Here is a 113,131-nt window from a genome sequence, read left to right on the forward strand (position 1 = left end):
GGCGATCGCGGCGGCCTGCGCTCTCCGACGTTCGCTCGATCGAGGCCGATCCCGCATGAACCTCTTGTTCGACGCCATCGCGTGGATCCTCGATCCCGCCAACTGGAGCGGGGCGGGCAGCATTCCGCAGCGACTGTGGGAGCACGTGTCGATCACCGCCGTGGTGCTGGTGATCGCGTCGGCGATCGCGCTCCCCACCGGGGCGCTCATCGGCCACACCGGTCGGGGCCGCGAGCCTGCAGTCCGCGTCTCGGGCGGGCTTCGCGCGCTGCCGACGCTCGGCGTGCTCACGCTCTTCGGCATCTGGCTCGGCATCGGCCTCACCGCGCCGGTCATCGCGCTCGTCATCCTGGCCGTTCCGCCGTTGCTCGCGGGTGCCTACGCGGGCTTCGAGTCGGTCGATCGGCGCACGATCGATGCCGCCCGGGCCGTGGGCATGCGCGAGTCGCAGATCGTGGGCAAGGTCGAACTGCCGCTCGGTTTGCCGATCGTCGTGGGCGGCATCAGGTCGGCCACGCTGCAGATCATTGCCACGGCGACGCTCGCCGCCTACATCGCCGACGAAGGCTTCGGCCGATTCATCTTCCAGGGCCTGAGGACCCGCGATTACGCCGAGATGCTCGGCGGCTCGATCCTCGTCATCATCCTCGCCCTCGTCATCGACGGCCTGTTCGCGATCATGCAGCGCCTCGTCGTGCCCGCCGGAGTGCGGGCATCCCGTACCAGAGAGCTCCGCTCACGCCCGACCCGGTCGCGAGCGGTCGTGGGGCAACCCATCACCGAAGGGAATCAGGAATGATCACAGCAGGAAGAGGCCGGCTCGTTGCGCTCGCAGCGGTCGCGGTCGGGGCGACAGTGGCCCTGGCAGGGTGTGCGTCGGGCGATCCGCTCGACGGCGGATCCACGGGCGATGCCTCGGGCGAGACGCTCGTCGTCGGCTCGCAGGACTACTACTCCAACGAGATCATCGCCGAGATCTACGCCCAGGCGCTCGAGGCGAACGGCTTCACGGTCGAACTCCAGCCCAGGATCGGTCAGCGCGAGGTGTACATGCCCGAGATCGAGAGCGGTGCGATCGACGTGTTCCCCGAGTACACGGGCAACCTGTTGCAGTACTACGTGCCCGACACGACGGCCACGACGAGCGACGATGTCTACGCCGAGCTCGAGACGTCGCTGCCCGAGGGCCTGCGCGTGCTCGACCAGGCGCCCGCGACCGACCAGGACTCGTACAACGTGACCAAGGAGTTCTCCGACGCGAACCGCGTCACGAGTCTCGCGGACCTCGCGAGCGTCACAACGCCGCTCACGCTCGGCGGGAACTCCGAGCTTGCAACACGGCCGTACGGTCCTGATGGGCTGAAGGAGGTCTACGGCGTCGATGTCGAGTTCACGCCGATCGAAGACAGCGGTGGCCCCCTCACCCTCAAGGCGCTGCAGGACGACCAGGTGCAGATCGTGAACATCTTCAGCGCGAACCCGGCGATCGCGTCGAGCGACCTCGTGACGCTCGAAGACCCCGAGGGGCTGTTCCTCGCCTCGAACGTCGTGCCGGTCGTCAGTGACAAGGTGACCGACGAGGCCGCAGAGATCATCAACACGGTGAGCGCCGCGCTCACCGCCGAAGACCTCGTCGCGCTCAACGCGCTCAGCGTCGACGAGCAGCAGTCGTCCGAGCAGATCGCGACCGACTGGCTCGCCGAGAAGTCGCTCTTCTAGCGGTCCGCGTCGAGGTTCGAGGGGTCGGGTGCTGCGGCATCCGACCCTTCCTCGTCGAAGCCGACGTCGAGGTCGTCGATGTCGTCGAGGTCGTCGCTCGAGTCGTCGTCGAGCCGGCCGATGTCATCGATCGCCGCCATGTGCTTGGCCTCGGAGCGGACGATCAGCTTCTTGAGGCCCCACACGAGGAGGATGAAGGCGGCGATGATGCCGACGAAGAGGTATCCGGCCCAGTGCAGGCTGTCGCTGAGCTCGCGGTAGCTGCCGGCGGCGAGCGATCCGACCGTGACATAGGCGAACGCCCAGATGACGCAGGCCGGTACGGTCCAGGCGATGAAGCGCCGGTATCGCATGGTGCTCATGCCGACGGTGAGCGGAATGAGCGAGTGCAGCACCGGCAGGAACCGCGAGATGAAGATCGCCGGCCCGCCGCGACGGTCGAGGTAGCGCTGGGCACGGTGCCAGTGATCTTCGCCGATCTTGCGGCCGAGCCGCGAATGCAGGATGTGCGGGCCGAACCATCGCCCGAGGGCGAAGCCGATGCTCTCGCCGATGAGTGCGCCCGCGATGACGGCGAACGCGAGCGCGAAGTACTCGCCGATGCCGTCGACGGCGGTCGAGGCGACGAGCACGATCGTGTCGCCCGGCACGATGAGGCCGATGAGCACCGAGGTCTCGAGCATGATGCCGATGCCGGCGAGCAGGGTGCGCATCACCGGGTCGACGCTCTCGACCGTGTCGAGGATCCAGGTGAGGATCTCGTTCATCCTTCGAGCGTATCGACGCCGCGGGTGCACCGCGTCACACTGTGGGGGGATTCCGAGGGTTACGAGACCGACGGCGCGAGTCGAGCGAGTCGTGCCTCGAGCATCGCGAGGTCGGGGCTCACTCCGCCCGCGTCGGCGTAGGCACCCGGCTCGCCGCCCGAGCCGACCTGGATGATGGCGCGACGGACCGAGTCGTCGCCCGTCGCATGTCGCGCGCCGTCGTCGGCCAGCATCTCGGTCAGCTGGGCGACGGCGCGCTCGGCCCGATTCGCGATCGGGAACCAGGGGAGCGCGCTGTGCCAGGCACGGAAGGCGAGGAGTACGAGATGATGCAGCTGGTCGAGGTGCGTGCGCTCGTGCGCGATCACCGCGGCGAGCTCGTCGGCGCGCAGCGTCTCGACCAGACCGTCGGTGAGCACGGTCGCCGTGCGGATGCCCGGCACGCAGTAGGCGAGCGGCACCGGGTGTGCGAGTACCCGGGTGCGGGGTTGCCCGGGGATCGGGTCGCCGAGCAATGCGATGAGGTGGTGCTGGCGACGCCGCTCGCGCTCGGCACGCACTGCGGTGACAGCGAGGTTGAGTGCGAGGTGCACGGCGAGCCCGGCGGCGAGCGTCAGGGCCGCAAGCTGCACGACGCCGAACCCTGCAGGAATCGGACCTGCGAAGATCGCGGGAACGAGTGCCGTCCATGCGCCGAACAGTGATCCGGCGGGCGCGGCGCCGAACAGCAGCAGGCTGCCGATCATCGAGACCCCGCCCGCGACGGCGATCGCCTGCCAGAGCGCGAGGGCGAGGGCGGGGGAGCGAGAAGGCCACGCGGCGCGTGCGAGGGCCACTGGCACCGGCCACGCCAGCGCGAAGGCGAGGATTCCGAGCAGGACCGCAGCGACGAGCACGGTCAGCCGCGTGCGAGTTCGTCGAGCAGTCGGCGCAGCGTGGCGGCCTCGCCGTCGCTGACGGTGCCGACGAAGCGGGCGAGGGCGGCGTCGCGGTCGCTCGAGCGGTCGAGGACCTCGTGCATGAGCTCTGCCGTGTGCTCTTCACGTGAGAGCAGCGCGTGGTACCGATGCGGTCGGGTCTCGCGCGCGCGGCTGACGAATCCCTTGCGCTCGAGCCGTGACAGCACCGTCAGCACTGTGGTCGTGGCCACGGCCTTGCCCGGCTCGCGGCCGCGCACGGCGAGCGCGTCCCGCAACTCGTTGGCGGTGAGTGCGGCGTCGCTCGACCACAGCACGTCCATCACGGATCGCTCCAGTTCGCCGAGGTTCGCCATACAGCAAGAATATCGCCATCGAGAGAAGTGTTCTACGCGCGGTAGAGAAGTGCTCTACGCTCTGTAGAAGAACGATTCTCGACGACCGCGGTCGTGAAAGGGGCATCCGTGAACGAGCTGCTCGACCCGCTGCTCCTCGCCCGCTGGCAATTCGGGCTCACCACCATCTACCACTTCCTGTTCGTTCCCCTCACGATCGGTCTCGCGTCGACCGCCGCGGTATTCCAGACCGCCTGGTACCGCACCGGCAAGGCCGAGTACCTGCGGATCACGCGGTTCTTCGGCGGGATCTTCCTCATCAACTTCGCGATGGGCGTCGTGACCGGCATCGTTCAGGAGTTCCAGTTCGGCATGAACTGGTCGGAGTACTCGCGGTACGTCGGCGACGTGTTCGGCGCGCCGCTCGCCCTCGAGGGCCTGCTCGCGTTCTTCTTCGAGGCCACGTTCATCGGGCTCTGGATCTTCGGCTGGGACAAGCTGCCCCGCGGCCTGCACCTCGCGACGATCTGGTGTACGGCGATCGGGTCGATCGTCTCGGCCTACTTCATCATCGCGGCGAACGCGTTCATGCAGAATCCGGTCGGGTTCCAGATCAACGAGGAGAAGGGCCGTGCCGAACTCGTCGATATCGGCGCCCTGCTCACGAACCCCGTTGCCGTCGCCGCGTTCCCGCACACGATCGCGGCGAGCTTCATGGTCGCCGCCGGCCTCGTCATCAGCGCGGCGGCGTGGCACCTGGCGCGCAACCAGCACCTCGACACGATGCGGCCCGCCCTGAAGTTCGGCCTCTGGGTGATGGTCGGTTCGGGCCTGCTCACCACACTCTTCGGCGACCAGCTGAGTCTTGCAATGGTCGCGACGCAGCCGATGAAGATGGCCGCAGCCGAGGCGACGTACGACACCGTCTGCGGTGCGGATGCCTCGTTCTCGATCTTCACGCTCGGAACCCCCGACGGCTCGACCGAGCTGTTCTCGATCCGCGTGCCGTACCTGCTGTCATTCCTCTCGACGCACACCTTCGATGGTTGCGTCGAGGGCATCAACGACCTGCAGGCGCAGTACCAGGAGCTCTTCGGGCCGGGCGACTACACCCCGATCATCTGGGTAACCTACTGGTCGTTCCGCTGGATGATCGGCCTCGGCCTGGCGCACGTGCTCGTCGCCGTCGTCGGCCTGTGGCTCACCCGCAGGGGACGTCTGCCGAAGCAGCGCTGGGTGTGGAAGATCGCGATCTGGAGCTTCCCCCTCTCGCTCGCCGCCATGATCGTGGGCTGGGTCTTCACCGAGATGGGGCGGCAGCCGTGGATCGTGTTCAGCCAGATGTTCACCGAGTCCGCCGTCTCGCCGAACGTGACCGGCCTCGAGGTGCTCATCTCGCTCATCGCATTCACGCTCATCTACGGCGCGCTCGCGGTCGTCGAGGTGCGTCTCGTGATCCGCGCCATCAAGAAGGGACCACCCGAGGTCGGCGAGCCAGACCCCGAGACCGGTCGTCACGAACCCGCAGCAACGGTGTACTAGGAGGCAATGGACATGGATCTCACGGTGCTCTGGTTCTGGATCGTCGCGTTCCTCTTCGTCGGCTACTTCGTGCTCGACGGCTTCGACTTCGGCGTCGGAATGTCGCTGCCCTTCCTCGGCAGGGACGACGTCGATCGCCGCGTGCTCATCAACACGATCGGGCCGATCTGGGACCTCAACGAGACCTGGGTCATCGTCGCGGGCGCCGCGCTGTTCGCCGCGTTCCCCGAGTGGTACGCCACGCTCTTCTCGGGGTTCTATCTCGCGCTCCTGCTCATCCTGCTCGCGCTCATCGCGCGCGGCGTCTCGTTCGAGTACCGGCACCAGCGGCCCGAGTCGCAGTGGAAGCAGTGGTTCGACCGCATGATCATCGTGGGCTCGGCCGTGCCGGCCTTGCTGTGGGGCGTCGCGTTCGCGAACATCGTGCAGGGCGTGCCGCTCGACGCCGACCACAACTTCACGGGGTCGCTCATCGACCTGCTGAACCCCTACGCGTTGCTCGGCGGTCTCACGACCCTGCTGCTGTTCTTCACGCACGGCGTCGTGTTCGTCTCGCTGAAGACCGAGGGCGACCTGCGCGAGCGTGCCCGGCGCCTCGCCGCCCGGGCGGGCGTCATCACGATCGTCGTCGCCGCCGCGTTCCTCGTGTGGACCGGGCTCGCGTACGGCAGCCTCTGGTTCTGGATCCTCGCCGCCGTCGCCGCCGTCGCCCTGATCGCAGGCTGGCTCGCGAATGCACGCGGTGCCGAGGGCGTGGCATTCACGCTCCTCGCGGTCACGGTCGCCGCCGCCGTGTTCGCGCTGTTCGCGTCGCTCTTCCCCGACGTCATGCCGGCGTCGAACGACCCCGCGAACAGCCTGACGATCGCCAACGCGTCGAGCTCGACGTACACGCTGACGGTCATGAGCTGGGTGGCGCTCGTGTTCCTCCCGCTCGTGCTCGCCTATCAGGGCTGGACGTACTGGGTGTTCCGCAAGCGGGTCACGCGGGCATCGATCGAGGCGGCAGTGCACTGACGTGAAACCGCTCGATCCGAGGCTCATCCGCCGCTCACGGTCCGCCCGCGCGTTCCTCGTCGCGGGCGGTGCGCTCGCCTTCGTCCAGGCCGGCGCGATCATCGCGTTCGCCTGGACGCTCGCGACGCTCGTCACGGGACTCATCGACGGCATGCGGATGCCCCATGCCTGGCCGCTGCTCGGAATGCTCGTGGCCGCGGCATCCGTTCGCGCACTTGCGGCATGGGCATGGGACCTCGTGGGTTCGTCGGGCGCCATGCGGGTCAAGGCGGAACTGCGCACCGAGTTGCTCACCGCCCTCGAATCGAGGCCGACCGGAGTTCCCGGCTTTCCGACCGCGCGCGTCGCCACGTTGCTCGGGGCCGGGCTCGACGCGCTCGACGACTACTTCGGCACCTACCTGCCGCAGCTCGTGCTCACCGTCATCGCGACGCCCGTGCTCATCGTCACGGTCTGGATCGCCGATCCGCTCTCGGGCCTCGTGCTCGTGATCGTGCTGCCGCTCATCCCGATCTTCATGGCGCTGATCGGAATGGCGACCGAGGCCGTGCAACGGCGACAGTGGCAGAGCCTCGCCTCGCTCTCGAGAGGGTTCCTCGAAGTCGTCGGCGGAATCTCGACGCTCGTCGCGTTCGGCCGTGCCGATCGGCAGGCCGCTCGCATCCGCACGGTCACCGACGACTATCGCGCCCGCACCATGAAGGTGCTGCGCATCACCTTCCTCTCGGGCTTCACGCTCGAGTTCGCCGCCAGCCTCTCGGTCGCGCTCGTCGCCGTGTCGATCGGGCTGCGGCTCGTCGGGGGTGACATGGCCCTCGTGGCGGGGCTGCTCGTGCTCGTGCTCGCGCCCGAGGTGTTCCTGCCGTTGCGCAACGTCGGCGCCGCCTTCCACGCATCGGCGGCGGGCGTCACGGCGTCGAGCGATGCGTTCGACCTGCTGGCGGCGACACGCGAGCCCCGTGACTCCGGTGCCTTCGGGGCGGAGCGCATCGCTTCGACCACCGCGGGGCCGCCCGCCGACGGGCTCGTGATCGTGGGGCTCACCCTGCGGCGCGGCGAGCGGGTCGTGCTCGACGGATTCGGACTGGAGGCGCGTCCGGGCGAGGTCGTCGCCATCACGGGCGAGAGCGGCTCGGGCAAGTCGAGCCTGTTCGCCGCGCTGCTCGGCTTCGCCGATGCCGCGGGCGACATCACGCTCGACGGTCGCCGGTTCGAGCCCTTCGACCGGTCGGCGATCGCGTGGGCGGGTCAGACGCCGGCACTGCTGGCCGGCACGATCGCGACGAATGTGCGGCTGGGCGACGAAGGCGCCGATCTCGCACTGCTCGCCCGTGCCCTCGACCTCGCCGACGTCGAGCTCGACCCCGAACGCGCGCTCGGACCAGGGGGTGCCGGACTCTCCGGCGGCCAGGCGCAGCGAGTCGCGACCGCGCGGGCGATCCATCGCCTGCTCGCCCGTGACGGGCGGCTGCTGCTGCTCGACGAACCGGCGTCGGCGCAGGACGAGGATCGTGAGCTGCGCCTCGGGCGACGGCTGCGTGAGCTCGCCGCCGATGGGCGCATCGTGCTCGTGACCACCCACCGCACCGCGATCGTCGAGTCCGCCGACCGGTGCATCGACCTGGCGGTGACGCATGTCTGATCGAACGACCGAGATGCTGCGCCGCGCGGTTCCGCGCTTCTCGCGCCTGCTGCCGTCGGTGCTGTTCGGCATCGGCTCGGCGGGGTCGAGCATCGCGCTGCTCGCCTGCTCCGCCTGGCTCATCGCGCGCGCCGCGGAACAGCCGCCGGTGCTCTACCTCTCACTCGGCATCGTGGGCGTGCGGGCGTTCGCGCTCGGGCGCGCGGCGTTCCGTTACCTCGAACGCCTGACCGGGCATGACGCATCCTTCCGACAACTCGCGACGATCCGGGCCGGGGTCTTCGAGCGCCTCGTGCCGATCGCACCCGATGGCCTCGCGGCAAGTCGGCGCGGCGACCTGCTCGCACGTTTCGTCGACGACGTCGACGAGCTGCAGAACGTGCCCCTTCGTGTCGTGCAACCGGTCGTGAGCGCGGCGATCATCCTCGTGCTCGCCGTCGTGGGCGTCGCGTTCATCGCCCCGGAATCGGGGTGGGCGGTGCTCACCTGCCTCGTCGTCGGCATCGGTGCGACACTGCTCGTGCAGCGCCGCTCGGCGATCCACGCCGAGCGGACTCTCGCTCCGCTTCGCGGCGAACTGCAGGGCGCGATCGTCGAACACGCCCAATCGCTCGACGTGCTCGTCGCGTTCGACGCGGCCGAGGCCGGCCGCCGGCGCATCGACGCCATCGGGGCCAAGCTCGCGAAGGCGACGCGGGCGCGGGCGGTGGCGAGTGGCGCCGCCTCTGCCGCGATGGTCGCCGTCGGCGGAATCGCCGTGGCAGCGAGCCTCAGCGCCTCGGCGCCCCTGCTCGCAGCGGGTCGCATCGACGGGCCGACATTCGCGGTGCTGTGCCTCGTGCCGCTCGCGATCGCAGAGGTGGCCGGGGCGATTCCCCTGGCCGCCGGCGCGCTGCGACTCGCGCGAGCGAGCGCCGCTCGCGTCGCCGGCGCCGTGCCCGACGACGTGCCGGCGGGCGTCCCGGTGCCTCCCGCCGCTCCAGGGACGCCTCCGACGGGACATCCGACGCCGGCGATCGAACTGCGCGACGTCCGCGCGCACTGGCCGGCGGTCGCCGGTGACGACGACCAGGTCGTCGACGTGCGACCGGCGGCACTCGAGGGCGTCGACCTCTCGATCGCCCCGGGCGAGCGAGTGCTCGTGCGCGGCGCGTCGGGCGCAGGCAAGACCACGCTCGCGCACGTGCTCGTGCGGTTCCTCGACTACGAGGGGTCATACCGCATCGGCGGCGTCGAAGCGTCGAGCCTCGACCCCGGCGCCGTGCGGCGCATCATCGGGCTGGTCGAGCAGCGTCCGTGGCTGTTCGACGAGGACGTGCGCCAGAACCTCCTGTTCGCGAGGGACACTGCGAGCGACACCGAACTGCGCGAGGTGCTCGACCGGGTCGGGCTCGGCGAGTGGCTCGAGGAGCGTGGCGGGCTCGACGCTCAGGTGGGGGAGCGCGGCAACCTCGTGTCGGGTGGGCAGGCGCAGCGCATCGCCCTCGCCCGCGCCCTGCTCGCCGACTTCCCGGTCCTCGTGCTCGATGAGCCGACGGCGAGCGTCGATCCCGCACGCGCCGACGCGCTCATCCGCGACATCACGGGTGCGGCGAGCCGATCGGGCCGCTCGGTGGTGCTCATCGCCCACGCGGGCGTCGATGAACGGCTCGTCGACCGGGTCGTCTCGCTCGACGCCGGTCGTGTCGTCGACGCAGCACCCCTACCCATCGTCGAATCTCTCAGGTAACCTCACCGCAACGGCACTCATCGGGCGCGATCCGAGGCGGTGCCGCTGCGGTGTCCGATCACGGACGCCGAGAGCACAGAACCTCCGACGAAGGAGCAATTGTGAACCATCGAACCCGAACGACGATGAGGGCCGGTGCCCTGCTCGTCGCCGCCGCCGTGTGCGGAGCAGTCGCCATCGCCGTGCCCGCACAGGCCGCTGTGGCAACCGACACCTCGGCGCTTCGCGCCGCCGTCACCGTCGAGGGCGTCACGCAGCACCTCGCCGAGTTCCAGGCCATCGCCGATGCGAACAACGACAACCGCGCCGCAGGCACGTCGGGACACGACGCCTCCGTCGACTACGTCGAGGGCCTGCTCGACGCAGCCGGGTACATCACGACGCGACAGGAGTTCTCGTACGAGCGCACCGACTTCGGCGACTCGACACTCGAGCAGATCGGCCCGAACCCCGCGGTCTACGTGCTGGGCGTCGACTACTTCCCGATGGACTTCTCGGGCGAGGGTGACACCACCGCGTCCGTCACCGCCGTCGACGTGAACCTCGTCGGGGACCGAGCCTCCACGAGCGGCTGCGAGGCGGCCGACTTCGCCGGCTTCCCGGCGGGTGACATCGCGCTCATCCAGCGAGGCTCGTGCGACTTCTCCGTGAAGGCCGACAACGCGGCCGCGGTCGGCGCAACCGGCGTCATCGTGTTCAACCAGGGCAACGACGTGCCCGGTGACGACCGCTTCGGGCTGTTCGGGGGCACGCTGGGAGAGCCGGTGCGCGACATTCCGGTGGTGAGCGCGCCGTTCGCTTTGGGCGAGGAATGGGCGACCACGCCCGGCCTGCAGATGCGTCTCAACCTCGAGGCCGAGGTCGTGCAGGTCACGACTGAGAACCTGCTCGCCGACACCCCGACCGGTCGCACCGACCGCACGGTCGTCGTCGGCGGACACCTCGACGGCGTCGCAGAGGGCCCCGGCATCAACGACAACGGGTCGGGCACCGCCGCGATCCTCGAGACGGCGCTGGCGATGGCCGATCTCGAGATCGATCCCGAGAACCGGGTGCGTTTCGCGTTCTGGAGCGGCGAGGAGGACGGCCTCATCGGGTCGAGCTTCTACGTCTCGCAGCTCACGCCCGCCGAGATCAAGGGCACCGCGCTGAACCTCAACTTCGACATGGTCGGATCGCTCAACTCGGTGAACTTCGTCTACGACGGTGACGGCGACGCGCTCGGCACTGCCGGACCGAACGGCTCCGCGGTCATCGAGGACGTCTTCGTCGACTTCTTCGACAGCCAGGACGAGCCGTCGGCGCCCACCGACTTCGACGGCCGCAGCGACTACTTCGGCTTCATCGAGGCGGGCATCCCGGCGGGCGGGCTGTTCACCGGTGCCGAGGGCATCAAGACCGAGGAGCAGGCCGAGATCTTCGGGGGGACGGCCGGCGAACCGTACGACCCGTGCTACCACGCGGCGTGCGACACGTTCGACAACATCAACGACGAGACGCTGGACCTGATGGCCGACGCGATCGCGCACTCCACCCTGACCTTCGCCGAGACGACCTCCGCGGTCAACGGCACGGCGAAGGGCAACGGCAAGGGCGTGCAGTTCGACCCGGCGTTCAAGGGTCACCAGGCACTGCGCTGATCCGCGCACGGTGAGCGAGGGGTGGCGCGGGAGACCGTGCCACCCCTTCGCGTCCTAGGCTGAGGGGATGCCCCGTCGTCGCGTGCGATCCCGCCTGTTGCCGGTGTGGTGCGACCCCGAACTCGTCTTCCGCGCGGCATACGTCGACGCCACGCACGTCGTCTGGCTCGACGGCGGTGCGGATGCCTCGGCGGGGGTCAGCATCATGGCTGCCGGTCACGGCGGCAGCGAACTCGTGACGGCCGACGCGATCGCCGGCACCGTGACGCGCCGATGCCCACCCGACGGTGCCGGCCGGACGTCGAGCCGATCCGTGTTCGAGGTGCTCGACGACGGATTGCGCGATGTTCGGCTCACGTCGGAGCCTCGCGCCGATCCCGGAGCGGGCGACGACCGCGGCGTCGTCGGCTGGTACGGCTGGTTCGGGTACGAGCTCGGCGCACACCTCGACGGCGTCGCGACGTCGCCGGCGGAGACGCCCGACGCGGCGCTGATGTTCGTCGACCGTGCGATCGTGTTCGACCATGCGGCGCGATCGGTGCGGCTCGTCTGGATCGAGGACGAGGACGAGGACAGGCGAGCGGAGACCGACGCGTGGGCGGTGGAGCTCGCGACGACGATCGAGCGGGCGCACGGGACATCCGTGTCGCCGTTCGGCGTGCCGGCGCGCCCGGCGGCCGATCCGCCGCTGGTTCGCTGGCGGCATGAGCCTGAGCAATATGCCGAACTCATCGCCGAGTGCCAGGCCGCGATCGTGCGCGGAGACGCCTACCAGCTCTGCCTCACCAACCGCATCGATGTCGACGTCCACCCCGATCCGGCGTCGACCTATCTCGCGATGCGCGCCTCGAGCCCGAGCCATCATGGCGGATTCATCCGATTCGGCGACGTCGCACTGCTGAGCGCATCGCCCGAGCAGTTCCTGCTCGTCGAGCCCGACGGCGTCGTCTCGACCAAGCCGATGAAGGGCACCCGGCCGCGCAGCCCCGACCCGGCGACCGATCGCGCGCTGCGCTCCGAACTGCTCGCGAGCGAGAAGGAGCGCGCCGAGAACCTCATGATCGTCGACCTCATGCGCAACGACCTCGGCCGGATCGCCGAGTTGGGCAGCGTCAGCGTGCCGAGCTTGCTCGAGGTCGAGGAGTACGCGCACGTGCACCAACTCGTCTCGACGGTGCGCGCCCGCATCGCGCCGCCCACGACCGCGCTCGACGTCGTGCGGGCGGCGTTCCCCGCCGGTTCGATGACGGGCGCGCCCAAGCACAGCGCGATGTCGATCCTGCACGACCTCGAGCGGGGCCCGCGAGGCGTGTACTCGGGCGCGTTCGGACGCGTGGGCCTCGACGGCAGCGCCGACCTGGCCATGGTCATCCGTTCGATCGTGCTGACGCCCGCGGGTGCGAGCATCGGCACCGGCGGGGGCATCACCGCGCTTTCCGATGCCGACGAGGAGATCGAGGAGACGCGGGTGAAGGCACGGGCACTGCTCGCCGTGCTCGGGGCGGCATCGTCCGGCGATGAGTGACTAGGCTTGATGTTCGAGCGCGCCGCGATGCGGCGTGCCCTGAACTTCGGGCGACGCTCCCGCCGACACACGATTGAGAGTCACGTGGCACACGATCACGACCCTGCACCCGCCGAGAACGGCGCGTACGACTTCGCCGAGCTCCAGGCGAAGTGGCTTCCCGTGTGGGACGAGCTCGCGCCGTTCCGCGCCGGGTTGTCGGGCGACACGCGGCCGCGCAAGTACATCCTCGACATGTTCCCCTACCCCTCGGGTGACCTGCACATGGGACACGCCGAGGCGTTCGGCTACGGCGACACAGTCGCGCGGTACTGGCGCCACCAGGGCTTCGACGTGCTGCACCCCGTCGGCTGGGACTCATTCGGCCTTCCGGCCGAGAACGCCGCGATCAAGCGGGGGATCGATCCGCGCGGATGGACCTACGAGAACATCGAGCAGCAGAAGCGGTCGTTCCGCCAGTACGCGCCGTCGTTCGACTGGAGCCGCGAGCTGCACACGAGCGACCCCGAGTACTACAAGTGGAACCAGTGGCTGTTCCTGAAGCTCTACGAGAAGGGCATCGCCTATCGCAAGGCGGGTCAGGTCAACTGGTGCCCGAACGACCAGACGGTGCTCGCGAACGAGCAGGTCATCGACGGTCACTGCGAACGATGCGGCTTCGTCGTCACGAAGAAGGCCCTTACGCAGTGGTACTTCCGCGTCACCGACTACGCCGACCGCCTGCTCGACGACCTCAACCAGCTCGAAGGCGCCTGGCCCGGCAAGGTGCTGTCGATGCAGCGCAACTGGATCGGGCGGTCGGCCGGCGCCGACGTCGATTTCGAGATCGAAGGGCGTGACGAGCGGGTCAGCGTCTTCACGACGCGCCCCGACACCCTCTACGGTGCGACGTTCATGGTCGTCGCGCCCGACTCCGAGCTCGCGGCAGAGCTCGCAGGCGGAGCACCCGCCGAGGTGCAGCAGCGCTTCGGCGATTACCTCGACTCGGTGCGCGCCGAGAGCGACATCGAGCGCCTCGCGACAGACCGTCCGAAGACCGGCGTGTTCCTCGAACGCTACGCGGTCAACCCCGTGAACGGCGAGCGCCTGCCGATCTGGGCTTCTGACTACGTGCTGGCCGAGTACGGGCACGGCGCCATCATGGCGGTCCCCGCTCACGACCAGCGCGACCTCGACTTCGCCCGGGCGTTCAATCTCCCGGTTCGCGTCGTGGTCGACACGAACGCACCGGTCACCGGTGTGATCCCCGTGATCCAGCTCGACGAGCAGGGCGACGCGATCATGCCCGACGACCTGCCGCCGCTCGACCCGGCCTCCACGGGCATCGCGCTCGGCGGCGAGGGGCGCCTCATCAACTCGGGCCCACTCGACGGGCTCTCGAAGTCCAATGCCATCCGCCGCGTCATCGAGGTGCTCGAGCAGCGCGGGCTCGGGCGTGCGGCGAAGAACTTCCGCCTTCGCGACTGGCTGATCTCGCGCCAGCGCTACTGGGGCACGCCGATCCCGATCATCCACTGCGCCGAGTGCGGTGAGGTGCCCGTACCCGAGAGCGACCTGCCCGTGCGGCTGCCCGAGGCCGCAGGACTCGACCTGAAGCCCAAGGGGTCGAGCCCGCTCGGCGCGGCCGAAGACTGGGTGAATGTCGCATGCCCCAACTGCGGCGGCGCGGCACAGCGTGACTCCGACACGATGGACACGTTCGTCGACAGCTCGTGGTACTACTTGCGGTACCTGAACCCGAACGACGACACCATGGCGTTCGACGTCGCCGAGGCCGAGAAGTGGGCCCCCGTCGACCAGTACGTCGGCGGTGTCGAGCACGCAATCCTGCACCTGCTCTACTCGCGCTTCGTCACGAAGGTGCTGTTCGACCTCGGCTACCTGAGCTTCACCGAGCCGTTCACGTCGCTGCTCAACCAGGGCATGGTGATCATGGACGGCGCGAAGATGTCGAAGTCGAAGGGCAACCTCGTCGAGTTCGCGAGCGAGTTGTCGGCCCACGGTGCCGATGCGCTGCGAGTGACGCTCGCGTTCGCCGGTCCGCCCGAAGACGACATCGACTGGGCGGATGTCTCGCCGGTGGGCGCCGCGAAATTCCTCGCCCGCGCGTGGCGCATCTCGGGTGAGGTGAGCTCGTCACCCGATGTCGAGTGGAAGTCCGGCGACGCAGCACTGCGCCGCGTCACGCATCGCCTGCTCGCCGACGCGCCAGGTCTCGTCGAGGCGTTCAAGTTCAACGTCGTCGTCGCACGACTCATGGAACTCGTCAACGCGACGCGCAAGACGATCGACTCCGGAGCCGGCGCGGGCGACGCCGCCGTGCGCGAGGCAGCCGAGGTGACGGCGATGATCCTCGACCTGTTCGCGCCCTACACGGCCGAAGACATGTGGCAGCGACTCGGCTACGAGCCGACGGTCGCGCTCGTGCCGTGGCGCAAGGCCGATCCCGCGCTCCTCGTCGAGGACTCGGTCACGGCCATCGTGCAGGTCGACGGCAAGGTGCGCGACCGTCTCGAGGTCTCGCCGAAGATCTCGACCGACGAGCTCGAATCTCTTGCCCGGGCATCCGACGCGGTCGCACGGTCGGTCGGCGAGCGTGAGATCGTGAACGTCATCGTTCGCGCGCCTCGTCTCGTGAACATCGCCACCCGGGGCTGAGCCGGCCGTCGGCGCCACTCGTCGCTGAGCCGGTGGCACTCGACCTCGTCGCGGCGCCACTCGTCCTCGACAGTGGATGTGCCGACGGATCGATCAACCGGATCGGTGACCGACGCCCGCGGTGATCGGTGCTGCACATAGCGTGCCGGTATGCCCGCAGCCCCCGGCCCCGATCCGTTGGGTGCGCTCGATCCCGGTTCGCGGCGAGCGTCGCCACGACTCCGCGTGACGGTCGGCGCGGCGGTGGCACTCTTCATCGGCGCCGTGGCCATCGCCGCAATCCTGTCGTTCTCTGCGACGGGCGGTGGTGCACAGGGCGCGGTCGGCGGGGTCGTCGCGGGCGAGCCCGGCGATGCCGACGCTGAAGCCTCCTCGGATGACGGCGCCATCACCGGTGCGCCGGTGCTCGTCCATGTCCTCGGAGCGGTGTCTCGCCCGGGGCTCGTCGAACTCGAGGCGGGAGCCCGGGTCGTCGATGCCGTCGCCGCGGCCGGTGGACTCACGCCCGAGGCCGACCCCGCCGGGGTGAACCTCGCTCGACCCGTCGTCGACGGCGAGCAGCTGGTTGTGCCGGTCGTCGGCGCGGTCGCACCGCCCGGAGCCGTCGGTGGAGGTGCGAGCGCCGGTGCACCGGCTGGCGACGGGCTCGTGCACCTCAACACGGCCGACGTCGCCGAGCTCGACACGCTGCCGCGCATCGGGCCGGCACTCGCGCAGCGCATCATCGACTGGCGTGACGCCAACGGGCCGTTCACGAGCGTCGAACAGCTGCTCGATGTGGCGGGCATCGGCGACGCGGTGTTCGCGGGCCTCGCCGACAAGGTCGCTCCCTGATGCCCGACCTCAGGCTCGTCGCACCGGCGATCGCGGCATGGGCCGGCGCGTGGCTCACGGTCGCGGCGCCCGATGCGGGCATCCCGGCGTGGCCGGCGGTCACGACCGTCTGGGCTGCCGCGGTGGCGACCCTGGTGGTGCTCGTGGTGCTGCAGGTGCGGGGCGCGAGGCTCGCGGCGTCTGCGCGGCTCGGGCAGGCCGCCCCACCCGAGGGCAGGGGGAGCCGCGGGTTGCGCGCCGCGGTGCGGGCGTGCGCGGTCGGCCTGGTCGCACTCGCCGCGACCGGTGTCGTGACGACCGCCGCGGGAGTCGCGCTCGAGGCGCGTTCTCATTCGCCCCTTGCCGAGGCCGCATCGAGCGGCACCACGGTGGGCGTCGTCGTCGAGCTCACGGGCGCCCCGCGGGCGATGTCGGCGCCCTGGTTCGACGGTGGGGATTCCGGCGCGGCGGCCGGTCTGCCGCAGCGGGTGGAGGGCAGGGTGATCGCCGTCGATGGCGTCGGGGTCGCGTCGGTTCCCGTCACGGCGACGATCGACGTCGCTCCGTCGAAGCTGCAGCTCGGCACGACGCTGTCGTTCGACGCGAACGCCGCCACGATGCCCGCGGTCGAGGCCGCGGCGTTCCGCCTGCGCGTCGCAGGTGACGTGCATGTCTCCGCGCCGCCGTTCTGGCTTGCGTGGAGCGGTGCCCTGCGCACGGAGTTCGGCGAGGCGGCCGCGACGCTCGGCGGCGATGGGGGAGCGCTCGTGCCCGGGCTCGCGATCGGCGACACGAGCGCCGTCGGCGACGCCCTCGACGAGGCGATGAAGGCGAGCTCGCTGAGCCACCTGACCGCCGTTTCGGGAGCCAACTGCGCCATCGTCACCGCTGCCGCGTTCGCACTCGCGGCGGCCGCCGGGCTCGCGCGCGGCGCGCGCGTGCTGGTGGCGCTTGTCGCACTCGTCGGGTTCATCGTGCTCGTGACACCCGAGTCGAGTGTGGTGAGGGCGGGAGCGATGGCGGTCGTGGTGCTGATCGCACTCGCTCGGGGTCGGCCGGGCGGTGGGGTCGCCGCTCTCGCGGTCGCGGTCATCGTGCTGCTGTGTGTCGACCCGTGGTACTCGCGCGACTACGGATTCGCGCTCTCGGTGTGTGCGACCGCCGGATTGCTGCTGCTGGCCGGCCCGTTGGCGCGCGTCATGGCGCGGGTGATGCCGACGCCGCTCGCGATCGTGCTCGGGGTGCCCCTCGCGGCGCAGCTCGCCTGCCAGCCGGTGCTGATCCTGCTCGACCCTGCGCTCGCACTCTACGGCGTGCCTGCGAACCTGCTCGCCGCTCCCGCAGCGCCTGTCGGCACCATCGCCGGCCTGATCGGATGCCTGCTGTTGCCGCTGCTGCCCTCGGTGGGTTTCGCGTTCCTCCAGATCGCGTGGATGCCGGCGGCCTGGATCGCGCTCGTCGCCCACGCCGGCGCCGCACTCCCGTTCGGGCGCCTGCCCTGGATACCGGATGCCGCGGGCGCGGTGCTGCTCGTCGCGTGCACCGCGATCGCGCTCTGGCTCGTCTTCGATCGCTCACCGCGGCCGCGCCTGCGTGCCGGGGCGGTGGCGCTCCTGCTGGTTGCGGTCGCCGTACCCGTCGGGATCAGCGTCGGCGCGCCGACGCTCGGCAGGGCGTTGCGACCCGGGTCGTGGGATCTCGCGGCGTGCGACATCGGCCAAGGCGATGCGGTGCTGCTGCGCTCCGGTGAGGCGACGGCGCTCATCGATACGGGTCCCGATCCGTCGGCGCTTCGCCGGTGTCTCGACTTCCTGTCGATCGACCGCATCGACCTGCTCGTGCTGACGCACTGGGATGCCGATCATGCGGGCGGGACATCCGCCGTCGTCGGACGCGTCGACACGGTCATCCACGGTCCGCTCGACGCGGAGCGGTCGAGCCGGGCACGTGACCCCTTGATCGCGGGTGGAGCCGAACTCGTCGAGGTGACCGCCGGCGACCGAGGGGTCCTGGGCGAGGCACGCTGGCGGGTGCTCTGGCCCGAGCCGGGCGCCGCTCCCGGCAATGACGCGAGCGTCGTGCTCGACGTCGAGACGCCCCACTACCGCGGCGTCTTCCTGGGCGACCTCGGCGAGGGTGCGCAGCGTCGCCTGCTCGCGGCCGCTCCGATCGGCGCCGTCGATGTCGTGAAAGTGGCCCACCACGGCTCGGCCGACCAGAGCGAGGAGCTCTACTCGCAGCTGAGCGCTCCGGTCGGCATCATCGGCGTGGGCGCCGAGAACGGGTACGGGCATCCGACCGACCGGCTCCTCGAGCTCCTCGAGCGTGCAGGCACCGCGGCCGTGCGAACCGATCGCTCGGGCACCGCGCTGTTGACAGCGGGCGATGCCGGGTTCTCGCTCTGGACGGAGCGTGCCGTCGATCGCGTCGGTGCCCGACCGTAGACTTGACGCGGAACGGAGGCACGGTGGCAGCACGCGCAGGGGCGGCTTCGGCTCGGTCGAAGGCGGCGATCCCGCAATTGGCGTGGAATGCGGTGCGGCCGGCGCCGATCGTGCTCGTGACCGGTCCCGAAGACGTACTGGCCGAACGTGCCATCACCATGCTGCGAGACTTCCTCCGCACCGAAGACCCATCGCTCGAGGTGAGCGACCTCGAGGCCGACGGCTATCGGCGCGGCGAGCTCCTGACGCTCGCGAGCCCGTCGCTGTTCGGCGAGCCCAGGCTCATCCGGGTGAGTGGTGTCGAGAAGTCGAGCGACGACTTCCTGCTCGACGCGCTCGACTACCTCGACCAGACCGCCGAGGCCACGACGCTCGTACTGCGCCATCGCGGCGGGCAGCGTGGCAAGAAGCTCCTCGACGCAATCCGTGCCGGCACGGGCGCGGGCATCGAGATCGCCTGTGCCGAACTCAAGCGCGACGCCGACAAGCAGGACTTCGCGGTCGCCGAGTTCCGTGCGGCCGGGCGGAAGATCAGCCCGGGTGCGCTCCGGGCGCTCGTCGCGGCGTTCAGCGACGACCTGCGCGAGCTCTCGGCGGCGTGCCGGCAACTGATCGCCGACAGTCCGGGCGACATCTCCGAAGCGGTCGTGGCGAAGTACTACGGCGGGCAGGTCGAGACCAACGCGTTCGCCGTCGCCGATGCGGCGATCGCCGGCCGCTACGGCGAGGCGCTCATCGCGCTCCGGCACGCGCTCGACAGCGGCGCCGACCCCGTCCCCATGGTCGCGGCCTTCGCAATGAAGGTTCGCACGATGGCCAAGGTCTCGGGCGCACGCGGAGGCGGGGCGCAACTGGCGTCTTCGCTCGGCCTCGCCCCATGGCAGGTCGACCGTGCCCGGCGCGACCTCGCCGGCTGGACCGATGCCGGTCTCGGCGTCGCGATCGAAGCGCTCGCGGCGACCGACGCGGCGGTCAAGGGCGCCGAGCGCGATCCGGTGTTCGCGCTCGAGCGGCTCGTCGGCGTCATCGCGGCACGCGGGCGGCCGTAGCCGCACTTCCGGGATCCCTCGGTGCGCCGCCTCGGCTCGACTGCACTCAGCGCGGCCGATTCCTCGAGAGTGCAGTGCTCGCCGCGCGAAGGGCGTGGAGTGCACGTTCGGGGTCGCCGGAGGCAGATTCCGTCGGTTACCCATTCGTCGAGAGTGCACATTCCGCCCCAGGGAGGGCGCGAAGTGCACTCTCGGGGTCACCGGAGGCAGGTTCCGTCGGTTACCCATTCGTCGAGAGTGCACATTCCGCCCGAGGGCGGGCGTGGAGTGCACTCTCGGGGTCACCGGAGGCAGAGTCCGTCGGTTACCCATTCCTCGAGAGTGCACATTCCGCCCCGAGGGCGGGCGTGGAGTGCACTCTCGGGAGTCGAGGTCGAGGGCGGGTTACGGCGTGGGCGGCCTCCCTCTCACCCCGCAGACGACGAAGGCCCCGCCGAAGCGGGGCCCTCGTTCGATGCTGCGGAACTCAGAGTGCGGCAGCCTGCTTCGCGATCGCCGACTTGCGGTTCGCGGCCTGGTTCTGGTGGATGACACCCTTCGACACGGCCTTGTCGAGCTTGCGCGACGCGACGCGCACGGCGTCGGTGGCCTTCTGCTTGTCGCCGGCGGCGATGGCCTCGCGGGCTGCGCGGACGACGGTCTTGAGCTCGCTCTTCACGGCCTTGTTGCGCTCTTCGGCCTTGCGGTTGGTGCGGATGCGCTTGATCTGCGACTTGATGTTTGCCACGTGGTTCGTCTTTCGTTGTCGTGTGGGTAGCGGATGTGCCGGACGTAGGTAGAGGGGCCTCGCCGGCGAATCGTGCGGGGTGGGACCCACACGGAAGCCAACAGGCAACGATACCAGCTAGGCCGTGGCCGTGCCAAAGCGTCGGCGTCGGTGTGCCGCTCGGGCCTCGAGTTCGGCGACCGCGCCGAGCACGGCGGCAGTGAAGTCATCGGGGCGGGCGAGGCTGACCAGGTGGGTGGCCCCGGGAACGACGACCAGTCGGCCGTTCGGTGTGGCGCGAAGCATGCGACGCTCCTCGAAGCGGAAATGGTCGAACCGGCCGTTCACGAACCACACCGGTACGTCGATGCGGGCGAGCGCCGCCTCGGGATCGAGTTCCCCGACGGCGAGGAGCGCAGGTGCCATCACGTCGAGGGCCACGCCTCCCGCGAGGACGTCGTCGACCGCGTCGCCCCGAAGGAAGAGCCGCACCATCGCGTCGTTCATCGCCCTGCCGCGGTCGGGCAGCCGGCCGATGAGCGCGGCGAGGCGCCGATAGCCGGCGAGTCCGGCCCCTCTGGGGCGTGCGCCGCAGGAGGCGGCCACCAGTCCGTCGATTCGACCCGGATGGCTCGCCGCGAACTCGACGGCGAGGTAGCCGCCCAGGCTCAGGCCGACGAGCACTGTCGGTGTCGATGTCGGCGTGGGCGACCCAGGCGACTGCCCCGCGGCGTCGCGGGCTGGCAGCGCGTCGCCCAGGGCGCGCATCGCCGCGTCGAGCGTGAACGGCTCGCCGATGCGCGAGCCGTGGCCAGGCAGGTCGATCGCGACGGCGTCGATGTCGTGCTGGGCGAGCCCCGCGAGTTGTCGACGCCACATCGTCGCGGAGGTGCGCAGGCCGTGCACGAGGACGACGCGGGCGCGGGACATCCGTCAGCCCGCCCTGATCGCGCCCAGTTCGCGGGCCCTCGCGACCGCTGCGGTCCGCGAGCCGACGCCGAGCTTCGTGAAGATGTGCACGAGATGCGACTTCACCGTCGCCTCACTGAGGAAGAGCGCGCGCCCGATGTCGCGGTTCGTGCGACCCTCGGCCACGAGCGAGAGCACCTCGGCTTCGCGGGCCGTGAGGCGCTCGCTCGAGGCACGCGAGGCATCGAGCCGCGACGAGACGCCGGGCGCGAGGGCCGACTCGCCGACGGCCGAGGCGCGCACGGCCGCGATGAGGTCGGCCGGCGGGGCATCCTTGAGCAGATATCCGCTCGCGCCCGCTTCGATCGCGCCGAGGATGTCGGCATCGGTGTCGTAGTTGGTGAGCACGAGCACCCGCGGCGCGCCCGCCTGCGAGCGGATGCGCCGGGTCGCCTCGGCGCCCTGCAGCGCGCCGGGGAACTGCAGGTCCATGAGCACGAGATCGACGTCGGCGGTCAGCGCGAGGTGAACGGCGTCTTCGGCGGTGGCGGCCTCGGCGACGACCTCGAGGTCGGACTCGCTCTCGAGCAGGGCACGAATGCCGGCGCGCACGACCGGGTCGTCGTCGGTGAGGAGGAGTCGGATCACGGGGCCACCACCGGAATGCGCACCGACAACGCCGTGCCCTCGCCGGGCGCGGTCTCGAGCTCGAGGGTGCCGCCGAGTTGCTCGGCCCGCCGACGGATGGCCCGCAGCCCGAAGTCGCCGATCTCGGCGTCGAGTGCGGCACGCGTCGCGGTGACCGCGGGATCGAACCCGACCCCGTCGTCGACCACGTCGAGGGCGACCTCGTCGCCCAGGTAGGTGAGCGTCAGGGACGCAACGGTCGCGTCGGCGTGCTGCAACACGTTCGCGAGCGATCCCTGCGCGATGCGCAGCATCGCCGCGTCGGTCGCCATCGGCAGCACGACGGCGTCGCCGCTCACGGTGAAGTCGACCCGCACCGGCGACCCGGCCTGTTCGGCCTGCTCCGTCGTCGCGCGAGCGAGACGACTGAGGGCTGCGGGCAACGTCTGCGCGTCGAGCGCCGGGGGAGTGAGCTCGCGGATGAACCGCCGCGTCTCGCTCAGGTTCTCGGCGGCCGTCTCGCGCGCGAGGCGCAGTTTCTCGCGTACGTGATCGTCGACCACGTCGCGCTCGGCCGCGTGCAGCAACATCTGGATGCTCGAGAGCCCCTGGGCGACGGTGTCGTGGATCTCGCGGGCGAGTCGCTCGCGCTCGGCACGGGTTCCGGCTTCTCGGCTCGCCGTCGCGAGCTCTTCGCGCGTGGCGACGAGGTCGAGGATGAGCGCCTGCCGCTCGTGGGTCTCCTGCGACATGGCTCGGTAGCCCAGGCCGATGACGATCGCGACGCCCGCGCTGATGAGCGGCCCGAGGATGGATCCGACCTCGAGACCGAGGTGCGTGGCCGTGCCCCACACCGAGAGCCCGAACGTCACGACGACGAGCGGCACCGCGATGGGTGCGGCGAGCACATGCAGTTCGAGGAAGAACAGCGGGAACGCGAGGAAGGCGGCATCGGGGGTCAGCGCCGACAGCCCCACCCAGAGGGTGAGCAGTGCGACGAGCCACACCACGCGCGCCCAGGTGGGAAGGTGGCGGCGGGCGGCGGCGATGCCGGCCCCGTAGCAGGCGAGGAACGCGACCGCGAGCACGGTGATCGGCACCTCTGAAGGGTCGTCGGCGATCAGCGCACGAACGACCACGAAGAGGGTGAGCCCGACGACGAGCAGGTGCAGGCCGAGCCGCAGCGCCGTGAACACGGGACGCAGGGCCGAAGCGGCGATGCGCTCATCGGTGGGCTCGATGACGGTCATGATGCTTCCGAGCGTAGCCGGGGCGCCTCGCGCGAGGCATCCGTCGAAAGTCGGAACGCAACTCATGGGAGAATCGACAGGATGTCCCCTCGAGCTGTGAACCCGCCGGTGCCTGCCGCCACCGACCCTGCCTTGATCCGCAACTTCTGCATCATCGCGCACATCGACCACGGCAAGTCGACCCTCGCCGACCGCATGCTGCAGATCACCGGTATCGTGAGCGACCGCGACATGCGCGCGCAGTACCTCGATCGCATGGACATCGAGCGTGAGCGCGGCATCACCATCAAGAGCCAGGCGGTTCGCATGCCGTGGCAGCTGGGCGACACGTCCTATGCGCTCAACATGATCGACACCCCGGGGCACGTCGACTTCAGTTACGAGGTCTCCCGCTCGCTCGCGGCCTGCGAAGGCGCGATCCTGCTCGTCGACGCCGCGCAGGGCATCGAGGCGCAGACGCTCGCGAACCTCTACCTCGCGCTCGAGAACGACCTCGAGATCATCCCGGTGCTGAACAAGATCGACCTGCCCGCCGCCGATCCCGACAAGTACGCGAAGGAGCTCGCCGACCTCATCGGCGGCTCGCCCGACGACGTGCTGAAGGTCTCGGGCAAGACCGGCGTTGGCGTCGAAGAGTTGCTCGACCGGGTCGTCGAGCGCATCCCGGCTCCCACAGGCGTCGCGGATGCCCCGCCGCGGGCCATGATCTTCGACTCGGTGTACGACAGCTATCGCGGCGTCGTCACCTACGTGCGAATGATCGACGGAAAGCTGAACCCGCGCGAGCGCATCCAGATGATGTCGACTCGCGCGACGCACGAGATCCTCGAGATCGGCGTCAGCGCGCCCGAGCCGCTGCCCACGAAGGGGCTGGGAGTCGGCGAGGTCGGCTATCTCATCACGGGTGTGAAAGACGTACGGCAGTCGAAGGTCGGCGACACCGTCACGACGGCGGCGAAGTCGGCGACCGAGCCGCTCGCGGGCTACACTGAGCCGCTGCCGATGGTGTTCTCGGGCCTCTACCCGATCGACGGCAGCGACTACCCCGAACTTCGCGAGGCGCTCGACAAGCTCAAGCTCTCCGATGCCGCGCTCGTGTACGAGCCCGAGACCTCGGTCGCCCTCGGCTTCGGGTTCCGCGCCGGATTCCTCGGGCTGCTCCATCTCGAGATCGTCACCGAGCGCCTGCGACGTGAGTTCGGGCTCGACATCATCAACACCGCACCGTCGGTGGTCTACGAGGTCACGACCGAAGACAAGAAGACCGTCACCGTCACGAACCCGAGCGAGTTCCCGACGGGAGCCAAGATCGCGGAGGTGCGCGAACCCATGGTGCGCGCCGCGATCCTCGCGCCGAAGGACTACGTCGGCACGATCATGGAGCTCTGCCAGTCGCGTCGAGGCACGCTGCTCGGCATGGAGTACCTCGGCGAGGATCGCGTCGAGATCCGCTACAACATGCCCCTCGGCGAGATCGTCTTCGACTTCTTCGACCAGCTGAAGTCGAAGACGGCGGGCTACGCGAGCCTCGACTACGAGCCCACGGGCGATCAGGCCGCCGACCTCGTGAAGGTCGACATCCTGCTGCAGGGCGAGCAGGTCGACGCGTTCAGTGCGATCGTCCACCGCGAGAAGGCGTACGCCTACGGCGTGCTCATGACCGGGCGTCTGCGCGAACTCATTCCGCGGCAGCAGTTCGAGGTGCCCATCCAGGCTGCGATCGGTGCGCGCATCATCGCGCGCGAGTCCATCCGCGCCATGCGCAAGGACGTGCTCGCGAAGTGCTACGGCGGTGACATCAGCCGCAAGCGCAAGCTGCTCGAGAAGCAGAAGGAGGGCAAGAAGCGCATGAAGATGGTCGGCCGCGTCGAGGTCCCCCAAGAGGCGTTCATCGCCGCGCTCTCGGGCGACACCGAGGGCAAGGAAGCGAAGAAGAAGTAGATCCCGATGACCCGTCGAAGCACATTCACCGACCAGTCGGTCACCTACGGGGCGATCGGGGCGACCCTCGCTCCCGACCTGCTGCGATACCCGCCTGAGGGCTACCGGCCGGCCGAGGACTCGGTGCGCCTCGGGTCTGGCTCCGAGCGTTTCGAGCGCGCAGCCGAGTCGCTCATGACCTGGGGCGTCCAGCGGGGCGCCGGGTTCGAGGTCGTCGACGTGTCGGCGGGTACCGGCGCACAATACCCGGGCATCGTCTACGGTGGCGACGGAGCGCCGTTGGCCGAACAGCCGGCACCCCACGCGATTCAGCGTTTCGGTGGTGACGGCACGCCGTACATCACGGCCGGCGTCGCCGCCACGCTGCGCCGACGGGGGCGCTTCCGCAGCCATGACATCCCCGTCCTCGTCGTGTACGTGATCGACGAGCCCGGTCGCGTCGGGTTCGCCTACGGCACGACCGCAGAGGGACCCGAGAGCGGCGAGGAGTCGTTCATCCTCGAGCACCGCGACGACGACACGGTGTGGCTCACCATCCGGTCGCTCCTCCGGGCTCGCGGCGGCCTCCGCCGCCTGGCTGCTCCGCGTCAGCGGCGCAAGCGGCGCGAGCTCACCACGCGCGAGCTCCGCGCGCTGCATCCCGCGTTCCCGAGCTGAACATGGGCTCCGCACTGCCGCTCGGGGAGCCGGCGCCCGCCGACGGACTCCTGCCCGCATCGGCCGCCGACGGCGCGGCGCATCGTGCGTTCGGCGTGTACCTGCACGTGCCGTTCTGCCGCGTGCGATGCGGCTATTGCGACTTCAACACCTACACGTCGGCCGAACTGCGCGGTGCGCGGCAGACCGACTACGCGGGCCACGCGATCAGCGAGGTGCGGATGTCGCGCCGCGTGCTCGAGGCATCCGGCCTGCCGCCCCGGCCGGCGCAGACGGTGTTCTTCGGCGGCGGCACGCCCACGTTGCTGCCGGCATCCGATCTCGTCGCGATGCTCGGCGCCGTCCGCGACGAGTTCGGGCTCGCCGCCAGTGCCGAGGTGACCACTGAGGCCAATCCCGATTCGGTCGGTCCCGAAGATCTTGTGGAACTCGCCGAAGGCGGCCTCACCCGTGTCTCGTTCGGCATGCAGTCGGCGGTGCCGCACGTGCTCGCCGCGCTCGACCGCACGCACGACCCCGAGCGGATTCCGCTCGTCGTCGGCTGGGCGCGCGACGCCGGACTCGACGTGAGCCTCGACCTCATCTACGGCACGCCGGGGGAGTCGCTCGACGACTGGCGGCGGAGCCTCGAGCACGCCATCGCGCAGCAGCCCGACCACCTGAGCGCGTACGCGCTCATCGTCGAGGAGGGGACCAAGCTCGCGCGCCAGATTCGGCGCGGTGAGCTGGCGACTCCGTCGGATGACCTCGAGGCCGACATGTACGAACTGGCCGACGACCTGCTCGGTCGGGCGGGCTTCGAGTGGTACGAGGTCAGCAACTGGGCCACCGACGACTCGCATCGCTCGCGCCACAACCTCGGCTACTGGCGGGGCGACGACTGGTGGGGCGTCGGCCCCGGCGCGCACAGCCACGTCGGCGGGGTGCGCTGGTGGAACGCCAAGCACCCCTCTGCGTATGCCGACCGCGTGACCGCGGGAGTCTCGCCAGCGGTCGGTCGCGAGGTGCTCGATGCCCCGACCCGCGAGATCGAGCGGGTGCTGCTCGCCACCCGCATCCGCGAGGGCATCGACATCGAGTCGTTGCACACCGGCGGACGGCACGCCGTGGCGGGCCTGATCGCCGACGAGCTCGTGGACGCGAAAGCCGCCCTCTCGGGTGGGCTGGTGCTCACTCGAAGAGGGCGGCTGCTCGCCGACGCCGTGGTGCGGCGCCTGCTGGACGATTCGTCGGTCGAGTAGCGCCCGGCGGAGCCGGACGCGTATCGAGCCTCAGCTCACGAACTTGATCGCGAGCGGGTAGGTGTAGGGCTGGCCCTGGTTTGCCTTGACCGCGGCGATGATGCAGAACACGATCTTCACGACCTCGACCGCGAGCACGAGCAGGATGCCGATGAACACGGCGATCAGCGCGTAGCTCACGACCAGGGCGATCGCGATCGTGATCTGGAAGTTCAGCGCCGTGGCCGTGTGGGCGCGGACGAACGGCCCCTTGTCTTTCAGGAGCAGGTACGCGATCAGTGCGGGGACGAAGTAGAAGAAGATGCCGCCCACGTGGACGAGCGTCGACCAGAGCTTCTCATCGGCCGGGCTGAGCTGCTGCGGCTGCTGGTAGGGGTTCTGCGGCTGCTGGTACGGATCTTGCGGCGGCGGGGGAGGAGGAGGTACGTCGGACATGATGGCTCCTTGGTGACGTCGCCCGAAAGCGGGCTGTTGTCTTCATGCTGGCACAGACGACCGCGCCGGGTGAGGGAATCTCGCGGCGCGGCCGAACCCGCCTACTTGACGAGACGGATCGCGAACGGGTACCGGTAGTGGTTGCCGTCCTTCGCGCGAAGGAACGCGATGACCGAGAAGACGACGCTCAGGATCCAGAACGCCCACCAGAGCAGCGCGCCGATGAAGACGAAGAGGAGGATGAACGAGAGCACGTAGCCGAAGGCGATCGTGATCTGGAAGTTCAGCGCCTCTTTGGCCTCGGTGTCGGTGAACGAGCCGCGGTCCTTGAACACGAGCCAGATGATGAGCGACGGCAGGAAGCCGAGCACGCCGCCGAGGTGGGCGAACGAGCCCCACTGCACGTCCTGCTCGTGCGAGAGCGGGGTCGGCGGGACGTTCGCGTCGGGGGACTGGGCGTTCGGGTCGGTCATGTGCGTGCCTTTCGGGAAGGGTTCGGAGTGAACCGCGGCTGCCGGGGACAGGTGGTGCAGCCGAGGGGTGACGCGCGGAACATGCATACGCTAGCGAAGCCGACTCACGGCTGGCAACGGGCTGGACCGAGTGTTGTGACGATATGATTAGCAGTCAGACAAGACGAGTGCTAAGCGCGGTGAAGGAGGCGAGGGACATGGTATCGGAACGCAGTCTCGCAGTGCTCCGCGCGATCGTGCAGGACTACGTCGCCTCGCGTGAGCCCGTCGGCTCCAAGACGATCGTCGAGCGGCACTCATTCGGCGTCTCCGCCGCGACCATCCGCAACGACATGGCGCTCCTCGAAGAAGAGGAGCTGATCGCCGCGCCGCACACGTCGTCGGGCCGCATCCCCACCGACAAGGGCTATCGGGTCTTCGTCGACCAGCTCACCGACGTGCGGCCGCTCACCGCAGCGCAGCGCCACGCCATCGAGACCTTCCTCGGCGAGTCGAGCGACCTCGACGAACTGCTCGCGCGCACCGTGAGACTCATCGCCCAGCTCACCAAGCAGCTCGCCGTCGTGCAGTACCCGACCTTCTCGAGCGCCAGGGTGCGGCATGTCGAGCTCGTCTCGCTCGCCCCGACCCGCGTGCTGTGCATCCTGATCGCCGACTCCGGCCAGGTCGAGCAGCGGCTCGCCGAACTCGACCACGCGGTCGACGAAGAGACGCTCGGCGAGCTCCGCGCACGGCTGAACGACCTCGTCACCGGATCGACGATGATCGAGGCCGTGACGCTGCTCTCGGGTGAGGTCGAGGCGGCCGACCGCCGACACGCGGCGCTGCTGCACACGCTCGCGGCGACGCTCGCCGAGCAGGCGCGGGTGCAGCGCACCGACCGGCTCGTCGTGGCGGGGGCCGCGAACCTCGTGCGCACCGAGCAGGACTTCGCGGGGTCGATCCTCGGCGTCATCGAGGCGATCGAAGAGCAGGTCGTGCTGCTGAAGCTGTTCGGCGAGATGGCTGCCGACGAGCACGCGGTCGCGGTGCGCATCGGGCGCGAGAACGCCGCGTTCGGCCTCGGTGAGACCTCGATCGTGTCGAGCGCCTTCGAGATCCCGGGGCGCGACATCTCGCGTCTCGGCGTCGTCGGCCCCACCCGCATGGACTACTCGACCAGCATGGCCGCGGTTCGCGCCGTGGCCCGCTACCTCTCCCGCACCCTCGGCGAGAGCTGACTCAGCCGCCCGTCGCATCGCGACCGGCATCCGGCAACCGAAAGGACAAGCCCTCCGTGGCCGACCACTACGAGGTCCTCGGCGTCTCACGCGACGCCACCCCCGACGAGATCAAGAAGGCGTACCGTCGCCTCGCCCGCGAACTCCACCCCGACGTGAATCCGGGTGCCGAGGCATCCGAGCGCTTCAAAGAGGTGACCCACGCCTACGACGTGCTGTCCGACCCGAAGCAGCGCGAGCAGTACGACCTCGGCGGCCCGGGTGGGTTCGGCGGCCAGGGATTCGGCGGGTTCGGCGACATCTTCGAGACGTTCTTCGGCGCCGGACAACAGACGCGCGGCCCGCGGTCGCGCCGTGAGCGGGGCCAGGACGCGCTCATCCGCGTCGAGGTCGGCCTCGACGAGGTGATCTTCGGCACGCACCGTGACATCGAGGTCGACACCGCCGTGCGATGCGACACCTGCCAGGGGTCGTGCTGCCAGCCCGGCACCTCGCCGGTGACGTGCGACATCTGCCGCGGCACGGGCTCGATCCAGCGCTCGGTCCGGTCGCTGCTCGGCAACGTCATGACCTCGACCCCCTGCGGCACCTGCCGCGGGTACGGCACGATCATCGCCACTCCCTGCATCACGTGCCAGGGCCAGGGCCGCGTGCGCGCACGCCGCACCGTACCGGTCGACGTCCCGGCGGGCGTCGACACGGGCGTGCGGCTGCAGATGCCGGGTTCGGGCGAGGCGGGCCCGGCAGGCGGCCCGAACGGCGACCTCTACCTCGAAATCAAGGTCAAGAACCACGAGGTCTTCAGCCGCAACGGCGACGACCTGCTCGCCACCCTTGAGGTCGCAATGACCGACGCGGTGCTCGGCACCACCGCCACGATCCACGCCCTCGACGGCGATGTCCCGGTCGAGGTGCGCCCCGGGGTGCAGAGCGGCGAGATCCTCACGGTTCGCGACCGCGGGGTCACGAAGCTCCGTGGCACCGGACGCGGCGATCTGAAGATCGGCGTCCAGGTGATCACGCCCACCAAGCTCTCGTCGAAGGAGCGCGACCTCATCCAGCAGTTCGCCTCGTCGAAGAAGTCGCCGGCGCCAGAGCTCAGCCACTTCCAGCAGGGCATCTTCGCGCGCCTGCGCGATCGGTTCCTCGGGTAGCCCGGCGTCGCGATGAGCCACCTCTACCTCGACGAGTCGCTCGACCTGCTCGAACTCGCGCCCGGAGCGCTCGTCGAGCTCTCGGGCGACGAAGCACGGCACGCGGTGACCGTCTCGCGGGTGCGCCCGGGCGAACGCCTCTCGATCGGCGACGGCCGTGGGGTCCTCGTGCGCGGCACCGTCACCGAGACGGGCCCGAAGCATCTCGCGATCGAGGCCGACGAGGTGCTCGTCGAAGAACGTCCGTCGCCGCACATCACGCTCGTGCAGGCACTGGCGAAGGGCGACCGCGACGAACTCGCGGTGCAGGCGGCGACCGAGCTGGGCGTCGACGCGATCGTGCCCTGGGCCGCTGCCAGGTCGGTCTCGCGCTGGGAGGGGCCGAAGGCCGACAAGGGCCGGCTGCGCTGGGCTGCGATCGTGCGCGAGGCGGTCAAGCAGTCGATCCGGGCCTGGCTGCCGCCGGTCGAGCCGATCGCGACGACCGGCGAGTTGCCCGGCCGCCTTGCGGGCATGCGGATGCTCCTCCTCGAGCCCACCGCCACGACCCCGCTCACCGAGATCGAGCCCGATGGGCGCGACCTCGCGCTCGTCGTCGGTCCCGAGGGCGGGATCGCCCCGGCCGAGCTCGAGCGACTCACCGCGGCCGGTGCGGAATCGGTGAGGCTCGGGTCATCCGTGCTTCGCACTTCGACAGCCGGTCCGGCGGCGATCGCCGTGCTGAACGCGCGACTCGGGCGGTGGTGAGGCATCCGTCGCTACGATGGTGTGATGACCGACTCCCGCGCCGAGCCGACCCTCTTCGAACGCATCGCCGCTCGTGAGATCCCCGCGCGCATCGTCGCCGAGACCGACCGCGTGATCGCATTCCACGACATCGCGCCGAAGGCGCCGGTACACGTGGTCGTGACCCCGAAGTCGGGCGAGTATCGCGACGTCGTCGAGCTCGCCGCCGGCGACCCCGCACTGCTGGCCGAACTAGTCGAGGTGTCCCGCTCGATCGCGTCCGAGCTCGCCGACGGCCAGTTCCGACTCGTCTTCAACACGGGCGAAGGCGCCGGGCAGACGATCTTTCACGTGCACGCGCACCTGCTCGCCGGCGGTCTCGAGGAGGCCACGCTTGCCCGAGCCTGAACAGGTCGGTCAGCCTGCCGAGTCGCCGTCCCCCGACGAAGAGCGACTGCGCATCGACGGCATCGCCATGGTGCGCCTGCTCGGTCCGCAGGACAGGCTGCTCACGTCGATCCAACACGAGTACCCGGGCGTCGAGGTCCACGTGCGCAGCAACGAGATCGCCATCCGCGGCGATGCCGAATCGCGGCTGCGGGTTCGTCGCCTCATCGAAGAGCTCCTCGAGCTCGTGCGCTCCGGCCAAGACCCAACCCCTACCGAAGTGAGGAGCTCGGCACGCATGCTCGAAGCCGACCCCAATGCGAAGCCGTCGGAACTGCTCGGGCAGGTGATCGTCTCGAGCCGCGGCAAGTCCATCCGGCCGAAGACCGAGGGCCAGCGAGCATACGTCGACGCCATCGACGAGTTCACCATCGTGTTCGGCATCGGCCCGGCAGGCACCGGCAAGACGTACCTCGCCATGGCGAAGGCCGTGCAGGCCCTGCAGCGCAAAGAGGTGAGCCGCATCATCCTGACGCGTCCGGCGGTCGAGGCGGGCGAGCGACTCGGGTTCCTGCCGGGTACCCTCACCGACAAGATCGACCCGTACCTGCGGCCGCTGTACGACGCGCTCAACGAGATGATGGACCCCGAGCTCGTGCCGAAGCTGCTCGCCTCGGGCACCGTCGAGGTCGCCCCGCTGGCGTACATGCGGGGCCGGACGTTGAACGACTCGTTCGTCGTGCTCGACGAGGCGCAGAACACCACCCCCGAGCAGATGAAGATGTTCCTCACACGCCTCGGGTTCGGCTCGAAGATGGTGGTCACTGGCGACATCACGCAGATCGACCTGCCCGGCGGGGCGAGCGGCCTGCGGCTCGTCACCCGAATCCTCGACCACGTCGACGACATCAACTTCACGCGGCTCACGAGCGACGACGTCGTGCGGCACTCGCTCGTCGGCCGCATCGTCGACGCGTACACCGAGTACGACCAGCGCACCCAGGCGCAGCGGTTCGAGCGCGAGCAGGCTCGCGAGTTCGCCAATCGCGCCGAGCGCCGCGGCCACGCCGGACCCCGAGACCACCTGCCGAGGAAGGGCAAGTCGTGAGCATCGAGATCAACAACGAATCGGCCATCGAGGTCGACGAGGCGGCCATCCAGAGGCTCGCGGTCTACGCACTCGACGCGATGCACGTGCACCCCGACGCCGAGCTCGCGATCGTGCTCGTCGACGAGGGCGCCATGGAGCAGCTCCACGTGCAGTGGATGGACGAGCCGGGCCCGACCGACGTGCTGAGCTTCCCGATGGACGAGCTGCGCCCCGGCACCGAAGACCAGCCCACGCCGGCGGGGCTGCTCGGCGACGTCGTCCTGTGCCCGCAGGTCGCCGAGGCGCAGGCCCGCACCGCGGGACATCCGCTCATCGATGAACTGCTGCTGCTGACGACGCATGGAATCCTCCACCTGCTCGGATTCGACCACGCCGAGCCCGATGAGGAGAAAGAGATGTTCGGCATCCAGCGCGACATCCTCGTCGGATTCTCGATGCAGGAGCGCCGCCGCTGACCATGCTGCCCTGGCTCTTCCTCGCGGCGGCCTTCATGCTCGTCGCATTCGGCGGCCTCATGGCGGCCGTCGACGCCGCGATCGGCGTCAGCTCGCGCGCCGACGTGGCCCAGCTCGCACTCGAGTCGCGGGCGCGGCGCTCACTGCTCGCCATCGCCGAAGACACCGGCGCGCACGTGAACGCCGTGAACTTCGTTCGCATCATCGCCGAGACCACGGCGGCCGTGCTCGTGACACTCGCGTTCACGTTCTTCATCGACAACATCTGGCTCGTGCTGCTGTACGCCGCGCTCATCATGACCGCCGCGTCGTTCGTGCTCGTCGGCGCGAGCCCGCGCAGCGTCGGGCGCGCACACGCGTCGACCCTGCTCAGGCTCACGGCGCCGCTCGTGCACTTCCTCCGGGTGCTGCTCGGGCCGCTCGCGAACGCCCTCGTGTCGCTCGGCAACCGGGTGACGCCCGGCCGCATCCGCTTCGCGGGCGTCTCGAGCGAAGAGCAGCTGCTCAGCCTGGTCGACGAGGCGACAGAGCTCGACGTCCTCGAAGAGGGCGATCGCGAGCTCATCCACTCGATCTTCGAGTTCAACGACACGGTCGCACGCGAAGTCATGGTCGCGCGCACCGACATGGTCACGATCGATTCCACGGCACACCTGCCGCAGGCGATGGCGCTGTTCCTGAGGGCCGGCTTCTCGCGCATCCCGGTGATCGCCCACGATGCCGACGACGTGATCGGCATCCTCTACCTGCGCGACATCGCGCGGCTCAGCTTCGAGCGGCCGATCGACGCCGAGGCGCTCACGGTCGGCGAGCTCGTGAGACCCGCGGTCTTCGTTCCCGACTCGATGAAGGCCGACGCCCTGCTGCGCCAGATGCAGCTCGAGTCCAACCATCTCGCCATGGTCGTCGACGAGTACGGCGGCATCGCCGGTCTCGTCACCCTCGAAGACCTCATCGAGGAGCTCGTCGGCGACATCTCCGACGAGTACGACCGAGAGGCGGCGCAGGTCGAGGAACTCGGCGACGGGCGCTACCGCGTGAACGCGCGGCTTCCGATCGACGAGCTCGGCGAACTCTTCGGGCTCGACCTCGAAGACGAAGACGTCGACTCGGCGGGCGGACTGCTCGCCAAGGAGCTCGGGCGGTTGCCGCAGCCGGGCGAACAGGCGACCGTCTCGGGCCTCCACCTCTCGGCCGAACGCACCGAGGGTCGGCGCAAGCGCATCTCGACGATCCTCGTCGAGGCCGATCAGGCGCTCATCGACGCGCACGCCGCGTTCGACGTCGAGCCGCTGGAAAGGAACAGCCGTGGCTGAATACCGTGCCGGATTCGTCTCGATCGTGGGCCGGCCCAATGTGGGCAAGTCGACCCTGACCAACGCGCTCGTCGGTGAGAAGGTGGCGATCACGAGCTCCAAGCCGCAGACGACCCGACGGGCGATCCGGGGCATCGTGCACCGCGAGCACGGGCAACTGATCCTCGTCGACACCCCGGGGCTGCATCGGCCGCGCACCCTGCTCGGCGAGCGCCTGAACACGCTCGTGCAGTCGACCCTCGGCGACGTCGACGTGATAGCGTTCTGCGTCCCGGCGAACGAGCCGATCGGCCCGGGCGATCGCTTCATCAACGAGCAGCTCGATCAGTACCCGCGCGCGAAGAAGGTCGCGATCGTGACGAAGACCGACGCCACCTCGAAGGCCAAGGTCGCCGAGCAGCTGCTCGCGGTGTCGCAGTTGCGCGAGTGGGCTTCGATCGTGCCCGTATCGGCACCGCGCGGCGAGCAGCTCGAGGTGCTCGTCGACGAACTGCTGACGCTGATGCCCGAGGCCGACCAGCCGCTGTACCCGGCCGAGACGCTCACCGATGAAGACGTCACCGAGCGCATCGCAGAGTTCGTGCGCGAGGCGGCGCTCGAGGGCGTCTCCGACGAACTGCCGCACTCGATCGCGGTGACGGTCGACGATCTCATCGAGCGTGACGACAAGGACCTCGTCGAGGTCTACGCGAACCTCTTCGTCGAGCGCGACAGCCAGAAGGGCATCATCATCGGCAAGGGCGGCGCCCGCCTGCGCGAGGTCGGTGCGACCGCGCGGGCGCAGATCGAGCAGCTCCTCGGCCGCAAGGTCTACCTCGCGTTGCATGTCAAGGTCGCGAAGGACTGGCAGCGCGATCCGAAGCAGCTGGGTCGACTCGGGTTCTGACGCGGGCACGCCGCGCGCCCGGCACGCACGCGCCGCACGCGCCCGCCCGGGTGCGCGGCCGCTACTCGACGGGCTGCAGGCTCGAGATCACGACGACGGCGTCGTCGCCGTAGCGTTCGTCGAACGCCGCCTGCAGCGTGCCGTCGTCGAACATCACCTGCACGACGAGCCGCCCGTTCACGGGTGTCGTCGACAGCAGTCCGGGGACCGCGTCGGGCAGTTGCGCCTGCAGGGCGATCGCGTCGGCTTCGGGCAGCGGGCCGGCGGGAAGGCCCTCGTCCCAGGGGTTGGGATCGAGCGGCGTGGCCATGGGATCGTAGAGCGCGGCGAGCACCGGATCGCGCGTGACTGCGAACGTCTCGCCGTCCCACTCGCCCCAGACGGCGTATGCGCCCCAGGTGACCTCGTTCGCGGTCTCTTCGCCGTCGACGGCGTCCCAGTCCCACCCGATGATCGGCGGCCCGCCGCACTGGGGCGGGTACGATTCCGCGACTGCACCGAGGCACAGCTCGGGGCGCCCGCCCTGTTCGAGCACGGTGCCGACGCCCTGCACCTCGACCGGAGCAGCCGGGAACGGCGTCGGGAACGGCGGGGGCCTCCCGCCCGGATCGGGGCCGGCGATGCCGGCGCACGCGCTGAGCAGCACCGCGACGACTGCCGCGAGCGCGACCCGCGTGAACATGCGTCGATCCATGTCGGCCTCCGATCCCATTGTCCGCCCGCACCGGTTGTCGGCGCGACGCAACGTTCCGCCCCGCTCGATCGTCTGATTCCGCCGCACCGGCGGTGGGGTCGGCGCCGTACGACCATCGGATGATTCTCCCGTCCCCACACGGTCGGCATCAGCCTGAGCGCGTACGGTGGATCGGTGCCCTCGACCATCACCCGCGCGCAGCTCACGACCGACATCGTGCTCGCCGGCGTGTTCGCCTTGGTGTGCCTGCCGTTCGCGGTGCTCGGCGGATGGGCCGACCTGATCGTGCTCGCGGTGTTCGCCGCGGCTCTCGCGGTGCGCCGCCGCTCCCCGGCCTGGTCGCTCGGCATCGCGTGGGCGGCCGCACTCGCGCAGATGCTGATGCTGCGCGACCTGCAGCTCTACGACGCCGCCGTGCTCGGCGTGCTGTACTCGACCGCCGCGCACGGCCGGCCGGCCGTCAAGTGGCTCGGCCTCGCGTCGGCAGGCGTCGGGGCGCTCCTGGCGACGGGCTACCTCGCGATCGTGAAGCCGCTGGCGGGCGCTGCATTCGTCGGCCCGACCGACGCGATCGGCATGCTCACGATGTCGGCGATCCTCTTCGTCGCCTCGATCGCCGTGCTCGTGCTCGCGTGGACCACCGGCCTCCTCGTGCGGTCGGTGCGCGACACCCGCGAGATCCGACGCCGCGAGGAGATCGCGAACCGCGAGCGCGAACTCGTGGAGTACCGCTACGTCGTCGAGCAGGAACGCAACCGCATCGCCCGCGACATGCACGACGTCGTCGCCCATTCGCTCGCGGTGGTCATCGCCCAGGCCGACGGCGCCCGGTTCGCCGCCCGCACCGATCCCGAGGCGGCGATCGGGGGACTCGGCACGATCGCCGGCGTCGCGCGCGGTGCGCTGGGCGACGTGCGCCTGTTGCTCGCCGAGCTCCGCCACGCCGAGGCCGATTCGCCGCAGCCGGTGCTCGACGACCTCGGCGAGTTGCTCGGTCAGGTGCGTGCCGCGGGCCTCGACGTGCGATTCACCGAGTCCGGCGACCCCACGCAGCTCGGCACGGGCAACCAGATCGCGGTCTACCGCATCGTGCAGGAGGGGTTGACGAACGCTCTGCGCCACGGCGACACCGACGAGCCGGTCGAGCTCGCGTTCGCATGGGCGCCGGAAGGCGTCGACGTGACGCTCGTGAACGCGATGCGAGCGGATGTCCCGCCGCCCGAGTCGCACGCGTTCCGCCATGGCATCCCGGGCATGCGCGAGCGCGCCCACCTCGCGGGCGGGTCGCTCGTCGCCGAGGCCGGCGACGACGGCGTGTTCCGGGTGCGTGCACATATTCCGACCCAGCAGGGGAGCGTCGCGTGAGTCCCATCCGAGTCGCGCTCGTCGACGACCAGGCGCTGTTCCGCGCCGGTGTCCGCATGCTCGTCGAGTCGCAACCCGATCTCGAGGTCGTCGGCGAGGCGGGCGACGGCGTCGCTGCTTTCGCCCTGGCCGCCCGCTCGCGGCCCGACGTCATCCTCATGGACGTCCGCATGCCGCTGCAGGACGGGATCCACGCGACCGAACGCATCCTCGCCGACGCCGACGAAGACGGCCGGCGCGCGCCGCGCATCGTCGTGCTCACGACGTTCGACCTCGATGAGAACGCCGCCCGCGCCATCCGCGCGGGAGCGAGCGGGTTCGTCCTGAAGGACGCAGACCCCGAATTCCTCCTCGCCGCGATCCGAACCGTGCACCAGGGCAACCAGGTGATCGCCGCGAGCGCGACACGCGAGCTGTTCGCGCACGTCGGCCGTGGCAACGGACGCCGCCCGGCACCCGTCGCATGGGGCGAGCTCACCCCGCGCGAGCGCGAGATCTTCGGGCTCGCGGCACGCGGGCTCTCGAACGCCGAGATCGCGACGTCCGAGTTCCTCAGCGAGGCGACCGTGAAGACCCACGTCAGCCGGATCCTCGCGAAACTGGCCCTGCGCGACCGCGTGCAGCTCGTGGTGTTCGCCTACGAGCACGAACTCCCGGACTGAGCGGGTTGAGGAGGCGCGCCGGCGCCGTCTCGAAACCGACGTTCGGGCAACGAGGGTTTCGAGACGCTTCGCTCCTCAACCCGCAACAGGGTCATCCCAGAGGATGACGGCGAACCATCCGGCCGTCGGATGACTCGGGCCACGGTGCATCCGTAGCGTCGAAGGCATGCAGATCCAACCCTCAGACCTCGGCCTCATCGCCCGCGTCGCCGAACTCGGCAAGCGCTACGGAAGCGGCTCGGGTTCCGTCACCGCGCTCGACGACGTGTCGCTCGGCCTGCGCCGCGGCGAGTTCACGGCGATCATGGGCCCGTCGGGCTCGGGCAAGTCCACCCTGATGCACATCATGGCCGGCCTCGACTCGCCGACATCGGGCCGCGCATGGCTCGGCGACACCGACATCACCGAGCTCTCCGACAGCGCGCTCACGGTGCTTCGCCGTCGGCGCATCGGGTTCGTCTTCCAGTCGTTCAACCTCGTGCCCACGCTCGACGTGCGCGGCAACATCATGCTGCCGTTCGAACTCGACGGACGCCGCCCGAGCCGCGACGAGCAGGAGTGGATCGACGAACTCGTCGAGACCCTCGGCCTCGGCGCGCGGCTGCGCCACCGACCGCACGAGCTCTCGGGCGGCCAGCAGCAGCGCGTCGCGATCGCACGGGCGCTCGCGACGCGGCCCGATCTCGTGTTCGCCGACGAGCCCACGGGCAACCTCGACTCGCGCACGGGCCGCGAGGTGCTCGGCCTGCTCGCCGCGGCGAGCGCGCGCTACGGCCAGTCGATCGCGATGGTGACGCACGACCCGATCGCCGCGAGCCACGCCGACCGCATCCTGTTCCTCGCCGACGGGCGCATCGTGCGCGACGCCGGCCGATCGAGCGCCGAGGACATCTCGGCGTTCATGCTCGGCATGGAGACGGCGGCGTGAACGGCCGGCTGCGCGATCAGGGGCCGACGCTCCTCGTCGCGACCCTCGCGGCGGCGTTCGGCGTCGCGCTGCTGCAGGTGACGGGGATCCTCGCGGCCGTGCTCGCGGAGGACGACGTGACCGGGTCGAGTGGAACGGTGCGCCTCATGCTGGGCATCGTGGCGAGCGTGTTCATCACGATCGCTGTGTACGTGAGCGCCGTCGTCACGGCGAACACCGTCGCGACGATCGTCGCCGGACGTACCCGGCAGATCGCGCTGCTGCGCCTCATCGGCTCGAGCGCCCGTTCGCAGCGTGCGGCGATCGCGCGTGAGGGACTCGTCATCGGCGCCCTCGGGGCTGCGCTCGGCGCGGTCGTCGGGTCGGCGTCGGCCTGGGTGCTCGGCGAGGTCGGGGTGGCGCAGGGGGTCATCCCGAGCGTCGAACGCTCGCTGCTCGACCCGGTCGTGCTGCTTCCGATGGGCGCGGTCGTGCTCACGACGTGGCTCGCGGCGTGGACGGGCTCGCGCCGGGTGCTCGCCGTGCGCCCGGTGCAGGCGCTTGGCAACTCCGCCGAGGCCGACCTCGACGAGGTCTCCTCGCGCGTCGGCCGCACCGTCGCGGCGTGGGTGTTCGTCATCCTCGGGGCGCTGCTGCTCGTGCTCGGCGTGCTCGTCGGCCTCGTCCGCCCCGAGGGCGTGCTCATCGGACTGGTCGGCGGCATCCTGTCGTTCACCGGCATCGTGCTCGCCGCGCACCGCGTGATGCCGCCCGTGCTGCGGGCGGTCGGTTCGCTGTTCGGCGGCCGTCCCGCCGCCCGCCTCGCTGCCGAGAACGCGGTGCGGCACCCCGAGCGATCCGCGCGGATGACGATCGGCATCGTGATCGGCGTGACCCTCGTCACGACCTTCGCCGTGACGATGGAGTCGTATCGCACCATGCTCACGACCGCGTTCGCCGACGAGCCCGCGCTGCAGAGCGAGATCGGACCGATGGTGGACGGGACCGTCGCGGTGTTCTCCGCGCTCATCGGCTTCAGCGCGGTGATCGCCGCGGTCGGCCTCGTGAACACCCTGTCGATCAGCATCATGCAGCGCACCCGCGAACTGGGCCTGCTGCGTGCGCTCGGCTTCGATCGCCGGCAGATCCGCGCGATGGTGCTCGTCGAGGCGGCGGCGCTCACCGTCGCCGCAACGGCCACAGGACTCGTGCTCGGGGTCGTGTACGGATGGGCGGGGGCGCAGTCCATGCTCGGCTCGGTCGGCGGCGCCCCGGCGATCGTGGCCCCGGCGATCCCGTGGCTCATCGTCGCGATCGTCGTCGTGGCTGCGGCGCTGCTCACGCTCGCGGCATCCGTCGCGCCCATGCGTCGGGCCGCACGCGTCTCGCCGGTGGTCGCCCTCGCGGTCGAGTAGGGACTGGCCGGCACACGTGGCGTGAATGACCGGCGGGCGAGCGGATGTCCCGGGGGAGACATCCGCTCGCCCGTCATGTTTGCGCCCCCGCGCCCGCGCGGTGTTAGCCTTGACGCGTGCTTCACGGTCTGCTTCTCCTTAGCTGCCGCAGCGAGTCCTAACCCAGGCCTCCCTCGCTGCGGAGTTCGTCGTCGGCTGAAACATCCGAACAGAAGCGAGAAGAGCACCCCATGCAGAACACCCAGAAGCCCTCGGCGATGCCCGTCCACCGGTACCGCCCGTTCCACGAGCAGATCCGCGTCGACCTGCCCGATCGCACCTGGCCGTCCAAGCGCATCGAGCAGGCCCCGCGCTGGTGCGCCGTCGACCTGCGCGACGGAAACCAGGCCCTGATCGACCCCATGAGCCCCGAGCGCAAGCGGATCATGTTCGACCTGCTCGTCCGCATGGGCTACAAGGAGATCGAGGTCGGGTTCCCGTCGGCGAGCCAGACCGACTTCGACTTCGTGCGCAGCCTCATCGACGAGCAGGCGATCCCCGACGACGTCACCATCCAGGTGCTGACCCAAGCACGCGACCACCTCATCGAGCGCACCTACGAGGCGATCGCCGGCGCGAAGCAGGCGATCGTGCACCTCTACAACTCCACGAGCATCCTGCAGCGCGAGGTCGTGTTCCGCACCGACAAGCAGGGCATCATCGACATCGCCCTGCACGGCGCCCGCAAGTGTCGCGAGCAGGAGGCGACGATCCCCGGCACGACCGTCTTCTACGAGTACTCGCCCGAGAGCTACACGGGCACCGAGCTCGAGTTCGCCGTCGATGTCTGCAACCAAGTGATCGAGATCTTCGAGCCCACGCCCGAGCGCAAGGTCATCATCAACCTGCCGGCCACGGTCGAGATGGCGACGCCCAACGTGTACGCCGACTCGATCGAGTGGATGAGCCGCCACCTGGCCCACCGCGAGAACGTCATCCTCTCGCTGCACCCCCACAACGATCGCGGCACGGCCGTCGCCGCCGCCGAGCTGGGCTACCTGGCCGGCGCCGACCGCATCGAGGGATGCCTGTTCGGCAACGGCGAGCGCACCGGCAACGTCGACCTCGTCGCGCTCGGCGTGAACCTGTTCACCCAGGGCATCGACCCGCAGATCGACTTCTCCGACATCGACGAGGTCAAGCGCACCGTCGAATACTGCAACCAGCTGGCCGTGCCCGAGCGCCAGCCATGGGCCGGCGACCTCGTCTACACGGCTTTCTCGGGCTCGCACCAAGACGCGATCAAGAAGGGCTTCGAGGCCATGGAGGCCGAGGCCGCACGCCGCGGCGTCGCCGTCGACGACCTCGAGTGGGCGGTGCCGTACCTGCCGGTCGACCCGAAAGACCTGGGCCGCAGCTATGAGGCCGTCATCCGGGTCAACTCGCAGTCGGGCAAGGGCGGCGTCGCCTACCTGCTGAAGACCGACCATGCGCTCGACCTGCCGCGTCGCCTGCAGATCGAGTTCTCGGGCGTCGTGCAGGCCAAGACCGATGCCGAGGGCGGCGAGGTCTCGAGCGATGAGATCTGGCGGGTCTTCACCGACGAGTACCTGCCGGCGGCCGCCGACCGCCCCGACGAGAAGTGGGGCCGCTTCGAGCTGCTCTCGCTGCGCACCGAGAGCGCCCTCAACGGCGTCGTCAACGTGCGGGTCGGCCTGCGCGACGGCGATGAGCGCGTCGAGGCCGATGCGAGCGGCAACGGCCCGATCTCGGCGTTCCTCGCCGTGCTCGGCGCCGAGGGCGTCGACGTCAAGCTTCGCGACTACGTCGAGCACACCCTCTCGGCGAGCGGCGACTCGCAGGCCGCCGCGTACGTCGAGCTCGAGGTCGAAGGACGGGTGCTGTGGGGCGTCGGCATCGACGCCGACATCTCGACGGCGTCGCTGAAGGCCGTGGTCTCGGCGGTCAACCGCGCGCTGCGCGTGCGGGCCGCTGAACGCGAGCTCGCGACTGCCTCAGTCTGACCGGGGTCGCCCTGACCAGGGTCGGCGGCCGACGATCGGCATCACGCCGGTCTCGGTCGCCACCTTGCGGCGGTTCAGCATGCGCTGCTCGGGGAGCGAGAGGTCGAAGATCACCGCGAGCAGGCGGATCACGGCCGTGACGATGACGCAGACGAGTCCCGCGATGAAGATCGGGACGCCGGCGAGGTCGAGCACGGCGAGCACGATGCATCCGGCGCCGGCGGCGACCGCATACAGCGAGCCGACGTGCATGATCGCCACGGGGAGGCTCATCAGCATGTCCCGCAGGATTCCGCCGCCGACCGCGGCCGCGACGCCGACGAAGATGGCGGGCAGCTCAGGAAGTCCGAGCGCGAGCGCCTTGCTGGTGCCCAGCGCGCCGAACATGCCGATCACGATCGCGTCGAGTCCGACGATGACGGCGCTGAGCCGCTGCAGCGGGGCGGCCAGGAGCATGCCGATGAGCGACGCGCCCACCGCGGTGGTCAAGTACCAATTGCTCTGCAGAGCTCCGATGGGCACGTTGAGCAGCAGGTCGCGGATGATGCCGCCGCCGAACCCCATCACGATGCCGACGATCGCGACGCCGAGCAGGTCGAGTCGACGCTCGCCACGGAAGCCCGAGGCGAACAGCGCACCCTGGATGCCGCCCAGCCCGACCGCGGTGAGGTCCAGCCAGAGCGGGATGACGAATTGCGCGGATTCCACCCCCTCATTCTGCCGAGTCGGCGGATCGCCAGCGCCACGGATGACGCGGTACTTCGCTCGATGGGAGAATCGAAGGGTGCCCGTGTACCGAGATGAAGCCGTCGTGCTGCGCACCCACAAGCTGGGCGAAGCCGACCGCATCGTGACCCTGCTCACTCGGCAGCACGGCAAGGTGCGCGCGGTCGCCAAGGGCGTTCGCCGGACGGGTTCGAAGTTCGGTTCGCGACTCGAGCCGTTCATGGTCGCCGACCTGCAGCTCTACGAGGGCCGCAGCCTCGACGTGGTCACCCAGGCGGTGTCGCTCGGCTCGTACGGGGCCGAGATCTCCCAGGACTACGCGGCCTACACGGCCGCGAACGCGATGGTCGAGGCCGCCGACAAGCTCACTGAGGCCGAAGGTTCGCTGCAGCAGTACCTGTTGCTCGTCGGCGCGTTGCGGTCGCTCGCGCGAGGGGAGCACGGTGCCGGACTCACGCTCGACTCGTACCTGCTGCGTGCGCTCGCCCTGGCCGGGTGGGCGCCGAGCTTCCAGGACTGCGCCCGCTGCGGGCGTGCCGGTGCGCACACCGCCGTCGTCGTGCAGCTCGGCGGCGTCGTCTGCGACGACTGCGCCCCGCCCGGAACCCCGCGAATCGCGGCCTCGACCGTCGGGCTGCTCGGCGCGCTGCTGGCCGGCGACTGGACCTATGCCGACGCGGCGAGCGCCACCGACCGGAACCAGGCGAGTGGCATCATCGCCGCCTACACGCAGTGGCACCTCGAGCGCGGGCTGCGCTCATTGCCGCACGTCTCGAGAGAAACGACCACCACGTGAGCCCCAAGCCCTTCACGCACCGCGACGCGATGCCCTACAAGCCCGTCGACTGGACCGGCCTGTACCCGCCCGACTACCCGAAGGGCGCCGTGCCCGAGCACGTCGCGATCGTCATGGACGGCAACGGCCGTTGGGCGAACCGTCGAGGTCTCACGCGCATCGAGGGGCACAAGGCCGGTGAGGCGGCGCTGCTCGACGTCGTCGCCGGCGCGATCCAGGCGGGCGTGAAGCACCTCTCGGTGTACGCGTTCTCGACCGAGAACTGGAAGCGGTCGCCCGACGAGGTGCGCTTCCTCATGGGTTACAACCGCGACGTGCTGCACCGTCGCCGCGACCAGCTCAACGAGTGGGGCGTGCGCATCCGCTGGGCGGGGCGCCGGCCTCGCCTCTGGGCGTCGGTGATCAACGAGCTGCAGTTCGCCGAGAAGCTCACGGCGGGCAACGACACCCTGACGCTCACGATGTGCGTGAACTACGGCGGCCGCAACGAACTCACCGACGCAGTACGCTCGATCGCCGACGACGTGGCGGCCGGTCGACTGAAGCCCTCGGCCGTGAGCGAGAAACTGATCGCCCGCCGTCTGTACGTGCCCGAACTGCCCGACGTCGACCTGTTCGTGCGCAGCTCGGGCGAGCAACGCACGTCGAACTTCCTGCTCTGGCAGTCGGCGTACGCCGAGATGGTGTTCCTCGACACGCTCTGGCCGGACTTCTCGCGAACCGACCTGTGGCAGGCGATCGACCTCTACGCGGGTCGCAACCGCCGCTTCGGTGGGGCGGTCGACGCGCCGACCGCATGAGGTCAGCCGGCCATATCGCTCAGACTTCGGTCAGCGTCGCATGTCCGCGAGCGGGCCGTTGATCCAGTCGTCGGCCTGCGCCGGACCGCCCAGGCGCACGACCATGAGGTGCGGATGTCGCACCTCGGCGTCTGCGACCATGCTTCGCCACGTGGCGTGCGTGCGCCACGCCCACCGGATGATGTGATCGCGATCGGTGAACATCGTGCGCAGCGGGGCCTCGACATTCCCGTTCCAGAGCTCGGTGCGATTCAACCGCCGCGCGACCGTGCGCCTGACCACCCGTGACATCACGACCGCGCGCGGGAAGTCGAGCCAGACGAGGAGGTCGGCACGTTGCGCGAGTCGCTGCCGGACCTCGGGGTACTGCCACTCGGTCACCCACGCCGGTTGTGCGATGAGCGCCTCGACATCGAGCGCGAACGTGGCGCGCGGCTGCCAATCGGGTCCGTGCCTCAGTGCGTCGAGCTCCTCGTACGGCACACCGACGGCGCCGGCGATTCGGCGCGCGAGCGTCGACTTCCCGGAGCCGCTCGTGCCCGCGACGAGGATGCGACGCGGCTCACGGGGCAGTGGATCACGTGAGCTGAGCACCATCCGACCATATCGGCCGCTCGTCAGGTGTTCGTGGCCCAGACGCTGCGGATGGCGCTGACGACGTCCTCCTCACTCACACCGTCGCCGCGCGCCCGAGCGACGAGGGCTCGGATATCGGCGACGAGGGCGCCAGGCAGCACGGACGGTGTGTCGGCGACACGCGTGCCAGCCGCCCCGCGCGTCACGATGAGCCCGTCGCGTTCGAGCATCTTGTAGGCCCTCGCGACGGTGCCGGGGGCGACGCCGAGGTCGCGCGCGGCCTGCCGGACCGTCGGAAGTCGCTCACCTCGGCCGAGACGTCCCGAGACGATGTAGCCACGAAATTGTTCGGAGATCCACGCGGCGGTGCCGGATTCCTCGGGGAAGAGCCCCGGCGGGTGTCCGCTCACGCGAGTCGATCCGATCTTGTATCGAGTGATTGCTACATGATCTGTATCGCGAATTTAGCACAAGACCTCGTAGCCGCCGCTTCGGCGGGGCTGTCGACGCGCCGGAAGCGGCGCAGTAGCGCTGCGCACGCCACGCCCCCGGACGACGGCCGGGCGAATCGCGAGCCCCATATGCTGTCCGCGTGACCACCGAGGCCGACGCGACCACCACTGCCGCTCCGACCGCCGCGCCCGCTCGGCGACGCTTCGCGATGGCCTGGAGTGTGCTCCGCATCGCCATGGCCGTCGCGATCATCGCGGCGACCATCGAGACCTATCGCGGATCGGCCGTGTTCTGGGCCGAGCAGGGGTTCGCCGACCTCGTCACGCTCAACGTGAACTTCTTCGCGTACTTCACGATCGAGTCGAACCTCGCGGCGGCGGCGGTGCTCATGATCGGAGCGGTGTTCGCGTTCGCCGGGCGCCCGAGCGACCCCAAGTGGTTCGCGGTGCTGCGCGGCTCGGTCGTGACGTACATGGCCATCACCGGGATCGTCTACAACCTGCTGCTGCGCGGGCTGCCGGTGACGGGCGGGGGCGACAGCTCACCGTGGACCAACGAGGTGATGCACGTGATCGCGCCGATCTTCCTCGTGCTCGATTGGCTGCTCGCACCCGGCCGCATCGAGCTCGCATGGCGCTGGGTATGGGTCATCATCTCGTTCCCGATCGTCTGGGTGACGTTCACGCTCGTGCGGGGCCCGCTCGTGTTCGACCAGGTCAGGCAGGTCGAGACGTGGTACCCGTACCCGTTCCTGAACCCCGCGCGTCAGGATGACTGGTACCTCGGCGTGATGTTCTGGGTGCTCGTGATCGCCGCGGCGTTCACGGTCGTGGCGATCCTCGTCGTCTGGGTGTCGCACCTCGGGGCGCCGCGCAGTGAACCTCGCGAGCCGGCGGTGCGGTCGTCGCGAGAACAGGAACCTCAGACGTGATGTCCACGAAAACAGGAATGCGACACCGTCCTCACAAGCGAGTTCCTGTTTTCGTGTGATGCACGCCGGGGAATACCCGAGCCGATGCATCCGTTCGCATAGAACGTGAGTGAACCTATCAAGATCGACATCTGGTCCGACATCGCCTGCCCCTGGTGCTACATCGGCAAGCGCAACCTCGAGGGCGGCATCTCGTCGCTCGGCGACGACGCACCCGACGTCGAGATCACATATCACTCGTTCGAGCTCGCTCCCGACACGCCGGTCGACTTCGAGGGTTCCGAGGTCGACTTCCTCGCCAAGCACAAGGGGCTGCCCGCCGAGCGCGTGCGCGAGATGCTCGACCACGTGACGGGCGTCGCCGCGACCGCCGGACTCGACTACCACTTCGACACGCTGCAGCACACCAAGACGCTGAAGGCGCACGAGCTGCTGCACTTCGCCAAGGAGCAGGGACTGCAGCTCGAGCTCTCCGAGCGGCTGTTCCGCGCCTACTTCACGGAGAGCCGCCACGTCGGCCGAATCGACGAACTCGTCGAACTCGCGGCCGAAGTCGGCCTCGACGCCGAAGCTGCACGCGAGTCGCTCGAGTCGGGTCGCTTCGCCGCGGCCGTGCAGGCCGACATCGCACAAGCGCAGGCCTACGGCATCAACGGCGTGCCGTTCTTCGTCATCGACGGAAAGTACGGCGTCTCGGGCGCGCAGCCGAGCGAGGTCTTCGCGCGGGCGCTCAGCCAGGTGGCTGACGAGAAGGCCGCATGAGCGACCGCCTCGATACCGCACCGTCGGATGCCCCGGCGCCGGTGCCGTTCGCGATGCTCGACGGCGACGCCTCGGCCATGGTGTGCGAGGGCGACGTCTGCTACGTGCCGGCGGCGCCGGTCGAGTAGGCGCGAAGCGCCGTATCGAGACCCCTCTGCGGTGATCTCGATATGCGTCCTCTTTCGTCGGGCGCTACTCGATCAGCGAAACGGTCACTCGGGGTCGCTGATGTCGGCCACGGTCGCCTCGAGGGCGGCGATGAGCGCGTCGGCGTCGACGAAGAGGCTGCGGCCGTGTTCGCCGGCTCCCATCGAGACGCGACGGCCGATGACGCTCTCGTCGACGACCACGGGCCACGCGGTCGTCGAGCCGAGCGGTGTGATGGTGCCCCGCTCGTAGCCGGTCGCGGCCAGTGCGTGCGAGGCGTCGGGCAGCTGCAGCTTGTTGACGCTGAGCAGCGCCCGCAGCTTGGGCCACGAGATCTTGCGCCCACCGGGAACGAGTGCGAACACGTACGTGTCGTCGCTGCGCTTCACGACGAGCGACTTCACGATGTCGGCCGGCGTGATGCCCATGAGCTCGGCCGCCTCTTCGAGGCTGCCGGCTGCGGGCCGCTCGATGACCTCGATCTCGAGGCCGCGCGCCGCGGCATCGGCCTGCACGCGTTCGGCTCCGGTCAACTCCGCCATCTCGTCCTCCACACCATCGGTTCTCCGAGAATCCTAGGCGCGCGACACTCGCCGCGGGCGAGGTGGGCCCGAACTCTGGGAGAATCGACGGTGATGTCCACAACCACCCTGTCACGCGACCCGCTCACGATCGGCGGCCTCGAGCTCGATGTCCCCGTCGTGCTCGCGCCCATGGCCGGCATCACCAACACGGCGTTCCGCTTGCTCTGTCGCGAGTTCGGCGCGGGCCTCTACGTCAGCGAGATGATCACGTCGCGTGCGCTCGTCGAGCGCACGCCCGAGTCGATGCGCCTCATCACGCACCATGAGTCCGAGACGCTGCGCTCCATCCAGCTCTACGGCGTCGACCCGAAGACGGTCGCCGAGGCCGTCACCATGCTCGTCGCCGAAGACCGTGCCGACCACATCGACCTGAATTTCGGATGTCCCGTGCCGAAGGTCACCCGCAAGGGCGGGGGAGCAGCCCTGCCGTGGAAGACCGGGTTGTTCCGCGGCATCGTCGAGGGCGCGGTGAAGGCCGCGGGCGACATTCCGCTCACGATCAAGATGCGCAAGGGCATCGACGCCGACCACCTCACCTACCTCGAGGCGGGGCGCATCGCCGAGGGCGCCGGTGTCGCCGCAGTCGCGCTGCACGCCCGCACGGCCGCCGAGTTCTACTCGGGGCAGGCCGACTGGTCGGCCATCACCAAACTCAAAGAGACCGTCACGAGTGTGCCCGTACTCGGCAACGGCGACATCTGGTCGGCCGACGACGCGCTGCGCATGGTCGACGAGACCGGGTGCGACGGCGTCGTCGTCGGGCGCGGGTGTCTCGGTCGGCCGTGGCTCTTCGGCGATCTCGCGGCGGGCTTCCGGGGCGAAGACGCCACCGCCCGGCCGACCCTCGGCGAGGTCGCGCAGACGTTCCGCCGGCACGCCGAACTGCTCACCGAGTTCTTCGACAGCGAAGAGCGCGGGTGCCGCGACATCCGAAAGCACGTGGCCTGGTACTTCAAGGGGTACCCGGTCGGCGGCGACCTGCGCGCGCGACTCGCGACGGTCGAATCGCTCGCGCAGCTCGATGAGCTGCTCGGAACGCTCGACTGGTCGATGCCGTACCCGGGAGAGGGCGCCGAGGGGCCGCGCGGCCGGGCCGGCACGCCGAAGAACCCCGCCCTGCCCGACGGCTGGCTCGCCTCGCAGGAGCTCGCCGGCGACGATCGCGAGACCCTCGTCGGGGCCGAACTCGACACGAGCGGCGGCTGACGTGCGCGAGCGACTCTTCGGCGGCTATGAGGCCGCCGACGCCGAGCGTCGGCTCCCCGAAGAGCACGGGTCCCGGCGCAGCGACTTCGCGCGTGACCGCGCACGGCTGCTGCACTCGAGTGCGCTGCGCCGTCTCGCCGCGAAGACGCAGGTACTGAGCCCCACCGCGGGCCTCGACTTCGCCCGCAACCGGCTCACGCACTCGCTCGAAGTCGCCCAGATCGGTCGAGAACTCGCGACGAACCTCGCCCTTGATCCCGACGTCGTCGACACCGCGTGCCTCGCGCACGACCTCGGCCATCCGCCGTTCGGGCACAACGGCGAGAAGGCGCTGAACGTCTGGGCGGCCGACATCGGCGGGTTCGAGGGCAACGCGCAGACGCTGCGACTGCTCACGCGCCTCGAGCCCAAGGTGTTCGGCCCCGACGGCCGCGGCTACGGGCTCAACCTCACCCGGGCGAGCCTCGACGCGAGTTGCAAGTACCCCTGGGCCGAAGCGTCGGGTGTCGCCGACCCCTCGGGCAGGCAGAAGTTCGGGTTCTACCACGACGACATCGAGGTGTTCCGATGGCTGCGCGAAGGTGCGCCCGAACGCCGCCTCTGCATCGAGGCACAGGTCATGGACCTCTCCGATGACATCGCGTATTCGGTGCACGACTTCGAAGACGCCGTCGTCAACGGCTACATCGACGTCGAGGCCCTCGGCGCTCGCGTCGACCACGACGACCTCGTCTCGTCGATGTACGAGTGGATCGGCGGCGCGATCGGGCACGACGAGCTCATCGCCGCGTTCGACCGACTCGACTCGCTCGAGGTCTGGATGGACTCCTGGGACGGCAGCCGTCGCGACCAGGCTCGCCTGAAGAACCTCACGAGCCAACTCATCGGCAGGTTCTCGCACGAGGCGACTGTGGCCACCCGGGCGGCGTTCCCGCTCGCGAGTCTCATCCGCTTCGACGCCGACGTGATCGTGCCGCGCGAGATCCAAGCCGAGATCGCGGTGCTCAAGGGCATCGTGGCGGCCTTCGTGATGTCCAAGAACACCCGTCAGCCCATCTACCACCAGCAGCGGCAGGTGCTCACCTCGCTCGCCGAGGTGCTGTTGAAGACGGGTCACCAGCACCTCGACCAGGGCTTCGCCGAAGACTGGGCTGCCGCGCCCGACGACGCCGCACGAAAGCGCGTCGTCGTCGACCAGGTCGCGAGCCTCACCGACCAGTCGGCGCTCGCGTGGTCCGAGCGGCTCGTGCAGCACTGAACCGCTCAGCTCCGGCCGCCCGACGAGCAGATGACGACGAATAGGATGTGACCATGGCGGGCCGAATTCGACAGAGCGATGTCGACGAGGTGAAGGCCCGCACGAACATCGCCGACATCATCGGCGACCACGTCAGCCTGAAGTCCGCGGGCGTGGGTTCGCTGAAGGGACTCTGCCCGTTCCACGACGAGCGCAGCCCGAGCTTCAACGTGCGGCCGGGCGTCGGCTATTACCACTGCTTCGGCTGCGGTGAGTCGGGCGACGTCTACACGTTCCTCCAGCGCATGGACCACGTCTCGTTCACGGAGGCGGTGGAGCGCCTCGCAGCGCGTATCGGCTACGAGCTGCACTACGAAGACGGCGGCCAGGCGTCCGACCACGGCAACCGGGCACGCCTGCTCGCCGCCAACCAGGCCGCCGCCGAGTTCTTCGTCGAGCGGCTCGGCTCGCCCGAGGCCGAGGTGGGCCGGCGGTTCCTCGGCGAGCGCGGCTTCGATGCCGCGGCGGCGAAGGGCTTCGGCGTCGGATTCGCCCCGAAGAGCTGGGACGCCCTCACCGGCCACCTCAAGGGTCGCGGGTTCACCACCGACGAGCTCGTGGCAGCCGGTCTCGTCTCGCAGGGCGATCGCGGCGTCTACGACCGCTTCCGCGGCCGGCTCGTGTGGCCGATCCGCGACGTCACCGGGCAGACCGTCGGCTTCGGCGCGCGGCGCCTGCTCGACGACGACAAGGGCCCCAAGTACCTGAACACCCCGGAGACCGCCGTGTACCACAAGTCGCAGGTGCTCTACGGACTCGACCTCGCCAAGCGCGACATCGCCAAGGGTCGGCGCGTCGTGGTCGTCGAGGGATACACCGACGTCATGGCGTGCCACCTCGCGGGCGTGACCACCGCGATCGCCACCTGTGGAACCGCGTTCGGCGTCGATCACATCAAGGTGCTGCGGCGTGTGCTGGGCGACGACTCGGGTGTCGGCGAGGTCGTCTTCACCTTCGACGGCGACGCTGCCGGACAGCAGGCGGCGATGCGTGCCTTCGCCGAAGAGCAGCGGTTCGCCGCGCAGACCTTCGTGGCGGTCGCGCCCGACGGGCTCGACCCCTGCGACCTGCGACTCGCGCGCGGCGATGCCGCGGTGCGCGCCCTCGTCGAGTCGCGCACGCCCATGTTCGAGTTCGTCATCCGGCAGATCGTGGGCCGGTACGACCTCGAGACGGTCGAGGGACGCGTCGCGGCATTGCGTGCGGCGGCGCCGGTCGTCGCCGAGATCCGCGACCCGGCGATGCGGCCCGGGTACACGCGCGAGCTCGCCCGCATGCTCGGCGTCGAACTCGGCGAGGTCACGCGCGCGGTACGCGGTGCCTCGCCACGAGGCAGGTCTTCGGGGTCGCCGCAGCCGCAGCCCGTGGCATCCGCTCATCAGGCGGCGAACGCAACGCCGACGGATGTCCCGGAGCGGCCGTTCTCGATCTCCGCGCTGCCGAACGACCCGTCGACGCGACTCGAACGCGACGCGCTGCAGGTGATGCTGCAGTACCCCGACCGCGTCGGCGATGAGCTGCTGCGGCACGCGATCGACAGCCGGTTCGGCGATCCCACCCTCACGGTCGTGCGCGACGGCATCGCGTCGGTGCTCGGCTCGCCCGACCCGGTCGTGCGCGTCGACCGCGTCATGGCCGAGGTGCCGCAGCCGTTCGTCGGCGTCGTGCAGCAACTCGCGGTCGCGCCCGTGCCGCAACGCAGCGAGGCCGAGCTCGAGGTGTACGCCCGGGGCGTCGTGAGTTCGCTCGTGGACCGCGAGCTCCTTCGTCAGAAATCCGAGCTGCTCGGTCGGCTGCAACGGCTCGACCGGGCCGACCAGACGACGTTCGCCGCCCTGCAGCGCGCTCTCGTCGAGCTCGAGACCGAGCGCCGGGCGCTCCGCGACGACTGAGCGGCATCCGTCGCGCAATCGGGCCGTGACGCGCATCGGTTGCGTCCAAGGTTGCACTTCGGTAAATATTCCTCCGTCCAAGCGCACGACCATGCAGGGTTTCCGGCCCCGTGTGCTAGGTCTGGGGGATACGACAACGCGCCGCGATCCTGTGCTGCGCGTTTCAGTCCTGAACAGGAAGAGGTAGACGGATATGACATCCGCATCCACGAACCGGCGTCGCGCGCTCGTCGCGGCGGCCGGTGTCTCGGTGGCAGCCCTCGCACTCGCCGGTTGCACGGCGGGCGGCGGCGGCACCGAGGCCAGCGGCACCCTGACGATCGGCACCACCGAGCAGGTCACCGCGCTCGACCCCGCCGGCTCGTACGACAACGGCTCCTTCGCCGTCATGAACCAGGTGTTCCCGTTCCTGCTGAACACCCCCTACGGCAGCCCCGACGTCGAGCCCGACATCGCGGAGTCCGCCGAGTTCACCGGCCCGACCGAGTACACCGTGACGCTCAAGCCGGGTCTCACGTTCGCCAACGGCAACGACCTCACGTCGTCCGACGTGAAGTTCACGTTCGACCGCCAGCTCGCGATCGCAGACCCGAACGGGCCCGCGGCGCTGCTGTACAACCTGGACTCGGTCGACGCGGTCGACGAGACGACCGTCGTCTTCAACCTCAAGTCCGAGAACGACCAGATCTTCCCGCAGATCCTCTCGAGCCCGGTCGGTCCGATCGTCGACGAGGACGTCTTCTCGGCCGATTCGCTCACCTCCGACGACGACATCGTCGCGGGCAACGCGTTCGCCGGACAGTACGTCATCACCAGCTACGACTTCAACAACCTGATCTCGTACAAGGCGAACGCCGACTACCAGGGCCTGCTCGGCGAGGCGAAGACCGACACGGTCAACGTGAAGTACTACACCGACGCCTCGAACCTGAAGCTCGACGTGCAGGAGGGCAACGTCGACGTGGCCCACCGCACGCTGAGCGCGACGGACATCGAGGACCTCCGCGGCAACGACAACGTCAAGGTCGTCGACGGCCCCGGCGGCGAGATCCGCTACCTCGTGTTCAACTTCAACACGATGCCGTTCGGTGCGACGACGGCCGAGGCCGACCCGGCCAAGGCGCTCGCCGTCCGCCAGGCGATCGCCGACCTCATCGACCGCGACGCGATCTCCGAAGACGTCTACAAGGGCACCTTCACGCCGCTGTACTCGTACGTTCCGGCCGGCCTGACCGGCGCGAACGAGGCGCTGCTGGGCCTCTATGGTGACGGCAACGGTGGGCCCGATGCCGACAAGGCGGCCGAGCGGCTCTCGGCGGCCGGCATCTCGACCCCGCTGGACATCTCGATCCAGTACGTGGCCGAGCGCTACGGACCGTCGTCGAGCGACGAGTACGCGATCATCAAGGACAACCTGGAGGCGAGCGGCCTGTTCACCGTGAACCTGCAGTCGACCGAGTGGGTCCAGTACTCCGAGGACCGCGTCGCGGACCTGTACCCGGCCTACCAGCTGGGCTGGTTCCCCGACTACTCGGACGCCGACAATTACCTCACGCCGTTCTTCCTCACGGAGAACTTCCTCGCGAACCACTACGACAACCCCGAGGTGAACGACCTGATCCTCGAGCAGGCCGTCACCGCCGACCCGGCTGCGCGCGAGGCCCTCATCGGCGAGATCCAGGACAAGGTCGCGGCCGACCTGTCGACGATCCCGTACATGCAGGGCGCGCAGGTCGCGGTCGTCGGCTCCGACGTCGCGGGCGCCGAGGACACGCTCGACGCGTCGTTCAAGTTCCGCTACGCGGCGCTCTCGAAGGGCTGATGACGGACTAGAGTCGTTGAAGCTCGACGACGGGGGCGACCTGCTACCGCGGGTCGCCCCCGTTCCCCTGTACCCCCGAGGATTCCATGAGCACACTTGACACCACGGCCCCGACGGAGGACCTTCCCGCCGCCGGCCGGCCGAAGCCGAAGTCGCAAGGAGGCGGGTTCGCACGATACCTGCTCGTCCGCTTCCTGCTGATCTTCCCGACCATCTTCATCCTGGTCACGCTGGTCTTCTTCCTGATGCGCACGACGGGCGACCCGATCACCGCCGCGCAGGGCGGGAGGCTCGGACCCGAGGCGCTCGCAGAGCTGCGAGCCGCCGCCGGATTCGACCGGCCGATCTTCATCCAATACGTCGAGTACCTCGGCCAGATCGCGACGTTCAACTTCGGGGAGACCCTCACGACGAACCGGCCGGTGCTCGAGGTGCTCGCCACCTACGGGCCGGCGACGTTCGAGCTCGTGTTCTACTCGCTCATCGTGGCGTTCCTCGTCGGCATCCCGCTCGGCCTCCTCACCGCGTACTACCGCGACAAGCCGCAGGACGCGGTGTTCCGCGTGCTCGCGATCTACTGGTACGCCGTCCCGGTCTTCTTCGCCGCGCTGATCCTGAAGCTCATCTTCGCGGTGTGGCTGAAGTGGTTCCCGGTCGCCGGCCGGGCGAGCGTCAGCGCCGAGCTGCAGATGCAGGTATTGCCCAACAAGACGGGCTTCTACACGATCGACGCGCTGATGACGGGCAACCCCGAAGTGCTCACCGACGTGCTGTCGCACGCCGTGCTCCCCGCGATCGCGCTGGGGCTCCTCACCGCCGGCATCTTCCTCCGCCTCGTGCGCACGAACGTGATCGGCACCCTGGCGACCGACTACGTCGACGCCGCCCGCTCACGCGGAGTCGGCGAGCTCCGGCTCCTGCGCAAGCACGCTTACCGGCCCGCGCTGATCCCGATCGTGACCGTGATCGGCCTGCAGATCGCGCTCCTGCTCGCCGGCGCGGTGCTCACCGAGACGACGTTCGAGTGGAAGGGACTGGGCTTCATCCTCGTCGAGTTCATCGAGTCGCGTGACTACATGGCAGTTCAGGGCATCGTGGTGATGCTCGCGATCATCGTCGCGATCACGAACTTCGTCGTCGACATCATCGCGGCGTTCATCGACCCGAGGGTGAGGTACTGACATGACTGCGGCTTCTCTCACCCCCGCCCCGAAGCGGCGGCTCCGCGACCGCCTCCCGGTCGTGCATCACCTCCGGCAGAGCGTCGGCCTGCAGCGCGGCATGCTCGTCGCAGGCCTCGTGCTGCTCGCGCTCTTCATCGTCTGCGCCGTCTTCGCACCCCTGCTGGCGCCGTACGGCTTCGCGCAGCGCGGCGACGCCGAGGGCACCTTCGGTACGCAGCAGCCGCCATCGGCCGAGCACTGGTTCGGGACCACGGTGGGCGGCTACGACGTGCTCTCACGCGTCATCTTCGGCGCGCAGACCGCGATCCTCGTGGTCATCGTCGCCGTGGTGCTCTCGCTCTTCATCGGCGTCGCGCTCGGCCTCTACGCGGGCTACTTCGGCGGCTGGCTCGACAAGCTGATGGTCGTCGTCTTCGACGCGATCTACGCGTTCCCGTCGCTGCTCCTCGCCATCGTGCTGTCGATCGTCATCTCGGGCGGACAGTCGAGCCTGTGGGGCGGCGTGCTCGCGGCCGGCGGCTCGATCGTGGTGGTGTTCATCCCGCAGTACTTCCGCGTGATCCGTGCCGAGACCGTGCGCATCAAGGCGGAGCCGTTCGTCGAGTCGGCGAAGGTGCTCGGCGCGTCGAACTCGCGCATCGTGTTCAAGCACGTCTTCCGCAACGCCACGCGCACGCTGCCGCTCATCATCACGCTGAACTCCGCCGAGGCGATCCTGACCCTTGCGGCGCTCGGCTTCGTCGGCTTCGGCATCGAGCCGACGGCCGCGGCCGACTGGGGCTACGACCTCAACAAGGCGCAGTCCGATGTCACGAGCGGCATCTGGTGGACCGCGACCTTCCCCGGGCTCGCCATCGTGCTGGCCGTGCTCGGCATCATGCTCGTCGGTGAGAGCCTCAACGACCTCGCCGACCCGCGCCTGCGCAGCCGTCGGCGGGTCGCACAGGCAGCCGGCGAGGTGGCCGAGACGTCCGTCGTCCCCGGCGGCACGCTCGCCGCAGGGCCAGGCGGTCTCGGCGGCCTCGAAGACGGGGAGTCATTCGACGAGCACGGAATCGAGGTCAAGCGATGAGCACGGTGGTCGACATCAAGAACCTCGGCGTGTCGTTCTCGACCGACGCCGGTGCCGTCAAGGCGGTCGACGACGTCTCGCTGTCGGTCGACCGCGGAGAGGTGCTCGCCATCGTCGGCGAGTCGGGCAGCGGCAAGACCGTGACGGCGAAGACGATCCTCGGACTCCTGCCCGAGACGGCCACCACCCGCGGCGCCGTCGTGCTCTCCAACCGCGAGGGCACGCGCGAGCGCGACGTGATCAGCCTGTCGAAGCAGAAGCTCCGCGAGATCCGGGGCGAAGACGTCGCCATGGTGTTCCAGGAGCCCTCCACGGCACTGAACCCCGTCTACACCGTCGGGTGGCAGATCATGGAGGGGCTGCGCGCCCACGGCGAGATCACGAAGAAGGCCGCGCGCGCCAAGGCGATCGACATCCTCGGGCGCGTCGGGATCCCCGACCCCGAGGTGCGCGTCGACCACTATCCGCACCAATTCTCGGGCGGCCAGAAGCAGCGCGTCGTCATCGCGATGGCACTCGTGCTCGAGCCCGGCCTCATCGTGGCCGACGAGCCCACGACCGCGCTCGACGTGACCGTGCAGGCCGAGATCCTCGACCTGCTCCGCCGGGTCCGCGACGAATTCGGCACGGCGATCGTCCTGATCACGCACAACATGGGCGTCGTCGCCGACCTGGCCGACCGCGTCGCCGTGATGTACCAGGGTCGCGTCGTCGAGGAGGCCGACGTCGAGACCCTCTTCGCGGCACCGAAGGACGACTACACCAAGGCGCTGCTCGCCGCGGTCCCGTATGTCGGACACGGCACCGTGCGTGCCGCCGAGCGCGCCGCGGAGCGCCCTGCCGGCTGGGCCGAGCAGACGCCCGTGGTAGAGGCGCGAGGACTCGAGATCGTCTATCCCGGACGATTCGGCAGGGAGGGATTCCGTGCCGTCGACGGCGTGGACCTCGTGATCCGTCCCGGCGAAGTGCTCGGCCTCGTCGGCGAGTCCGGCTCCGGCAAGACCACCATCGGGCGCGCGATCGCCGGGCTCACGAAGGTCACCGGCGGATCGCTGAAGGTACTCGGTGCCGAGATGAACGGCATCCGCGAGGGGCGGTTCCGCCCGCTCCGCAGTCGCATCGGCTTCGTGTTCCAGGATCCGGCGTCGAGCTTCAACCCACTGCTCACCATCGCCCAGTGCGTGGCCGAGCCGCTCGTGATCCATGGGCGCGCGCGGGATGCCGCATCAGCGCGCAAGCGCGTCGACGAACTGCTCGAGGCCGTGCAGCTGCCGCGCGCCTACGGCGACCGGTATCCGCACGAGCTGAGCGGCGGTCAGCGGCAGCGCGCCAGCCTGGCTCGAGCGCTCGCCCTCGGGCCCGAGCTGCTGATCGCCGACGAGCCCACCTCGGCGCTCGACGTTTCGGTGCAGGCGCGCGTGCTCGAGCTCTTCGGGGAACTGCAGCTCGAGTTCGGCTTCGCGTCGCTGTTCATCAGCCACGACCTCGCCGTCGTCGACCTGCTCGCCGACCGCATCGCGGTGCTCTATCGCGGAAAGCTCGTCGAAGAGGGCACGGGCGCCGACGTGCTCGGCTCGCCCGATGATCCGTACACGCAGCGGCTCCTGGCGTCGCTGCCGGTGCCCGACCCGGTAGCACAGGCCGACCGGCGCGAGCAGCTGCGCCGGCTGCGGGAGGCCGACTGATGCAGCCTGCCGCGCACGGCTATCCGATCGTCTTGAGCGACCTGTCGCTCGAGTATCCGCCGCACGGTCCGAGCCCTGCCCACGTCGCCCTGCACGGGTTGTCGCTCACGATCGCGCCCGGTGAGGTGCTGGGCGTGCTCGGCAGTGCCGGCAGCGGCAAGAGCACGCTCGCGAAGGTGTTGTCGGGCGACGCCTTCGAGCCGCGCGGCGGCGAGGTGCGCCCGGTGATCACGGGGGGCGAGGTGACCGTGCTCGGCCAGGCGTTGCGACGCATGCCGAAGCGCAAGCTGGCCGAGTACCGGTTCCGCGTGGGGTACCTGCCGCAGGGCGCCTCATCGATGCTGCCCGCTGACCGCAGCGTCGCCGAGATCATCGCCGAGCCCATCCTCGAGCGCGATCATCGCTACAACCGTCGTGCGTTGACCACGCGTGTCGCGACGATGCTCGACGGGGTGCGGCTGCCGCTCAGCATGCTCGAGCGCTATCCCTACGAGCTGAGCGCTGGCCAGCGCCAGCGCGTCGCGCTCGCACGCGCGCTCGTGCTCGGGCCGTCGGTGCTCATCGCCGACGAGCCCACCGCTGGCATCGATCTCAGCGTCCGCGACGTCGTCGCCCAGCTCATCGGCGAGCTGCGCGAGCAGCACGCCTTCTCGGCGATGCTCATCAGTCACGACCTTCCGGTGCTGCGCAGCATCGCCGATCGCATCGCGGTGCTCGACCGTGGTGAGCTCGCGGCGATCGGCACGATCGACGACGTGTTCCACGACCCGCACCATCCGTACGTCAAGGCACTCGCCGGAGCGCTCGACGACGGCCACGCCATCATCGACGACCTCGCGTCCGACGCCCCGTCATGACGCGCGACCCGGGTTCCGCGCCGCACGCGCGACACCGTGCCGTCGCGGGCGCGCCGGGCGGCGCGACGCCGCCGAGCACTCCGGTCGAACCGGGTCCGATCACCATCCTGCCCGCACCCGATCCGGTCGTCGCCGACGCGGTCCGCAGGGGCGGCGGCACGGTCGCGCCGCTCTCGCCGTCGACCCGCGGGATCGTCTGGGTCGCGTCATCCGGCGCCGACGACCTCGCGGCAGCCCTCGACGCGAACCCGTCGGTCGGCTGGGTGCAGTTGCCGTGGGCCGGTGTCGACGCGTTCGCGGGCGTGCTGCAAGCGTTCCGCGACGACGGCCGGGTGTGGACGAGTGCGAAGGGCGCCTACGCGCAACCCGTCGCCGAGCACGCGCTCACGCTCGCACTCGGGCTCATGCGGGTGCTGCCGCGCCGCATCCGCGCGACGAGCTGGCATGCCGACGAGGCCGGTCGCAGCCTGTACGGCGCGCGCGTGGTCATCATCGGCGCCGGCGGCGTCGCCCTCGAACTGCTGCGCCTGCTGACCCCGTTCGACGTCGATGCGACGATCGTGCGGCGGCAGCACGCGGCCGTGTCTGGCGCTGCGAGGACGCTGCCGAGCACCCGCCTCGCCGAGGCGCTCGACGGTGCCGAGGTCGTGTTCGTGGCGGCGGCGCTCACGCACGCCTCTCACCAGCTCCTCGGCCGGGCCGAACTCGCGAGCCTCGCGCCGGGCGCCATCCTCGTGAACGTCGCTCGCGGCGCACTCGTCGACACCGACGCCGTGCTCGAGGCGCTCGAGTCGGGCCGACTCGGCGGAGCAGGCCTCGACGTGACCGACCCCGAGCCGCTCCCCGAGGGGCACCCGCTGTGGACCGCTGCCGACTGCATCATCACGCCCCATGTGGCCGACACCGACGAGATGACGGCGCCGCTGTTCGCCGAGCGCGTGGCCGTCAACGTTCGTGCATTCCTCGCCGACGGCGACTTCGTCGGCCGCATCGACCCCGCCGTCGGATACTGATCGGGGCATACGTCGTGAGCCCGCACCGACCGCCGCCGCCCGGGCGGTCGCCGAATTGGGACTCGGGGCAACCCTTTGCTAGAGTATCGATGCTGAACAAGCGATCCTCCATAGCTCAATTGGCAGAGCAATCGGCTGTTAACCGATAGGTTCTTGGTTCGAGTCCAAGTGGGGGAGCGATGAGGGCCGTCCGGGCGACCGGGCGGCCCTTCTGCGATTCAGGAGGCGCGGTGAACGAGCTGTCGGATGCCCCGGAGCCCGGAGCCGATCCGTCGAGCCGCCGCCCAGGCGCCGACACGGATGCCGACGCCGAACTCGCCGATGAGACGGGCCGCGCCGGCGGCGGAGCACCCGACACCGCCGTGCGCGACGGCCTCGCCGTCGGTCTCGCGACCGCCGTGTACGGCATCTCGTTCGGTGCGCTCGCGGTCGCGGCGGGCCTCGACGTCTGGCAGACCTGCTTCCTCAGCCTCGTGATGTTCACCGGCGGGTCACAGTTCGCCCTCGTCGGAGTGCTCGCGAGCGGCGGCGTCGCCGCGGGCGGCTCCGCGATCGCGACGGCGGCGATGCTCGGCATCCGCAATGTCGTCTACGGAATGCGCATGAAGCCGATCGTCGAGGGGTCGCCCGCCGATGGAGCGCGCACGTCGGTGTGGCGTCGGGTCGCCGCGGCGTGGGTGACGATCGACGAGTCGACCGCCGTCGCACTCGCGCAGTCGAACGACCGCGCGGCCCGGGTCGGGTTCTGGGTCACCGGAATCGTGATCTTCGTCGGCTGGAACCTGACGACCCTCGCGGGCGCGCTCATCGGCGACGCGATGGGCGACACGCGCGCCTGGGGCCTCGACGCCGCCGCGGCCGCGGCGTTCCTGGGGTTGCTGTGGCCGCGGCTCAAGCGCGTCCAGGCCGGTGCCGTCGCGGTCGGGGCCGCGATCATCGCCACGATCACGACGCCCGTGCTCATGCCGGGGCTGCCGGTGCTCGTCGCCGCGGTCGTCGCCGTCGTGGTCGGCTGGTTCGACCTGTTCCACCGCAGGAGCGAGTCATGACGACCTGGCACATCATCCTCATCGCGTCGGCCGCGACGCTCGCCCTGAAGCTGGCGGGGCACCTCGTGCCCGCCGGATTCCTCGAGCGTGAGCGCCCCGCGCGCATCGCCGACCTGCTCACCGTCGCCCTGCTGGCGGCCCTCATCGCGGTGCAGACGCTCGCGGTGGGGTCGTCGATCGTCATCGACGCGCGCGTGCCCGCCGTCATCGTCGCCGCCGCGCTGTACGCGCTTCGGGTGCCGTTCGTCGTGGTCGTCATCGCCGCCGCAGCGGTCGCCGCGGGCATCAGGGCCTTCAGCTGAGCGGATGTCCCGGCTCCGCCTCATGGCGCACCACGGGACATCCGATCGCCGCCGTCGTCGGCTCGGACGAGCGATCAGCCCTCGAGGTCGTCGACCCCGGGCATCCACTTCACGCCGGGCTTGCCCCAGCCGAGCTTGCGGCTGATCTTCTGCACGAGCTTCTGATCGCGTTCACCGAGCCGGTCGACGTACAGGGTGCCCTCGAGGTGATCGAACTCGTGCTGGAAGATGCGCGCGAGCCAGCCCTCGGCCTCGATCTCGAACGGTGCGCCGTCGAGGTCCGTTGCGCGCAGGATGGCGCGCTCGGCCCGTCGCAGCCCGAAGCGCTCGCCCGGGAACGACAGGCAGCCCTCGGACTCCTCGTCGACGTCGGCCTCACCGGCCGGCGGCGGAGTGATCCACAGTTCGGGGTTGATCGCCACGCCCCGCCAGCGTGCGCCCTCGTCGTCGACCCATCCGTACGTGAAGACGCGAAGCCCCACGCCGATCTGCGGTGCCGCGAGACCGACTCCCGGAGCGGCATCCATCGTCTCGAACATGTCGCCGACGAGCGTGCGCACCTCATCGTCGATGGTCGTGACGGGCAGGGCGGGGGAGTGCAGCACCGGGTCACCGGCGATTCGAATGGGGAGCACGGCCATTCGGCAAGGATATCGGGCGGGCAACGGGTAGGGTCGTTGCGTGGAACCGCTGACCGATCTCGCCGAGCAGATCCCACTCGACCCGCAGACGTTCATCGGCATTCCACTCGCCCTGATCGGTGCGGTGTTCCTCTCGCTCGGCGCGCAGTTCCAGCACCGCGGCGTGGTCAAGGTCGAGGCGCACACCGCCGACACGCTCGGCAAGGGCCTGAACGGCCGGCAGCTGGCGCTGCTGCTCGCACGCCCGTCGTGGGTGCTCGGCACGATCATGCTCGGACTCGCGATCGTCTTCCAGCTCTCGAGCCTCTACTTCGCACCGATCATCGTGGTGCAGCCGCTCGGCGCGATCGCGCTCGTCATCACCTCGATCCTCAACTCGCGCATCAACCACGTGCAGCTGAACCGCAAGTCGATCACGGCGATCGTCATGTGCGTGGGCGGCGTGTTCCTGTTCGTCGGCGTCGCCGCGTTCACGGCCGTCGACAAACCCGTCACCGATCAGCAGCTCGTCACGATCCTCATCGTCCTGGGCGTGGTGCTCGTGCTCGCGGGCATCGCGTTCGTGCTGCTCCGGCACCGCATCAGGGCGATCTTCTACGTCATCATGGCCGGCATCCTGTACGGCTTCGTCGCCACGCTCGCGAAGGTCGTGCTCGGTCGCATCCAGCAGGGCGAGTTCGAGTGGCTCACCTTCACCTGCCTGCTCGGCCTGCTGCTCGCGACGGCGCTCGGCGCGTACTTCGTGCAGAACGCCTACGCGTCGGGGCCGCCCGACCTCGTCATCGCCGGTCTCACCGTGGTCGATCCGATGGTCGCCGTCGCGATCGGCATCATCGTGCTCGGCGAGGCATCCCAGGCGCCGCTCTGGGCCATGCTGACGTTCCTCGTGTCGGGCATCATCGCCGTCTGGGGGGTGTTCCTGCTGGCCAAGAACCACCCCCAGACCCGCCTCTGAGCGCGCAGTCGTCGCCCGATTCGGGCGTGACCGGCGACATGCACCGTCAGGAACCACCGCGCTACGCTGCGTAGACTATCTTCGGATGAAGCCGACGAGCGCCCATCAGCGCGCCGACGAGCTCGACGGGACCGACCGTCCCGCCCCCAAGAACTGTGAGGAACGACGTCAACGTGTCTGACACCCCCGGTCCGAGTACGCCCGCCGGCGCCCCCGCGACGGAACGCCCGCTGCGAATCCTCATCGGCGCCGACACCTTCGCCCCCAATGTGAACGGGGCGGCCCGATTCGCCGAGCGTCTCGCCGCAGGGCTCGTCGAGCGCGGGCACGAGGTGCACGTCATGGCGCCCGCCGCGAGCCGCAAGCACGGCACGTGGAAGGAGATCCACGAAGGCCAGGAGATCACCGCGCATCGGATCTACAGCTGGCGCTGGTACCCCCATGACTGGCTCCGCTTCGCATTGCCGTGGCGAATCAAGCAGAACAGCGCGCGCGTGATCGACGCGGTGAAGCCCGACGTGGTGCACTTCCAGTCGCACATCGTCACGGGCCGCGGGCTCTCGATCGAGGCCCAGAAGCGGGGCATCCGCATCGTCGGCACCAATCACTTCATGCCCGAGAACATGCTCGAGTTCACGATGATCCCGAAGGCATGGCAGGACTGGGCGGTCGGCCTCGCGTGGAAGGCCGCCATGCGCACGTTCGGGCGGGCCGAGGCGGTCACGACGCCGACGCGGCGTGCCGCCGACTTTCTGGAGAAGTACACCGGGTTGCGTGGCGTGCACGCCATCTCGTGTGGCATCGACGCCCACAAGTATTCGCCGAACTGGGATCAGCGCACCGAGAATCGCATCCTCTTCGTCGGTCGGGTCACCGGCGAGAAGCAGATCGACGTGCTGCTGCGCGCGGTGAAACTGCTGCCCGCGTCACTCGATGCGAAGGTCGAGATCGTCGGCGGCGGCGACCAGCTGCGAAACCTGCAGCACCTCGCAGTACAGCTCGGCATCGACGATCGCGTGCACTTCACCGGCTACGTCACCGACGACGAGCTGCGCGAGGCCTACCACCGCGCCTCGGTGCTCGCGATGCCGTCGATCGCCGAACTGCAGAGCATCGTCACCATGGAGGCGATGGCCTCGGCCCTGCCCGTCGTCGCCGCGAACGCGATGGCGCTGCCGCACCTCGTGCACGACGGCGAGAACGGCTACCTCTTCGAGCCCTCGAGCCCAGAAGACCTCGCGGCCAAGCTGCGGCAAGTGCTCGAGGCGACCCCCGAGGAGTATCGCGCGCTCAAGGACGGGTCGATCCGGTTGATCGCCGCACACGACATCCAGCGAACGCTGTCCACATTCGAGAGCCTGTATCGTGGAAAGCCGGTGACCGACCCGGTCACCTATGCCGCGCCGGCGGCGCTTCCCGAGTGACGCGGCGCGCGGGGCGGTAGCTCAGCTGGTCAGAGCAGTGGACTCATAATCCATCGGTCACGGGTTCAAGTCCCGTCCGCCCTACAAGACCGCGGCGATCAGGGGTTTCACTGAAGCCATCCTCACCCAGTGGAGACGGCTCGAACGCCCGAGCGCCTGCCCGATTACTCGACGAGCGCGGAGCTGGCGAAACTGTGCTTCGTGTCGGTCAACACCTTGAAAACGCACACCGCGCACATCTACCGGAAGCTCGGGTGTCGGGCCGCAGCGCGGCGGTCGCCAAGGCCCGCGAACTCGGACTGATCGCAGTCTGCCACTCCGATCGCTGAGGTGTACCACGGACTCGATCTCGACATTGAGTCCGCGCAGCAGATCGAGTATGCCGATAATCTGCTCGACGCCGCCGCTGAGACGACGCGGCGGAACTACGGCGTCTCAGCACGCGCCTCCTCAGCGTTCACCCAACATCGGTGCCCGTGGAAACGAGCGCGCGAGCGCATCCGCGTGCAGTTCATGCTGGACGACGGAGCCCCGGTCCTCGACCCGCGACGTCCCTGCCGAGCCCGAGCTGGGGGAGCAGCGTGTGCTCCGCCTGCTGAGCCCGAGCGCAGACGCAGTCGGCCAAAGCCCCTGCGCCGGCGGCGAGGCATCCGGTTGGTTACACGGCGTCGAGCGCCTCGCACACGTCGAGGAGCAGCCTGCTCTGCAGCGCGTTCCAGGACGGGGTGTCTGGCTCGGGCCAGGTCGAGAACTTGACGATCACCGAATCGGTGCGCGGGTCGAGCCACAGGTTCTGGCCGTGGATGCCGATGCCGCTCACGTTGCCCCGATCGTTGCCCGTGCACCACCACTGCGCGGTGTACGAGCCGTCGGGGAAGGCGCTCGTGAACCCGTCGTAGGTCATCGCGTCGCGGTCGCCGCCGGCGAGGATGGCGTGTGCCCATTCCTCGGAGACTACTCGCCCGCCGGGCGCGACGCCGCTGTCGAGCACGAGCCGCCCCACCCGCGCGAGGTCACGTGCCGTGCACGAGACGCCCCCGTTCGCGAAGCCGAATCCCGCGGCATCGACAGTGATGATTGCATCGCGGCCGGCGTCGAGCTTCGACCACACGAGCTCGGAGACGATCTCGTGGTAGCGTGCGCCCGTGACCCGCTCGACGATCCACGCGAGCACGTCGGTGTTGGCCGAGCAGTACTGGAACTCTCCGACCTCGCCGCTGCCGCGGAGCGTCGTGAGAAAGGCGTAGGTGTCGATGGGGTCGCCTTCGCGCCGTCTCCGCCAGCCCGCCGCGCGATCGTGGGTCTGCACTTCGGCGGCCGGGTTGACGTAGTCCTCGTCGTAGTCGATCGCAACCTGCATGTCGAGCACGTGCCGCACGGTCGGCCCGTCGTAGACCGAGCCGGCGAGCTCGGGCACGTAGTCGGTCACCTGGCGGGCGGGGTCGATGCGGCTGTCGTCGACGAGCGCTCCGACCGTGAGCCCGCAGATCGACTTCGACACGCTCATGATCAGGTGCCGCTGATCGAGTGCGAAGCCGGGCTTGGAGTACTCGGCGACGACCTCGTGGCCTCGCAGCACGAGGAACGCGTCGGTGTACGTCGCCTCGAGCTGTTGCTCGAGCGTCGGCAGCTGCGACGTGAGCGCGCCGAGGCGCACCGTCGCAGCGCCGGGCACCGTGGGCCTGGTGCGCGAGATGGTCGCCGTCGGCACGAGCTCGCCGAGGTTCGCGAATGCCCATCGGTTGTCGGGCGCCTGCTGCCAGCTGTCGAGGGTGGGCGCGTTCGAGGCCCCGGGATAGCGGGCAGGGTGCGGGCCGGTCGCCGCAGGGTCGCGCGGGTCGATGGGGGTCGTCATTCCGGTCATGACGCCGTGGTCTCGCCCTGCGCCACCGTCGCGCCCGGCGAGCCCGGGGCGTCGTCGAACCGCCCGAGGCCCGCCTTCGACAGGCCGAGGTAGACGAGCGCCGCGACGGTCATGCCGACCGGCACCGAGAGGTCGATCCAGCCCATCGCCTCGGCGATCGGGCCGGTCCACACCTCGGTCGACAGGCACAGCGCGGTCCCGGCGCCACCGACGACGACGGCGGTCATGCCGGGGATGCTCCATCCGCCCGTGTACCAGAAGCGGGCGCTGCGCCCCTTGTCGAAGAGGTCGATCGCGTCGTAGCGGTTGCGGCGCAGGATGATGTCGGTCGCGAAGATCGCCATGGCCGGGCCCGACACGATCACGAGGAACTGCAGCATGAGGTTGACGGCATCGAGCAGGCTCGTCGACATCACGAGGTAGAGAGTGAGCGCGGTGCCGATGACGCCGACGACGATCGCCGACGGGATGCGCCGGATCGGCACGCCGACGGCCTGCAGCGCCATGCTCGAGGTGTACGTGGTCATGCCGTTGAGGGCGACCGTGTTGACGATGACGCCGAGCACGAGCAGCGGCGCGAGCCAGTCGGGCAGGATGCCGAGGATGGCCGATTCGATGCCCGCATCGAGGGCGTCGCCGGTGAGGCCCGTGGCGAGCAATACGCCGACGCTCGTGAAGAAGACGCTCGGCACGGCGCCGCCGAGCGCGGTGGCGGCGATGATGTGCGACGCCTTCGTCTCGCGCGGAAGGTAGCGGGCGATGTCGGGGCTGTTGATGTACGACAGCGGCGTCGAGGCGAGGATCGTGAAGCCGATGGTCACGGCCGACCAGAGCGGCACGCCGCTCAGCGGTTCGTGCGCGGTGTAGCTCCAGTCGACCGTCGGCAGGATGAACGCGGTCACCGCGAGGAAGATGACGAGCAGCCCGATCGAGATGGCCGTGTAGCTCCTGATGATGAGGGCGTGGCCGTAGACGGCGACGAGCACGGTGGTCGCCGAGACCAGGAGCGTGACGACGATCGGCCCGAGCACGGGGTCGTCGAAGCCCCACTGGGCGAACAGGTCGGCGCCCATGAACGACGACGCGAGCCAGTTGAGGGCAAGGAACACGGCCGAGATGAGCCAGCCGGTGAACGCGATGACGACCTTGTTGCCGATGATGCCGTAGAGGGCGCGGCTGATCACCGAGCCCGACGTGCCGGCCGCCGGACCCGCGATCGCGATGAGTCCGGGGAAGATCCAGAGCAGGTTCGCCGCGACGATGACGGCGATCGACTGCCAGATCTCGAGACCGAGCAGGATCATCGTCGCGCCGATCGTGAAGCTCAGCACGCTCACGTTCGGCGCCGCCCACACGCCGAAGAGATCGCGGGCGCGACCATGCCGCTCCGATGGGCTGACGGTCTCGATGCCGCGGGTCTCGGGCTGCGTGGGGAGGTCGACGAAGTCCTGCGACGCTCCGGGAGTCTGGGATGACACGGGGGATCCTCTCGGGGTGGCCGCAACGCCGTGGCGGCCGAGCCGACAGCGACACTGCTATTGGTCATGTGACCAATGGGCTATTGGTCATGCATCCAATAACATGTTCTGCATGCTGTCAAGTGCGCCCGCGGCCCATGCCCGCAAGCGGCCCGACGAGCGGCGGGCCGAGATCGTTGCGGCCGCCGCGGCCATCGCCCTGGACGACGGACTCGAGGGCATCACCCTGCGTGCCGTCGCCGACCGGCTCGGCGTGCGACCGGGCCTGATCAGCCATTACTTCCCGGTCGCTGAGGATCTGGTGATCGCCGCGTTCGTGCACGCGGTCGCCGAGGAGCGCGAGACGCTGGTGCCCGAGGGCGGAAGCCCCATGGAGCGCATCGCCCGCATGGTCTCGCGCGTCGAGAGCGACGACGCGCGGGCCGTCTCACGGCTGTGGCTGAATGCGCGGCACCTCAGCCGGTTCCGCCCCGCGCTCGACGAGGCGCTCGAGGAGCAGGAGTCGCTCGACCGCACCCGGCTCACGACTCTCGTCGACGATGGCATCGCCGCAGGCGTGTTCTCGCCCGACGACGCATTCGCCGCGTGCGTGCGCATCTTCGTCGCGATCGACGGATTCGGCGCCTACGCGAACAACACCGGCGCTTTCACCGCCGACGCCTATTGGCGGTTCGTCACCGACGCGACCGAGTGGGCGCTCGGCCTCGAGCCGGGGGCTCTCCGCGCCGAGATCGCCGCGCTCTAGCCGCGCCGACGCATCCGTCAAGCCCGACGCTTCGTGGAGCCGCGCGGGTGGAAGCGCGCCGAGGTGAGGATCGGACCCGTGCTGGGGCGGCCGTCCATGCGTGCCTGCAGCAGGTCGAGCAGGGCGGCCGACGTCGCCTGCGTGCTCAGCTCGAACGCGGTGATCGCCGGCCGGCTGTGCCGCGCGTGCTCGGAGTCCGATGCGACGGCGATCATGACGTCGGCGGGAACACGCAGCCCGGCCGCGGTGAGGCCGGCGAGCAGGCCCGCCGCGTGCCGCCCGGTGAAGCAGAAGACAGCGTCGGGCAGTCGGCCCGCCTTGGCGGCGAGCAGGCGTTCGGCGGCGAGCCGGCCCCCCGCTTCGCCGTCGCGCTCGTCGGCCTCATCGACGTACGGGGCGATGCCGCGTTCAGCGCACCATTCGCGGTAGGTGAGCTCTGCATCGATGTTCCACGCGTTGCGCCCGGCGCCTCGGACGAGCGCAACCGAGCCGGCTCCCCGATGCGCGAAATGATCGAGTGCACGGCGGGTCGCGGCCGCGCCGTCCTCTGAGGCCCAGTCGGTGAAGTCGGGGCGATCGGGGTCGCGGCCGACCGTGACGTACGGGATGCCCCGGCGCTCGAGCAGGCGCACGACGGGGTCGTCGACGTGCGGAAGGTCGACGATGTAGCCGTCGAGTCCGAGCGCGAGCGGGGGAGTGGGGCGCTTGGTGAGATCGGGCACGAGCATCACGCTGAGTCCGCGCGCCATCGCCTGTGAGGTGGTTGCGCCGATGAAGCGTGTGAACACGTCGACGCCCTCCGGAGCGTAGTCGCCGAGCAGGTCGAGGGAGCGGATCACGAGGCCGATCGCGCCGACCGAGGAGCTGCGCAGGCCGCGGGCGAGGGAGTCGGCCTGATACTCCATCTCGTCGGCGACCGCACGCACCCTGGCCCGGGTCGCGACGCTCAAGGTGCCGGTGCCGTTCAACGCCATCGAGACGGCCGCGATCGAGACGCCGGCGCGGCGCGCGACATCGCGGATCGTCACCCCGCCGCTGCGTGCCACGGGTCTCCTCGTCGTCGTCGGACCTCGCCCGAGCTGAACAATTTTCGCCTTCTCGATTGTATTAAACGTTTTATGAGTTTAGCGTGATCCGCGCCACGTCGAAGTGCCTCGGCGTGAAGTGATCAACGGAGACCGAGAACACGCGATGAAGCTGCACCATCTGACCACGCAGACGACCGACCCGGCTGAGCGAGGCCGCGCCATCGGGCGCCTCTACGGTGGCCACATCCGGCAGTCGAGCGAGCGCTACCTCGAGCACTTCGGCATCCTCGGTGTTCCGGCCGATCAGGTGCGCGCGATCGTCGAGCGCAGCCGCGAGTCCCTGCTCGCCTGGTACCCGTCGCTGGTCGTCGAATCGGATGCCACGGCCGCCGCCGCCGGCATCCAACCGTGGCAGGCCTTCGCCGTCGGCGCCCGCACCGAGGTGCTCGCGGTCGCTCCATCGGCAGGCGAGGGTGAGTGCTCGACCGCGGTCCGGATCCCCGGCGACGGCACCGCGCCCGAGACGATCCAGACCTGGGACTGGCACGGTGACCTCGCTACCGACGGCCTGTTGCACCACTTCTCAGTCGGCTCGGGCCGGGAGGTGAAGCTGTTCACCGAGTTCGGCACGGCCGCGAAGATCGGCGTGAACGACGCGGGACTCGGCCTGCACTTCAATATCCTGTCGCACGGCTCCGACAGCGAGGCGGGCGGAGTTCCCGTTCACGCCGTCGCCCGTCGCATCCTCGAGGAGGCCACGACGCTCGCCGATGCGCGCGAGATCGCGGCATCGGCGCGAGTCAGCGCCTCGACCGTGTTCACGGTCGCCGCCTTCCGCGACGGCGTCGCCGAGGCAGCGAGCATCGAGGTCGCGCCCGCCGGCATCGGCATCGTCCACCCGAACGACGACGGCTGGGTCGTGCACACCAACCACTTCCTCGACCCGGTGCTCGCCGAGGGCGACACCATGCGCGAAGACTCGACGACGCGGGAGCGCTACGCCCACACCGTCGCCGTGAGCCCGGCGATGACCGCCCTCGCACCCCGCGCGCGCGCCGCCGCCTTCTGCGGCGGCGACGCCGCGGCGCCGATCTGCATGCGCCCCGACCGGACCAAGCCCACGCACGAGCAGTGGGGCACCCTGCTCACGATCGCCCTCGACCTGTCCGGCTTCGCCCTCGACGTGCATGCCGGCACACCCGACGAGGTCGCCGTGAGCGGATTGGAGCGTTTCTGATGGGCACCGAGCTGTACCTGAACGCCCGCATCTTCACCGCCGACGACCGGCGCTGGGCCGAGTCCCTCGTCGTCTCCGGCGGCCGCATCGCCTACGTCGGCGACGTCGACACCGCCCAGCGCATCGCGGGCGCCGATGCCGAGCGCATCGACCTCGACGCTGCCACCGTGCTGCCGGGCTTCGTCGACGGCCACGCCCACGTCGTCGGCACCGGCGAAGCTGCCGGCCAGGTCGACCTGTGGGGCGCCGCCGACCTCGCCGAGATCCAGCGCCGCATCACCGAATGGGCCGCCGCGAACCCCGAGGCTCCGCGCATCCGCGCGCAGGGCTGGAACCACGGCATGCTGCCCGGCGGCGTCCCCGACCGCGGCATGCTCGACGCGGTCGTCGCGGACCGGCCGGTCTACGCGCAGGCGTACGACTTCCACTCGATCTGGCTCAACACCGCCGCGCTCGGCGAGGTCGGCATCGAGGACGACACCGTTTCGCCGCCCGGCGGCGTGATCCACCGCGACGCCGCCGGCCACGCGACCGGCTACGTCGACGAGACCGCGATGCACCGGCTCGTCTGGCCGGTCATCGAATCCATGGTCACCGACGCCGATCGCGATCGCGACCTCGAGACGGCGCTGCGCGGCTACCGCGAGACGGGCGTCACCGCGACCACCGACATGGCCCTCGACGAGGGCGACCTCGCGGCGATGGTCCGGGCCGAGGCCGCCGGCACCGTGACCACGCGCATCGCCGCGCACTGGCGCGTGCAGCCCACGGGCGACGAAGGGCAGAACCTCGCCCAGGTCGCCCGCGCGGCCGAACTCGCCATGCGCCACCACTCCGAGTGGCTGCGCATCACCGGCATCAAGGTGCTCATCGACGGCACGGTCGACGGCTGCACGGCCGCGGTCGGCGTCCCCTACTCCGACGGCAGCAGCGCCGATCCGATCTGGAGCCTCGACGAGCTCGCGCCCGTCGTGATCGCCGCCGACGCGGCCGGCCTCCAGGTCGCGATGCACGCCATCGGCGACGAGGCGATCCGGATCGCCATCTCGGCCGTCGAGCAGGCGATCGTCGCGAACGGCCCCCGCGAGCGCCGCCACCGCATCGAGCACCTCGAGGTCGTCGGTCCCGACGAGATCGCCCGCCTCGCCGCCATCGGCATCACGGCGAGCATGCAACCGGTGCACGCCGACCCGTCGATCCAGGCGAACTGGCGTGCGATGCTCGGGGACGCGCGCGTCGAGCGCGGCTACCCCTGGCCCGAGATGGCCGACGCCGGCGCCCCGCTCGTGTTCGGCACCGACTCACCCACCTCGCCGCAGCCGCCGCTGCCGAACATGTTCGTCGCGGCGACCCGCCGCTCGGCGCTCGAGCCGCGCCTGCCCGCGAACCTCCCGCATTACGCCCTGCCGCTCGCCGAGGCGATCGAGCACGGCACCCGGGATGCCGCGTGGGCCTGTCGTGCCGAGCACGACTACGGCCGCCTGGCCTCCGGCCTCCACGCCGACTTCATCGTGCTCGACCGCGACGTGTTCGCGGCCGACGTCGACGAGCTGCTCGAGACGCAGGTACTCCGCACCGTCGTCGGCGGCCGCACGGTGCACGCCGCCGCGGGCATTCCGGCCGAGGCATCCGGTGCGGCCCGAACCTGAACGACGTCGGGCAGCCCGGCCCGACCCTCACTCACGAAAGGCAGGTGAACGCATGAGCGAGACCACGGTGGTCGCCGCGCAGGCCGTCGCCCGCAAGCGCGGCAGCGGCCGGCAGACGGTTCGCTTCGTTCTCGGCCGCATCGGCGGCCTGTTGGCGACCCTCTTCGTCGCGAGCCTCGTCGTGTTCGGCGCCCTCTACGCCGCCCCGGGCAACCCGCTGAGCTTCCTCACGCAGGGGCGCTCGATGACGCCCGAGGCGATCGCCGTCCTCGAGGCGCAGTACCACCTCGACGACCCCGTGTGGCTGCAGTACCTGCGCTGGCTCGGCGGCGCCCTGACCGGCGATTTCGGCACCTCGATCATCTACAACCAGCCGGTCTCGCAGGTGCTCGCCGCCCGTGCACCTGCCTCGGCACTGCTCATCATGATGGCGGCGATCATCGTCCTCCTGGCCGGACTCGCCGTCGGCGCGTACGCCGGGCTCAAGCCCGGCCTGCTCTCGCGCTCGATGATGGCCGGCGCGACCGCCGTGATGGCGGTGCCGACATTCGTCGCCGCGGTCGTGCTCATCCTCGTGTTCGCCGTGCAGCTCGGCTGGTTTCCGGTGTTCGGCGCCGGCACGCCGGGGCTCGACGCGGTGCACCACACGACGCTGCCGGCGATCGCGCTCGCACTCGCTTCGGTGGCGTTCGTCGGCCGGCTGTCGCAGGCCGCGATCCGGCAGGAGCTGTCGGCCGACCACGTGCAGACCGCGATCAGCCGCGGGCTGCCGCGCCGCTTCATCGTGCAGCGCCACGTGATCCGCAACGCCGCGATGCCGGTGCTCACGGTCGCGGGCCTCACGATCGCAGGCCTCATCGCCGCCAGCGTGGTCATCGAGCAGGTGTTCCAGCTCGGCGGCCTCGGGCAGCTGCTCGTCTCGAGCGTGCAGCAGAAGGACTTCCCGGTGGTGCAGGCGATCTGCCTCGTCTACGTCGCCGCGTTCATCGTGCTCAACACCGTCATCGACCTCGCCTACGCGCTGCTCGATCCGCGAATCGGCCTCGGAAGGAGGACCTCATGACCGCCGTCGCCGACAACGTCGAGGTCGAGGCGCGCATCATCGCGCGCACTGCGCGGCGCCTGCGCCATGCCGGCTCGCTCGGGGTGTCCGGGTGGATCGCCCTCGGCGCCTTCGCCGCGGTCGTGCTGATCGCCGCGATCGGCCCACTCCTCGTCACGACCGACCCCAACGCGGTGAGCCTCTCCGAGGCCTTCCAAGGGCCGAGCGCGGTGCACCCGCTCGGCACCGACGCCAGCGGCCGCGACCTGCTCGCCCGCCTCGTGTTCGGCGGCCGCACTGCGCTCATCGGGCCGTTCCTCGTCGTCCTCTGCTCGACCATCCTCGGCACGGCGCTCGCGCTGACCGCCGTGTGGTTCGGCGGCTGGTTCGACCAGATGGTCGTGCGCGTGATCGATGCGATCTTCGCGTTCCCCGGCCTCCTGCTCGCGATCCTCGCGACGGCGCTGTTCGGTGCGGGCCTGCCGGCCGCGATCGCGGCGCTCTCGATCGCCTACCTGCCCTACATCGCTCGCATCGTGCGGAGCGCCGCGCTCCGCGAACGGAACCTGCCCTACGTCGCGGCGCTGCGCGTGCAGGGCGTCCACGGCGCGTGGATCTCGCTGCGGCACATCTTGCCGAACATCGCCGGACTCATCGTCGCGAACGCGACCCTCGCGTTCGGCTTCGCCCTGATGGACCTCGCCGGCCTCTCCTTTATCGGCCTCGGCGTCCAGCCGCCGACCGCCGACTGGGGCGCCATGGTCGGCACCGGCATGGGCGGCATCCTGCAGGGCCACCCGGCCGAGGCGCTGTACGCCTCCGCACTCATCGTCATCACCGTCGCCGCCGTAAACGTCATCGGCGACCGCCTCAACGAACGATCGGAGGTCCGCGCATGACCGCGCTCCTCAATGTCAACGGCCTCACCGTCAAACTCCCCGTCATGGGGGAGCTTCGCACCGTGCTGCGCGACGTCGACCTCGAACTCGAGGCCGGCAAGACCCTCGGCCTCGTCGGCGAGTCGGGTTCGGGCAAGTCGATGACCGTTCGCACCATCGCCCGGCTGCTGCCTGATGGCGCCGACGTAAAGGGCCACGTGCGCTTCGACGGCGCCGAGGTCTTCGACCTCCGCGGCGAGGCCCTTCGCAGGTACCGGGCCGGCGACGTCTCCATGGTGTTCCAGGACGCGCGGGCGCACACCAACCCGGTGCGCCGCATGGGCGATTTTCTCACCGAGGCACTGTGCACCAACGACCGGATGCCTCGCCGCGCCGCCGAGGCCAAGGCGATCCAGCTCCTGGCCGACGTCGGCATCAGCGACCCCGAGCGGCGCCTCCGCCAATACCCGCACGAGCTCTCGGGCGGCCTGCTGCAGCGCGTCATGATCGCGGCCTCCGTCGCGGTGCGCCCCCGGCTGATCCTCGCCGACGAGCCCACCACCGCACTCGACGTGACGACGCAGGCCGAGGTCATGTCGATCCTCGCCCGCATGCAGGCCGAGTACGGCATGGCCGTGCTCTTCATCACGCACGACCTCGAACTCGCAGGCGCCGTCTGCGACGACACGATCGTGCTCTACGCCGGCCAGGTCGTCGAGCGCCAGCGCTCGACGCAGCTGCACCGCGACCCGCTGCACCCGTACACTGCGGCGCTCGTGCAGGCCCGCCCCGAGATCGGCCACCGGGCACGTCGCCTGCCGGCGATCCCGGGCCACCCGACCACCGCCTACGAGGCGCCCGGCGGCTGCGCCTTCGCCCCGCGCTGCCGCTTCGCGCAGGACGCATGCCGCCGCGCGGTGCCGTCACTGCTGCAGATCGGCGAGCAGGGTTCGACCCGCTGCATCCGGATGCCCGACCTGCACGGACGGCTGCTCGCGACGACGGGTGCCGGCGACGAGGCATCCGATCACCAGCGGGCGGATGCCGCGGAGGAGGCGACCCGATGAGCGCACCGCTGCTCGCCGTCGAGAACCTGACCAAGCGCTTCGGATCCGGGCGCACCGAGACGACCGCCGTCGCCGACGTGAGCTTCGAGCTCGCATCCGGCGGCTCGCTCGGCATCGTCGGCGAGTCGGGCTCGGGCAAGACCACCACCGCGCGCATGATCATCGGCCTCGAGAAGCCGAGCGGGGGTCGAATCCTCTTCCGAGGCGAAGACCGCACGCAACCGGCTCGTACCGCGAAGGCCCTCCGCGAGCGCGGCCGGAACGTCCAGATCGTGTTCCAGGACCCGTACACCTCGCTCGACCGGCGCCAGCGCATCGGCGACTGCCTCGCCGAGGTGCTCGGCGTGCACTTCAAGCTCAGCCGCGACGAGACGAAGCGACGCGTGCGCGGGCTCGGCGAGCTCGTCGGCCTCGACGAGCGCCAGCTGAACTCCCTGCCGAAGGCGCTCTCGGGCGGTCAGCGGCAGCGCGTCGCGATCGCCCGGGCCCTCGCGGCCGAGCCCGAGATCCTCATCCTCGACGAAGCGGTCTCCGCCCTGGACGTCTCCATCCAGGCGCAGATCCTGAACCTCCTCTCCGACATCCGCGACGAGCGTGGCGTGAGCTACCTGTTCATCAGCCACGATCTCGCGGTGATCCGCCAGGTGTGCGACGACACGATCGTCATGCGCCACGGAGCCGTCGTCGAACAGGGCGCCACCGCCGCCGTGCTCGATGACCCGCACCACGCCTACACCCGCCTGCTGCGCGACAGCGTTCCGCGCGACGGCTGGGATCCGGCATCCCTCGCACGATCCTGAACACCCTGTCCGCGATCACCACATCCTGAACCAGGAGCATCCGATGCACACCACCACGAGGCGCATCCGCGCTGCCGTCGCTGTCGCCGGCATCGCCGCCGTCGTCGCCCTGACCGCCTGCAGCGCGGGCGAATCCACCGACACCCCGTCGCAGGGAGCCGACGCGCTCACCACGCTCACGCCAACCGCGAAGGGCGAGGTCGACACGATCACGTGGAACGTCTTCCAGGGCGAGCCGCAGACCATCGACCCGTACCGTTCGGCCGACTACACGCCGAACATGATCAACTCGAACCTCTGCGAGAACCTGCTCGTGCAGACCCCCGAGTTCGAGATCGAGCCGAACCTCGCGAAGTCGTTCTCGAACCCCGACCCCCTCACCTGGGTCTACGAGCTGCGCGACGACGTCACCTTCTGGGACGGCACGCCGATGACGGCCGACGACGTGGTCTACAGCCTGAACCGCCACCTCACGGATCCGACGAGCTTCTCGCACTATCTCTACCTCAACGTCGCCTCGATCGCGAAGACGGGGGAGCACCAGGTCACGATCCGTCTGAACGCGCCCGACTACCTGCTCAACAGGAGCTGGCGAACTTCGCGGGCGTCGTCGTGCAGCAGGAGTTCGCCGAGGAGGCCGGCGAGGGCTTCGGCAGCCCCGAGACAGGCGTCATGTGCACCGGACCGTTCCGTTTCGAGAAGTGGACCCAGGGGCAGTCGATCACCGTCGCGCGCTACGACGACTACTGGAACCAGGAGCTGCAGCCCAAGGCCAAGCAGATCGAGTTCACCTTCCTCACCGACGACGCGGCGATCACCTCGGGCCTGCAGTCGGGCCAGATCGACGGCACCTTCGGCGTTCCGGTCTCGGGCGTCGCCCAGCTGAACGCCTCGGGCGTGGGCAACTACTACGTCGGCCCGGCCCCGCTCGAGACGACGCTGGTCGTGGCGAACCCTGACGGCCCGATGGGGAACGCGGACGCGCGCAAAGCGCTGCACCTCGCGATCGACTGGAAGGGCATCGGCGAGCAGGTCTACGGCGGCCTCGGCACCCCCTCGGCGCTGCAGACCCCGCCGGCCGCCTACGGCTTCGCGACCGAGCAGCTGACCGCGTACGCCGATACCGTCGCGACCGACGGCACTCCGCAGATCGAAGCGGCGAAGAAGCTCGTCGACGCCCTGCCCGCGGACGTGAAGTCCGACGCGATCAGCCTCGTCGTGCCGCAACAGAGCGAGACGCAGCAGCTCGGCGTCGCGATCAAGGACGCGGCCGACAGGATCGGCCTGAACTTCGAGCTCGAGGTCGTGCCGGCCACCGGCTACTCCAACTACCTCTACGACCCTGCAACGCGCGGCGACACCGATCTGCTCTACACGCAGTTCTGGGCGGGCGTGCCGAACCCGCTCGACTGGATCTCGGCGACCGCGGTGACCGCCGGCATCTTCAACCAGTCGGGCTACGACGGCATCGATGAGCTGTACTACGAGGCCGTCGCCACCGAGGACGAGGCCGAGCGCGCCGAACTCGTCGTGCAGATGGAGCAGCAGCTGTACGAGGAGATGGGGCCGATGTTCCCGGGCGTCCGCCTCGACAACGACGTCTTCATGAACAAGCGGATCACCGGAGCACCCGCCTCTTTCTCCTATGTCTGGTATCCGTGGGCGGCTCACCTCGGCAGCGCCGAGTAGCGTCGCGCGGTTCGACGAACGGCGGGTCCCGGATTCCGGGGGCCCGCCGTTCGGCGCTTTTGCCTCAGGCCAGGGCCTGCTCGAACGCAGACTTGGCCTCCGGTCAAGGAATTCGGCCGCGCCACCGAACTCCTGCTCATAACGAAGCAGGAGCGGCTCACCTCCAATCCGGACGTCAACCGGTTCCTCGAGAACACCCGCTGGAGCATGAAGGGCAACTTCCTCGACGTGCCCACCGATTGCCCGACCCGTGAGCGACTCGGCTGGACGGGCGACGCCCAGGTCTTCTTCGACACCGCCGCCTACCTTATGGGCGTCGCGAGCTTCTTTCGCAAGTGGCTCCGCGACGTCCAGGACGCGCAGGCGAATTCCGGCAAGGTGGCGGCCGTCGTCCCATACAACGGCATCGCAATGATGTACGACGCGACAGGGGGATCAGTCGGCTGGGGCGACGCGCTCGTGTTGGTTCAATACCGCTTCTGGAAGCGATACGGGGACACCGACCTCATCCGCGAGTTCTACCCGATGATGCGGGCCTACGCGACGTTCATGCTCGCGCGATCCGGGCACAAGGACAAGCAGGCGGCGGCCGCCAACCCCTACAACCGGTACGTCTATGAGAAGGGCTTCCACCTCGGGGAATGGCTCGAGCCTGAGGAGTTCCGCGACAAGGTCTCCGGGAGGGCGGCGCCGCCGCGCACTGAGGAGCCAACCGCGTACCTCCACTACACACTCGCGCATCTCGCGGAGACACGGGGAGGCATCACTCCCCGGTGCACCTCGCGAGCGGGGACCGAACGCGGCTCGCGACTGGCGTCGCCAAACCAGCTCTGACTAGTTGCGCCCGACAGGCCTTTGACGGGCTTCTCCATGGTCGACGTTTGCGGACGGCTCGTTGGGTGGGCTGCAATTGCGGATTGGAGTGGGCGCATCAGGGCCTTCTCACGGGTTGACGTGTGCGCCATAAACACTTAACGTCTTAAGTGTGATCGATATCCCACATCTCCTGCACCGGATCGTCCACCAGATGGATCGCGCGGCGGATCGGACAGTCCGCCACGAGCTCGGCGTTTCGCACCGCCGCGCTATCGCGCTTCTCGTCATCGAGCGCGACGGGCCGATGAGCCAGCGCGCGCTCGCGGATGCCCTCGGCCACACGGAGCCCGCCGTGAGCGCCATGATGCGTGAGCTGGTAGAGCGCGGCGCCGTCACGCTCGAGGCCGTCGACGGTCGTGAGCGACGCGTGGTGATCACGGAGGAGGGGCGCCGCATCGTCGCGGCGGTCCGGGCGATGACAGGGCCGATGTTCGACGCGGCGATGGCCTCGGCCGGCGTCGACAGCGAGGTGCTCGGCGACCAGTTGCAGCGCCTCGCCGCCGGACTGGGGGTCGGCCGATGAGCACCACGATCCAACACGCGTTCGCCCCCTTCACCGCGATGCTGCGCCGCCCAGCCGAGCGGCGGCGGAACGCTCGCGCCCTCGTCGCGTCGACCACGGAAGGAGTCGACCGGCGGGAATGGGTCCGGCTCGGCGGCGTCGACCAGTGGATCACGATTCGCAGCGCGAGCCAGGGGAATCCGGTGCTGCTCGTCATCCCCGGCGGACCGGCCTCGCCGTACATCCCGTTCAATCCGCAGCTGCAGGCGTGGGAGCGGATCTTCACGGTGGTGCAGTGGGACCAGCGTGGCGTCGGCCGGACGTTCGTCCGGAACGGCGCGGATGCCGAGCTCACGCTCGCGAGGCTTGCCGCCGACGGTGTGGAGCTCGCGCGCTGGCTGACACGGGAGCTCGGAACCGAGCGCATCGTGCTGATGGGCAGCTCGGTCGGCACGGTCATCACCGCGCAGATGGCCATGGAGGCCCCCGAGCTCTTCAGCCAGCTCGTCGGCGCGAACCAGGTCGGCGTGGGGAGCCGGGCGGCTTCGTGGCGGGAGACGCGCGCCGAGCTCGAGCGTCGCGGAAAGCGGAAGCGCGTCGCGGCACTCGATGCCATCGGCCCCGACCCGCTGGGCTGGACCCCCGCGCAGGCGGAGGAGGTCAGCAAGCATGCCATCGCGGCCTCGCCGCAGGTGCCCGACATGGTCTACGACCTGATGCTGCCGGCGCTGATGTTCACGCCGGACTACTCGATGAGCGACATCCGTGCCATTGGGAAGAGCATGGAGATCGCGCGCGACGAGCTCTACGCGGAGCTTTGCGATCCGGATGTCGCGGGCCGGTACGAGATTCCGGTCCTCATGGTGCACGGCGAGGGCGATCTCGTGAACCCGGTGAGCGCCGTCCGCGCCCTGCTCCCGCGCGTCGACTCGCCGCGCACCGAGCTCGTCACGGTGCCGGACGTCGGGCACCTGGTCGAGTTCGCGGCGGTGGAACGGTTCGCCGGCATCCTCGAGGAGAAGGTGTTGCAGCGAACGCCTCGATGAGCCGCCGCTATGAGTGTGCGCTTCGGGCGGGTGGCGAGATCGTGCGCTCGAAGACGAGCCGGCGCACGGCGTCGTGATCGTGCCCGGCCACGTCGAACCGCATGAGGTGTCCCGCCATCCACACGGCGCTCGCGATCGCGGCGCTCGCGATGGCCTCCTGCTCGTCGCCCGTCGCCTCGAGCAGCAGTGCGTGGAGGTAGCCGACGCGTGCACGGTCGACGCGGCGGATGCGCTCGGCCACGCTCGGGTCGCGCCGGGCCCACTCGCGGATCGCGAGCTCGAGGCCGATGATGCCGTCGCGTTCCTGCACACTCCGCGACAGCGACTGGAGCCGCTCGTACGCGTCGCCGTTGCCGGCCTCGACCTCATCGATGACCGCGTTCGCGGCCTCGCGCTCCCACGCGTCCAGCATCTCGGTCAAGAGCTCCTCTCGGCCGGTGAAGTAGCCGTAGAACCCGCCCTTGGTCACGCCGAGGCGCTTCGCCAGCGCTTCGATGCGTACGGCGTCGGGCCCGCCCTCCTCGAGGGCCGTGAGGCCGGCGCGAATCCAGGTCGAACGGGGTGTGCGCGCACGAGCCATCTCGTCTCCTCCTGATCTATACGACAGCGTACAGACTTGCTACAGTGTGGATTGTACGCACCCGTATAGATCGCATCCGTAGAGACCGAGGGGGAGAAATGACGCGGTTGCCGATATCCGCCCACCTGGAGCGACCATGGCGCATCCATGAGTTCGCGCCCGAGTTCGACGTCGAAGACGTCTGGTCGTTCCGCACGCCCGGCGCCGGCGCTGACGACTTCGACGCCATGGTCGACGCGATGCGCGACGCGGGAGGTCCCGGCTCGTCGTCGCGGCTCACTCGGGCGCTTTTCGCGTTGCGGTGGCGCCTCGGCGCGCTCTTCGGCTGGGACGACGGAGGCGGCGGGCTGGGTGCTCGCGTCACAGCCGTGCGCGACCGACTCCCCGAAGGGCTTCGCCAGACGGTCGCGGGGGAGCCGTACGACAGCGTCTTCATTCCGGCGTACCGCGTGCGAGACGAACTCGCGAGCGAACTGGCGAACCGCACAGTGCACACGATCATGCACCTCGGCTGGGTGCCCGGCGCGAACGGATACGAACTTCGGATGGCCGTGCTCGTGCGCCCCAACGGACTCTTCGGCCGCATGTACCTAGCGGCGATCCTGCCCTTCCGCTACCTCATCGTCTATCCGTCGCTGACCCGGCAGTGGGAGGGGGCGTGGCGGGCACGGAAGACCGCGGACGGCGGGCGGGTCGCGCGGCTCCGCAGTGCCGAGTTGTCCGCCCCGATCCGATTGCTCGGCGATCCCGACGCCGACGCGGTCGATGCTGTGGCCATCAGGACGGCGGTGCGTGTCGACCCGGTCGAATGGGCCTCCGCCCTGCTCGACGGCCTGGGCGATCGCGGCCAGTTCATCTGGCGCCGGGTGCTCGGTCTGCGTCTCTCCGATCTCGGCGAAACCGACACCGTGGCGGGCTGGCCGATCGTCGCCCGCGACGTCGACTGGGTGCGACTGGAGGCCTCGTCGAAGGATCTCACCGGCCAGCTCGTCATCAGCGTCGATGGGGACACGGTGACGCTGGCGACCTTCGTCCGATACCGGCGGATGCGCGGGCGGATCGTCTGGCAGCTCATCCTGCCGATGCACCGGGTCGTGACCGCACGTCTCTTGCGCGACGCACCCGCGGGCGTCAGTACGACGCCTCGCTCTCGCGGATGAGGGACCGAATCGGGCGGTTCGTTGGTGCGTGATCAGATCAGGTCGAACTTCCCGGTTTCGGTTCTCTTCGTGACGGTGCCGGCCGCGAAGAGCCGAGCGCTCATCGCGATGTAGACCCCCGGCGCAGATGTCTGGGCGGCTCCGATCGCGTAGCCGAGGTTGAAGTGCGCATCGGTGCGACTCATCGCTGCGGGCTGCAGGGCACCGGTGATCACGATGGTCTTGTCGGGCGGCGCGTGTTCGCTCAGGTAGTCGGCGGTGTCGGTCATGGTGTCCGTGCCGTGGGTAATGACGATGCGGTCGGCGGCGATCTCGGCGATTCGCGCGAGTAGCCGGGAACGATCGTCGTCGGTCAAGTCGAGGCTGTCTTTGGCGATGACGGCTTCGATCGGGATGGTTTGATCCGTGGCGATGCCGTCAAGTACGCGTATCGCGGCAGGGGGCCCGATCTCGAGTTCTCCGGCGAGGGTGTAGGTTTTGTCGATGGTGCCGCCGGTAGCCAGGATCACGAGCTCGCTCTGGTCGGTCATGTGTGGGCGTCCTTGATTGTCGTGCAGCCGGCGGGGTCACCAGCCGTTGTGGCGGTGCCACGTGCCCGTGGGCGGGTGTTGGCCGGTGAGCTGGTAGTGCTCGTGTTGGGATGCGGTGGCGCAGGCGTGGTTCGGGATGATCCGCAGTCGGGTCCCGATGGCCAGGTCGGGAAGGTCGCGGTTGCTTCCGGGTCTGATGGCGAGTTGTCCGTGTTCTTGGCTGGCGGCGACCATGATCAGATCTGCGATGACGTGACCGTCGAGGGTCGCGACGAGGCCGTAGCCCTGGTCTACGGGTTGCTGGGCGGTGCCGCGGTCGCGCGAGGTGGCCATCCAACCTCCGTCGGTGATGATCCACCGGTGGGCGGGTTGGTGCCCGATGACCGTGACCACGACGGACAGTGCGATGTCTTCGATTCGGCAGACACCGATGCCGGCCATGACGAGGTCGAAGAAGACGAAGTTGCCGGCGCGGACTTCGGTGACGCCGGCGAGGGTCGTCGCGGCGTGTGCGGTGGGTGTGGAGCCGACGCTGACCACCGGGCACTCCACTCCTGCGGTGCGTAGCCGGTCGGCCGCGTCGACGAGGGTGGCGCGTTCGTTCTCGGCAGCGTCCTGCTGTGCCGGCCCGGTCGCGGCGAAGTAGGACTCGCCTGCGTGATCGAGCACGCCGCGCATCAGTCCGGCGGCATCGAGGATTCGCGCGATCTCGAGCAGGGTGGGATCGTCGGGGCGGATGCCGCCGCGATGCCCGTCGCAGTCGATCTCGATCAGCGCGGGGAGGCGGACGTGGTGTTCGGCGCAGTAGGCGACGACGGCCTCGGCCTGCGCTGGGCTGTCCAGGAGCAGGGTGAGGTCGACCCCTCTGCGGAACAACTGGGCGGCGCGTTGCAGCTTGTGCGGGTCGATGCCGACGGCGTAGAGGATGTCGGTGTACCCGGCGTCGGCGAAGTACTCCGCTTCGGCGAGCGTCGACACCGTGATGGGGCCGCTACCTGTGGGGTACACGCGGGCGGCGACGTCGACGGACTTCGCGGTCTTCACATGCAACCGCAACGGAATGCCCAGCGCGTCCAGGCGTGTTCGCAGTCGGTCGATGTTCGCGTCGACCCGGTCGACGTCAACGGCGAGGAACGGCGTGTCAGGAATGGTCAGGTCGCTCATGTCGCTTCCCGCGCGGTGTGGGCAGCCAGGATGTGCTCGGCCAGCGTGAGGTCCTGCAAGGCGAATCCCGAGCTGTCGAAGATCGTGACCTGATCGCGGATGACGCGGCCGGGGGCGTCGCCTCGGAGCACGTCTCGTAGGGGGGTGATCGGCATGTGCTGCGGTGCGTGCTGGAACTCACCCAGGGTGCGGGTCTGTTCGATGACGTCGCAGAACAGTGCGGCTCGGGCGTGCAGGGCCGTAGGAAGTTCTTGCTTTCCCGGCCCGTCGGCACCCATGGCGGAGACGTGGGTGCCGGGTCGCACCCATTCCGCGTTGAACAACGGTTCCCGGGAGGTGGTGACCGTGACCAGCACGTCGGCGGCCTCGACCGCGGCCTGGATGGAAGTGGGAGTCACAGGGACTGAGAGGTGCGCGGACAGCCGATCAGCCAGCTGCGCTGCCTTGGCCTCGCTTCGGCCACTGATCAGCACTCTGGCGATGGGTCGGACTCGGGCGACGGCTGCGGCTTCGTAGAACGCTTGGGTTCCGGTACCGACGACGGTGAGGGTGGATGCATCGTCTCGGGCGAGTGCCTGGACAGCGAGCGCGTCGGCGGCCGCGGTGCGCATCGCATTCGCCGCGGCGGCTTCGATTACGGCGCTGAGTCGACCGGTTTCCGGGTCGAGCAGCAGTGTGGTGGATCCGTGTCGTGGCAGGCCGAGCTCGCTGTTTCCATGCCAGTAGGTGCCCACCTTCACCCCGGTGGCGGTGCCGGTGCTGCCCGACTTCACGGTGAACCGTTGCCCCTCGGTGAGGGTGTGCCCGATCACGACCGGAAACACCGCCCCATCGGATGTGAACGCCGATCGAGCGGCTGCGAGAGCGAGTTCCTCGTCGACCAGCTCGCTGGTGACCGCTTCACTCAGATACCGCATCGAGCGTCTCCCTGATCTTTCTGAGGTCGTTGTACAAACCTGCGCGGGACACGTCCAGGCGGGCGGCCACCACGGCAGCTGCGCCGCGCATCTCGAACACGGCGGCGTTGGCGAGGTCTCGGATCGCGGCGACACGCGTCCCTCGGTCGAACGCGCGCGCCGGCACACCAGCATCCCGTTCGTGTTGTTCGATGATTCTGTCCGTCCTCTCCACCAGCCCAGCGGTGAACTCGGTAACCGGTGCGCTCTCATCGGTGGAGGTGCCGGGTAGCCCGATCAGGTCGTTGACCGCGTCGGAGATCCGGCCGAGGGCGGTGACGTCGACGTTGATGCAGAGTGCGCCGATCAGTCTTCCCGCGTCGTCCCGCAGCGGGATGGTCGTGCTCTTCAACACCGTGCCGCCGGGGGTGCGGGTGAGGTAGTTCAGGTCCGTTGTTGCGGCGTCACCGGCAACAAGGACGCGCCGACCGATGTCGCTCATCCCATCCCCGACCTGCCGGCCGGTCACATCTCCCGCGACAGCGATCACCGAACGTTCCGGGGTTCGATAGTCGTGCAGCACGACCTCGCAAGACCGGCCGAACGTTGCCGCCATCCCAGGGATGAGGCCGCGGACGGTGTCCAGCACCCGGTCAGCAGAATCCGTCATGCCCGCACCCCCTCGACCAGGTCGAGCACAAGCGGAGCGGCCTTCAGCCCCGACCCGCTCAGCATCACCACCGTCGTCTCCGCCGGTGTGATGCTCCCTGACCGTAGCAGCGTCGAATAGGCTGCGGCCGCGCTGGCGCTTGTCGGTTCCACGAACAATCCTCGCGAGCAGAGGGCATCCAGGGCGCGGACGATGTCCTCTTCAGGGATCGCAACCGTCGCCCCGCCGGTCTCACGCAGCGCGGTGATCATCTGCGTCAGCCGCAACGGGTGAGCGATCGCCGTACCTTCCGCGATCGTCGGACGCACCGGTCGTGCCACTGGGACGTCGACGCCGGCGGTGAAACTCGCATCCACGGGCGAACAGTTCAGCGGCTGCGCCGCGAACAGGCGCGGCATCCGCGCGATCTGCCCTGCGTTCAGCAACTCCCGGAACCCGAGGTAGCAACCCAGCAGGCTGCTGCCGGCCCCCACCGAGACGATCACGTTGTCGGGTGCGCGGAATCCGAGATTCTCCCAGAGCTCGTAGGCCTGCGTCTTCGTCCCCTGCAGGAAGAAGGCCTGCCAATTGTGGCTCGCATAGAACGCGTCACCGGTCGCCTGCCGGATCGCCGCGTTCTGCGACTCCTCACGCGGACCTTCGACCAACTCCACGTCGGCCCCGTAGGCGCGGACCTGCGCGATCTTCGCCGGCGACGTACTGGCCGGCGCGAAGATCTTGACCCGCATTCCGCCCGCGGCTCCATAGCCGGCGACCGACGACCCGCCGTTGCCCGAGCTGTCCTCCAGCACACTCGAGATACCTCGGTCCCGCAGATATGAGAGCATCACGCTCGAACCGCGATCCTTGAAACTCCCGGTCGGGCTGAACCACTCCGCCTTGAACAGCGGACGCGATCCGTCCACCCACTCGTGCTCGACCAGTGGCGTGAATCCCTCGCCCATCGTGATGGGCGCCGCGATATCGACCGGGAACGCCGCCCGGTACCGCCAGAGCGACCGCTCCGCGCCGTCGACGTCGTCGCGCCCGATTCCCGGCCCCGGATCAATCCACAGCGGACGGCCCGCCGCCGAACGCCACCGCGGTACGTCCAACGGATACGTGCTGCCGTCCACCTGATCTCGATAAGCGCTCACCTGGGTAAGTGTAGACGATGTGTCTACTAATGTACATTTCGACCACGACGCCGCAGTAGCGCGCGGGAACCGCCATCTCATGCGGATAGCTGCTGTCCGTATCCTGAGGCGCTTACGCAGTCCTCATCCGACCGGTGCCGGATGCTCTGCTCGCGCCTGTCGCGCCGAGTACGAAGGACTGGATCGCCAAGGCTGCGGCGCCGCGGCACCATTCCGCGTTGTCGCCGTCGGTGTAGATGATCGGTGGGGTGCGCGCGAGCGGGTTGCGGTGCTCACTGAGGCTTTGCGTCATGTCGACTTGCGCGAGTACTGCCAGTCGCACTCCCTCGCCCCCGATGATCAGGTGCTGGGGGAGTGTCAGGTTGCAGATCGCGGCGGTCAGGATGCCGAGGCCGCGGCCGGCTTCTCGGACGATCTGGATGGCTGCGGGTTGGCCGTTCTCGGCGGCGTCGAGGACGTCGTCGAAGGAGAGCTCTCGGCCGACTGCGATCGAAGCGCGCCTCGCGATCGAGTCCGAGTTGAGCAGACTGGCGGCGCACCCGCGGTGGCCTTCCTCGCACAGTGGTCCCGTGGGATCGAGTGGCCAGTGTCCGACGAGTCCGAGTCCGTAGTCCTCGTCGACGATGAGTCCGCCGTTGGCGACGAGGCCGAAACCGGTACCGATCCCGAGCGTGATCACGGCGAAGCGGTCATCATTGCGACCTGCGCCGAACCAGCGTTCGTACTCGGTGAAGGCGATCACGTCGTTGTCGACGTGCGTCGGGAATCCGGTCCGCTCGGTGACGAGCTCGGCGAGCGGTACGTCGGACCAGCCGAGAAAGCGAGCTGACATGACGTGGCTGCGGTTGTGGACGCGGCCTCCGAGACCGATGCCGACTCCGCCGACCGCAAATCCGTCCCGGAGCAGGTCGATCAGCTCGACCAGGGTGCCCACGACCTCGTCGGGGGTTCGGCCCGGCAGGGGCACTGTCAGTTGATCGAGTACTCGCCCCCTCAAATCAGTGAGTGCGCCGACTGCTTCGTCCTCGCGGAGCTTGATTCCGACGAAGAGCCTTGAGGTCGGCTCGATATCCAGGAGTCGGGTCGGGCGACCGACGCGGCCGTCGTTGTGCTCGCCGATGTCGACGATGAGTCCTTGCTCGATCAGCGGGGCGGTCAGGCGGCTCAGGGAGCCGGCCGACATCTGCATGCGTCGTGCGAGCTCGGCACGCGAGATCGGTCCATGGCGCAGCACTTCGATCGCCACGGGCAACGATGCGTCGAGGCGGTCCGTCCAAGCAGGTGTAGCGGCCATCGAGGTCAACTCTATCCGGTCATTAGGTGCACTGCGCATCAAATCCAAGGCGAAATCATTCGTAATGTCAGAACTTGACGCCGTAATAGTTCTGCCGTAAACATAATCCAGCCCGATCACCGGGTGGCCATATCCCGACCAATGGAGTTCACGTGTCAGCACGCAATCACAGCGCAGCGCGTCGCCGGCTTCTCGCCACCGCGGCTCTCGCCGCTGCTGCAACCCTCAGCTTCGCCGGATGCACCACCAGCGGGACATCCGACAATCAGACCCTGAAGGTCTGGTGGTGGGAGAACGACGACAGCGCCCTCTCGACTGCTTGGAATACGGCAATCGAGATCTTCGAAGCGGAGCACCCCGGCGTCACCGTCGAGTTCGAGCTCAAGACCTACGAGCAGATGCAGCAGTCCGGTCAGCTCATCTTGGACTCCAATGAAGCCCCGGACGTGCTCGAGTACCTGAAGGGCAACGCCACCGCAGGCGTCGTCTCGAACGCGGGCCTGCTCACCGATCTCACGGATGTCGCTGAGGAGCGCGGCTGGGATCTGGAGAACACCGCCCAGGATGTCGGTCTCTACGAGAACGGCCTGATGGGTTCGGGCAACCGCTATGGCGTGACCAACTACGGCGAGTACGTCTCCGTCTGGTACAACGCGGATGCGTTCGCCCAGCACGGACTCGAGGCGCCGACCACTCTCGAGGAGCTCGAGTCGGTCATGCAGACCTTCGTCGACAACGGGATCACCCCGCTCGCGCTCGGCTCGGCCGACTACCCCGGCCCGCACCTGCTGTACGCGCTCGCCCTCGCCGAGATGAACGACGAGTCGCTCGCCGCGTACCAGCAGTTCACCGGTGACGTGGACTGGCAGGCGTGGGAAGACGCAGCCACCCGGATGGCCGACTGGGTCGCGAAGGGGTACATCGCCGCCGACTCCACGGGGATCCCGGCACAGGACGCCGGCAACGCGTTCGTCGCCGGGCAATACCCGCTGTTCTACTCCGGCACCTGGTGGGCGGGCAGCTTCGTCAACGACATCAGCGACGTCGCCTACGACCAGTTCCTCTTCCCCGGCAACGACCTGCACCCCGGCTCGGGCGGCAACCTCTGGGTCGTCCCCGAGAAGGCGAAGAACAAGGACCTGGCCTACGACTTCATCGAGACCACGCTGCGCCCCGAGGTGCAGAACGAACTCGGCGACCTCGGCGGCGTTCCCGTGGCCGCAGATACCGACGCCGTCACGACCGACATCGGAGAGCTCACCATCACCCGATTCGACGAGCTTCTCGAGAGCACTGACGGTGGCCTCGCCTGGTACCCGGACTGGCCGGTTGCCGGACTGAACGACATCCTCGTCCAGAACGTCACCGACCTCGTCCAGGGCAACACCACCCCCACCCAAGCGGTCGAGAACCTCAAGACCGCCTACGACCAGGGCAAGGCCGACGCCGGGTTCTGATCCCCGACCGCAGGGCGGCGGCGGCGCGCCGCCGCCCTGTGACCACGAAAGAACACCATGACCCAACTCAGTGTCCAACGCCCCAACGCACGGCCCAACCGCGGGGAACGCCCCGGCGGGTATTACTGGTACATCGTCCCGGGAGCGGTCGGCTTCATCGCCATCGTCCTGCTCCCATTCGCGATGAACATCTGGTACAGCCTCACCCGGTGGAGCGGCGTGGGCATCCCGCAGTTCATCGGCCTGGAGAACTACGCACGGCTGTTCGTGGACCAGACATTCTGGGCGTCATTCCTGCACAGCGCAGCGTTCATCGTCGCCATGGCGATCATCCCAACCGCGTTCGGCGTCTTCATCGCCGCGGTCCTGTTCGACTACATCTCGCCCCGATTCGGCACACGGATCGCCTCATTCCTCCGCGCAACGTTCTACCTGCCGCAGATCCTCCCGATCGCTGTGGCCGGCGTGCTCTGGAGCTGGATGTACCAGCCCCAGTACGGCATCATCAACACCATCCTCCGCAACGTCGGGATGGGCGATCTCGCACAGAACTGGCTCGGCGACTCAGACTTCGCCATCTACGCGGTCATGAACGTGCTCATCTGGCTCCGGATCGGGTACACCGTCGTCATCTTCATGGCCGGGCTCTCACGCGTCGACCCGGCGCTCCACGAGGCAGCGGAGATCGACGGCGCCGGATGGTTCCAGCGCTTCCGCGCGATCACGCTGAACCAGCTGCGGCCCGAGATCGCCGTGGTCCTGATCACCACCTCCGTCGCCGCTCTGAAGGTCTTCGCGCCGATCTTCGTGCTCACCGGCGGCGGGCCTGGCACTGCCACCATCGTGCCGGCCTACTTCTCCTTCACGAACTTCTTCACCACCAACCGCGTCGGGTACGGCGCAGCGATCGCGACCGTCCTCGCGGTGCTCGTGACCGTCATCGCCGTCGCGCTCCTGCGCTACCAGACCCGCAACACCGAAGGGTTCGAGAAATGACCATCGACACCGCAGTGCGCGAGGAAGTGATCCCCGCTCAGACGGTCCGACCCGCGCCGAGCGGACGCCGCCGAAACGCACGCGCACACCGCGGCGTCAGCGGCTGGGCAGTCCTCGCACTTCTGGTGGTCGCCGCGCTCCTGATGCTCTTCCCGTTCTGGGTCGCAATCGTGAACGCCTTCAAACCGCCAGCCGACTACATCGCCGACGGACCGATCTCGATCCCCACCCAACTCGACTTCACCGCGCTCGTCGATTTCTGGAACGGCGTCAACTTCAACCAGAAACTCCTGAACAGCCTCATCGTCAGTGGCAGCGTCGCGATCCTCGCCGCCGCGCTGAGTCTTCTCAGCGCGTTCGCGATCGGCATCGGACGCATCCGTGGGCGGGTGTGGGTCCTCGCCGTGTTCATGGTGGCGTTCACGATCCCGCAGGAGGCGCTGGTCTACCCCCTGTTCGTCCTCTCCCGCGACCTGTACCTCTACGACACCCTGGCCGGCGTGATCATCATCCTCGCGGTACTGCAGTCCGCGTTCGGAACCTACATGCTCTCCTCAGTGCTCGGGGCGTTCCCGCTCGAAGTGCTCGAAGCGGCCAGACTCGACGGCGCCACCCGGTTCCAAACCCTCCGCCTCATCGTGTTCCCGCTGACCCGGCCGACACTCGCGGTGCTGATCACGTTCTTCTTCATCTGGACGTGGAACGACTTCTTCCTCCCGCTCGTGATGCTCCCATCGGCCGGCAACCAGACCGTCTCGGTCGCACTCGGCGCGCTCAGCGGGCAGTACACCAGCGATCCCACGGCCCTCGCCGCCGCGTCGCTGGCAGGCATCCTGCCCGCCATCGTGTTCTTCCTCATCTTCCAGCGCACGCTCATGCGCGGCGTGAACCTAGGAGCCATCAAGTGACCACCCTCCAGCCTGCGACCAGACACGCCAGCCTCCGCGCCGGCGACGAGTGGTGGAAAGCCGCCGTCGTCTACCAGGTCTACCCCCGCAGCTTCGCCGACTCCAACGGCGACGGAATCGGCGACATCCCCGGCATCATCGAACATCTCGACCACCTCGAAGACCTCGGAATCGATGTCGTCTGGCTCTCACCGGTGTACGCCTCACCACACGATGACAACGGGTACGACATCAGCGACTACTACGCCGTCGACCCGAGCTTCGGGACCCTCGAGGACCTCGACGAGCTCATCGTCGGGCTGCACGCCCGCGGAATGAAACTCGTCATGGACCTCGTCGTCAACCACACTTCCGACGAGCACGGCTGGTTCCGCCAGTCAGCCTCGAGTCGAGACAACCCCAAGCGGGACTGGTACATCTGGCGCGACCCTCGCGACGGCGCCGAACCCAACAACTGGGGCTCGTTCTTCTCCGGGCCGACCTGGACCCTCGACGAGACGAGCGGGCAGTACTACCTCCACTTGTTCTCCAGCAAGCAACCCGACCTGAACTGGGAGAACCCGGACGTGCGTTCCGCGATCTACCAGATGATGAACTGGTGGCTCGATCGAGGCGTCGACGGCTTCCGGATGGATGTCATCAGCTTCATCTCGAAGCACCCCGACCTTCCGGACGGGAGGGTCAACGAGGGCGCTTCGTATGCCGACGGCATCGACTTCTACGGCTCCGGGCCGCGAGTCCACGACTACCTCCAAGAGATGCACCGCGAGGTGTTCGCCGGGCGTGACGCCGAGCTGATGACTGTCGGCGAGATGATCGACGCGACCCCGGAGAAGGCCCGGCTGTACACCGACTCGACGCGGCACGAGCTCAACATGATCTTCCACTTCGAGCACGTCGGTCTCGACCACGGGCCGGGCGGAAAGTTCGCCCCGAAGCCCCTCCAGCTCGTCGAGCTCAAACAGTCCTTCGCCCGGTGGCAGCGTGAGCTCGCCGACGTCGGCTGGAACAGCCTCTACTGGAACAACCACGATCAGCCCCGCGTGGTGTCTCGCTTCGGCAACGACACCGACTACTGGTACGAGTCCGCGACCGCCCTCGCCACGGTGCTGCACCTGATGCGAGGCACGCCGTACGTCTACCAAGGCGAAGAGCTCGGCATGACGAACATGCCGTTCTCGTCCATTGATCAGTTCCGGGACATCGAGAGCCTGAACTACTACCGGGAGGCGACCGTCGCCGGCGGTCGCGCCCAAGCTGCCGAGGTGCTCGCCGGCATCGCTCGCGGAGGCCGTGACAACGCGCGAACCCCGATGCAGTGGAGCAGCGACCCGAACGCCGGATTCACCGCGGGCGAACCGTGGATCCCCGTGAACCCGAACCACGCGGACATCAACGCCGCAGCTCAGCGCGACGGGAACCGGTCCGTCTTCGCCTGGTATCGCGGGCTCATCAATCTGCGCCACACCGAGCCGGTCGTGATCGACGGAGCATTCGATCTGCTGCTCCCGGAGCATCCGCAGCTCTTCGCGTACACCCGGACGAACGAGGACACCGCCCTGCTGGTCGTGGCGAACTGCTCCAATGATTCCGCGCCGCTGGACGCCGCCCTGGTCACCGCCTGGGGCAGCGCCGAGACGATCCTCGCCAACAACGTCGGCGACCGCCGACTCCCGCTGCTCATGCTGCCGTGGGAGGTGATCGTCCTCAAGCGGATCACCGGCTGAGCCATCGCCGGCTCCGGCTGAGCGAGCGCCGGCTCCGGCTGGACGCTGCTGGCATCGACACAACGAAGTGTATGGCCCGACGCGGGCTGTCTTGAGGGCACCGCCCTCACGAACGAGAGGAGCCGCAATGCCCAGAGCAGTGCTGCGACATGTAGCCAGAACGATCACCCTCGCGACCGCCACCATCCTGGTCGCCACCTCCAGCGCAGTCGTTCCCGCGAGCGCAGAGGAGGATCACCTCATCGCCGAGGCCGCGCCGTCAGTAGCAGAGATCTCCACCGCGACGACGGCCGAGCTGACCACGTGGTGGCACGAGAACAGCGTGGCCGACCCCAGCGCCGCCGTCGCCGACGACGCGGTCCGACGTTCGGCCTTCTACGATGTCAACGTCGCGACCACCACCGCACCCGACATCAGCTACGACTCGTTCAGCTACATGAGCCTGCCCCGCGGCGGAAAGGGCAAAGCCGGCTACACCGAAGAAGACGGCGCCGAATACGCCGCATCCGCCGGCCTCAGCATGAGTTGGTCGAGCTTCGAATACGCCACGGACGTGTGGGTCGACGTCAGCATGAAGACCGGGCAGGAAATCAGCTCGGTCGACCAGGTCACGATCCGGCCGACCGACCTCGGCCTTGAAACCAAGCTCGTCGACCCCACGACGGTTCGCGTCAAGGTGCCATACAGCCCCGACGGGTACCGATTCTCCGTCGAGTTCGATCCGCAACAGCACACCACATACAGCAACCTCGCCGGCGGCAGCGGACAGCTCACCACCGAGGCAGAGGGCAACCGTGCCATCCACACGGAACCCAAGAACTCCATGCTCATCTTCGCCAACCCGAAGCCCGTCGAGGCCGAGACCGAACGGCTCATCCCCACCGAGCAGTCCGGAACCATCCACCGCCCGCAGCCGGGCCTGGTCAACAACCTCAGCGACATCACCGAAGAGATCATCTACTTCGCCCCCGGCACCTACTACATGGGTTCCGACCATCACGCGGTCCTCCCCGAGAACGTCAGATGGGTGTACCTCGCACCCGGCGCTTACGTGAAAGGCGCCTTCCGGTTCTTCCACGACACTCAGAGCCGGTACAAGGTCACCGGTCTGGGAGTGCTCTCGGGCGAGCAGTACGTCTACGAGGCGGACACCACCAACGGGTACCAGCACAACGTCAATGACAACTGCCACGTGACCTGCGTGAAGATGCTCCAGTTCGAATCCTCCGACGCGGAGCAGATCCTCGACCTCCAGGGCATCACGATCAACGAGCCTCCGTACCATTCCTTCGTCGTCTACGCGCATGAAGGCACCACGGAGGTGAGCGTTGACCGCTTCCACATGGACGTGGAGAACTACAAGCAGGTCGGCAGTTGGTACTGGCAGACCGACGGCATCGAGCTCTACAGCGGTAGCACCATGAAGAACACGTTCTTCCACGCCAACGACGACGTGCTCAAGATGTACCACAGCGACGTCACCATCGAGAACACCGTGATCTGGAAGAACGAGAACGGCCCCGTCATCCAATGGGGATGGACCCCGCGCAACATCGACGGCGTCAGCGTCACCAACACAGACATCATCCATAACCGCATGTACTGGAAGGACGTCAAGTACAACACCTGCATCTTCAACTCGTCATCGCACTGGCAGGACATGGGCGCGAACGACCGCGCGGATCCGAGCACGACGGTGAAGAACATGCGTTTCGTCGATACGAGGGTCGAAGGGATGACGAACTGCGCCATCCGCGTCTTCGCCCTCTCGGACACCGAGAACATCGACATCGACGGCCTCGAAATCGAAGCATGGAACGAGCTCGACATGGACGCTCAGGCCAGCCTCCTCAAGCGCTACACGGACACCTCTGGCACCAAGGTCACCATCGGGAACGAGATGACCGAGCACAACGGCATCTCCCTGCACAACTACACCGTCGGCGGAACCGCGATCCTCCGAGCCGGCGACAACTGGGCCTCCGACGAGCTGGGCCGGTTGAACTTCGACGGCGACACTTGGGACAGCTGGAACGTCTGGAGCGACGACGAGCCCACCGGGCAGGCGCCCACCCTGCACCTTGAGAACCTCGCCGACGGCTCCACCTCCACCGCGCGCGAGATCCACGTGACCGGTACCACTGATGCGCCGAACGTGACCGTGTCAGTCAACGGCACCAAGACGACGGTCCCCGTCGTTGAGGGCCGCTTCGACGCGCCGGCCACGCTCCCCGCGATCTCCAACCGCATCGTCGTCACCGCAACGGCATCAACCGGTGTGATGGCCGTCGAACGCAGGACCCTCTACGCGTTCGGCACGAAGATCGGCGCCGTGTCGGACCCAGTGGGCGACGACGATGGTCCGGGAAGCTACGTCTACCCGACCGATGGCGCGTTCAACCCGGGCAGCCTCGACCTCACCGGCCTCGAGGTCTACCGCGACGGGGAGACCGTCCGCTTCCTCACCTCCACTGCCGGGGTCATCAACAACCCCTGGGGCGGAAACGGCATGAGCACCCAGCGAGTCAACATCTACCTCAGCGACCGAAGCGCGCGCACCACCAGCCCCCTCCTGCCCGGAACGAACACGTCGGTCAACGGCCCCTGGAAGTACGCGATCGTCGCCGACGGTCGATACGACAGCTCCCGATTCGGTAGCGGCGTGTACACCGCCGACCTCACTCGCGCCGCAGACGCGCAACTGCAGGTGATCCCTTCCGGAATGATCGTCAGCTCCATCCCCGCCAGCGCACTCTCAGGGATCGATCTGCAACAGGCCGGGTACCAGGTCTCGATGTACAGCGATGCGGAAGACGGCGAAGGCATCGGCAACGTCCGACCCGTCTACAGCGCCGCCTGCTGGCAAGGCGATGGCTGCCCGAGCTTCGTCGGCCAATACCGGCTCGGTGGCGGCGCCGGAGACTGGACGGACGTCGGCGAGGCCAAGGACACCGACGCCACCGATTCAAACGCCATCGACATCATCTCGGGCGACGCCCCGCAGTCAACGGTGATGGACTGGACTCTAGGACCGGTCGTGGTGCCCTATGTCACCTTGGACACCGCAGAGGCGGCGATCGACGTTTCCCTCAGCGTCACCGGCAACAAGGTCCGAGGATCGCAGGTGCTGACGATCACGGCGCAGAACAGCGGCGAGACTCCGGTCGCTCTCAGCGTGACGACCCCATATGGCGCCATTCGCATCGGAGAACTCGCGGCCGGCACGAGCAAGGACTACACGATCGATACCCATCTGCGCCGACTCCCAGCGTTCACCGTCGAGGTGACCGCCACCGCGCCGGACGGAACCGCACGCACCTACGACGTGCGGTACGCCGGCTCAGGCTACCCGTCGGACCGTCGGTAGAGAGATGGTCGGCGGCCGCGTCGGCAGCGCCGACCACCGCAGCCCGCGCTCAGTCGACGAGATCAGGGAGCGAGTCCGTTCCGGTATGCCCAGATGACGATCTGAACTCGGTCGCGGAGGTGCAGTTTGGCGAGGATGCGGCCGACGTGGGTCTTCACCGTAGCCTCGGCCAGGAAGACGGCAGACGCGATCTCCGCGTTGCCGAGCCCCCGTGCCACGAGCCTCGCGACCTCGAGTTCGCGTTCGGTGAGTGCCGCCTCGGCGGCGACGCGTCGGCCGGGGTCGGGCAGGACCGGGAGCATCAGCTCGATGAGACGGCTCGTGGTCGACGGGGAGAGCACCGCGTCGCCGCGGTGCACGGTGCGGATCGCGGTGGCGAGCTCATCGACGGAGGCGTCCTTCAGGAGGAATCCGGATGCCCCGGCGCGCAACGCCGCGAAGACGTACTCGTCGGCGTCGAACGTCGTCAGCACGAGCACTCGGGTGTCGGCGTGACGTTCGAGGATCCGGTGGGTGGCGTCGATGCCGTCGAGCTGGGGCATCCGGATGTCCATCAGCACGACATCGGGTCTGGTCCGGCTCGCTTCGCGCACGGCGTCTGCGCCGGTCGCGGCCTCGCCGACGACCTCCATGTCGGGCTGTGCGTCGACGCTCGCCACGGCGCCCGCGCGCACCAGTGCCTGGTCGTCGACGGCCAGGACGCGGATCATCCGGCGTGCCCGGAGTGCAGGGGTGTTCTCGCGGTGATGGTGAACCCATCGTGGCCGGTGTACTCGGCCGTCAACGTGCCGTCGACCGCGCGCAGTCGTTCGCTCATGCCCCGTAATCCCATTCCGGGCCCGATGGTCTCGGCCTGCGGGCGCCCGAGCACACGATCGTTCGCCACGGTCACGGCCAGGTCGTCATCGCTCCACCGCATCGAGAGGTCGATGGCAGCACCGGCGTGCGCATGCTTCGTCACGTTGGTCAACGCCTCCTGCACGAAGCGGTAGACGGACACCTGCGCGGGAACTCCGAGCGGCCTCGGCGTGCCCTCCGTCGTGTACGTGACGTCGGCGCCGAGTGCGCGCACCTGCTCGATCAGCGCGGGGAGCTCCGCGAGCGTCGGTTGCGGGCGCGGTGTGGCATCGTCGCGAAGCAGTCGGAGCATGACCCTGATCTCGTGAAGTGAATTGCGCGCGGTCTCCTCGATCGTCGTGAGTGCGGGCGCTCGCCGCGACTCGTTGAAACGAGCCACCCTCGCCTGCCCGATGATGACGGCCAGCGAATGGGCGAGGATGTCGTGCATGTCGCGCGAGACCCGGGCGCGCTCCTCGAATGCGGCGAGCGCCTCGCGCTGCTCCCTTTCGCGCCGTTCGCCCTCCGCGCGCTCCTCCGCGACGCGGGTTGCGTGCACCTGGGCGCGTCGCAGGCGTCCCATCGTCCACGAGCACGTCACGACGGCCGCGAAGAGGAGGAACAGCAACCACGGCGACGGCCCGAATCCCGACCCGATGACGCTCGCATCCGCGGCGTAGCGACCGGCCGCGATGGCTGCACCGACGAGCCCGACCGCGATGGCCGGCCAGTTTGCGCCCGTCGCGACGCCGTACGCCGCCGCGGAGTAGAGCGCGATCGGGAACACGAGTGTCGAGGGCAGCACGAAGAACAGGCCCGTCACAGCGACTTGGCCACCGACCGCGGCCGCGACGACGACCAGCACGGTCAACGGTCGGGAGCGGCGCCAGGGCAACGCCAAGTGTGCGACGAGCGCGAGTGCCATCACGACCCATGCGGCGAGGCCGGTGAGCGACGTGAACGCGACAACCGCAGTGAGGGGGAGCAGCGTGAGCGCGGCGGCAGCGGCGATAAGCAGGTCGGCGCGAGTCGGTGTCGTGGTCATGAAGCCCTCATCTCGCGGTCGCCCCCTCGGTTCGTGTCGCTGCCTGACCGCGGAGCGACGGATGCCCGTCCATGAAGCGGAGCGTCGCGGCGAGCACTGCCACTCCGAGCATGAGCCATGTGCCGTAGACGCACAACACCATCAACGTCGCTTCGCCGTTCGCGAACTCGACGGAGCCGGTCGAGACGCCCGTCATCTGAGCGATCAGCCCGAAGACCATGAGGAATCCCATGCTGAGCAGGGCAGCCGACCCGAGCCACCCGCCCACGATGAGCAGCCACCCAGGCACCACGGGCTTCCGTGACGAGGCGAGCAGCAGCACCAGGACCAGGGCTGCGCCGAAGGCGAGCAGTTCCAGTGCGGGGAACGGCGCGTGGGCGCCGGGCGTGTGGCTCGAGACATCCTGCATCCACAACCAGAGCTTCAGCAGCGGATAAGGGAGGGTGAATGCGACAGCCAACCAGACCAGCGCCGTCCCCGCCCGCGTGGAGTGGCCGGAAGCGACCTGCGTCCTCCCCGCCCGCAACCGCCAGGTCCAGGCGACAGTGGCGACCGCGGCGAGCAGATTCACGCCACGTGCGATCGCCCCCGGCCAGTCGACGGTCGCGAAATCTCCCGCCGGAATGCCCGTCACCAAGAAGAACGCCCGGAATCCGTCGAGGATCGCACCGCCTGACGCGCCGAAGAAGAACACCGCTGCGGCCCAGCCGAGAATGGTCGCGGTTCGGGTGCCGCGCATGGAATGCGACGCGTTGACCGACGCGAGCAGGAGGCCCGCGGCGATGAACGTGACCCAGCGCGGCGGGAAGATGAGTGCGTACGCTTCGGTCGTGCCGATCAGGAGAGCCGTTGACGAGGCGACGATGGCGAGCGTCGACACTCCGATCACGAGTGCGAGGGTGCCGAGCGGTTTCGATGTCATGTGCCAAGCATCGGCGGATGACCCGCGCCGCACATCCACCGCGGGTCGCGACACTGTCCGACCTGGGTCTCGGACGCCCACGTTGGCGTACCGGCTAACCGGCGTTTGCCCCAGGCATTGCTCGTCGCCGTCCGCAGACGTCCCGACCAGCGTCAGGATCAGCAGAGATCACTCGCTGTGTCTTCATCCGACACGGCTCAGCAGTGTGACAAGCGTCGCGACTTCGTCGTCGGTCAGACGTCCGAAGACATCGTGTTGGATGTTCGTCATCACCTCGGCCAGCCGGTGAGACGCCTCGTGGCCGGTGGAGGTGAGCGAGACCAAGATTCTACGGCCGTGGCTCGGGTCCTTGGCGCGCAACACGAGGCCACGCTCCTCGAGCGAACGCACGGTGTTGGTGACGTCACCACGATCGAGCGCCGTTGCCCGAGCGAGGTCGGACTGGCTCAGCGACTCCGCGATCGCGGCGAGTGCGGCAATGCATCGGTACTGGTAGCCGGTGAATCCCTCGGCAGCCAAGGCGTGGTGCAGTCGCTGATGTGATCGAGCTGCAGCAGAACTCAGTATCCACGTTGGGAGCGGCTCCATCGCATTCTTCACCCAAAAGCCTTTCGTTGGTACCACCAACAACATAGTGTGTTGGTAACACCAAGATTACAAGGAGGAACTCGTGCCCACCAGATCTCTTCCCACTGTCATCGGTCCTACCGAAAACGCGCTCCGCGCGCTCTTGACCGCCACCCTGTCGACGACCCGGATCGATGGGTATGTCGCCTGGGTCGTACTGAACGCCGTCAGTCGCGCCCAGAGCGGCGACTGGCGACCCGCTACCGCCAAGGCATTGAAGGTCCCGCAGTCAGTTGTCGATGACGTCGCGGAGCGCCTCGAAAGGGACGGTCTGCTCACCGGCGCCGGCGTGCTGACAGACGACGGCACGCGGGAGCTGGAAGCCGCGCGCTCCGCCGTCGCCCGGGCCACGTCGCGCGTGGTTGCCGGAATCGACGACGCCGATCAGGAGCAGGCGCGCCGAACGCTTGACCAGATCCGCCGCAACGCGGAGGCGGAGCTGATGAAACTGTCGACAGGGTGACGCTCACAGGATGGCATTCGTGCGCGCCGGCGCGGCGGTATCGAGCCCGATGACGGTAGCCAGATCGGCTGACCCGAATGGATTGTCCGACCCGGTCGGTGACTTGGTCCGCGACCGGGGAGTTGGTGAAGACCGTCGCGAAGAGGAAGCTCTCACCCTCCGCCGATCAACTCCTCGAGGCCGGCGATCGGGTCGTAGAGCCCCGCGTCGAGGATCCACGTCTGCAGCTGCTTGTCGAACCCGGTGATGACGGCCAGGCCGACGACCACGAAGATGGCGCCGATCACCTTGCGGAACCAGCCGCCGGGGTTCGCGAGCCAGCCGAGGCGGCGCACGAGGCCGCGGCCGAGCAGGGCGATGAGGAGCAGCATCGCGGCGAGCCCGACCGCGTACGCGATGACGTAGATCACTCCTTCGGCGAATGAGACGGGCAGCACTGCGGCGATGATGAGCGCGTAGGTGGGGCTGCAGCTCGAGAACACGGGCCCGAGGGCTGCGCCGGTGAGGATGTCACCCATCGTGCTCTGCCGCGACACCGAACGGTCGAGGAACTCGCCGCTGCGTGCCTGCAGCCGGAGCGCTGTCGAGAGGCGATCCCATAACGCGGGGAAGAGCAGGTCCACGCCGAGCAGGATGATGATGCCGCCCGACACGAGTTGCCACACCTGCGGCGGCACACCGAGCAGCGCAGTGGTGGCCTTGAGCAGCAGGGTGAAGGCCACCACGCTCACCGCGAGGGACGCGGCGATGACGTACGGCCGCCGGCGTGCCCGGCGCTCGTCGCCGCCCCCCACGATCGCACCGCCCACGATGACGGGCAGGAGCGGCAACACGCACGGTGCCGCGACGGTCAGGACGCCCGCGGCGAGGCTCAGTACGAGGGAGGGAGTCATGGGCGCGTGGCGCTTCGGTCGGTATCGGCGGTCGAGTTGCGGCGCGTCAGGTTCACGGGATCGCCGCGACGAGCGACGCGATCGACGGGTCGTCGTAGAGCACGGTGCGCGAGATCAGCTCTCCCCGGTCGTCGACGAACACGACGGTGGTCTGCAGTGTCACGCCGTACTTCTGGCGCAGGTCGGTGCGGTTGTCGTAGTCGACCTTGAACACCGTGAGGCCGTCGGGCGCGCCCTGGGTGCGGAGCTCCTCGTCGAGCTGGCGGCACTTCGGACACCAGGTCGCGTGGAAGAACAGAACCTTCGGCCCGGCGGTGGACTCGATCGCCCCATCGGTGTAATCGAGATAGGCGCCCTCCGAGGGCGCGAGCGGCGCGACGGATGAACCGGCCTCCGCGTCCGCGCGTGGTGTCGGGATCTCCGGGGTCGCGCTCGGAGTGCTGATCCGATCGCTCGAACCGGGGGGCGCGGCATCCGTCGGTTGGGTCGCACACCCGGTGAGTGCGAGTGCGGATGCGAGCAGCGCGGCCGCGCCCCTTCTGCGTGCGTGCATCGTGCCTCGTCCGATCTGCGGGGATCCGCCCCGCTCACACCCACGCTAACCAGGGCGCCGAGGGCCGGGTGATGCGAGAGATTACGGATTGCTGACGTCGGGAACCCCTCACGAACCGGAGGCAGCGCCCGTCATGGGATCGTAAGGATCTCCCGCCCGGCGCGCGACCCGAGCGCGGCATGGTGGAGTGATGGTGGACATCGTGGGCGTGATCGGCGGCACCGGCGTGGGCGAGCTCGTCGTCGGCGGCGAGATGCGCGACATTCCGACGCCATTCGGTTCGGTGATCGTCACCGTGGGCGAGCTCGCCGGACGGCGCGTCGCGTTCCTGCCCCGGCACGGCGCAGGCCACACGATCGCGCCCCATCTCATCAACGCACGCGCCAACCTGTGGGCGCTCGCGAGCCTGGGTGTGCGCGCAGTGGTCTCGACAGCCGCCGTCGGGTCGCTCAGGCCGGGGTTTCCGACCGAGTCGTTCGCGCTCGCCGACCAGCTCGTCGACCGCACGGCCGGGCGGGCCGACACGTTCTTCGACGGCGGACTCGTGCGGCATCTGCCGTTCGCCGAGCCGTTCTGCCCGGTGCTGCGATCGCTCGCGATCGATGTACTGCCGGATGCCGCGCCGCGGGCGACCGTCGCCGTGATCCAAGGGCCGAGGTTCTCGACCGCGGCCGAGTCGCGCATCTTCCGCGAGTCGGGCATCGACCTCGTGAACATGTCGCTGTGCCCAGAAGTCGCGCTCGCCGCCGAGATCGGGATCGGCACCGTCACGATGTGCATCGTCACAGACACCGACAGCGGCACCTCCGCCGGCGATCCCGACGCGGTCACCGCCGAGCTCGTCTTCCGCCGGCTCGCCGCGGTGAAGCCGCGCATCGTGGCGGCGATCGAGGGCATCGTCGCGGCTGTGCCGAGCCGGTACATGCCGCGGCCACTCATGGATGACGAGGCGGTCGCGGCGCTCCGAGCGCTGCGGGTGGCGCGATGACCCTGCTCGTCACGGGCGGCGCCGGGTTCATCGGCGGAACGATCGTGAAGCTCGCAGTGGCGCGCGGCCACGACGTGCGGGTTCTCGATTCGCTGCGCGACGACGTGCACCGCGTGGAACCGAAGCCGATCGACGGTGTCCAGTTCCTGCGCGGCGACATCCGTGATCCCGACACGCTCGACCGGGCGCTGCGGGGCGTCGAGATCGTCTGCCACCAGGCCGCGAAGGTCGGCCTCGGCGTCGATCTCTCGGACGCACCCGACTACGCCTCGACGAACGTCACCGGTACTGCGGAGCTCGTCGCCGCGATGGGCCGAGCCGGCGTGATTCGGCTCGTGCTCGCGTCATCGATGGTCGTGTACGGCGAGGGCGCGTATCGCGACGCGATCGGACGCCGTCGCCGACCGGCCGCCCGCGCTTCACGCGACCTCGACGCCGGCCGGTTCGAGCCGCGCGACCCCGACTCCGGCGAACCGCTCACGCCCGACCTCATCGACGAGGACGACGCGCTCGACCCCCGCAACATCTACGCGCTCACGAAGCTCGCGCAGGAGCACCTCGCGGCGACGTGGGCCCGCACGGCCGCCGGAACGGCGGCGATGCTGCGCTACCACAACGTCTACGGCCCCGGTATGCCGCGCAACACCCCGTATGCCGGGGTTGCAGCCCTGTTCCGCTCGGCGATCGAGCGGGGCGAGGGGCCGCGCGTCTTCGAAGACGGCCGGCAGCGGCGCGACTTCGTGCACGTCACGGATGTCGCGAGCGCGAACCTCGCGGCGATCGATTGGCTGCCCGCGCAGGCACCCGGCACCGTGCGTGCCTTCAACGTTGGATCCGGCACGGTCACCACGGTCGGCGAGGTCGCCGAAGGCCTCGCGCGGGTCATGCGCGGGCCGGCGCCAGTCGTCACCGGCGAGTACCGCCTCGGCGACGTGCGGCACATCACCGCGTCCTCCGCACGTGCCCGCGCGGAACTCGGCTGGCAGGCAGCGGTGCCCCTCGAGGACGGGCTCCGCGAGTTCGCCACCGCTCGCTGACCGTCGCGGCACCGGCCGACGCCTCAGGCGCTGAGCGACGCATCGCGTGGGAGCAGCAGGTCGAAGCGGCATCCGCCGGGTACGTTGCGCACCGCGACCTCGCCGCGGTGCGCGCTCATGATGCCCTTGACGATCGCGAGGCCGAGCCCGGCGCCGCTCGAGGAGCCCTCGCGCATCGACGGCGTGCGGGCCTTCGACCCGCGCCACGCCGGCTCGAACACGCGGTCGAGGTCGTCCTCGTCGATTCCGCCGCCCGCGTCGATCACCGACACCATCGCCCGGTCCTCGACGAGGTCGACGGCGACCGTGATCGGCGAGCCCTCGGGCGTGTGCTGGATCGCGTTCATGAGCAGGTTCCCGATCGCGCGGGAGAGCTCCCGGGGGTCGGCCGTCACGATGAGGTCCTGCGCGAGCGGTGCCTCGACGCGGATGTCGCGACCGCGGGACGCGGGTCGCAGGTCGGCGACCGTGTCGCTCACGACGTCGTAGAGCGACACCTCCTTGAGCGAGAGGTGCAGCGCGTCGGAGTCGATCTTCGACAGCTCGAAGAGGTCGTCGACCATGCTCGAGAGCTGGTCGACTCGGATGCGCATCTGGCGGTGGTACCGGGCGGGGTCTGGCGCGATGCCGTCCTCGAGGGCCTCGGCCATCGCCCGGATGCCGGCGAGCGGGGTGCGCAGGTCGTGCGAGATCCACGCGACGAGCTCGCGGCGGGAGCTCTCGATGCGCTGCTCGCGCTCGCGGGACTCGGCGAGCTTCGCGCTCGTCGCGACGAGTTCGTCGGCGAGGGCATTGAGCTCGCTGTTCGAGTACCGGCCGGCCGACTCGAGACGCTCGCCCGCGCCGATCCGCCGCGCCGCGAGCGACAGCGCACGTGAGTTGCGCGCGACGAGCCAGCCGAGCACGGCGACGAGCACGAGCGACACGACGCCCGAGATGGCCGCGACGGCCACCGCGACCGTGAGGTCGTGTTCGGAGAGGTACATCGCGTTGGCGACGCCGACCATGCTCGCGACGACCGACGCGATCGCGGCGAGCACGAGCACGCAGACCTGCACGATGAGCGATGCACGCCGCAGCAGCAGCAGCGCGACGACACCGAGCCCGCCGACGATCGCGGTGGTGCCGAGCGTGATCGAGGCGACCGCGACAAGATCAGACCACGGCATTCGGAACACCATCCATCGTGAATCGGTAGCCGACGCCCCAGACGGTCGTCAGCATGGTCGGCGAGCGTGGGTCGCGTTCGATCTTCTCCCGCAGCCGGCGCACGTGCACCGTGACGGTTGAGAGGTCGCCGTATGTCCAACCCCAGACCGTTCGCAGCAGGTCCTCGCGGCTGAAGACCTGGTTCGGGTGCTTGAGGAGGAATTCGAACAGGTCGAACTCACGGACCGTGAGCGACAGCTCGACGCCCGCCCGGGCCGCAATGCGAGCGGACGGGTCGAGGCGGAACTCGCCGTACTCGAGCACGGACTCGGGTGTGAACTCTCCGATCGAGCGGCGCAGCACCGACTGCACGCGCAGCACGAGCTCGCGCGGGGAGAACGGCTTCGCGAGATAGTCGTCTGCACCCGCCTCGAGGCCCGCGATGCGCTCATCCTCTGAGCCGAGGGCCGTCAGCAGGATGACCGGGGTCGACATGCGTTCGCGCAGCCGCCGGAACACCTCGAGGCCGTCGATGCCGGGCAACATCCGGTCGAGCACGATGAGATCCGGCGCGAAACGCTCCGCGGCCTGCAGAGCCGCGAAACCGTCACCGGCCTCCTCGACGACGAAGCCGCCGGCGCGCAGGTAACTCGACGCGACCTCGGCGACCGTCGGGTCGTCGTCGACGAGCAGCACTCGCCGGCCGACGAGGTCTTCGTTGCCGGTCGAAGATGGAGCAGCGGCGGACACGTTCACAGACTACGACCGCTTCGTCGGCGCGGCTCCTGACCCGGGGCATCCGTTCGCGTTCCGTAAGACTTGCCCGGCGCCCCGCGCCGCCGGGGTGACCTAACGTCGAACCATGCCGGTAGTCCGCGTCGACCTGGTGCTTCCGTGCCTCGATGAGGAACGGGCATTGCCGTGGGTGCTCGGCCGGCTGCCGGTCGGAGTCCGGGCTATCGTCGTCGACAACGGCTGCACCGATCGTTCGGCGGAGATCGCGGGGGAGTTCGGCGCGCTCGTCGTCACCGAGGCGCGGCGCGGCTTCGGCGCGGCCGCCCATGCGGGCCTCGAAGCGGCGGATGCCCCGATCGTCGCGTTCTGCGACGCCGACGCGTCGCTCGATCCCGCCGATCTCCCGCGCCTCGTGACGCTCCTCGAGCATGGCGGTGCCGATCTCGTGCTCGGGAGGCGCCGGCCGACGACGCGCGACGCGTGGCCGCTGCACGCCCGTGTGGCGAACCGGGTCCTCGCCGCCCGGATGTCGCAACGAACCGGCACCCGGATGTATGACCTCGGCCCGCTCAGGGTTGCGCGCACCGCTGACCTGCGGGCGCTGGGTCTCCGCGACCGGCGCAGCGGGTACCCGCTCGAGATGGTGCTGCGCGCCGCGGCCGCCGGATGGTCGATTCGCGAGGTCGACGTCTCCTATGCGCCGCGAGCGGGCCGATCGAAGGTCACGGGCACCCTGCGGGGCACGGTCACGGCGGTCGCCGACATGTCGCGGGTCTTCGCGGAGGTGTCGCGATGACCGTGGTCGTCGTCATCGCGAAGGAGTGCCTGCCGGGGCGGGTGAAGACGCGCCTGAGTCCGCCGTTCTCGCCGGCTGAGGCCGCGCGGCTCGCGCAAGCAAGCCTCCACGACACCTTCGCGACCGTCGCGTCGCTGCCGGCCTCGCGGCGGGTGCTCTACTTCGACGGATCGCACGTGCCGGCCGCTGCACTCAGCTCAGGGTTCGAGGTGCTGGCGCAGGTCGGCGGCGGGCTCGACGTACGTCTCGCACACCTCTTCGACCTGCTTGCGGAGCCGACCCTGCTCGTCGGCATGGACACCCCGCAGTTGGGCGCCACCGATGTCGCCGCGGCCCTCGAGTCGCTCACACAAGGCGGCGACCACGAGGTGGACTGCTGGTTCGGCCCAGCGGCCGACGGCGGGTTCTGGGCGCTCGGCATGCGAGACCCGCGCGGCGACCTCGTCCGCGGGGTGCCGATGTCGCGTGACGACACGGGGGCGCGGCAGCTTCACCGGCTCGAGGAGGCGGGTCTCTCGGTGGGGACGCTGCCCGTGCTCACCGACCTCGACACCGTGGCCGATGCATTCCTCATCGCCGCGACCGCACCCGACTCGCGGTTCGCGCGCGAGTTCCGCCGGCTCACGGTGGGGCAACCGTCATGAACGTGCCGGCCGTCGCCCATTGGGAGGCGTCGCGGCGTCAGTTCGTGCGGGCGGTGCCGTCGTCGGCCGCACCAGCCGAGCCATGAGGCGGGGCATGACCACCGAGCCGGTGCCGGCGAGCCCGACGCCGGCCGGACGGCCGGGGCGGAGCCCCGCGCCGTGGATCGGGCTTGGGATCGCCGTCGCGCTCGTCGTGCTCGCGATCACCATTCCGGTGCTGTTCGGCCAGAGCGTGCACGTCAAGTCGTTCCCGCCGCTGCACGCGGAGTGGATGCCTCGACTCGGACCCGGCACACTGCCGGCTCTCGTACTCGCGGTGCTTGCGGCGGTCTCCGGCGTCGACGCGGCCGCGCGGGCGCCGTGGCGAGCACTCCTCGCCGGGAGCTTCGTCGTCGGGGTGGCCTGGCTCGCAAGCCTCGCGACCGTCGACGGACTCGACGGGATCGGGGTCATCCTCGACACGCAGTACGAGTACCTCGACACGGCGCGCGCCGTCACCGACTTCCCCGCGACGTTGCGCGAGTACGTGTCGCGCATCCCGCTCGACTCCGACGGCAACTGGCCCGTGCACCTCGCCGGCCACCCGCCTGGCGCCCTGCTCTTCTTCGTCGTTCTCGTTCGACTCGGGCTCGGCGACGGTCTCGCCGCCGGATTGGTCGTCCTGCTGGTGGCGGCCACGACGCCCGTCGCGGTGCTCCTTCTCCTCCGCCGGCTCGGCGCGGAGCAGTTGGCGCGGCGGGCGGCGCCGTTCCTCGTGATGGGTTCGGCGGCGATCTGGATGGCGGTCTCGGCCGACGGCATGTTCGGTGCGGTCGCGGCGTGGGGGCTCTGCGCGCTCGCATTCTCGGCGACCGCGGCGACGTGGCGTGCGACTGCGGGGTGGGGAATCGGGGCGGGGCTGCTGCTCGGCTACTGCGTCATGCTCTCGTACGGGCTCCCACTCCTCGGCATCCTCGCCATCGCCGTGCTCCTCCTCGCCCGCAACTGGCGGCCCTTGCCCTGGGTGGTCGCGGCAGCCGTCACCGTGGTGCTCACGTTCGCGGTGTTCGGCTTCGTATGGTGGGAGGCGTACCCGGTGCTCGTCGAGCGGTACTGGGACGGCGTCGCGAGCCGCCGCCCGTTCACCTACTGGGCCTGGGGCAACCTCGGTGCCCTCGCCGTGAGCGCGGGGCCCATGGTCGGTGCGGCGGTCGCGATGGCCGTGCAGCGCGGCATTCGGCCGGGCATGCTGCTCACCGGGGAACGAGTCATCGTGCTGATCACCCTCGCCGGCACCCTCACGGTGCTCGTCGCCGATCTCTCGCAGATGAGCAAGGCCGAGGTCGAGCGCATCTGGCTGCCGTTCGTTCCCTGGATGCTGCTCGGCACGGCGCTGCTCTCCGAACGCTGGCGACGCATCGGATTCGCAGGGCAGCTCGGATTCGCGCTCGTCGTGCAGCACCTGCTCTTCACCGGGTGGTGAAGAGGGCGCGCGCACGCCGTCGTCAGCACTTCGTAATGATTCGCCATTGCCGCACCACCACCCCGTGCGTTGACTGAAAACCGGAGAGGCCAGGCGATGACGATTGCGATCCACGATCCGCCGGCAGGCCCGCTGGCGTCGGGGCTGTCGCGAGGGCTACTGGCTGCCGTGCGCATCGGCGTGGCAGTGATGTGGATCCAGAACGTGGCGTGGAAGCGTCCGCCCGACTTCGGCCGGGCGGACGACAACGGCCTCTTCTTCTGGGCCGGCCGAGCGGTCGAGTTCCCGGTGTTCCCGCCGTACTCGGCGTTCGTCGAGGTGCTCGTCCTGCCCCACATCGAGGTCGCCGGATGGATCATCCTCCTGGTCGAGGGCGGTTTGGGGGCCTTCTTGCTCATCGGCCTCGCGACGCGCTTCTGGGCGGCGGTCGGGTTCGCGCAGACGCTCGCGATCACCGTTTCCGTGCTGAACGCGCCGCACGAGTGGCACTGGTCGTACTACCTGATGCTCCTCGCGCACCTCGCGATCTTCGCGACGGCGGCGGGACGCTGGTTCGGACTCGACGGAGTGCTGCGCCCGGCCTGGTCACGATCATCCGGGTCACTGGCGCGAGCGATGGTGCGGCTCTCGTGAACGGCGAAGCTCTCGTGTACGAAGAACGCGCACGCTACGACCGCGCGGCGATCGCCCTGGGCACCGGAAGCCTCGTCGCGTCGGTGTTCGTGTTCGGCGCGGCTGCGCCCACGCCGATCGACTTCGCGCACGTCGGCCTCGGTGGCGCGATCGTGCTCGCCGTGCTCGGCGTCGTCGGAATCCTGGGCGGCGCGCTGCACCGCGGCATCCTGACCCTGATAGCAGGCGGCGGGCTCACGATCGCCGCGCTCGTGCAGCTCGCCACGCTGCAGCTCTCACCACGGCTGCTCGGCGGCGACGCGTCGTTGATGTCGCTCCTCGGTGCGTTCGGCATCGGTCTGCTCGCCGTGGGCGTCGCCCGCCGCTCCGCCGCATCCACGCCGTCGGGCACGACCTCGACTCTCGACAGAAGGGGAGGACCCTGATGGATCTCCACGACCGACTCGATCCGGTGCTCGTGATCGCGTCCGAGCACGCCTACGACGTCGACCAGCGGGGCCGGTTCCCCGACGAGGCGGTGGCCGCGCTCCGCGATTCAGGCCTGCTGGGTCTCACCCTGCCTTCGGAGCACGGCGGACTCGGCGGTGGCCCACAGGACTTCGTCGACGTGATGAGCGCCGTCGCGGGCGCGTGCGGGTCGACCGCGATGATCTACCTGATGCATGTGTCCGCTTCGATGCCTCTCGCGACTGCCACCCCACCCGGAATCCCCGGCCTCCTCGGAGACCTCGCATCAGGCCGAGTCCTCGCGTCGCTCGCCTTGTCCGAGGCGGGATCCCGCTCGCACTTCTGGGCACCGGTCTCGCAACCCGCTGACGACGGCACCGGACTGCACGTCACGGCGAAGAAGAGCTGGGTCACGTCCGCAGGACATGCCGACTTGTACGTCATCTCGACGAAGACGCCGGATGCCTCGGGTGTCGATCTCTACGCGATCCCGGCCGACACCCCAGGCGTTGCCGTCGACTCCCTGTTCTCGGGGATGGGACTGCGGGGCAACGCCTCGAGCCCGATGACCTTCGATGTCAAGCTCCCCGTGCATCTGAGACTCGGAGACAGCCGAGCGGGTACCGACCTCATGCTCGGCGTGGTGCTGCCCTGGTTCAACCTCGGCAACTCCGCAGTCTCGCTCGGGCTGAGCCGCGCTGCCGTGGATGCCGCCATCCGGCACACCGCAGGTGCGCGGTTCGAGCATCTCGATCAGAGCCTGTCGGCGCTGCCCACGATCCGCGCCCAGCTCGCCAAGATGTCGATCGACCTCGCGACCGCATCTGCATACCTCGACAGGGCGGCGAGCCGCGTGGCCGAGACCGCAGACGACACGCCGCTGTTCGTGCTGGGCAGCAAGGCCGCTGCGAACGACACCGCGCTGCGCATCACCGACGCGGCCATGCGCGTATGCGGCGGCGCGGCGTTCTCACAGCACCTGCAGCTCGACCGGTACTTCCGCGATGCTCGTGCCGGCCACGTGATGGCGCCGACCGCAGACGCGCTCTACGAGTTCTACGGCCGGGCGATCACCGGCCGGCCGCTCTTCGACCCACCGGCCGAAACCGCACCGGCAACGATGGCCGGCTCTGGAGTGGCGCCGTGATCCCCGCCTCGACCGTCCCGCGCCTGATCGGATCGGTCGCGTATTCCCCGAACGTCGTGACCGTATGGGAGGGCATGCGCGCCTATTTCACCGGCACGGACACCCCGATCGACTTCGTGCTGTTCTCGAACTACGGCCGGCTCGTCGACGCGCTCATCGGGGGAACGGTCGACCTGGCGTGGAACACGAACCTCGCCTACGTGCGCACGCTCCTCCAGACGAAAGGCGCCTGCCGGGCGCTTGCGTCGCGTGACACGGACGTCGTCTTCCAGAGCGTGTTCGTGTCGCGCGCCGGCACCGGGTTCGACGGGCTCGAGGCGGTGCGGGGGCGCCGCCTGGCGCTCGGTTCACGGGACTCCGCGCAGGCGGCGATCCTTCCCTTGCAGTACCTGCACGAGGCCGGCATCGGCGACGACGACGTCACGCTCATGCGCATCGACAGCGACGTCGGCAAGCACGGCGACACCGGTCGCAGCGAGCTCGACGCCCTGCGCGCGGTGCTCGACGACCGGGCGGATGCCGCCGCCATCGGCGTCAACACCTGGCAGGCCATCACCCGAGGCGAGATCATGACCGGTGCGATCGAGTCGTTCTGGATGTCGCCCGAGTACAGTCACTGCACCTTCACCGCTCTGCCGGCGCTGTCGACTGAGTGGGCCGAGGCATGGCTCGCAGACCTGTTCGCGATGGACTGGGAGAACCCGGATCATCGCGCCATCCTCGAGTTGGAGGGGCTCCGCCGCTGGGTGCCGCCGAACCTCGACGGTTACGGCAGCCTCATCGCCGCCGTCGCAGAACAAGGAATTCCCGACCGATGGTGAACCACGGCCTCGTGCTCGATCTCATCGATCGGCTCGGTCGCATACCAGCCGGGTCGACCGTCACGCTCGACGTCATGTCAGGCACTGCCGATGCCGGGGAGATCGCCGATAACATCGACATGATCGCGACCTGGTGCCGGGCGAGCGGCAACGCACTCGTCGAGTCGCGGCACGACGCGGTCGTCGTACGCCACGGTCGCAGCCCCGACACCCTTGCCGGTCTCCACCCCGACCAGGTCCCGGGCACTCGACTCTGGATGTACACGAACTTCGATTGCAACCTGCACTGCGACTACTGCTGCGTGAGTTCCTCACCTCAGGCCGACCGCCGGGCGCTGGGCGCCGACCGCGTCGCACGGCTTGCCGAGGAGGCGGAACCGGCCGGCGTACGTCAGCTGATCCTCACGGGCGGCGAGCCCTTCCTCTTGCCCGACATCGACGAACTCGTCGCCTCCTGCACCGCACACCTGCCGACGACGCTGCTGACGAACGGCATGCTCTTCCGTGGAGCTCGTCTCGAGCGGCTCCGCCGGATGGACCGCGAGCGACTCACCCTGCAGATCAGCCTCGACTCCGCGACACCCGAGCAGCACGACGCGCACCGCGGACCTCACTCATGGGAGCGCGCGGTCGCCGGCATCGGGCTGGCGCTCGACGAGGGCTTCGACGTGAAGGTCGCGGCCACGCTCCCGGCCGAGCAGACGCACGAGGTCGCCCCGTTCAAGGCGTTCCTCGGAACGCTCGGCATCCGCCCCGAAAACCAGGTGATCCGCGCGGTCGCTCACCAGGGTGCAGCTCACGACGGTATCGAGCTCACGGTCGAATCCCTCATCCCGGAGGTCACGATCACCGCGGACGGGGTGTGGTGGCATCCGGTCTCCGCGACCGATGCGTCGCAGTTCGTACGGCGGGAGATCTTCCCGCTCGCCGACGCCATCGCCGACGTGCGGCGGCGTTTCGTGCGACACCGCGAGGCGGCCGATCGGGCCGCCGACTGGTTCCCCTGCTCCTGACGATCACGATGAGACCTGATGCGCGCAAACGCGGTCAGCCGGCGAGCAGCGGCCGCACGCCGGCATAGCCGTCGGTGACCGTGGTCGTCGGGGTGTCGTAGACACGGGTCGCGCGCGCGGCATCCGTGTACCGAGGCCAGCCCGGCTCGCCGGTCGTGATGAAGGTGACAGCAGCGCGGTGCACCTCGTCGGCCAATTGCTGCGGTGGGTTCGGCCCCGCGAGCGGTTCGATTGCGATCGAGTCGAGGCAGTCGAAGAAGAACGGCACGTCGACGCAGTGCTCGGCGAACCCGAAGGTGCCCGACGGCCAGGAGAACCGGTACACCCAGGTGGGCGCGTCGTCGCGGACCTGGACGAGGCGCACGAGGGAGGTGCGGAACATCCGGTCGGTGAGGAAGCGTCCCGCAATGCGCGCCGTTCCCTTGGCCGCCACGTCGGCGTTCGCCGCGAGGTACGGTTTCAGCGCCGCCCTCGGCATGCCGAGCTTGCGCAGCATGAACGACTTCGGGATCCAGCGCAGCTTCTTCTCGGCGTCGGCGAACACCATCGAGAACTCGTCATCGGTCGCACCGATCACGAGCGGCTTGTCGGCGCCGACCCCGGCCGCGAGCGAGTCGCTCGT

111 protein-coding genes, 2 tRNA genes and 1 pseudogene (2 of these 114 only partly in view) are annotated in these 113,131 nt (G+C 69.3%); 78 read left to right on the top strand and 36 right to left on the bottom strand.

Features of this window, described 5'->3' with window-relative positions; genetic code table 11:
* The 3 genes in view from LQ757_RS06590 to LQ757_RS06600 are tightly spaced (each overlapping or abutting the next) and all read left to right on the top strand, a layout consistent with a single transcriptional unit that may run on beyond the window.
* Positions 1-59, top strand: the 3' end of a protein-coding gene (locus LQ757_RS06590; RefSeq protein WP_231046436.1) for an ABC transporter permease. It extends 631 nt beyond the left edge of the window; only the last 59 of its 690 coding nucleotides appear in the window; the start codon falls outside the window, past its left edge; the stop codon is at positions 57-59.
* Positions 56-799 (top strand): ABC transporter permease, encoded by a 744-nt coding sequence (locus tag LQ757_RS06595; RefSeq protein WP_231046437.1) that lies wholly within the window; start codon positions 56-58, stop codon positions 797-799. Before LQ757_RS06590 ends, LQ757_RS06595 begins: the two co-directional genes overlap by 4 nt.
* The gene (locus tag LQ757_RS06600) at positions 796-1,719 is read left to right on the top strand and encodes an ABC transporter substrate-binding protein (RefSeq protein ID WP_231046438.1); all 924 of its coding nucleotides are present in this window, start codon (positions 796-798) and stop codon (positions 1,717-1,719) included. Before LQ757_RS06595 ends, LQ757_RS06600 begins: the two co-directional genes overlap by 4 nt.
* On the opposite strand, the gene LQ757_RS06605 is transcribed toward LQ757_RS06600, so the two are convergent.
* From LQ757_RS06605 to LQ757_RS06615, 3 genes are read right to left on the bottom strand one after another with little or no spacing between them, the layout of a single operon-like run.
* Positions 1,716-2,486, bottom strand: a complete 771-nt coding sequence (locus LQ757_RS06605) for a DedA family protein (protein ID WP_231046439.1) — start codon at positions 2,484-2,486, stop codon at positions 1,716-1,718. The two genes, LQ757_RS06600 and LQ757_RS06605, sit on opposite strands and share 4 nt — an antisense overlap.
* Positions 2,487-2,545: 59 nt before the next feature.
* On the bottom strand, positions 2,546-3,382 hold the full coding sequence (locus LQ757_RS06610) for a M56 family metallopeptidase (RefSeq protein ID WP_231046440.1): 837 nt from the start codon (positions 3,380-3,382) through the stop codon (positions 2,546-2,548).
* 2 nt (positions 3,383-3,384) lie between these two features.
* A complete protein-coding gene (locus LQ757_RS06615; protein ID WP_231046441.1) occupies positions 3,385-3,759 on the bottom strand; it encodes a BlaI/MecI/CopY family transcriptional regulator in 375 nt (124 codons plus the stop codon).
* A 108-nt stretch (positions 3,760-3,867) separates the two neighbouring features.
* Here LQ757_RS06615 and LQ757_RS06620 point away from each other — a divergent pair, with 108 nt between their 5' ends.
* From LQ757_RS06620 to holA, 10 genes are all read left to right on the top strand, one after another.
* Positions 3,868-5,280, top strand: a complete 1,413-nt coding sequence (locus LQ757_RS06620) for a cytochrome ubiquinol oxidase subunit I (protein WP_231046442.1) — start codon at positions 3,868-3,870, stop codon at positions 5,278-5,280.
* 12 nt (positions 5,281-5,292) lie between these two features.
* A complete protein-coding gene (cydB, locus tag LQ757_RS06625; RefSeq protein WP_231046443.1) occupies positions 5,293-6,297 on the top strand; it encodes a cytochrome d ubiquinol oxidase subunit II in 1,005 nt (334 codons plus the stop codon).
* A 1-nt stretch (position 6,298) separates the two neighbouring features.
* Positions 6,299-7,939: a thiol reductant ABC exporter subunit CydD gene (gene cydD / locus LQ757_RS06630; protein ID WP_231046444.1), complete on the top strand. Its 1,641-nt coding sequence runs from the start codon at positions 6,299-6,301 to the stop codon at positions 7,937-7,939.
* A complete protein-coding gene (cydC, locus tag LQ757_RS06635; protein ID WP_231046445.1) occupies positions 7,932-9,668 on the top strand; it encodes a thiol reductant ABC exporter subunit CydC in 1,737 nt (578 codons plus the stop codon). Before cydD ends, cydC begins: the two co-directional genes overlap by 8 nt.
* A 101-nt stretch (positions 9,669-9,769) precedes the next feature.
* The gene (locus LQ757_RS06640; protein WP_231046446.1) at positions 9,770-11,308 is read left to right on the top strand and encodes a M20/M25/M40 family metallo-hydrolase; all 1,539 of its coding nucleotides are present in this window, start codon (positions 9,770-9,772) and stop codon (positions 11,306-11,308) included.
* Positions 11,309-11,375: 67 nt separating this feature from the next.
* Complete coding sequence (pabB, locus tag LQ757_RS06645; protein ID WP_231046447.1) at positions 11,376-12,833, top strand: aminodeoxychorismate synthase component I; 1,458 nt, start codon at positions 11,376-11,378, stop codon at positions 12,831-12,833.
* An 84-nt stretch (positions 12,834-12,917) separates the two neighbouring features.
* Positions 12,918-15,491 (top strand): leucine--tRNA ligase, encoded by a 2,574-nt coding sequence (leuS, locus tag LQ757_RS06650; protein ID WP_231046448.1) that lies wholly within the window; start codon positions 12,918-12,920, stop codon positions 15,489-15,491.
* Positions 15,492-15,641: 150 nt separating this feature from the next.
* The gene (locus LQ757_RS06655) at positions 15,642-16,325 is read left to right on the top strand and encodes a ComEA family DNA-binding protein (RefSeq protein WP_231046449.1); all 684 of its coding nucleotides are present in this window, start codon (positions 15,642-15,644) and stop codon (positions 16,323-16,325) included.
* Entirely contained in the window at positions 16,325-18,748 is a 2,424-nt protein-coding gene (locus LQ757_RS06660) for a ComEC/Rec2 family competence protein (protein WP_231046450.1), read from the top strand. Before LQ757_RS06655 ends, LQ757_RS06660 begins: the two co-directional genes overlap by 1 nt.
* Before the next feature lie 23 nt (positions 18,749-18,771).
* Entirely contained in the window at positions 18,772-19,797 is a 1,026-nt protein-coding gene (gene holA, locus LQ757_RS06665; protein ID WP_231046451.1) for a DNA polymerase III subunit delta, read from the top strand.
* Positions 19,798-20,263: 466 nt separating this feature from the next.
* Here holA and rpsT read toward each other — a convergent pair whose 3' ends face one another.
* The 4 genes from rpsT to LQ757_RS06685 form a co-directional block, all read right to left on the bottom strand.
* Complete coding sequence (gene rpsT, locus LQ757_RS06670) at positions 20,264-20,524, bottom strand: 30S ribosomal protein S20 (protein ID WP_231046452.1); 261 nt, start codon at positions 20,522-20,524, stop codon at positions 20,264-20,266.
* Positions 20,525-20,641: 117 nt separating this feature from the next.
* Complete coding sequence (locus tag LQ757_RS06675) at positions 20,642-21,433, bottom strand: alpha/beta fold hydrolase (RefSeq protein WP_231046453.1); 792 nt, start codon at positions 21,431-21,433, stop codon at positions 20,642-20,644.
* A gap of 3 nt (positions 21,434-21,436) precedes the next feature.
* Positions 21,437-22,060 carry a response regulator gene (locus tag LQ757_RS06680; RefSeq protein WP_231046454.1) on the bottom strand — a complete coding sequence of 208 codons (624 nt, stop codon included), beginning with the start codon at positions 22,058-22,060 and terminating at the stop codon, positions 21,437-21,439.
* Positions 22,057-23,289 (bottom strand): sensor histidine kinase, encoded by a 1,233-nt coding sequence (locus LQ757_RS06685; RefSeq protein WP_231046455.1) that lies wholly within the window; start codon positions 23,287-23,289, stop codon positions 22,057-22,059. Before LQ757_RS06685 ends, LQ757_RS06680 begins: the two co-directional genes overlap by 4 nt.
* An 81-nt stretch (positions 23,290-23,370) precedes the next feature.
* On the opposite strand from LQ757_RS06685, the gene lepA reads away from it, so the two are divergent.
* Genes lepA through hemW form a run of 3 tightly spaced genes read left to right on the top strand, consistent with a single transcriptional unit; the run spans position 23,371 to position 27,128 of the window.
* Positions 23,371-25,230 (top strand): translation elongation factor 4, encoded by a 1,860-nt coding sequence (gene lepA / locus LQ757_RS06690; RefSeq protein WP_231046456.1) that lies wholly within the window; start codon positions 23,371-23,373, stop codon positions 25,228-25,230.
* Positions 25,231-25,236: 6 nt separating this feature from the next.
* Positions 25,237-25,887 (top strand): DUF1990 domain-containing protein, encoded by a 651-nt coding sequence (locus LQ757_RS06695; RefSeq protein WP_231046457.1) that lies wholly within the window; start codon positions 25,237-25,239, stop codon positions 25,885-25,887.
* A 2-nt stretch (positions 25,888-25,889) separates the two neighbouring features.
* Entirely contained in the window at positions 25,890-27,128 is a 1,239-nt protein-coding gene (gene hemW, locus LQ757_RS06700) for a radical SAM family heme chaperone HemW (protein WP_231046458.1), read from the top strand.
* Positions 27,129-27,158: 30 nt separating this feature from the next.
* Here the strand turns inward: hemW and LQ757_RS06705 are convergent, their stop codons facing one another.
* Together LQ757_RS06705 and LQ757_RS06710 are read right to left on the bottom strand one after the other, a co-directional pair.
* The gene (locus tag LQ757_RS06705; RefSeq protein WP_231046459.1) at positions 27,159-27,563 is read right to left on the bottom strand and encodes a DUF4870 domain-containing protein; all 405 of its coding nucleotides are present in this window, start codon (positions 27,561-27,563) and stop codon (positions 27,159-27,161) included.
* A gap of 101 nt (positions 27,564-27,664) precedes the next feature.
* Positions 27,665-28,036, bottom strand: a complete 372-nt coding sequence (locus LQ757_RS06710; protein ID WP_231046460.1) for a DUF4870 domain-containing protein — start codon at positions 28,034-28,036, stop codon at positions 27,665-27,667.
* 197 nt (positions 28,037-28,233) lie between these two features.
* On the opposite strand from LQ757_RS06710, the gene hrcA reads away from it, so the two are divergent.
* The 8 genes from hrcA (at position 28,234) to era (ending at position 35,291) form a co-directional block, all read left to right on the top strand.
* Positions 28,234-29,256 (top strand): heat-inducible transcriptional repressor HrcA, encoded by a 1,023-nt coding sequence (hrcA, locus tag LQ757_RS06715; protein ID WP_231046461.1) that lies wholly within the window; start codon positions 28,234-28,236, stop codon positions 29,254-29,256.
* A 56-nt stretch (positions 29,257-29,312) separates the two neighbouring features.
* Positions 29,313-30,410, top strand: a complete 1,098-nt coding sequence (dnaJ, locus tag LQ757_RS06720; RefSeq protein WP_231046462.1) for a molecular chaperone DnaJ — start codon at positions 29,313-29,315, stop codon at positions 30,408-30,410.
* A gap of 12 nt (positions 30,411-30,422) precedes the next feature.
* Positions 30,423-31,157, top strand: a complete 735-nt coding sequence (locus LQ757_RS06725; protein ID WP_231046463.1) for a 16S rRNA (uracil(1498)-N(3))-methyltransferase — start codon at positions 30,423-30,425, stop codon at positions 31,155-31,157.
* A 24-nt stretch (positions 31,158-31,181) separates the two neighbouring features.
* Positions 31,182-31,544 (top strand): HIT domain-containing protein, encoded by a 363-nt coding sequence (locus tag LQ757_RS06730; RefSeq protein WP_231046464.1) that lies wholly within the window; start codon positions 31,182-31,184, stop codon positions 31,542-31,544.
* A 67-nt stretch (positions 31,545-31,611) separates the two neighbouring features.
* Complete coding sequence (locus tag LQ757_RS06735) at positions 31,612-32,631, top strand: PhoH family protein (RefSeq protein WP_231047311.1); 1,020 nt, start codon at positions 31,612-31,614, stop codon at positions 32,629-32,631.
* Positions 32,628-33,089, top strand: coding sequence for an rRNA maturation RNase YbeY (gene ybeY / locus LQ757_RS06740; protein WP_231046465.1), 462 nt, complete (start codon positions 32,628-32,630; stop codon positions 33,087-33,089). Before LQ757_RS06735 ends, ybeY begins: the two co-directional genes overlap by 4 nt.
* Positions 33,090-33,091: 2 nt before the next feature.
* A complete protein-coding gene (locus tag LQ757_RS06745) occupies positions 33,092-34,405 on the top strand; it encodes a hemolysin family protein (RefSeq protein ID WP_231046466.1) in 1,314 nt (437 codons plus the stop codon).
* Positions 34,398-35,291, top strand: coding sequence for a GTPase Era (gene era / locus LQ757_RS06750; RefSeq protein ID WP_231046467.1), 894 nt, complete (start codon positions 34,398-34,400; stop codon positions 35,289-35,291). Before LQ757_RS06745 ends, era begins: the two co-directional genes overlap by 8 nt.
* Before the next feature lie 61 nt (positions 35,292-35,352).
* Here the strand turns inward: era and LQ757_RS06755 are convergent, their stop codons facing one another.
* Entirely contained in the window at positions 35,353-35,985 is a 633-nt protein-coding gene (locus LQ757_RS06755) for a hypothetical protein (RefSeq protein ID WP_231046468.1), read from the bottom strand.
* Positions 35,986-36,159: 174 nt separating this feature from the next.
* On the opposite strand from LQ757_RS06755, the gene LQ757_RS06760 reads away from it, so the two are divergent.
* The 5 genes from LQ757_RS06760 to leuA all read left to right on the top strand — a co-directional run bounded on the left by LQ757_RS06760 (position 36,160) and on the right by leuA (position 42,337).
* Positions 36,160-37,350, top strand: coding sequence for a sensor histidine kinase (locus tag LQ757_RS06760; RefSeq protein WP_231046469.1), 1,191 nt, complete (start codon positions 36,160-36,162; stop codon positions 37,348-37,350).
* Positions 37,347-38,012 carry a response regulator gene (locus tag LQ757_RS06765; RefSeq protein WP_308195580.1) on the top strand — a complete coding sequence of 222 codons (666 nt, stop codon included), beginning with the start codon at positions 37,347-37,349 and terminating at the stop codon, positions 38,010-38,012. The genes LQ757_RS06760 and LQ757_RS06765 overlap by 4 nt, the downstream gene beginning before the upstream one ends.
* Positions 38,013-38,178: 166 nt before the next feature.
* Entirely contained in the window at positions 38,179-38,940 is a 762-nt protein-coding gene (locus LQ757_RS06770) for an ABC transporter ATP-binding protein (RefSeq protein ID WP_231046470.1), read from the top strand.
* Positions 38,937-40,334, top strand: coding sequence for an ABC transporter permease (locus LQ757_RS06775; protein WP_231046471.1), 1,398 nt, complete (start codon positions 38,937-38,939; stop codon positions 40,332-40,334). The genes LQ757_RS06770 and LQ757_RS06775 overlap by 4 nt, the downstream gene beginning before the upstream one ends.
* A gap of 230 nt (positions 40,335-40,564) precedes the next feature.
* Positions 40,565-42,337, top strand: a complete 1,773-nt coding sequence (leuA, locus tag LQ757_RS06780) for a 2-isopropylmalate synthase (protein WP_231046472.1) — start codon at positions 40,565-40,567, stop codon at positions 42,335-42,337.
* Here the strand turns inward: leuA and LQ757_RS06785 are convergent.
* Positions 42,329-43,045: a trimeric intracellular cation channel family protein gene (locus tag LQ757_RS06785; RefSeq protein WP_231046473.1), complete on the bottom strand. Its 717-nt coding sequence runs from the start codon at positions 43,043-43,045 to the stop codon at positions 42,329-42,331. The two genes, leuA and LQ757_RS06785, sit on opposite strands and share 9 nt — an antisense overlap.
* A gap of 76 nt (positions 43,046-43,121) precedes the next feature.
* Between LQ757_RS06785 and recO the strand changes: the two genes are divergently transcribed.
* Complete coding sequence (gene recO / locus LQ757_RS06790; protein WP_231046474.1) at positions 43,122-43,859, top strand: DNA repair protein RecO; 738 nt, start codon at positions 43,122-43,124, stop codon at positions 43,857-43,859.
* Entirely contained in the window at positions 43,856-44,659 is an 804-nt protein-coding gene (locus LQ757_RS06795) for an isoprenyl transferase (protein WP_231046475.1), read from the top strand. Before recO ends, LQ757_RS06795 begins: the two co-directional genes overlap by 4 nt.
* Positions 44,660-44,689: 30 nt before the next feature.
* On the opposite strand, the gene LQ757_RS06800 is transcribed toward LQ757_RS06795, so the two are convergent.
* Both LQ757_RS06800 and LQ757_RS06805 read right to left on the bottom strand, forming a co-directional pair.
* Positions 44,690-45,256 carry a P-loop NTPase family protein gene (locus LQ757_RS06800; protein WP_372459637.1) on the bottom strand — a complete coding sequence of 189 codons (567 nt, stop codon included), beginning with the start codon at positions 45,254-45,256 and terminating at the stop codon, positions 44,690-44,692.
* 20 nt (positions 45,257-45,276) lie between these two features.
* A complete protein-coding gene (locus LQ757_RS06805; RefSeq protein ID WP_231046477.1) occupies positions 45,277-45,645 on the bottom strand; it encodes a GntR family transcriptional regulator in 369 nt (122 codons plus the stop codon).
* Between the two features lie 182 nt (positions 45,646-45,827).
* On the opposite strand from LQ757_RS06805, the gene LQ757_RS06810 reads away from it, so the two are divergent.
* The 3 genes from LQ757_RS06810 (at position 45,828) to LQ757_RS19135 (ending at position 47,509) form a co-directional block, all read left to right on the top strand.
* Positions 45,828-46,619, top strand: a complete 792-nt coding sequence (locus LQ757_RS06810; RefSeq protein WP_231046478.1) for a Pr6Pr family membrane protein — start codon at positions 45,828-45,830, stop codon at positions 46,617-46,619.
* A gap of 105 nt (positions 46,620-46,724) precedes the next feature.
* The gene (locus LQ757_RS06815; RefSeq protein WP_231046479.1) at positions 46,725-47,381 is read left to right on the top strand and encodes a DsbA family oxidoreductase; all 657 of its coding nucleotides are present in this window, start codon (positions 46,725-46,727) and stop codon (positions 47,379-47,381) included.
* Entirely contained in the window at positions 47,378-47,509 is a 132-nt protein-coding gene (locus LQ757_RS19135; RefSeq protein WP_255681150.1) for a hypothetical protein, read from the top strand. The genes LQ757_RS06815 and LQ757_RS19135 overlap by 4 nt, the downstream gene beginning before the upstream one ends.
* Positions 47,510-47,593: 84 nt before the next feature.
* On the opposite strand, the gene LQ757_RS06820 is transcribed toward LQ757_RS19135, so the two are convergent.
* On the bottom strand, positions 47,594-48,070 hold the full coding sequence (locus LQ757_RS06820; protein ID WP_231046480.1) for an aminoacyl-tRNA deacylase: 477 nt from the start codon (positions 48,068-48,070) through the stop codon (positions 47,594-47,596).
* A 93-nt stretch (positions 48,071-48,163) separates the two neighbouring features.
* Here LQ757_RS06820 and dusB point away from each other — a divergent pair, with 93 nt between their 5' ends.
* The 12 genes from dusB to LQ757_RS06880 all read left to right on the top strand — a co-directional run bounded on the left by dusB (position 48,164) and on the right by LQ757_RS06880 (position 61,491).
* Complete coding sequence (dusB, locus tag LQ757_RS06825) at positions 48,164-49,318, top strand: tRNA dihydrouridine synthase DusB (protein ID WP_231046481.1); 1,155 nt, start codon at positions 48,164-48,166, stop codon at positions 49,316-49,318.
* Position 49,319: 1 nt separating this feature from the next.
* Positions 49,320-50,576 carry a deoxyguanosinetriphosphate triphosphohydrolase gene (locus LQ757_RS06830; RefSeq protein WP_231046482.1) on the top strand — a complete coding sequence of 419 codons (1,257 nt, stop codon included), beginning with the start codon at positions 49,320-49,322 and terminating at the stop codon, positions 50,574-50,576.
* Positions 50,577-50,629: 53 nt separating this feature from the next.
* Positions 50,630-52,507 carry a DNA primase gene (gene dnaG / locus LQ757_RS06835; protein WP_231046483.1) on the top strand — a complete coding sequence of 626 codons (1,878 nt, stop codon included), beginning with the start codon at positions 50,630-50,632 and terminating at the stop codon, positions 52,505-52,507.
* Between the two features lie 193 nt (positions 52,508-52,700).
* Positions 52,701-54,329 carry an ABC transporter substrate-binding protein gene (locus LQ757_RS06840; RefSeq protein ID WP_231046484.1) on the top strand — a complete coding sequence of 543 codons (1,629 nt, stop codon included), beginning with the start codon at positions 52,701-52,703 and terminating at the stop codon, positions 54,327-54,329.
* Positions 54,330-54,415: 86 nt separating this feature from the next.
* Positions 54,416-55,510, top strand: a complete 1,095-nt coding sequence (locus LQ757_RS06845; protein ID WP_231046485.1) for an ABC transporter permease — start codon at positions 54,416-54,418, stop codon at positions 55,508-55,510.
* Position 55,511: 1 nt separating this feature from the next.
* A complete protein-coding gene (locus LQ757_RS06850) occupies positions 55,512-56,585 on the top strand; it encodes an ABC transporter permease (protein ID WP_231046486.1) in 1,074 nt (357 codons plus the stop codon).
* The gene (locus LQ757_RS06855; protein WP_231046487.1) at positions 56,582-58,270 is read left to right on the top strand and encodes an ABC transporter ATP-binding protein; all 1,689 of its coding nucleotides are present in this window, start codon (positions 56,582-56,584) and stop codon (positions 58,268-58,270) included. The genes LQ757_RS06850 and LQ757_RS06855 overlap by 4 nt, the downstream gene beginning before the upstream one ends.
* The gene (locus LQ757_RS06860; protein WP_231046488.1) at positions 58,270-59,127 is read left to right on the top strand and encodes an ABC transporter ATP-binding protein; all 858 of its coding nucleotides are present in this window, start codon (positions 58,270-58,272) and stop codon (positions 59,125-59,127) included. The genes LQ757_RS06855 and LQ757_RS06860 overlap by 1 nt, the downstream gene beginning before the upstream one ends.
* The gene (locus tag LQ757_RS06865) at positions 59,124-60,140 is read left to right on the top strand and encodes a D-isomer specific 2-hydroxyacid dehydrogenase family protein (RefSeq protein WP_231046489.1); all 1,017 of its coding nucleotides are present in this window, start codon (positions 59,124-59,126) and stop codon (positions 60,138-60,140) included. The genes LQ757_RS06860 and LQ757_RS06865 overlap by 4 nt, the downstream gene beginning before the upstream one ends.
* Before the next feature lie 104 nt (positions 60,141-60,244).
* Positions 60,245-60,317: transfer RNA gene (locus LQ757_RS06870), tRNA-Asn, on the top strand.
* Between the two features lie 185 nt (positions 60,318-60,502).
* The gene (locus LQ757_RS06875; RefSeq protein WP_231047313.1) at positions 60,503-61,189 is read left to right on the top strand and encodes an AzlC family ABC transporter permease; all 687 of its coding nucleotides are present in this window, start codon (positions 60,503-60,505) and stop codon (positions 61,187-61,189) included.
* Positions 61,186-61,491 (top strand): AzlD domain-containing protein, encoded by a 306-nt coding sequence (locus tag LQ757_RS06880; RefSeq protein WP_231046490.1) that lies wholly within the window; start codon positions 61,186-61,188, stop codon positions 61,489-61,491. Before LQ757_RS06875 ends, LQ757_RS06880 begins: the two co-directional genes overlap by 4 nt.
* Before the next feature lie 74 nt (positions 61,492-61,565).
* Here LQ757_RS06880 and def read toward each other — a convergent pair whose 3' ends face one another.
* Complete coding sequence (gene def / locus LQ757_RS06885) at positions 61,566-62,132, bottom strand: peptide deformylase (protein ID WP_231046491.1); 567 nt, start codon at positions 62,130-62,132, stop codon at positions 61,566-61,568.
* A gap of 40 nt (positions 62,133-62,172) precedes the next feature.
* On the opposite strand from def, the gene LQ757_RS06890 reads away from it, so the two are divergent.
* The 3 genes from LQ757_RS06890 (at position 62,173) to LQ757_RS06900 (ending at position 64,595) form a co-directional block, all read left to right on the top strand.
* The gene (locus LQ757_RS06890; RefSeq protein WP_231046492.1) at positions 62,173-63,087 is read left to right on the top strand and encodes a DMT family transporter; all 915 of its coding nucleotides are present in this window, start codon (positions 62,173-62,175) and stop codon (positions 63,085-63,087) included.
* 173 nt (positions 63,088-63,260) lie between these two features.
* Positions 63,261-64,511: a glycosyltransferase gene (locus LQ757_RS06895; RefSeq protein ID WP_231046493.1), complete on the top strand. Its 1,251-nt coding sequence runs from the start codon at positions 63,261-63,263 to the stop codon at positions 64,509-64,511.
* 10 nt (positions 64,512-64,521) lie between these two features.
* A tRNA-Ile gene (locus tag LQ757_RS06900) sits at positions 64,522-64,595 on the top strand.
* A gap of 574 nt (positions 64,596-65,169) precedes the next feature.
* On the opposite strand, the gene LQ757_RS06905 is transcribed toward LQ757_RS06900, so the two are convergent.
* Together LQ757_RS06905 and LQ757_RS06910 are read right to left on the bottom strand one after the other, a co-directional pair.
* Positions 65,170-66,366: a serine hydrolase domain-containing protein gene (locus LQ757_RS06905; RefSeq protein WP_231047314.1), complete on the bottom strand. Its 1,197-nt coding sequence runs from the start codon at positions 66,364-66,366 to the stop codon at positions 65,170-65,172.
* Positions 66,367-66,371: 5 nt separating this feature from the next.
* On the bottom strand, positions 66,372-67,853 hold the full coding sequence (locus LQ757_RS06910; RefSeq protein ID WP_231046494.1) for a purine-cytosine permease family protein: 1,482 nt from the start codon (positions 67,851-67,853) through the stop codon (positions 66,372-66,374).
* A 112-nt stretch (positions 67,854-67,965) separates the two neighbouring features.
* Between LQ757_RS06910 and LQ757_RS06915 the strand changes: the two genes are divergently transcribed.
* Positions 67,966-68,598, top strand: a complete 633-nt coding sequence (locus tag LQ757_RS06915; protein ID WP_231046495.1) for a TetR family transcriptional regulator — start codon at positions 67,966-67,968, stop codon at positions 68,596-68,598.
* A gap of 17 nt (positions 68,599-68,615) precedes the next feature.
* Here LQ757_RS06915 and LQ757_RS06920 read toward each other — a convergent pair whose 3' ends face one another.
* Positions 68,616-69,644 carry a LacI family DNA-binding transcriptional regulator gene (locus LQ757_RS06920; RefSeq protein WP_231046496.1) on the bottom strand — a complete coding sequence of 343 codons (1,029 nt, stop codon included), beginning with the start codon at positions 69,642-69,644 and terminating at the stop codon, positions 68,616-68,618.
* A gap of 145 nt (positions 69,645-69,789) precedes the next feature.
* Between LQ757_RS06920 and LQ757_RS06925 the strand changes: the two genes are divergently transcribed.
* From LQ757_RS06925 to LQ757_RS06950, 6 genes are read left to right on the top strand one after another with little or no spacing between them, the layout of a single operon-like run.
* A complete protein-coding gene (locus LQ757_RS06925) occupies positions 69,790-70,863 on the top strand; it encodes a C45 family autoproteolytic acyltransferase/hydrolase (RefSeq protein WP_231046497.1) in 1,074 nt (357 codons plus the stop codon).
* Positions 70,863-72,512 carry an amidohydrolase gene (locus LQ757_RS06930; protein ID WP_231046498.1) on the top strand — a complete coding sequence of 550 codons (1,650 nt, stop codon included), beginning with the start codon at positions 70,863-70,865 and terminating at the stop codon, positions 72,510-72,512. The genes LQ757_RS06925 and LQ757_RS06930 overlap by 1 nt, the downstream gene beginning before the upstream one ends.
* A 52-nt stretch (positions 72,513-72,564) precedes the next feature.
* A complete protein-coding gene (locus LQ757_RS06935) occupies positions 72,565-73,575 on the top strand; it encodes an ABC transporter permease (RefSeq protein ID WP_231046499.1) in 1,011 nt (336 codons plus the stop codon).
* The gene (locus LQ757_RS06940) at positions 73,572-74,453 is read left to right on the top strand and encodes an ABC transporter permease (RefSeq protein WP_231046500.1); all 882 of its coding nucleotides are present in this window, start codon (positions 73,572-73,574) and stop codon (positions 74,451-74,453) included. Before LQ757_RS06935 ends, LQ757_RS06940 begins: the two co-directional genes overlap by 4 nt.
* Entirely contained in the window at positions 74,450-75,499 is a 1,050-nt protein-coding gene (locus LQ757_RS06945; RefSeq protein ID WP_231046501.1) for an ABC transporter ATP-binding protein, read from the top strand. The genes LQ757_RS06940 and LQ757_RS06945 overlap by 4 nt, the downstream gene beginning before the upstream one ends.
* A complete protein-coding gene (locus LQ757_RS06950; protein ID WP_231046502.1) occupies positions 75,496-76,299 on the top strand; it encodes an ABC transporter ATP-binding protein in 804 nt (267 codons plus the stop codon). The genes LQ757_RS06945 and LQ757_RS06950 overlap by 4 nt, the downstream gene beginning before the upstream one ends.
* Before the next feature lie 15 nt (positions 76,300-76,314).
* Here LQ757_RS06950 and LQ757_RS06955 read toward each other — a convergent pair whose 3' ends face one another.
* Complete coding sequence (locus LQ757_RS06955) at positions 76,315-76,512, bottom strand: hypothetical protein (protein WP_231047356.1); 198 nt, start codon at positions 76,510-76,512, stop codon at positions 76,315-76,317.
* Between the two features lie 67 nt (positions 76,513-76,579).
* Between LQ757_RS06955 and LQ757_RS19525 the strand changes: the two are divergent.
* The 3 genes and pseudogenes from LQ757_RS19525 to LQ757_RS06965 form a co-directional block, all read left to right on the top strand.
* Positions 76,580-76,861, top strand: a pseudogene (locus LQ757_RS19525) (ABC transporter substrate-binding protein); the annotation flags it as partial.
* A 26-nt stretch (positions 76,862-76,887) separates the two neighbouring features.
* Positions 76,888-77,988 carry an ABC transporter substrate-binding protein gene (locus LQ757_RS06960; protein ID WP_255681216.1) on the top strand — a complete coding sequence of 367 codons (1,101 nt, stop codon included), beginning with the start codon at positions 76,888-76,890 and terminating at the stop codon, positions 77,986-77,988.
* Between the two features lie 138 nt (positions 77,989-78,126).
* The gene (locus LQ757_RS06965; RefSeq protein WP_308195616.1) at positions 78,127-78,822 is read left to right on the top strand and encodes an alpha-L-rhamnosidase-related protein; all 696 of its coding nucleotides are present in this window, start codon (positions 78,127-78,129) and stop codon (positions 78,820-78,822) included.
* Between the two features lie 145 nt (positions 78,823-78,967).
* Here the strand turns inward: LQ757_RS06965 and LQ757_RS06970 are convergent, their stop codons facing one another.
* Positions 78,968-79,144 carry a hypothetical protein gene (locus LQ757_RS06970; RefSeq protein WP_231047357.1) on the bottom strand — a complete coding sequence of 59 codons (177 nt, stop codon included), beginning with the start codon at positions 79,142-79,144 and terminating at the stop codon, positions 78,968-78,970.
* Between LQ757_RS06970 and LQ757_RS06975 the strand changes: the two genes are divergently transcribed.
* Both LQ757_RS06975 and LQ757_RS06980 read left to right on the top strand, forming a co-directional pair.
* Complete coding sequence (locus LQ757_RS06975; RefSeq protein ID WP_231047315.1) at positions 79,109-79,387, top strand: winged helix-turn-helix transcriptional regulator; 279 nt, start codon at positions 79,109-79,111, stop codon at positions 79,385-79,387. The genes LQ757_RS06970 and LQ757_RS06975 overlap by 36 nt on opposite strands.
* The gene (locus tag LQ757_RS06980) at positions 79,384-80,412 is read left to right on the top strand and encodes an alpha/beta fold hydrolase (protein WP_231046504.1); all 1,029 of its coding nucleotides are present in this window, start codon (positions 79,384-79,386) and stop codon (positions 80,410-80,412) included. The genes LQ757_RS06975 and LQ757_RS06980 overlap by 4 nt, the downstream gene beginning before the upstream one ends.
* 7 nt (positions 80,413-80,419) lie before the next feature.
* Here LQ757_RS06980 and LQ757_RS06985 read toward each other — a convergent pair whose 3' ends face one another.
* Complete coding sequence (locus tag LQ757_RS06985) at positions 80,420-80,992, bottom strand: TetR/AcrR family transcriptional regulator (protein ID WP_231046505.1); 573 nt, start codon at positions 80,990-80,992, stop codon at positions 80,420-80,422.
* A gap of 98 nt (positions 80,993-81,090) precedes the next feature.
* On the opposite strand from LQ757_RS06985, the gene LQ757_RS06990 reads away from it, so the two are divergent.
* Positions 81,091-82,152, top strand: a complete 1,062-nt coding sequence (locus LQ757_RS06990) for a DUF2867 domain-containing protein (RefSeq protein WP_231046506.1) — start codon at positions 81,091-81,093, stop codon at positions 82,150-82,152.
* Positions 82,153-82,184: 32 nt separating this feature from the next.
* On the opposite strand, the gene LQ757_RS06995 is transcribed toward LQ757_RS06990, so the two are convergent.
* From LQ757_RS06995 to LQ757_RS07020, 6 genes are all read right to left on the bottom strand, one after another.
* Positions 82,185-82,682: an asparaginase domain-containing protein gene (locus tag LQ757_RS06995; protein ID WP_231046507.1), complete on the bottom strand. Its 498-nt coding sequence runs from the start codon at positions 82,680-82,682 to the stop codon at positions 82,185-82,187.
* A 36-nt stretch (positions 82,683-82,718) separates the two neighbouring features.
* Positions 82,719-83,846 carry an alanine racemase gene (locus tag LQ757_RS07000; RefSeq protein WP_231046508.1) on the bottom strand — a complete coding sequence of 376 codons (1,128 nt, stop codon included), beginning with the start codon at positions 83,844-83,846 and terminating at the stop codon, positions 82,719-82,721.
* Positions 83,843-84,670, bottom strand: coding sequence for an ornithine cyclodeaminase family protein (locus LQ757_RS07005; protein ID WP_231046509.1), 828 nt, complete (start codon positions 84,668-84,670; stop codon positions 83,843-83,845). The genes LQ757_RS07000 and LQ757_RS07005 overlap by 4 nt, the downstream gene beginning before the upstream one ends.
* Before the next feature lie 76 nt (positions 84,671-84,746).
* Positions 84,747-85,412 carry a helix-turn-helix transcriptional regulator gene (locus LQ757_RS07010; protein ID WP_231046510.1) on the bottom strand — a complete coding sequence of 222 codons (666 nt, stop codon included), beginning with the start codon at positions 85,410-85,412 and terminating at the stop codon, positions 84,747-84,749.
* Positions 85,409-86,548: a threonine synthase gene (locus LQ757_RS07015; RefSeq protein ID WP_231046511.1), complete on the bottom strand. Its 1,140-nt coding sequence runs from the start codon at positions 86,546-86,548 to the stop codon at positions 85,409-85,411. The genes LQ757_RS07010 and LQ757_RS07015 overlap by 4 nt, the downstream gene beginning before the upstream one ends.
* A gap of 112 nt (positions 86,549-86,660) precedes the next feature.
* The gene (locus tag LQ757_RS07020) at positions 86,661-87,962 is read right to left on the bottom strand and encodes an ROK family transcriptional regulator (protein WP_231046512.1); all 1,302 of its coding nucleotides are present in this window, start codon (positions 87,960-87,962) and stop codon (positions 86,661-86,663) included.
* 32 nt (positions 87,963-87,994) lie between these two features.
* On the opposite strand from LQ757_RS07020, the gene LQ757_RS07025 reads away from it, so the two are divergent.
* The 5 genes from LQ757_RS07025 to LQ757_RS07045 all read left to right on the top strand — a co-directional run bounded on the left by LQ757_RS07025 (position 87,995) and on the right by LQ757_RS07045 (position 96,297).
* The gene (locus tag LQ757_RS07025; protein WP_231046513.1) at positions 87,995-89,299 is read left to right on the top strand and encodes an ABC transporter substrate-binding protein; all 1,305 of its coding nucleotides are present in this window, start codon (positions 87,995-87,997) and stop codon (positions 89,297-89,299) included.
* A gap of 57 nt (positions 89,300-89,356) precedes the next feature.
* Positions 89,357-90,295: a carbohydrate ABC transporter permease gene (locus LQ757_RS07030; RefSeq protein WP_231046514.1), complete on the top strand. Its 939-nt coding sequence runs from the start codon at positions 89,357-89,359 to the stop codon at positions 90,293-90,295.
* Entirely contained in the window at positions 90,292-91,203 is a 912-nt protein-coding gene (locus LQ757_RS07035; RefSeq protein WP_231046515.1) for a carbohydrate ABC transporter permease, read from the top strand. The genes LQ757_RS07030 and LQ757_RS07035 overlap by 4 nt, the downstream gene beginning before the upstream one ends.
* On the top strand, positions 91,200-92,930 hold the full coding sequence (locus LQ757_RS07040; protein WP_231046516.1) for a glycoside hydrolase family 13 protein: 1,731 nt from the start codon (positions 91,200-91,202) through the stop codon (positions 92,928-92,930). Before LQ757_RS07035 ends, LQ757_RS07040 begins: the two co-directional genes overlap by 4 nt.
* A gap of 127 nt (positions 92,931-93,057) precedes the next feature.
* Complete coding sequence (locus LQ757_RS07045; RefSeq protein WP_231046517.1) at positions 93,058-96,297, top strand: family 49 glycosyl hydrolase; 3,240 nt, start codon at positions 93,058-93,060, stop codon at positions 96,295-96,297.
* Between the two features lie 62 nt (positions 96,298-96,359).
* Here LQ757_RS07045 and LQ757_RS07050 read toward each other — a convergent pair whose 3' ends face one another.
* The 4 genes from LQ757_RS07050 to LQ757_RS07065 form a co-directional block, all read right to left on the bottom strand.
* Positions 96,360-97,007: a response regulator gene (locus LQ757_RS07050; RefSeq protein WP_231046518.1), complete on the bottom strand. Its 648-nt coding sequence runs from the start codon at positions 97,005-97,007 to the stop codon at positions 96,360-96,362.
* Positions 97,004-98,179: a sensor histidine kinase gene (locus LQ757_RS07055; RefSeq protein WP_231046519.1), complete on the bottom strand. Its 1,176-nt coding sequence runs from the start codon at positions 98,177-98,179 to the stop codon at positions 97,004-97,006. Before LQ757_RS07055 ends, LQ757_RS07050 begins: the two co-directional genes overlap by 4 nt.
* Positions 98,180-98,186: 7 nt before the next feature.
* Complete coding sequence (locus tag LQ757_RS07060) at positions 98,187-99,101, bottom strand: hypothetical protein (RefSeq protein ID WP_231046520.1); 915 nt, start codon at positions 99,099-99,101, stop codon at positions 98,187-98,189.
* 183 nt (positions 99,102-99,284) lie between these two features.
* Positions 99,285-99,734, bottom strand: coding sequence for a MarR family winged helix-turn-helix transcriptional regulator (locus LQ757_RS07065; protein ID WP_231046521.1), 450 nt, complete (start codon positions 99,732-99,734; stop codon positions 99,285-99,287).
* 37 nt (positions 99,735-99,771) lie between these two features.
* Between LQ757_RS07065 and LQ757_RS07070 the strand changes: the two genes are divergently transcribed.
* The gene (locus tag LQ757_RS07070; protein WP_231046522.1) at positions 99,772-100,191 is read left to right on the top strand and encodes a winged helix DNA-binding protein; all 420 of its coding nucleotides are present in this window, start codon (positions 99,772-99,774) and stop codon (positions 100,189-100,191) included.
* 152 nt (positions 100,192-100,343) lie between these two features.
* Here the strand turns inward: LQ757_RS07070 and LQ757_RS07075 are convergent, their stop codons facing one another.
* Together LQ757_RS07075 and LQ757_RS07080 are read right to left on the bottom strand one after the other, a co-directional pair.
* Positions 100,344-101,084, bottom strand: coding sequence for a cytochrome c biogenesis CcdA family protein (locus LQ757_RS07075; RefSeq protein WP_231046523.1), 741 nt, complete (start codon positions 101,082-101,084; stop codon positions 100,344-100,346).
* 52 nt (positions 101,085-101,136) lie between these two features.
* Entirely contained in the window at positions 101,137-101,637 is a 501-nt protein-coding gene (locus tag LQ757_RS07080) for a thioredoxin family protein (protein WP_231046524.1), read from the bottom strand.
* A 190-nt stretch (positions 101,638-101,827) separates the two neighbouring features.
* On the opposite strand from LQ757_RS07080, the gene LQ757_RS07085 reads away from it, so the two are divergent.
* Both LQ757_RS07085 and LQ757_RS07090 read left to right on the top strand, forming a co-directional pair.
* The gene (locus LQ757_RS07085) at positions 101,828-102,625 is read left to right on the top strand and encodes an MTAP family purine nucleoside phosphorylase (RefSeq protein WP_231046525.1); all 798 of its coding nucleotides are present in this window, start codon (positions 101,828-101,830) and stop codon (positions 102,623-102,625) included.
* The gene (locus LQ757_RS07090) at positions 102,622-103,662 is read left to right on the top strand and encodes an NAD-dependent epimerase/dehydratase family protein (protein ID WP_231046526.1); all 1,041 of its coding nucleotides are present in this window, start codon (positions 102,622-102,624) and stop codon (positions 103,660-103,662) included. Before LQ757_RS07085 ends, LQ757_RS07090 begins: the two co-directional genes overlap by 4 nt.
* 23 nt (positions 103,663-103,685) lie before the next feature.
* Here the strand turns inward: LQ757_RS07090 and LQ757_RS07095 are convergent, their stop codons facing one another.
* Together LQ757_RS07095 and LQ757_RS07100 are read right to left on the bottom strand one after the other, a co-directional pair.
* The gene (locus LQ757_RS07095) at positions 103,686-104,831 is read right to left on the bottom strand and encodes a sensor histidine kinase (RefSeq protein WP_231046527.1); all 1,146 of its coding nucleotides are present in this window, start codon (positions 104,829-104,831) and stop codon (positions 103,686-103,688) included.
* Positions 104,818-105,567 carry a response regulator transcription factor gene (locus LQ757_RS07100; RefSeq protein ID WP_231046528.1) on the bottom strand — a complete coding sequence of 250 codons (750 nt, stop codon included), beginning with the start codon at positions 105,565-105,567 and terminating at the stop codon, positions 104,818-104,820. Before LQ757_RS07100 ends, LQ757_RS07095 begins: the two co-directional genes overlap by 14 nt.
* A gap of 106 nt (positions 105,568-105,673) precedes the next feature.
* Between LQ757_RS07100 and LQ757_RS07105 the strand changes: the two genes are divergently transcribed.
* From LQ757_RS07105 to LQ757_RS07140, 8 genes are all read left to right on the top strand, one after another.
* Positions 105,674-106,342 (top strand): glycosyltransferase family 2 protein, encoded by a 669-nt coding sequence (locus tag LQ757_RS07105; RefSeq protein WP_231046529.1) that lies wholly within the window; start codon positions 105,674-105,676, stop codon positions 106,340-106,342.
* Complete coding sequence (locus tag LQ757_RS07110) at positions 106,339-106,986, top strand: TIGR04282 family arsenosugar biosynthesis glycosyltransferase (RefSeq protein ID WP_231046530.1); 648 nt, start codon at positions 106,339-106,341, stop codon at positions 106,984-106,986. Before LQ757_RS07105 ends, LQ757_RS07110 begins: the two co-directional genes overlap by 4 nt.
* 94 nt (positions 106,987-107,080) lie before the next feature.
* Positions 107,081-108,448: a hypothetical protein gene (locus LQ757_RS07115; RefSeq protein WP_231046531.1), complete on the top strand. Its 1,368-nt coding sequence runs from the start codon at positions 107,081-107,083 to the stop codon at positions 108,446-108,448.
* Between the two features lie 96 nt (positions 108,449-108,544).
* Positions 108,545-109,081 carry a TQO small subunit DoxD gene (locus LQ757_RS07120; protein ID WP_231046532.1) on the top strand — a complete coding sequence of 179 codons (537 nt, stop codon included), beginning with the start codon at positions 108,545-108,547 and terminating at the stop codon, positions 109,079-109,081.
* A complete protein-coding gene (locus LQ757_RS07125; protein ID WP_231046533.1) occupies positions 109,078-109,506 on the top strand; it encodes an Rv1678 family membrane protein in 429 nt (142 codons plus the stop codon). The genes LQ757_RS07120 and LQ757_RS07125 overlap by 4 nt, the downstream gene beginning before the upstream one ends.
* Positions 109,506-110,675, top strand: coding sequence for an Rv1679 family acyl-CoA dehydrogenase (fadE16, locus tag LQ757_RS07130; RefSeq protein WP_231046534.1), 1,170 nt, complete (start codon positions 109,506-109,508; stop codon positions 110,673-110,675). The genes LQ757_RS07125 and fadE16 overlap by 1 nt, the downstream gene beginning before the upstream one ends.
* On the top strand, positions 110,672-111,496 hold the full coding sequence (locus tag LQ757_RS07135; protein WP_231046535.1) for an Rv1680 family SBP-like protein: 825 nt from the start codon (positions 110,672-110,674) through the stop codon (positions 111,494-111,496). The genes fadE16 and LQ757_RS07135 overlap by 4 nt, the downstream gene beginning before the upstream one ends.
* Positions 111,490-112,509 (top strand): Rv1681 family radical SAM protein, encoded by a 1,020-nt coding sequence (locus LQ757_RS07140; RefSeq protein ID WP_231046536.1) that lies wholly within the window; start codon positions 111,490-111,492, stop codon positions 112,507-112,509. Before LQ757_RS07135 ends, LQ757_RS07140 begins: the two co-directional genes overlap by 7 nt.
* A 34-nt stretch (positions 112,510-112,543) precedes the next feature.
* On the opposite strand, the gene LQ757_RS07145 is transcribed toward LQ757_RS07140, so the two are convergent.
* Positions 112,544-113,131, bottom strand: the end of a protein-coding gene (locus tag LQ757_RS07145; RefSeq protein WP_231046537.1) for a carboxylesterase/lipase family protein. The gene runs 915 nt beyond the window's last position; only the last 588 of its 1,503 coding nucleotides appear in the window; its start codon lies off the right edge, out of view; the stop codon is at positions 112,544-112,546.

The organism is Agromyces cavernae (genome assembly GCF_021044935.1).
GTDB classification, from domain to species: Bacteria; Actinomycetota; Actinomycetes; order Actinomycetales; family Microbacteriaceae; genus Agromyces; species Agromyces cavernae.

What these genes read in the sequence shown, in the direction of transcription:
- LQ757_RS06595 (WP_231046437.1), top strand. Translation starts at nt 56, where the DNA reads ATGAACCTCTTGTTCGACGCCATCGCGTGGATCCTCGATCCCGCCAAC.
- LQ757_RS06600 (WP_231046438.1), top strand. Translation starts at nt 796, where the DNA reads ATGATCACAGCAGGAAGAGGCCGGCTCGTTGCGCTCGCAGCGGTCGCG.
- LQ757_RS06605 (WP_231046439.1), bottom strand. Translation starts at nt 2,486, where the DNA reads ATGAACGAGATCCTCACCTGGATCCTCGACACGGTCGAGAGCGTCGAC.
- LQ757_RS06615 (WP_231046441.1), bottom strand. Translation starts at nt 3,759, where the DNA reads ATGGCGAACCTCGGCGAACTGGAGCGATCCGTGATGGACGTGCTGTGG.
- cydB (WP_231046443.1), top strand. Translation starts at nt 5,293, where the DNA reads ATGGATCTCACGGTGCTCTGGTTCTGGATCGTCGCGTTCCTCTTCGTC.
- cydC (WP_231046445.1), top strand. Translation starts at nt 7,932, where the DNA reads ATGTCTGATCGAACGACCGAGATGCTGCGCCGCGCGGTTCCGCGCTTC.
- pabB (WP_231046447.1), top strand. Translation starts at nt 11,376, where the DNA reads ATGCCCCGTCGTCGCGTGCGATCCCGCCTGTTGCCGGTGTGGTGCGAC.
- LQ757_RS06655 (WP_231046449.1), top strand. Translation starts at nt 15,642, where the DNA reads ATGCCCGCAGCCCCCGGCCCCGATCCGTTGGGTGCGCTCGATCCCGGT.
- LQ757_RS06660 (WP_231046450.1), top strand. Translation starts at nt 16,325, where the DNA reads ATGCCCGACCTCAGGCTCGTCGCACCGGCGATCGCGGCATGGGCCGGC.
- LQ757_RS06675 (WP_231046453.1), bottom strand. Translation starts at nt 21,433, where the DNA reads ATGTCCCGCGCCCGCGTCGTCCTCGTGCACGGCCTGCGCACCTCCGCG.
- LQ757_RS06685 (WP_231046455.1), bottom strand. Translation starts at nt 23,289, where the DNA reads ATGACCGTCATCGAGCCCACCGATGAGCGCATCGCCGCTTCGGCCCTG.
- lepA (WP_231046456.1), top strand. Translation starts at nt 23,371, where the DNA reads ATGTCCCCTCGAGCTGTGAACCCGCCGGTGCCTGCCGCCACCGACCCT.
- LQ757_RS06695 (WP_231046457.1), top strand. Translation starts at nt 25,237, where the DNA reads ATGACCCGTCGAAGCACATTCACCGACCAGTCGGTCACCTACGGGGCG.
- hemW (WP_231046458.1), top strand. Translation starts at nt 25,890, where the DNA reads ATGGGCTCCGCACTGCCGCTCGGGGAGCCGGCGCCCGCCGACGGACTC.
- LQ757_RS06705 (WP_231046459.1), bottom strand. Translation starts at nt 27,563, where the DNA reads ATGTCCGACGTACCTCCTCCTCCCCCGCCGCCGCAAGATCCGTACCAG.
- LQ757_RS06710 (WP_231046460.1), bottom strand. Translation starts at nt 28,036, where the DNA reads ATGACCGACCCGAACGCCCAGTCCCCCGACGCGAACGTCCCGCCGACC.
- hrcA (WP_231046461.1), top strand. Translation starts at nt 28,234, where the DNA reads ATGGTATCGGAACGCAGTCTCGCAGTGCTCCGCGCGATCGTGCAGGAC.
- LQ757_RS06725 (WP_231046463.1), top strand. Translation starts at nt 30,423, where the DNA reads ATGAGCCACCTCTACCTCGACGAGTCGCTCGACCTGCTCGAACTCGCG.
- LQ757_RS06730 (WP_231046464.1), top strand. Translation starts at nt 31,182, where the DNA reads ATGACCGACTCCCGCGCCGAGCCGACCCTCTTCGAACGCATCGCCGCT.
- LQ757_RS06735 (WP_231047311.1), top strand. Translation starts at nt 31,612, where the DNA reads ATGGTGCGCCTGCTCGGTCCGCAGGACAGGCTGCTCACGTCGATCCAA.
- LQ757_RS06745 (WP_231046466.1), top strand. Translation starts at nt 33,092, where the DNA reads ATGCTGCCCTGGCTCTTCCTCGCGGCGGCCTTCATGCTCGTCGCATTC.
- LQ757_RS06755 (WP_231046468.1), bottom strand. Translation starts at nt 35,985, where the DNA reads ATGGATCGACGCATGTTCACGCGGGTCGCGCTCGCGGCAGTCGTCGCG.
- LQ757_RS06770 (WP_231046470.1), top strand. Translation starts at nt 38,179, where the DNA reads ATGCAGATCCAACCCTCAGACCTCGGCCTCATCGCCCGCGTCGCCGAA.
- leuA (WP_231046472.1), top strand. Translation starts at nt 40,565, where the DNA reads ATGCAGAACACCCAGAAGCCCTCGGCGATGCCCGTCCACCGGTACCGC.
- LQ757_RS06800 (WP_372459637.1), bottom strand. Translation starts at nt 45,256, where the DNA reads ATGGTGCTCAGCTCACGTGATCCACTGCCCCGTGAGCCGCGTCGCATC.
- LQ757_RS19135 (WP_255681150.1), top strand. Translation starts at nt 47,378, where the DNA reads ATGAGCGACCGCCTCGATACCGCACCGTCGGATGCCCCGGCGCCGGTG.
- LQ757_RS06820 (WP_231046480.1), bottom strand. Translation starts at nt 48,070, where the DNA reads ATGGCGGAGTTGACCGGAGCCGAACGCGTGCAGGCCGATGCCGCGGCG.
- dusB (WP_231046481.1), top strand. Translation starts at nt 48,164, where the DNA reads ATGTCCACAACCACCCTGTCACGCGACCCGCTCACGATCGGCGGCCTC.
- dnaG (WP_231046483.1), top strand. Translation starts at nt 50,630, where the DNA reads ATGGCGGGCCGAATTCGACAGAGCGATGTCGACGAGGTGAAGGCCCGC.
- LQ757_RS06840 (WP_231046484.1), top strand. Translation starts at nt 52,701, where the DNA reads ATGACATCCGCATCCACGAACCGGCGTCGCGCGCTCGTCGCGGCGGCC.
- LQ757_RS06845 (WP_231046485.1), top strand. Translation starts at nt 54,416, where the DNA reads ATGAGCACACTTGACACCACGGCCCCGACGGAGGACCTTCCCGCCGCC.
- LQ757_RS06850 (WP_231046486.1), top strand. Translation starts at nt 55,512, where the DNA reads ATGACTGCGGCTTCTCTCACCCCCGCCCCGAAGCGGCGGCTCCGCGAC.
- LQ757_RS06855 (WP_231046487.1), top strand. Translation starts at nt 56,582, where the DNA reads ATGAGCACGGTGGTCGACATCAAGAACCTCGGCGTGTCGTTCTCGACC.
- LQ757_RS06860 (WP_231046488.1), top strand. Translation starts at nt 58,270, where the DNA reads ATGCAGCCTGCCGCGCACGGCTATCCGATCGTCTTGAGCGACCTGTCG.
- LQ757_RS06865 (WP_231046489.1), top strand. Translation starts at nt 59,124, where the DNA reads ATGACGCGCGACCCGGGTTCCGCGCCGCACGCGCGACACCGTGCCGTC.
- LQ757_RS06880 (WP_231046490.1), top strand. Translation starts at nt 61,186, where the DNA reads ATGACGACCTGGCACATCATCCTCATCGCGTCGGCCGCGACGCTCGCC.
- def (WP_231046491.1), bottom strand. Translation starts at nt 62,132, where the DNA reads ATGGCCGTGCTCCCCATTCGAATCGCCGGTGACCCGGTGCTGCACTCC.
- LQ757_RS06905 (WP_231047314.1), bottom strand. Translation starts at nt 66,366, where the DNA reads ATGACGACCCCCATCGACCCGCGCGACCCTGCGGCGACCGGCCCGCAC.
- LQ757_RS06915 (WP_231046495.1), top strand. Translation starts at nt 67,966, where the DNA reads ATGCTGTCAAGTGCGCCCGCGGCCCATGCCCGCAAGCGGCCCGACGAG.
- LQ757_RS06925 (WP_231046497.1), top strand. Translation starts at nt 69,790, where the DNA reads ATGAAGCTGCACCATCTGACCACGCAGACGACCGACCCGGCTGAGCGA.
- LQ757_RS06930 (WP_231046498.1), top strand. Translation starts at nt 70,863, where the DNA reads ATGGGCACCGAGCTGTACCTGAACGCCCGCATCTTCACCGCCGACGAC.
- LQ757_RS06935 (WP_231046499.1), top strand. Translation starts at nt 72,565, where the DNA reads ATGAGCGAGACCACGGTGGTCGCCGCGCAGGCCGTCGCCCGCAAGCGC.
- LQ757_RS06940 (WP_231046500.1), top strand. Translation starts at nt 73,572, where the DNA reads ATGACCGCCGTCGCCGACAACGTCGAGGTCGAGGCGCGCATCATCGCG.
- LQ757_RS06945 (WP_231046501.1), top strand. Translation starts at nt 74,450, where the DNA reads ATGACCGCGCTCCTCAATGTCAACGGCCTCACCGTCAAACTCCCCGTC.
- LQ757_RS06950 (WP_231046502.1), top strand. Translation starts at nt 75,496, where the DNA reads ATGAGCGCACCGCTGCTCGCCGTCGAGAACCTGACCAAGCGCTTCGGA.
- LQ757_RS06975 (WP_231047315.1), top strand. Translation starts at nt 79,109, where the DNA reads ATGAGCCAGCGCGCGCTCGCGGATGCCCTCGGCCACACGGAGCCCGCC.
- LQ757_RS06980 (WP_231046504.1), top strand. Translation starts at nt 79,384, where the DNA reads ATGAGCACCACGATCCAACACGCGTTCGCCCCCTTCACCGCGATGCTG.
- LQ757_RS06985 (WP_231046505.1), bottom strand. Translation starts at nt 80,992, where the DNA reads ATGGCTCGTGCGCGCACACCCCGTTCGACCTGGATTCGCGCCGGCCTC.
- LQ757_RS06990 (WP_231046506.1), top strand. Translation starts at nt 81,091, where the DNA reads ATGACGCGGTTGCCGATATCCGCCCACCTGGAGCGACCATGGCGCATC.
- LQ757_RS06995 (WP_231046507.1), bottom strand. Translation starts at nt 82,682, where the DNA reads ATGACCGACCAGAGCGAGCTCGTGATCCTGGCTACCGGCGGCACCATC.
- LQ757_RS07000 (WP_231046508.1), bottom strand. Translation starts at nt 83,846, where the DNA reads ATGAGCGACCTGACCATTCCTGACACGCCGTTCCTCGCCGTTGACGTC.
- LQ757_RS07010 (WP_231046510.1), bottom strand. Translation starts at nt 85,412, where the DNA reads ATGACGGATTCTGCTGACCGGGTGCTGGACACCGTCCGCGGCCTCATC.
- LQ757_RS07030 (WP_231046514.1), top strand. Translation starts at nt 89,357, where the DNA reads ATGACCCAACTCAGTGTCCAACGCCCCAACGCACGGCCCAACCGCGGG.
- LQ757_RS07035 (WP_231046515.1), top strand. Translation starts at nt 90,292, where the DNA reads ATGACCATCGACACCGCAGTGCGCGAGGAAGTGATCCCCGCTCAGACG.
- LQ757_RS07045 (WP_231046517.1), top strand. Translation starts at nt 93,058, where the DNA reads ATGCCCAGAGCAGTGCTGCGACATGTAGCCAGAACGATCACCCTCGCG.
- LQ757_RS07050 (WP_231046518.1), bottom strand. Translation starts at nt 97,007, where the DNA reads ATGATCCGCGTCCTGGCCGTCGACGACCAGGCACTGGTGCGCGCGGGC.
- LQ757_RS07055 (WP_231046519.1), bottom strand. Translation starts at nt 98,179, where the DNA reads ATGACCACGACACCGACTCGCGCCGACCTGCTTATCGCCGCTGCCGCC.
- LQ757_RS07060 (WP_231046520.1), bottom strand. Translation starts at nt 99,101, where the DNA reads ATGACATCGAAACCGCTCGGCACCCTCGCACTCGTGATCGGAGTGTCG.
- LQ757_RS07065 (WP_231046521.1), bottom strand. Translation starts at nt 99,734, where the DNA reads ATGTTGTTGGTGGTACCAACGAAAGGCTTTTGGGTGAAGAATGCGATG.
- LQ757_RS07075 (WP_231046523.1), bottom strand. Translation starts at nt 101,084, where the DNA reads ATGACTCCCTCCCTCGTACTGAGCCTCGCCGCGGGCGTCCTGACCGTC.
- LQ757_RS07080 (WP_231046524.1), bottom strand. Translation starts at nt 101,637, where the DNA reads ATGCACGCACGCAGAAGGGGCGCGGCCGCGCTGCTCGCATCCGCACTC.
- LQ757_RS07085 (WP_231046525.1), top strand. Translation starts at nt 101,828, where the DNA reads ATGGTGGACATCGTGGGCGTGATCGGCGGCACCGGCGTGGGCGAGCTC.
- LQ757_RS07090 (WP_231046526.1), top strand. Translation starts at nt 102,622, where the DNA reads ATGACCCTGCTCGTCACGGGCGGCGCCGGGTTCATCGGCGGAACGATC.
- LQ757_RS07095 (WP_231046527.1), bottom strand. Translation starts at nt 104,831, where the DNA reads ATGCCGTGGTCTGATCTTGTCGCGGTCGCCTCGATCACGCTCGGCACC.
- LQ757_RS07105 (WP_231046529.1), top strand. Translation starts at nt 105,674, where the DNA reads ATGCCGGTAGTCCGCGTCGACCTGGTGCTTCCGTGCCTCGATGAGGAA.
- LQ757_RS07110 (WP_231046530.1), top strand. Translation starts at nt 106,339, where the DNA reads ATGACCGTGGTCGTCGTCATCGCGAAGGAGTGCCTGCCGGGGCGGGTG.
- LQ757_RS07115 (WP_231046531.1), top strand. Translation starts at nt 107,081, where the DNA reads ATGACCACCGAGCCGGTGCCGGCGAGCCCGACGCCGGCCGGACGGCCG.
- LQ757_RS07120 (WP_231046532.1), top strand. Translation starts at nt 108,545, where the DNA reads ATGACGATTGCGATCCACGATCCGCCGGCAGGCCCGCTGGCGTCGGGG.
- fadE16 (WP_231046534.1), top strand. Translation starts at nt 109,506, where the DNA reads ATGGATCTCCACGACCGACTCGATCCGGTGCTCGTGATCGCGTCCGAG.
- LQ757_RS07140 (WP_231046536.1), top strand. Translation starts at nt 111,490, where the DNA reads ATGGTGAACCACGGCCTCGTGCTCGATCTCATCGATCGGCTCGGTCGC.